This is a genomic window from Photobacterium sp. GB-210, from assembly GCF_003026075.1.
GTDB lineage: Bacteria > Pseudomonadota > Gammaproteobacteria > Enterobacterales > Vibrionaceae > Photobacterium.
The window spans coordinates 115,343-230,685 of the sequence record NZ_PYNU01000003.1 but is presented as its reverse complement, the minus strand read 5'-3'; the positions used below and the strand labels follow the sequence as shown (position 1 = coordinate 230,685).

General features: G+C 42.1%; 107 protein-coding genes, 16 tRNA genes, 1 other RNA gene and 1 pseudogene (1 of these 125 cut by a window edge). 64 read left to right on the top strand and 61 right to left on the bottom strand.

Annotated features, from left to right (window positions below; genetic code table 11):
- From truD to rlmD, 11 genes are all read right to left on the bottom strand, one after another.
- Positions 1-925, bottom strand: the 5' portion of a protein-coding gene (gene truD / locus C9J38_RS08185; protein ID WP_107206651.1) for a tRNA pseudouridine(13) synthase TruD. 131 nt of this gene lie to the left of the window's left edge; only the first 925 of its 1,056 coding nucleotides appear in the window; its start codon is at positions 923-925; its stop codon lies off the left edge, out of view.
- Between the two features lie 34 nt (positions 926-959).
- The gene (ispF, locus tag C9J38_RS08180; protein ID WP_107206635.1) at positions 960-1,436 is read right to left on the bottom strand and encodes a 2-C-methyl-D-erythritol 2,4-cyclodiphosphate synthase; all 477 of its coding nucleotides are present in this window, start codon (positions 1,434-1,436) and stop codon (positions 960-962) included.
- A gap of 5 nt (positions 1,437-1,441) precedes the next feature.
- Positions 1,442-2,146, bottom strand: coding sequence for a 2-C-methyl-D-erythritol 4-phosphate cytidylyltransferase (gene ispD / locus C9J38_RS08175; RefSeq protein WP_107206634.1), 705 nt, complete (start codon positions 2,144-2,146; stop codon positions 1,442-1,444).
- Positions 2,147-2,181: 35 nt separating this feature from the next.
- Positions 2,182-2,460 carry a cell division protein FtsB gene (gene ftsB / locus C9J38_RS08170; protein ID WP_005371471.1) on the bottom strand — a complete coding sequence of 93 codons (279 nt, stop codon included), beginning with the start codon at positions 2,458-2,460 and terminating at the stop codon, positions 2,182-2,184.
- 339 nt (positions 2,461-2,799) lie between these two features.
- Complete coding sequence (gene eno, locus C9J38_RS08165) at positions 2,800-4,104, bottom strand: phosphopyruvate hydratase (protein WP_005371469.1); 1,305 nt, start codon at positions 4,102-4,104, stop codon at positions 2,800-2,802.
- Positions 4,105-4,184: 80 nt separating this feature from the next.
- Positions 4,185-5,825, bottom strand: a complete 1,641-nt coding sequence (locus C9J38_RS08160) for a CTP synthase (protein ID WP_107206633.1) — start codon at positions 5,823-5,825, stop codon at positions 4,185-4,187.
- A gap of 217 nt (positions 5,826-6,042) precedes the next feature.
- Positions 6,043-6,855, bottom strand: a complete 813-nt coding sequence (gene mazG, locus C9J38_RS08155; RefSeq protein ID WP_107206632.1) for a nucleoside triphosphate pyrophosphohydrolase — start codon at positions 6,853-6,855, stop codon at positions 6,043-6,045.
- Between the two features lie 417 nt (positions 6,856-7,272).
- On the bottom strand, positions 7,273-7,461 hold the full coding sequence (locus tag C9J38_RS08150) for a hypothetical protein (RefSeq protein WP_107206631.1): 189 nt from the start codon (positions 7,459-7,461) through the stop codon (positions 7,273-7,275).
- A 145-nt stretch (positions 7,462-7,606) separates the two neighbouring features.
- A complete protein-coding gene (locus C9J38_RS08145; RefSeq protein WP_146144059.1) occupies positions 7,607-7,915 on the bottom strand; it encodes a hypothetical protein in 309 nt (102 codons plus the stop codon).
- Between the two features lie 284 nt (positions 7,916-8,199).
- Positions 8,200-10,434 (bottom strand): GTP diphosphokinase, encoded by a 2,235-nt coding sequence (gene relA / locus C9J38_RS08140; protein WP_107206629.1) that lies wholly within the window; start codon positions 10,432-10,434, stop codon positions 8,200-8,202.
- A gap of 68 nt (positions 10,435-10,502) precedes the next feature.
- Complete coding sequence (rlmD, locus tag C9J38_RS08135; protein ID WP_107206628.1) at positions 10,503-11,825, bottom strand: 23S rRNA (uracil(1939)-C(5))-methyltransferase RlmD; 1,323 nt, start codon at positions 11,823-11,825, stop codon at positions 10,503-10,505.
- 120 nt (positions 11,826-11,945) lie between these two features.
- Here rlmD and barA point away from each other — a divergent pair, with 120 nt between their 5' ends.
- Positions 11,946-14,735, top strand: a complete 2,790-nt coding sequence (barA, locus tag C9J38_RS08130) for a two-component sensor histidine kinase BarA (protein WP_107206627.1) — start codon at positions 11,946-11,948, stop codon at positions 14,733-14,735.
- Positions 14,736-14,834: 99 nt separating this feature from the next.
- Here the strand turns inward: barA and acpS are convergent, their stop codons facing one another.
- From acpS to rpoE, 11 genes are all read right to left on the bottom strand, one after another.
- On the bottom strand, positions 14,835-15,215 hold the full coding sequence (gene acpS / locus C9J38_RS08125) for a holo-ACP synthase (protein ID WP_105060928.1): 381 nt from the start codon (positions 15,213-15,215) through the stop codon (positions 14,835-14,837).
- Complete coding sequence (gene pdxJ / locus C9J38_RS08120; protein ID WP_045128801.1) at positions 15,215-15,946, bottom strand: pyridoxine 5'-phosphate synthase; 732 nt, start codon at positions 15,944-15,946, stop codon at positions 15,215-15,217. The genes acpS and pdxJ overlap by 1 nt, the downstream gene beginning before the upstream one ends.
- On the bottom strand, positions 15,943-16,653 hold the full coding sequence (gene recO, locus C9J38_RS08115; RefSeq protein ID WP_005371446.1) for a DNA repair protein RecO: 711 nt from the start codon (positions 16,651-16,653) through the stop codon (positions 15,943-15,945). The genes pdxJ and recO overlap by 4 nt, the downstream gene beginning before the upstream one ends.
- An 8-nt stretch (positions 16,654-16,661) precedes the next feature.
- Complete coding sequence (era, locus tag C9J38_RS08110) at positions 16,662-17,567, bottom strand: GTPase Era (RefSeq protein ID WP_005371444.1); 906 nt, start codon at positions 17,565-17,567, stop codon at positions 16,662-16,664.
- Positions 17,564-18,238 (bottom strand): ribonuclease III, encoded by a 675-nt coding sequence (rnc, locus tag C9J38_RS08105; RefSeq protein WP_107206626.1) that lies wholly within the window; start codon positions 18,236-18,238, stop codon positions 17,564-17,566. Before rnc ends, era begins: the two co-directional genes overlap by 4 nt.
- A 10-nt stretch (positions 18,239-18,248) precedes the next feature.
- Positions 18,249-19,148, bottom strand: coding sequence for a signal peptidase I (gene lepB, locus C9J38_RS08100; protein WP_045150084.1), 900 nt, complete (start codon positions 19,146-19,148; stop codon positions 18,249-18,251).
- A gap of 141 nt (positions 19,149-19,289) precedes the next feature.
- Positions 19,290-21,086 carry a translation elongation factor 4 gene (gene lepA, locus C9J38_RS08095; protein WP_107206625.1) on the bottom strand — a complete coding sequence of 599 codons (1,797 nt, stop codon included), beginning with the start codon at positions 21,084-21,086 and terminating at the stop codon, positions 19,290-19,292.
- A 76-nt stretch (positions 21,087-21,162) separates the two neighbouring features.
- Positions 21,163-21,660, bottom strand: a complete 498-nt coding sequence (locus C9J38_RS08090; RefSeq protein WP_107206624.1) for a SoxR reducing system RseC family protein — start codon at positions 21,658-21,660, stop codon at positions 21,163-21,165.
- A gap of 2 nt (positions 21,661-21,662) precedes the next feature.
- Positions 21,663-22,655, bottom strand: coding sequence for a sigma-E factor regulatory protein RseB (gene rseB, locus C9J38_RS08085; protein WP_107206623.1), 993 nt, complete (start codon positions 22,653-22,655; stop codon positions 21,663-21,665).
- Positions 22,655-23,311 (bottom strand): RseA family anti-sigma factor, encoded by a 657-nt coding sequence (locus C9J38_RS08080; RefSeq protein ID WP_199187045.1) that lies wholly within the window; start codon positions 23,309-23,311, stop codon positions 22,655-22,657. The genes rseB and C9J38_RS08080 overlap by 1 nt, the downstream gene beginning before the upstream one ends.
- 23 nt (positions 23,312-23,334) lie before the next feature.
- Entirely contained in the window at positions 23,335-23,913 is a 579-nt protein-coding gene (rpoE, locus tag C9J38_RS08075; RefSeq protein ID WP_107206621.1) for an RNA polymerase sigma factor RpoE, read from the bottom strand.
- A 568-nt stretch (positions 23,914-24,481) separates the two neighbouring features.
- Between rpoE and nadB the strand changes: the two genes are divergently transcribed.
- The gene (nadB, locus tag C9J38_RS08070) at positions 24,482-26,098 is read left to right on the top strand and encodes an L-aspartate oxidase (protein WP_107206620.1); all 1,617 of its coding nucleotides are present in this window, start codon (positions 24,482-24,484) and stop codon (positions 26,096-26,098) included.
- A 63-nt stretch (positions 26,099-26,161) separates the two neighbouring features.
- Here nadB and C9J38_RS08065 read toward each other — a convergent pair whose 3' ends face one another.
- The 3 genes from C9J38_RS08065 to C9J38_RS08055 form a co-directional block, all read right to left on the bottom strand.
- Entirely contained in the window at positions 26,162-27,991 is a 1,830-nt protein-coding gene (locus tag C9J38_RS08065; RefSeq protein ID WP_107206619.1) for a methyl-accepting chemotaxis protein, read from the bottom strand.
- Between the two features lie 151 nt (positions 27,992-28,142).
- Positions 28,143-28,556: a protein YgfX gene (locus C9J38_RS08060; RefSeq protein WP_107206650.1), complete on the bottom strand. Its 414-nt coding sequence runs from the start codon at positions 28,554-28,556 to the stop codon at positions 28,143-28,145.
- Positions 28,528-28,788, bottom strand: coding sequence for a succinate dehydrogenase assembly factor 2 (locus tag C9J38_RS08055; RefSeq protein ID WP_005371425.1), 261 nt, complete (start codon positions 28,786-28,788; stop codon positions 28,528-28,530). The genes C9J38_RS08060 and C9J38_RS08055 overlap by 29 nt, the downstream gene beginning before the upstream one ends.
- A gap of 256 nt (positions 28,789-29,044) precedes the next feature.
- Here C9J38_RS08055 and ygfZ point away from each other — a divergent pair, with 256 nt between their 5' ends.
- Entirely contained in the window at positions 29,045-30,028 is a 984-nt protein-coding gene (gene ygfZ, locus C9J38_RS08050) for a tRNA-modifying protein YgfZ (RefSeq protein ID WP_107206618.1), read from the top strand.
- Positions 30,018-30,497, top strand: a complete 480-nt coding sequence (locus C9J38_RS08045) for an aminoacyl-tRNA deacylase (protein WP_173425483.1) — start codon at positions 30,018-30,020, stop codon at positions 30,495-30,497. Before ygfZ ends, C9J38_RS08045 begins: the two co-directional genes overlap by 11 nt.
- A 52-nt stretch (positions 30,498-30,549) precedes the next feature.
- On the opposite strand, the gene C9J38_RS08040 is transcribed toward C9J38_RS08045, so the two are convergent.
- Entirely contained in the window at positions 30,550-31,680 is a 1,131-nt protein-coding gene (locus tag C9J38_RS08040) for a patatin-like phospholipase family protein (protein WP_107206617.1), read from the bottom strand.
- A 230-nt stretch (positions 31,681-31,910) separates the two neighbouring features.
- On the opposite strand from C9J38_RS08040, the gene C9J38_RS08035 reads away from it, so the two are divergent.
- On the top strand, positions 31,911-32,864 hold the full coding sequence (locus C9J38_RS08035) for a LysR family transcriptional regulator (RefSeq protein ID WP_107206616.1): 954 nt from the start codon (positions 31,911-31,913) through the stop codon (positions 32,862-32,864).
- A 47-nt stretch (positions 32,865-32,911) separates the two neighbouring features.
- On the opposite strand, the gene nqrM is transcribed toward C9J38_RS08035, so the two are convergent.
- The 3 genes from nqrM to C9J38_RS08020 all read right to left on the bottom strand — a co-directional run bounded on the left by nqrM (position 32,912) and on the right by C9J38_RS08020 (position 33,946).
- Complete coding sequence (nqrM, locus tag C9J38_RS08030) at positions 32,912-33,112, bottom strand: (Na+)-NQR maturation NqrM (protein ID WP_005371409.1); 201 nt, start codon at positions 33,110-33,112, stop codon at positions 32,912-32,914.
- Positions 33,109-33,579, bottom strand: a complete 471-nt coding sequence (locus C9J38_RS08025; protein WP_107206615.1) for a NifB/NifX family molybdenum-iron cluster-binding protein — start codon at positions 33,577-33,579, stop codon at positions 33,109-33,111. Before C9J38_RS08025 ends, nqrM begins: the two co-directional genes overlap by 4 nt.
- Before the next feature lie 76 nt (positions 33,580-33,655).
- On the bottom strand, positions 33,656-33,946 hold the full coding sequence (locus C9J38_RS08020) for a DUF134 domain-containing protein (RefSeq protein WP_107206614.1): 291 nt from the start codon (positions 33,944-33,946) through the stop codon (positions 33,656-33,658).
- Between the two features lie 443 nt (positions 33,947-34,389).
- Here C9J38_RS08020 and C9J38_RS08015 point away from each other — a divergent pair, with 443 nt between their 5' ends.
- A complete protein-coding gene (locus C9J38_RS08015; RefSeq protein WP_199187043.1) occupies positions 34,390-34,599 on the top strand; it encodes a DUF1107 domain-containing protein in 210 nt (69 codons plus the stop codon).
- Between the two features lie 48 nt (positions 34,600-34,647).
- Here C9J38_RS08015 and gcvH read toward each other — a convergent pair whose 3' ends face one another.
- The 4 genes from gcvH to C9J38_RS07995 form a co-directional block, all read right to left on the bottom strand.
- Positions 34,648-35,046, bottom strand: a complete 399-nt coding sequence (gene gcvH / locus C9J38_RS08010) for a glycine cleavage system protein GcvH (protein ID WP_107206612.1) — start codon at positions 35,044-35,046, stop codon at positions 34,648-34,650.
- 185 nt (positions 35,047-35,231) lie between these two features.
- Positions 35,232-36,446, bottom strand: coding sequence for an FAD-dependent 2-octaprenylphenol hydroxylase (locus C9J38_RS08005; protein WP_199187041.1), 1,215 nt, complete (start codon positions 36,444-36,446; stop codon positions 35,232-35,234).
- A 2-nt stretch (positions 36,447-36,448) separates the two neighbouring features.
- Complete coding sequence (ubiH, locus tag C9J38_RS08000) at positions 36,449-37,636, bottom strand: 2-octaprenyl-6-methoxyphenyl hydroxylase (protein ID WP_107206611.1); 1,188 nt, start codon at positions 37,634-37,636, stop codon at positions 36,449-36,451.
- A gap of 25 nt (positions 37,637-37,661) precedes the next feature.
- Positions 37,662-38,240: a YecA family protein gene (locus C9J38_RS07995; RefSeq protein ID WP_107206610.1), complete on the bottom strand. Its 579-nt coding sequence runs from the start codon at positions 38,238-38,240 to the stop codon at positions 37,662-37,664.
- A 390-nt stretch (positions 38,241-38,630) separates the two neighbouring features.
- Between C9J38_RS07995 and zapA the strand changes: the two genes are divergently transcribed.
- The 5 genes from zapA to serA all read left to right on the top strand — a co-directional run bounded on the left by zapA (position 38,631) and on the right by serA (position 42,186).
- Entirely contained in the window at positions 38,631-38,933 is a 303-nt protein-coding gene (gene zapA, locus C9J38_RS07990) for a cell division protein ZapA (RefSeq protein ID WP_107206609.1), read from the top strand.
- A gap of 7 nt (positions 38,934-38,940) precedes the next feature.
- Positions 38,941-39,122, top strand: a non-coding RNA gene (gene ssrS / locus C9J38_RS07985) — 6S RNA.
- A 72-nt stretch (positions 39,123-39,194) separates the two neighbouring features.
- On the top strand, positions 39,195-39,791 hold the full coding sequence (locus C9J38_RS07980) for a 5-formyltetrahydrofolate cyclo-ligase (protein ID WP_107206608.1): 597 nt from the start codon (positions 39,195-39,197) through the stop codon (positions 39,789-39,791).
- 217 nt (positions 39,792-40,008) lie between these two features.
- Positions 40,009-40,668, top strand: a complete 660-nt coding sequence (rpiA, locus tag C9J38_RS07975; protein ID WP_005371376.1) for a ribose-5-phosphate isomerase RpiA — start codon at positions 40,009-40,011, stop codon at positions 40,666-40,668.
- 288 nt (positions 40,669-40,956) lie between these two features.
- Positions 40,957-42,186 (top strand): phosphoglycerate dehydrogenase, encoded by a 1,230-nt coding sequence (serA, locus tag C9J38_RS07970; protein ID WP_107206607.1) that lies wholly within the window; start codon positions 40,957-40,959, stop codon positions 42,184-42,186.
- A gap of 75 nt (positions 42,187-42,261) precedes the next feature.
- On the opposite strand, the gene C9J38_RS07965 is transcribed toward serA, so the two are convergent.
- From C9J38_RS07965 to epd, 5 genes are all read right to left on the bottom strand, one after another.
- Positions 42,262-42,975 (bottom strand): oxidative stress defense protein, encoded by a 714-nt coding sequence (locus C9J38_RS07965; protein ID WP_107206606.1) that lies wholly within the window; start codon positions 42,973-42,975, stop codon positions 42,262-42,264.
- A 217-nt stretch (positions 42,976-43,192) separates the two neighbouring features.
- Positions 43,193-44,077: a small-conductance mechanosensitive channel MscS gene (mscS, locus tag C9J38_RS07960; RefSeq protein WP_107206605.1), complete on the bottom strand. Its 885-nt coding sequence runs from the start codon at positions 44,075-44,077 to the stop codon at positions 43,193-43,195.
- A 309-nt stretch (positions 44,078-44,386) separates the two neighbouring features.
- A complete protein-coding gene (fbaA, locus tag C9J38_RS07955) occupies positions 44,387-45,463 on the bottom strand; it encodes a class II fructose-bisphosphate aldolase (RefSeq protein ID WP_105060950.1) in 1,077 nt (358 codons plus the stop codon).
- Positions 45,464-45,624: 161 nt separating this feature from the next.
- Entirely contained in the window at positions 45,625-46,788 is a 1,164-nt protein-coding gene (locus tag C9J38_RS07950; RefSeq protein ID WP_107206604.1) for a phosphoglycerate kinase, read from the bottom strand.
- 98 nt (positions 46,789-46,886) lie between these two features.
- Entirely contained in the window at positions 46,887-47,933 is a 1,047-nt protein-coding gene (gene epd, locus C9J38_RS07945; protein WP_107206603.1) for an erythrose-4-phosphate dehydrogenase, read from the bottom strand.
- A gap of 365 nt (positions 47,934-48,298) precedes the next feature.
- On the opposite strand from epd, the gene C9J38_RS07940 reads away from it, so the two are divergent.
- The 8 genes from C9J38_RS07940 to ruvX all read left to right on the top strand — a co-directional run bounded on the left by C9J38_RS07940 (position 48,299) and on the right by ruvX (position 55,394).
- A complete protein-coding gene (locus tag C9J38_RS07940; RefSeq protein WP_107206602.1) occupies positions 48,299-49,258 on the top strand; it encodes a DUF2333 family protein in 960 nt (319 codons plus the stop codon).
- Between the two features lie 443 nt (positions 49,259-49,701).
- Complete coding sequence (gene metK, locus C9J38_RS07935; protein WP_107206601.1) at positions 49,702-50,856, top strand: methionine adenosyltransferase; 1,155 nt, start codon at positions 49,702-49,704, stop codon at positions 50,854-50,856.
- Between the two features lie 154 nt (positions 50,857-51,010).
- Positions 51,011-51,496, top strand: coding sequence for a SprT family zinc-dependent metalloprotease (locus tag C9J38_RS07930; RefSeq protein ID WP_107206600.1), 486 nt, complete (start codon positions 51,011-51,013; stop codon positions 51,494-51,496).
- Positions 51,497-51,614: 118 nt separating this feature from the next.
- A complete protein-coding gene (locus tag C9J38_RS07925) occupies positions 51,615-52,388 on the top strand; it encodes an endonuclease (protein WP_107206599.1) in 774 nt (257 codons plus the stop codon).
- Between the two features lie 187 nt (positions 52,389-52,575).
- Positions 52,576-53,307, top strand: coding sequence for a 16S rRNA (uracil(1498)-N(3))-methyltransferase (rsmE, locus tag C9J38_RS07920; protein ID WP_045084455.1), 732 nt, complete (start codon positions 52,576-52,578; stop codon positions 53,305-53,307).
- 21 nt (positions 53,308-53,328) lie between these two features.
- Complete coding sequence (gshB, locus tag C9J38_RS07915) at positions 53,329-54,279, top strand: glutathione synthase (RefSeq protein WP_107206598.1); 951 nt, start codon at positions 53,329-53,331, stop codon at positions 54,277-54,279.
- A 123-nt stretch (positions 54,280-54,402) separates the two neighbouring features.
- Positions 54,403-54,966 carry a YqgE/AlgH family protein gene (locus tag C9J38_RS07910; RefSeq protein ID WP_107206597.1) on the top strand — a complete coding sequence of 188 codons (564 nt, stop codon included), beginning with the start codon at positions 54,403-54,405 and terminating at the stop codon, positions 54,964-54,966.
- Positions 54,963-55,394: a Holliday junction resolvase RuvX gene (gene ruvX, locus C9J38_RS07905; RefSeq protein WP_107206596.1), complete on the top strand. Its 432-nt coding sequence runs from the start codon at positions 54,963-54,965 to the stop codon at positions 55,392-55,394. The genes C9J38_RS07910 and ruvX overlap by 4 nt, the downstream gene beginning before the upstream one ends.
- Before the next feature lie 357 nt (positions 55,395-55,751).
- Here the strand turns inward: ruvX and C9J38_RS07900 are convergent, their stop codons facing one another.
- Both C9J38_RS07900 and C9J38_RS07895 read right to left on the bottom strand, forming a co-directional pair.
- Positions 55,752-56,867 carry a PilT/PilU family type 4a pilus ATPase gene (locus C9J38_RS07900; RefSeq protein ID WP_107206595.1) on the bottom strand — a complete coding sequence of 372 codons (1,116 nt, stop codon included), beginning with the start codon at positions 56,865-56,867 and terminating at the stop codon, positions 55,752-55,754.
- A 33-nt stretch (positions 56,868-56,900) separates the two neighbouring features.
- Entirely contained in the window at positions 56,901-57,938 is a 1,038-nt protein-coding gene (locus tag C9J38_RS07895) for a type IV pilus twitching motility protein PilT (protein WP_005371345.1), read from the bottom strand.
- Between the two features lie 22 nt (positions 57,939-57,960).
- On the opposite strand from C9J38_RS07895, the gene C9J38_RS07890 reads away from it, so the two are divergent.
- The 7 genes from C9J38_RS07890 to hemW all read left to right on the top strand — a co-directional run bounded on the left by C9J38_RS07890 (position 57,961) and on the right by hemW (position 62,876).
- Positions 57,961-58,671: a YggS family pyridoxal phosphate-dependent enzyme gene (locus C9J38_RS07890; RefSeq protein WP_107206594.1), complete on the top strand. Its 711-nt coding sequence runs from the start codon at positions 57,961-57,963 to the stop codon at positions 58,669-58,671.
- An 85-nt stretch (positions 58,672-58,756) separates the two neighbouring features.
- A complete protein-coding gene (proC, locus tag C9J38_RS07885; protein ID WP_107206593.1) occupies positions 58,757-59,575 on the top strand; it encodes a pyrroline-5-carboxylate reductase in 819 nt (272 codons plus the stop codon).
- A gap of 9 nt (positions 59,576-59,584) precedes the next feature.
- Entirely contained in the window at positions 59,585-60,139 is a 555-nt protein-coding gene (locus tag C9J38_RS07880) for a YggT family protein (protein ID WP_005371338.1), read from the top strand.
- Positions 60,136-60,429 (top strand): DUF167 family protein YggU, encoded by a 294-nt coding sequence (gene yggU / locus C9J38_RS07875; RefSeq protein ID WP_105060961.1) that lies wholly within the window; start codon positions 60,136-60,138, stop codon positions 60,427-60,429. The genes C9J38_RS07880 and yggU overlap by 4 nt, the downstream gene beginning before the upstream one ends.
- A gap of 145 nt (positions 60,430-60,574) precedes the next feature.
- Positions 60,575-61,000 (top strand): DUF4426 domain-containing protein, encoded by a 426-nt coding sequence (locus C9J38_RS07870; RefSeq protein ID WP_105060962.1) that lies wholly within the window; start codon positions 60,575-60,577, stop codon positions 60,998-61,000.
- A 118-nt stretch (positions 61,001-61,118) separates the two neighbouring features.
- Positions 61,119-61,712, top strand: a complete 594-nt coding sequence (locus C9J38_RS07865) for an XTP/dITP diphosphatase (RefSeq protein WP_045084464.1) — start codon at positions 61,119-61,121, stop codon at positions 61,710-61,712.
- Positions 61,713-62,876: a radical SAM family heme chaperone HemW gene (gene hemW, locus C9J38_RS07860; protein WP_107206592.1), complete on the top strand. Its 1,164-nt coding sequence runs from the start codon at positions 61,713-61,715 to the stop codon at positions 62,874-62,876.
- A 64-nt stretch (positions 62,877-62,940) separates the two neighbouring features.
- Here the strand turns inward: hemW and C9J38_RS07855 are convergent, their stop codons facing one another.
- The 3 genes from C9J38_RS07855 to trmB all read right to left on the bottom strand — a co-directional run bounded on the left by C9J38_RS07855 (position 62,941) and on the right by trmB (position 65,180).
- Positions 62,941-63,357, bottom strand: coding sequence for a hypothetical protein (locus C9J38_RS07855; RefSeq protein WP_107206591.1), 417 nt, complete (start codon positions 63,355-63,357; stop codon positions 62,941-62,943).
- A gap of 48 nt (positions 63,358-63,405) precedes the next feature.
- Positions 63,406-64,326, bottom strand: coding sequence for a glutaminase B (gene glsB, locus C9J38_RS07850; protein WP_107206590.1), 921 nt, complete (start codon positions 64,324-64,326; stop codon positions 63,406-63,408).
- 116 nt (positions 64,327-64,442) lie between these two features.
- On the bottom strand, positions 64,443-65,180 hold the full coding sequence (gene trmB, locus C9J38_RS07845) for a tRNA (guanosine(46)-N7)-methyltransferase TrmB (protein ID WP_045153679.1): 738 nt from the start codon (positions 65,178-65,180) through the stop codon (positions 64,443-64,445).
- A 287-nt stretch (positions 65,181-65,467) separates the two neighbouring features.
- On the opposite strand from trmB, the gene mutY reads away from it, so the two are divergent.
- The 18 genes from mutY (at position 65,468) to C9J38_RS07755 (ending at position 69,304) form a co-directional block, all read left to right on the top strand.
- Positions 65,468-66,532 (top strand): A/G-specific adenine glycosylase, encoded by a 1,065-nt coding sequence (gene mutY, locus C9J38_RS07840; RefSeq protein ID WP_107206589.1) that lies wholly within the window; start codon positions 65,468-65,470, stop codon positions 66,530-66,532.
- Positions 66,533-66,661: 129 nt separating this feature from the next.
- Positions 66,662-66,934 carry an oxidative damage protection protein gene (locus C9J38_RS07835; protein WP_006647282.1) on the top strand — a complete coding sequence of 91 codons (273 nt, stop codon included), beginning with the start codon at positions 66,662-66,664 and terminating at the stop codon, positions 66,932-66,934.
- A 172-nt stretch (positions 66,935-67,106) separates the two neighbouring features.
- Positions 67,107-67,182, top strand: a tRNA-Phe gene (locus tag C9J38_RS07830).
- Positions 67,183-67,225: 43 nt separating this feature from the next.
- A tRNA-Asn gene (locus tag C9J38_RS07825) sits at positions 67,226-67,301 on the top strand.
- A 50-nt stretch (positions 67,302-67,351) separates the two neighbouring features.
- Positions 67,352-67,427: transfer RNA gene (locus C9J38_RS07820), tRNA-Thr, on the top strand.
- A gap of 55 nt (positions 67,428-67,482) precedes the next feature.
- Positions 67,483-67,558: transfer RNA gene (locus C9J38_RS07815), tRNA-Phe, on the top strand.
- Positions 67,559-67,601: 43 nt separating this feature from the next.
- Positions 67,602-67,677 (top strand) — tRNA-Asn (locus C9J38_RS07810).
- Between the two features lie 11 nt (positions 67,678-67,688).
- Positions 67,689-67,764: transfer RNA gene (locus C9J38_RS07805), tRNA-Thr, on the top strand.
- Between the two features lie 57 nt (positions 67,765-67,821).
- Positions 67,822-67,897, top strand: a tRNA-Phe gene (locus C9J38_RS07800).
- Positions 67,898-67,940: 43 nt separating this feature from the next.
- A tRNA-Asn gene (locus tag C9J38_RS07795) sits at positions 67,941-68,016 on the top strand.
- Between the two features lie 377 nt (positions 68,017-68,393).
- Positions 68,394-68,469: transfer RNA gene (locus C9J38_RS07790), tRNA-Phe, on the top strand.
- 42 nt (positions 68,470-68,511) lie between these two features.
- Positions 68,512-68,587: transfer RNA gene (locus tag C9J38_RS07785), tRNA-Asn, on the top strand.
- A gap of 50 nt (positions 68,588-68,637) precedes the next feature.
- A tRNA-Thr gene (locus tag C9J38_RS07780) sits at positions 68,638-68,713 on the top strand.
- Between the two features lie 55 nt (positions 68,714-68,768).
- Positions 68,769-68,844, top strand: a tRNA-Phe gene (locus C9J38_RS07775).
- A gap of 43 nt (positions 68,845-68,887) precedes the next feature.
- Positions 68,888-68,963, top strand: a tRNA-Asn gene (locus C9J38_RS07770).
- An 11-nt stretch (positions 68,964-68,974) separates the two neighbouring features.
- Positions 68,975-69,050 (top strand) — tRNA-Thr (locus C9J38_RS07765).
- Positions 69,051-69,105: 55 nt separating this feature from the next.
- A tRNA-Phe gene (locus C9J38_RS07760) sits at positions 69,106-69,181 on the top strand.
- A 47-nt stretch (positions 69,182-69,228) separates the two neighbouring features.
- Positions 69,229-69,304: transfer RNA gene (locus tag C9J38_RS07755), tRNA-Thr, on the top strand.
- Positions 69,305-69,440: 136 nt separating this feature from the next.
- Here the strand turns inward: C9J38_RS07755 and mrcB are convergent.
- Positions 69,441-71,918, bottom strand: a complete 2,478-nt coding sequence (mrcB, locus tag C9J38_RS07750) for a penicillin-binding protein 1B (RefSeq protein WP_107206588.1) — start codon at positions 71,916-71,918, stop codon at positions 69,441-69,443.
- 115 nt (positions 71,919-72,033) lie between these two features.
- Entirely contained in the window at positions 72,034-74,532 is a 2,499-nt protein-coding gene (gene hrpB, locus C9J38_RS07745) for an ATP-dependent helicase HrpB (protein WP_107206587.1), read from the bottom strand.
- Positions 74,533-74,645: 113 nt separating this feature from the next.
- On the opposite strand from hrpB, the gene sfsA reads away from it, so the two are divergent.
- The 7 genes from sfsA (at position 74,646) to panC (ending at position 80,822) form a co-directional block, all read left to right on the top strand.
- Positions 74,646-75,359, top strand: coding sequence for a DNA/RNA nuclease SfsA (sfsA, locus tag C9J38_RS07740; RefSeq protein WP_107206586.1), 714 nt, complete (start codon positions 74,646-74,648; stop codon positions 75,357-75,359).
- A gap of 129 nt (positions 75,360-75,488) precedes the next feature.
- Positions 75,489-75,938 (top strand): RNA polymerase-binding protein DksA, encoded by a 450-nt coding sequence (gene dksA / locus C9J38_RS07735; RefSeq protein WP_006647288.1) that lies wholly within the window; start codon positions 75,489-75,491, stop codon positions 75,936-75,938.
- Positions 75,939-76,249: 311 nt separating this feature from the next.
- Complete coding sequence (gluQRS, locus tag C9J38_RS07730) at positions 76,250-77,134, top strand: tRNA glutamyl-Q(34) synthetase GluQRS (protein ID WP_107206585.1); 885 nt, start codon at positions 76,250-76,252, stop codon at positions 77,132-77,134.
- A gap of 54 nt (positions 77,135-77,188) precedes the next feature.
- Complete coding sequence (pcnB, locus tag C9J38_RS07725; protein ID WP_255418453.1) at positions 77,189-78,622, top strand: polynucleotide adenylyltransferase PcnB; 1,434 nt, start codon at positions 77,189-77,191, stop codon at positions 78,620-78,622.
- Complete coding sequence (folK, locus tag C9J38_RS07720) at positions 78,619-79,104, top strand: 2-amino-4-hydroxy-6-hydroxymethyldihydropteridine diphosphokinase (RefSeq protein WP_107206583.1); 486 nt, start codon at positions 78,619-78,621, stop codon at positions 79,102-79,104. Before pcnB ends, folK begins: the two co-directional genes overlap by 4 nt.
- Before the next feature lie 25 nt (positions 79,105-79,129).
- The gene (gene panB, locus C9J38_RS07715; protein WP_107206582.1) at positions 79,130-79,924 is read left to right on the top strand and encodes a 3-methyl-2-oxobutanoate hydroxymethyltransferase; all 795 of its coding nucleotides are present in this window, start codon (positions 79,130-79,132) and stop codon (positions 79,922-79,924) included.
- A 10-nt stretch (positions 79,925-79,934) separates the two neighbouring features.
- On the top strand, positions 79,935-80,822 hold the full coding sequence (gene panC, locus C9J38_RS07710; protein ID WP_107206581.1) for a pantoate--beta-alanine ligase: 888 nt from the start codon (positions 79,935-79,937) through the stop codon (positions 80,820-80,822).
- Positions 80,823-80,891: 69 nt separating this feature from the next.
- On the opposite strand, the gene C9J38_RS07705 is transcribed toward panC, so the two are convergent.
- Together C9J38_RS07705 and C9J38_RS07700 are read right to left on the bottom strand one after the other, a co-directional pair.
- Entirely contained in the window at positions 80,892-81,662 is a 771-nt protein-coding gene (locus C9J38_RS07705; RefSeq protein ID WP_107206580.1) for an ABC transporter permease, read from the bottom strand.
- Positions 81,659-82,591 (bottom strand): ABC transporter ATP-binding protein, encoded by a 933-nt coding sequence (locus tag C9J38_RS07700; protein WP_107206579.1) that lies wholly within the window; start codon positions 82,589-82,591, stop codon positions 81,659-81,661. Before C9J38_RS07700 ends, C9J38_RS07705 begins: the two co-directional genes overlap by 4 nt.
- Before the next feature lie 117 nt (positions 82,592-82,708).
- On the opposite strand from C9J38_RS07700, the gene can reads away from it, so the two are divergent.
- Positions 82,709-83,398: a carbonate dehydratase gene (can, locus tag C9J38_RS07695; protein ID WP_105060977.1), complete on the top strand. Its 690-nt coding sequence runs from the start codon at positions 82,709-82,711 to the stop codon at positions 83,396-83,398.
- A gap of 49 nt (positions 83,399-83,447) precedes the next feature.
- On the opposite strand, the gene hpt is transcribed toward can, so the two are convergent.
- Positions 83,448-83,975: a hypoxanthine phosphoribosyltransferase gene (gene hpt, locus C9J38_RS07690; protein ID WP_107206578.1), complete on the bottom strand. Its 528-nt coding sequence runs from the start codon at positions 83,973-83,975 to the stop codon at positions 83,448-83,450.
- A 224-nt stretch (positions 83,976-84,199) separates the two neighbouring features.
- On the opposite strand from hpt, the gene C9J38_RS07685 reads away from it, so the two are divergent.
- Entirely contained in the window at positions 84,200-84,808 is a 609-nt protein-coding gene (locus C9J38_RS07685) for a TetR/AcrR family transcriptional regulator (protein ID WP_107206577.1), read from the top strand.
- Positions 84,809-84,890: 82 nt separating this feature from the next.
- On the opposite strand, the gene C9J38_RS07680 is transcribed toward C9J38_RS07685, so the two are convergent.
- The 6 genes from C9J38_RS07680 to C9J38_RS07655 form a co-directional block, all read right to left on the bottom strand.
- Entirely contained in the window at positions 84,891-85,928 is a 1,038-nt protein-coding gene (locus C9J38_RS07680; RefSeq protein ID WP_107206576.1) for an ABC transporter ATP-binding protein, read from the bottom strand.
- Positions 85,928-87,556, bottom strand: a complete 1,629-nt coding sequence (locus C9J38_RS07675; RefSeq protein WP_107206575.1) for an iron ABC transporter permease — start codon at positions 87,554-87,556, stop codon at positions 85,928-85,930. Before C9J38_RS07675 ends, C9J38_RS07680 begins: the two co-directional genes overlap by 1 nt.
- 165 nt (positions 87,557-87,721) lie before the next feature.
- Positions 87,722-88,735 carry a Fe(3+) ABC transporter substrate-binding protein gene (locus C9J38_RS07670; RefSeq protein WP_107206574.1) on the bottom strand — a complete coding sequence of 338 codons (1,014 nt, stop codon included), beginning with the start codon at positions 88,733-88,735 and terminating at the stop codon, positions 87,722-87,724.
- Positions 88,736-88,910: 175 nt separating this feature from the next.
- Positions 88,911-90,140 carry an ammonium transporter gene (locus C9J38_RS07665; protein ID WP_107206573.1) on the bottom strand — a complete coding sequence of 410 codons (1,230 nt, stop codon included), beginning with the start codon at positions 90,138-90,140 and terminating at the stop codon, positions 88,911-88,913.
- 50 nt (positions 90,141-90,190) lie between these two features.
- Positions 90,191-90,529: a P-II family nitrogen regulator gene (locus C9J38_RS07660; protein ID WP_008987933.1), complete on the bottom strand. Its 339-nt coding sequence runs from the start codon at positions 90,527-90,529 to the stop codon at positions 90,191-90,193.
- 211 nt (positions 90,530-90,740) lie between these two features.
- Positions 90,741-91,109, bottom strand: coding sequence for a YacL family protein (locus C9J38_RS07655; RefSeq protein ID WP_005371287.1), 369 nt, complete (start codon positions 91,107-91,109; stop codon positions 90,741-90,743).
- Between the two features lie 193 nt (positions 91,110-91,302).
- On the opposite strand from C9J38_RS07655, the gene C9J38_RS07650 reads away from it, so the two are divergent.
- Complete coding sequence (locus C9J38_RS07650) at positions 91,303-92,436, top strand: glycerate kinase (protein ID WP_107206572.1); 1,134 nt, start codon at positions 91,303-91,305, stop codon at positions 92,434-92,436.
- A gap of 81 nt (positions 92,437-92,517) precedes the next feature.
- Here C9J38_RS07650 and acnB read toward each other — a convergent pair whose 3' ends face one another.
- Entirely contained in the window at positions 92,518-95,115 is a 2,598-nt protein-coding gene (acnB, locus tag C9J38_RS07645; protein WP_107206571.1) for a bifunctional aconitate hydratase 2/2-methylisocitrate dehydratase, read from the bottom strand.
- A 467-nt stretch (positions 95,116-95,582) separates the two neighbouring features.
- Between acnB and C9J38_RS07640 the strand changes: the two are divergent.
- Positions 95,583-96,215: pseudogene (locus C9J38_RS07640) on the top strand (methyl-accepting chemotaxis protein); the annotation flags it as partial.
- Between the two features lie 85 nt (positions 96,216-96,300).
- Here C9J38_RS07640 and lpdA read toward each other — a convergent pair.
- The 5 genes from lpdA to ampD all read right to left on the bottom strand — a co-directional run bounded on the left by lpdA (position 96,301) and on the right by ampD (position 104,246).
- Positions 96,301-97,731, bottom strand: coding sequence for a dihydrolipoyl dehydrogenase (gene lpdA / locus C9J38_RS07635; RefSeq protein WP_107206570.1), 1,431 nt, complete (start codon positions 97,729-97,731; stop codon positions 96,301-96,303).
- A gap of 195 nt (positions 97,732-97,926) precedes the next feature.
- A complete protein-coding gene (gene aceF, locus C9J38_RS07630; RefSeq protein ID WP_107206569.1) occupies positions 97,927-99,840 on the bottom strand; it encodes a pyruvate dehydrogenase complex dihydrolipoyllysine-residue acetyltransferase in 1,914 nt (637 codons plus the stop codon).
- Between the two features lie 14 nt (positions 99,841-99,854).
- On the bottom strand, positions 99,855-102,521 hold the full coding sequence (aceE, locus tag C9J38_RS07625; RefSeq protein WP_107206568.1) for a pyruvate dehydrogenase (acetyl-transferring), homodimeric type: 2,667 nt from the start codon (positions 102,519-102,521) through the stop codon (positions 99,855-99,857).
- A 72-nt stretch (positions 102,522-102,593) separates the two neighbouring features.
- Positions 102,594-103,370 carry a pyruvate dehydrogenase complex transcriptional repressor PdhR gene (pdhR, locus tag C9J38_RS07620; protein ID WP_107206567.1) on the bottom strand — a complete coding sequence of 259 codons (777 nt, stop codon included), beginning with the start codon at positions 103,368-103,370 and terminating at the stop codon, positions 102,594-102,596.
- A 330-nt stretch (positions 103,371-103,700) separates the two neighbouring features.
- The gene (ampD, locus tag C9J38_RS07615; protein ID WP_107206566.1) at positions 103,701-104,246 is read right to left on the bottom strand and encodes a 1,6-anhydro-N-acetylmuramyl-L-alanine amidase AmpD; all 546 of its coding nucleotides are present in this window, start codon (positions 104,244-104,246) and stop codon (positions 103,701-103,703) included.
- 250 nt (positions 104,247-104,496) lie between these two features.
- Here ampD and nadC point away from each other — a divergent pair, with 250 nt between their 5' ends.
- The 9 genes from nadC to mutT all read left to right on the top strand — a co-directional run bounded on the left by nadC (position 104,497) and on the right by mutT (position 112,136).
- Positions 104,497-105,384, top strand: coding sequence for a carboxylating nicotinate-nucleotide diphosphorylase (gene nadC, locus C9J38_RS07610; protein ID WP_107206565.1), 888 nt, complete (start codon positions 104,497-104,499; stop codon positions 105,382-105,384).
- A 319-nt stretch (positions 105,385-105,703) separates the two neighbouring features.
- Positions 105,704-106,138, top strand: a complete 435-nt coding sequence (locus C9J38_RS07605) for a prepilin-type N-terminal cleavage/methylation domain-containing protein (protein WP_107206564.1) — start codon at positions 105,704-105,706, stop codon at positions 106,136-106,138.
- A gap of 6 nt (positions 106,139-106,144) precedes the next feature.
- Positions 106,145-107,830 carry a type IV-A pilus assembly ATPase PilB gene (gene pilB, locus C9J38_RS07600; RefSeq protein ID WP_107206563.1) on the top strand — a complete coding sequence of 562 codons (1,686 nt, stop codon included), beginning with the start codon at positions 106,145-106,147 and terminating at the stop codon, positions 107,828-107,830.
- 43 nt (positions 107,831-107,873) lie between these two features.
- On the top strand, positions 107,874-109,097 hold the full coding sequence (locus C9J38_RS07595) for a type II secretion system F family protein (RefSeq protein ID WP_107206562.1): 1,224 nt from the start codon (positions 107,874-107,876) through the stop codon (positions 109,095-109,097).
- 117 nt (positions 109,098-109,214) lie between these two features.
- Complete coding sequence (locus C9J38_RS07590) at positions 109,215-110,084, top strand: A24 family peptidase (protein ID WP_107206561.1); 870 nt, start codon at positions 109,215-109,217, stop codon at positions 110,082-110,084.
- 3 nt (positions 110,085-110,087) lie between these two features.
- Positions 110,088-110,693 (top strand): dephospho-CoA kinase, encoded by a 606-nt coding sequence (gene coaE, locus C9J38_RS07585; protein WP_107206560.1) that lies wholly within the window; start codon positions 110,088-110,090, stop codon positions 110,691-110,693.
- A gap of 64 nt (positions 110,694-110,757) precedes the next feature.
- Positions 110,758-111,504, top strand: coding sequence for a cell division protein ZapD (zapD, locus tag C9J38_RS07580; protein ID WP_369917495.1), 747 nt, complete (start codon positions 110,758-110,760; stop codon positions 111,502-111,504).
- A gap of 7 nt (positions 111,505-111,511) precedes the next feature.
- Positions 111,512-111,727, top strand: a complete 216-nt coding sequence (yacG, locus tag C9J38_RS07575; protein WP_107206559.1) for a DNA gyrase inhibitor YacG — start codon at positions 111,512-111,514, stop codon at positions 111,725-111,727.
- A 4-nt stretch (positions 111,728-111,731) separates the two neighbouring features.
- Positions 111,732-112,136 (top strand): 8-oxo-dGTP diphosphatase MutT, encoded by a 405-nt coding sequence (gene mutT, locus C9J38_RS07570; RefSeq protein WP_107206558.1) that lies wholly within the window; start codon positions 111,732-111,734, stop codon positions 112,134-112,136.
- Positions 112,137-112,242: 106 nt separating this feature from the next.
- Here the strand turns inward: mutT and secA are convergent, their stop codons facing one another.
- Positions 112,243-114,975 carry a preprotein translocase subunit SecA gene (gene secA / locus C9J38_RS07565; RefSeq protein ID WP_107206557.1) on the bottom strand — a complete coding sequence of 911 codons (2,733 nt, stop codon included), beginning with the start codon at positions 114,973-114,975 and terminating at the stop codon, positions 112,243-112,245.
- Between the last annotated feature and the right edge of the window lie 368 nt (positions 114,976-115,343).

Here is a 115,343-nt window from a genome sequence, read left to right as displayed (position 1 = left end):
GCCATTGCATATTATTAGGCATTAATAATAATGCGCGACGATCATGACGCATTCGGTTATCTCGAACAAGCTTAACCAAAGCAGGTTCTTGCTCAACAATTGCTAACTCAAATGCTTGTGCTTCAGCTTGAGTTGGCAGAGCATTATCACCAAGCAACGGACCGGTAATAGCTACCTCGCCACTATTGACTTGCTGTTGGAGTCCATCAGTTACCACATCAGCAACAAACGTGCGCTCATCGCCTGCCATTTGTAAGCAATCGCCTGCCATAATGGTTGAGGTTAAACCTTGCTCAATTCGCTTTGATAATACTTGGTTAAACATCCAAGAACGTGCTGCTGATAAGTAAAAACTTCGCTTACTCTTATCACGTACACGGAATTCATCATTGCCCCAAGCACGTGCTTTAACCACGTTATTACCACCATGACCAAAACGCTGCTCACCAAAATAGTTTGCAACACCTTGTGCTTTGATCATTTCCAGACGCTCAGTTAATGCATCAAGGTTATCTAGATCAGTAAGGCGTAATTGGAACCAGTTCCCCGCTAAATCACCTGGGCGTAATTTTTTATCATGGCGTGTCACTTCAAGAATTTCGACACCTGGATGTTCAGCTTCAAATTGGCTTAAATCAGGATCAGCTTTACCCGGTAAGTGAACGCTTAACCATTGCTCAGTGATTGCATGGCGATCTTTCAACCCAGCCCAGCTAACATCACGTGATTTAACACCACATGCTTTAGCTAACTCATTCACTACATATTTGGTGTTTTCACCGACTTTGCGAATTTTCACCATCAGGTGCTCGCCTGTACCGCTAAATTTAAAACCAAGTTCTTCATTAACGATGAAGTCCTGAGGACTGGCTTTAAGACGTCCGTGACAGATTGGCTTTGCATGTAGCCAATTAAAACAATCCATTATATTTTCTGCAGTGTTGGAGTGAGACATAAGCTCAAGATACCTTTTTAATTAAAACAACCGCTTCACAAGCAATGCCTTCTTTACGTCCAGTAAAACCTAAACGTTCAGAGGTCGTTGCTTTAACATTTACATTGGTGATATCTGTTTCCAGATCGTCTGCAATCGCTTGACACATCGCATCAATATACGGCGCCATTTTTGGCGCTTGTGCAATAATAGTAACGTCTACATTACCAAGGCTGTAACCTTGTGCTTTAACTTTACTGTAGACATCACGTAATAAAAATCGGCTATCAGCACCAGCCCATTCCGCATCTGTATCGGGAAAATGACGACCAATATCCCCTGCGCCTATTGCGCCAAGTAATGCATCACATACCGCGTGTAGTGCAACATCACCATCAGAATGAGCGATCAGACCTTGCTCATAAGGGATCGCTACCCCACCAATAATTACCGGGCCTTCACCACCAAATTTATGAACATCAAAACCATGACCAATTCGCATTATGGTTATTCCTTTAATAATTGTCGTAGGTAGAACTCAGCTAAAGCTAAATCTTCAGGTTGGGTTACTTTTAGATTATCCGCACGCCCTTTCACCAACACGGGGGAAAAACCACAAAATTCAAGCGCAGAGGCTTCATCAGTGATCACCGCCTTTTTTGCTAAAGCGGTCGTTAACGCATCACGTAGCTGACCGACACGAAACATTTGAGGTGTTAATGCATGCCATAGTTGCTCACGGTCAACGGTGTGATCAATCACTGCTCGTGTATTTGAATTAACAGTACTGCGTTTCATGGTATCGCGTACTGGCGTGGCAAGGATTGCACCATATTCAGACGTTTCAGCCGCAGCCATTAATTGACGAAGATCTTCGATACGTACACAAGGGCGAGCGGCATCATGTACCATCACCCAAGCGTTATCATCATTGATTGCAGCTAAGCCTGAAAATACCGAATCCACACGCTCATTACCACCATCAACCACAGTAATGCGAGGATCGCTCGCTAATGGTAACGTTGAAAAGTAAGGATCGTTCCTACTCACCGCAACCACAACATGTTGGACTTCAGGCAAGCTTAATAACCGCTCAACCGAATGTTCTAGAATAGTTTTACCAGCAATCGTTAAATATTGCTTAGGACGATCAGCGGCCATTCGGCTACCAATCCCTGCAGCAGGTACAATAGCAATGCATTTATCGATCATGAAAGGTTATCTCATCACTTAACTAAAATATGTAATTAGTTACTATCACTAACAACACGAATAAATGTTTCCCCTGGTTTTACCAAACCAAGATCGGTACGTGCACGCTCTTCCACAGCTTCTTTGCCGCCATGAAGATCTTTGATCTCCGCATACATTTGCTGATTACGCTGATGTAATTCGGCATTAGCGGCTTGTTGTAAGCTTACGCTCTCTGTGACAGCGGTAAATTCTTTCATACCGTTTTTGCCATACCAGAAATCATATTGTAGCCAAGCGATAAGAACCAATAATACAATAATAAACAGGCGCATACTTCTCCCTGCGACATAATTTTAAACAGCAAGCTGCATTCCGATTATTGAATAAACCTAAATAATTGGAATACATTTTGCGAGTCAGCAATAATCCCATAATCAGTCAATGGTGACTACTATTATGCCATGAGACTTTACATCTCCCTTACTTAGCCCTTCTTTTTGTTGAAAATAAAAACAGCATTCATGACAACAATACAAAATAAGCATTGATTCCTGCATAAATATTGATGCCGCTTAGTGATGCGTTTTTTATTTTAGCGATAAAAAAACCGCCTCTTGCAAGGCGGTTTTATTTACCAAATTGAGTAAACTCAATTATCGCTTAATAAAAAATTAAGCTTGGCCTTTAACTTCTTTAAGACCGTTGAAAGGAGCACGCTCACCTAGTGCTTCTTCGATACGGATAAGTTGGTTGTACTTAGCAACACGGTCAGAACGGCTCATAGAACCCGTTTTGATTTGACCTGCAGCAGTACCTACCGCTAGATCAGCGATAGTTGCGTCTTCTGTCTCGCCTGAACGGTGAGAGATAACAGCAGTGTAACCAGCGTCTTTAGCCATCTTAATAGCAGCTAGAGTTTCAGTTAGAGAACCGATTTGGTTAAGCTTGATTAGGATTGAGTTAGTGATACCTTTCTCAATACCTTCAGCGAAAATCTTAGTGTTTGTAACGAATAGATCGTCACCTACTAGTTGAATTTTGTCACCTAGTAGTTCAGTTTGGTGCTTGAAGCCAGCCCAATCTGATTCGTCTAGACCATCTTCGATAGAAACGATCGCTGGGAACTTCTCAGTTAGATCTTTAAGGAAGTAGTTGAACTCTTCTGAAGTGAATTGCTTACCTTCACCTTTAAGATCGTAGATACCTTGCTCTTTGTTGTAGAACTCAGATGCAGCACAGTCCATTGCTAGAGTAATATCAGTACCTAGCTCGTAACCTGCAGCTTCAACAGCTTCTTTAATTGCTTTAAGAGCAGCTTCGTTTGACTCTAGGTTTGGTGCGAAACCACCTTCGTCACCTACCGCTGTGCTCATGCCCTTAGACTTAAGAACTTTAGCTAGGCTGTGGAATACTTCAGAACCCATACGTACAGCTTCACGAAGTGTCTTAGCACCTACTGGCTGAATCATGAACTCTTGAATATCAACAGTGTTATCTGCGTGCTCACCACCGTTGATGATGTTCATCATAGGTAGAGGCATAGAGAACTGACCAGCAGTACCGTTTAGCTCTGCAATGTGCTCGAATAAAGGCATGCCTTTAGATGCCGCAGCTGCTTTTGCGTTAGCTAGTGATACAGCTAGGATTGCGTTAGCACCGAAGTTTGATTTGTTTTCAGTACCGTCAAGGTCGATCATAACTTGGTCGATTGCAGCTTGGTCTTTTGCATCTTGGCCGATTAGTGCTTCAGCGATTGGACCATTTGCAGCAGCAACAGCTTTCAGAACGCCTTTGCCTAGGAAACGAGATTTATCACCATCACGAAGCTCTAGAGCTTCACGAGAACCAGTTGAAGCACCAGATGGCGCAGCAGCCATACCTACGAAACCACCTTCTAGGTGAACTTCAGCTTCAATTGTTGGGTTACCACGTGAGTCAATGATTTCACGAGCTAGAACTTTAACGATCTTAGACATTGTGTTTCCTCTTGCTTTATCTTCAAATTAAAAGCTAAAAAAATAGCTGTAGCCATAACAACTACAGCTATCAGTAATCCTTACTGGTTAAGCTCACCACGGTGGTATGCACCCGCCGCTTTTACAAAACCTTCAAACAATGGGTGCCCATCACGAGGTGTCGATGTGAACTCAGGGTGGAACTGTGCAGCTACGAACCAAGGGTGATTCGGAACTTCAATAATTTCAACAAGTTTCTTGTCAGCAGACAAACCAGATACTTTTAGACCCGCTTTTTCAAGCTTAGGTAGTAAAGTGTTGTTTACTTCGTAACGGTGACGGTGACGCTCATGGATCGTTGGCTGACCGTATAACGTACGCGCTTTAGAACCATCTTGTAGATGACATAGCTGAGAGCCAAGGCGCATTGTACCGCCTAGATCTGATTTCTCAGTACGCTCTTCAACTTTACCTTCACTATCAATCCACTCAGTAATAAGACCAACGACTGGATATTTAGTTTCAGCATTAAATTCAGTTGAATGCGCATCAGACATTTTGGCTACATTTCGAGCAAACTCGATTAATGCTACCTGCATACCTAAACAAATACCTAGGTATGGAATATTATTTTCACGTGCGTATTGAGCAGTAAGGATCTTACCTTCAACACCACGGCTACCAAAACCACCTGGAACCAAGATTGCATCAAGGCCAGCCAGTACTTCTGTACCTTTTGACTCAACATCTTGAGAATCGATGTATTTGATTTTTACTGATAGACGATTTTTCAGGCCCGCGTGTTTAAGTGCTTCGTTAACTGACTTATATGCGTCTGGCAGTTCAATGTACTTACCAACCATACCAATAACGACTTCAGAGGTAGGGTTCGCTTCTTCATAAATAACTTGTTCCCACTCAGAAAGATCAGCTTCTGGTGCTGTAATACCAAAGCGCTTACACACTAAATCATCAAGACCTTGAGACTTAATTAATTGTGGGATTTTGTAGATTGAATCTACATCTTTCATTGAGATAACAGCTTTTTCCTGCACGTTACAGAACAGGGCAATTTTTGCACGCTCATTGGCAGGGATCATACGATCAGAACGACACACTAAGATGTCTGGCTGAATACCAATAGAAAGAAGTTCTTTTACTGAGTGCTGAGTTGGCTTAGTTTTCACTTCGCCAGCCGCTGCTAGGTAAGGAACAAGTGTCAAGTGCATGAACATGGTGTTTTCACGACCTTGCTCTACGGCTAATTGACGAATAGCTTCCATAAATGGGAGTGATTCAATATCACCCACAGTACCGCCTACTTCAACGATTGCTACATCATGACCTTCAGCACCCGCTAACACGCGAGATTTGATTTCATTCGTGATATGAGGAATTACCTGAATCGTTGCACCTAAGTAATCACCACGACGCTCTTTGCGTAAGACGTCTGCGTACACGCGACCAGCTGTAAAGTTATTACGCTTAGTCATCTTGGTACGAATGAAACGCTCGTAGTGACCTAAGTCTAGGTCAGTCTCTGCACCGTCTTCCGTAACGAATACTTCGCCGTGTTGAATTGGGCTCATTGTGCCTGGATCAACGTTGATGTAAGGGTCAAGCTTCATCATAGTCACGTTAAGACCACGTGCTTCTAAAATCGCTGCAAGTGATGCAGCAGCAATGCCTTTACCTAGAGAGGAAACTACTCCGCCCGTAACAAAAATGTAATTCGTAGTCATGTTTAACCTGGAAGATTGGTGTAGAGGATAAATGTATCTGGACGGGAAATTAGTATACCAGACACCATTTATCGCCACAACGTGAAAACTATCACACCGCCATTTGATTTTTTTTGCTTCACATCAAGTAAGCGTTATGAACTGAAATATCAAGCTTTAACAAGCAGAACAATACCATAATGGTATAATGCATTTAAAAATCATGCTGAATTTTTAATTACTGGTTTTTACTTTCTTTCTCTTTAACACGATTCCATGCTTCATCTAGCTCAGTTAATGAACACTGACTAATGATCTTTCCTTGTTCTAGCACACTTTCTTCCACTTGGCGAAAACGCTTTTCAAATTTTTTATTGGCTTTTTGTAATGCCATCTCTGGTTTTACTTTTAAATGACGACTTAAATTCACCACTGAAAATAGTAGATCACCGAGCTCTTCTTCTATTCGTTGTTGTTCTGGCACCGCTTGAATCACTTCGTCCATCACTTCATCAAGCTCTTCTTTTACCTTATCAACCACTGGTGCTAATTCATCCCAATCAAAACCAACATTCGCGCAGCGTTTTTGAATTTTATCAGCACGCATTAATGCCGGTAATGCGTTTGGAATATTGGCAAGCAAGCTCTCATCTTGCTCTTTAGCTGCGCGCTCTTTGGCTTTTTCGGCTTCCCAGTTTTGTTGAACGGCTGCTTCATCATCAAAATCAGCATCACTAAAAACATGGGGATGGCGACGGACCAGCTTTTCACTTATGCCTGCCACTACATCGTCAAATTCAAACAACCCTTGTTCTTTGGCCATCTGACTATAAAAAACAACTTGGAACAATAAATCACCTAATTCTTCTTTTACATCGTTCCAGTTTTTCTGCTCGATGGCATCAGCCACTTCATAGGCTTCTTCAAGGGTATAGGGAACGATTGAATCAAAGTTTTGTTTCAAATCCCACGGACAACCACGATGTGGGTCTCGCAACTGAGACATAATTGCTAATAATTGTTCCATTTGAGACGCCTGTTTATTATCCATACCACCAACTCTTTAAAATGGCGCTTTAAGCTTCTAACTTTAAAAGTGCCAAAACTTCGATAGTTAATACTAGAAAACTAATTTAGAAATTCATAGCAACGATCAATCATCATCATGTTGGCAATGTTCATGTTGCTTATGATGATCTCTAGCATGATCACAACTTTCATATCCATTATCGCCATCATAATGATGATTCTCACATCGATGTTGATGTGACTCATGGCGATGGTGTCTGTGAATCATGGTGTTGGCAATCAGAGTGATGAGAGCACGTGTGATTAGAAGAATCTACGCTATAAGACTCTGCTAACGCATAGTTTGGCAACAGAAATGACATTAACAATAATAGTACTATTGTAAGACTTTTTTCTCTAATCATGCTTAATACATTCGACTTCATAATACCCCCGTTAATTATTTAAACGTTACTTTATCTGCACCCACTTTCATTCCCTGCAGGCAAAGAATAAAAAACAGCAATTGTTTGATGTCATCACTAGGCACATTGATAAAATTATTATCAGGAATAAGAAACATTGAAATAAGTAATAAAACACTCGTAATACTATTTTTAGTTAATAATTTTAATAGTAAATTTTTCATAATAGTTCTCTTGCCGCTTTATTTATAAAGCAACATCATTAATTAATAACAATCATCACTCATCTATATAATTAAGATGGGATAATTAATTTGTGAAATTAACACTTACTTTGAATCCAATTTAGATCCAGAAATAAGCAAACTATTAGGCAATAGGAGGGCGATAAATTGATTTTATAACGGCAAGAACAAGCGACTCTTGAAGATATTCAATCGGTAACAGCTTACTGACACGAGTGATAAGAAGCGGAGGAAAAGAGAGTAGATGAAATGGATTACTGCCAGTACGAGGCAGTACTCGACAACATGAGCACTGTGAACAATCATTACAACTATTCTCACATTGCAAACTACAGTGATGAGATTGTTGAGTAGCCGTTTGCTGGTATTGCAGTTCGCTCTTAATATTACTTGCTAAATTAGCAACATTAGAGACTTGAACATTTTGACTCATATACGCAGCATTCACACTACTACTTAACAGTAATATTGCTATAAATAATGCATATAATATTTTATGTAATTGAGATAAATACATACTGAGTCTTTATTTTAAAGTTAATAGAATACTATCGGTCTATTATATATGAGTCAACATCAAGTCTTATTTTAGATCATTAAATTAATAAATTATTCCATTTTAAGATGTGCGCGTTAATAATTACTACTATTCATTATGTCGTAATAAATAAAAAGGGAAGCATATTGCTCCCCTTAATTTATATTTTAATCAGTTAATTAACCGTATAAACGTTTAGCCTCGGCAACATCTTTAACTTGTTCGATGCGTTTAAGTACACGTCCCAACACTTCTAAATCAGTTAATTCAAGTTCAAAGTCCATGATAGACATTTGCTTTTTATAATCAACTCGGCTTTTCATTCCCGCTACTTTCACTTTTTCATTCATTAAAGTATTGGTTAATTCTTTCAATAAGCCATTACGCTCAGAAGCCGTCACACGCACGGTAATGGTATAGTTACCGACAAAACCACCGCCCCAAACCGTATCAATAATACGCTCTGGCGCATGATGACGAAGCTCTTCAAGCTGCTCACAATCCATACGGTGAACAGAAATACCACGACCTTGTGTAACAAAACCTTGAATATCATCGCCAGGAATAGGCTGACAACAACGCGCAAGGTGAGTCATCAGGTTATCAACACCTTCAACAACAACAGCATCACGTTGCGGTTTTTTGTGGCTTGTGGCTTGTTTATTACTTGCCTCAGATAGCTTTTCTAAAAGCTGCTGATCTTCTTCTTCAGCTGTTGGTTTATTCACTAGCGCATTAATATGGTTGATCACCTGATTAATACGTAAATCACCACTGCCAATCCCCGCATATAGCTCTTCAGGCGATTTCACATTAAAACGTTTTGCCGCATAATATTGCGCATCTTTTAATGTTGCATGAATTTTTACCAGCTCAGCTTCTAAGATCTCTTTACCCGCAATAATATTCTTATCACGATCTTGCTTACGGAACCACGCATGCACTTTGGCACGAGCACGGCTAGATGTCACAAACCCTAAGTTAGGGTTTAACCAATCTCGTGACGGATTCGGCTCTTTTTGCGTGATGATCTCAACTTGATCGCCCATTTGAAGATGATAAGTGAAAGGGACAATACGCCCTTCTACTTTGGCACCAATACAACGGTGGCCCACTTCAGAGTGAATATGATAAGCAAAATCAAGCGGTGTCGCATTCGATGGCAAGTCAACCACATCCCCTTTAGGGGTGAAAGCATAGACGCGATCATCAAATACCTGGCTACGAAGCTCATCCAGCATTTCGCCAGAATCTGACATTTCTTCTTGCCATGCTAATAGCTTACGCAGCCAATTGATTTTCTCATCGTAAGCCGATTGTGCACCGCCTGATGCTGTACCTTCTTTATACTTCCAGTGTGCCGCAACCCCTAATTCAGATTCTTCATGCATTTGCTTGGTACGGATCTGAATTTCAATCGTTTTACCTTCAGGGCCTAACACCACAGTGTGGATAGACTGGTAACCATTAGGTTTTGGGTTGGCAACGTAGTCATCAAACTCTTTTGGTAGGTGACGATATTTGGTATGTACAACACCTAATGCGGCGTAACAGTCTTGTAGCTCTTCAGCAACAATACGTACAGCTCGAACATCAAAAAGCTCATCAAATTCTAAGCTTTTCTTCTGCATTTTGCGCCAAATGCTATAAATATGCTTAGGACGACCTTGCACTTCTGCTTTAATATTTGATGCTTTCATCGCGTCAGATAAATCATCAACAAAATGGGTAATGTAGCCTTCACGGTCGATACGACGCTCAGATAACTGCTTAGCAATTTGTTTGTAAGTATCAGGATGCTGATAACGGAAGGCGTAATCTTCAATTTCCCATTTAAGCTGACCAATACCAAGACGGTTTGCTAATGGTGCATAAATGTTGGCACATTCTTGCGCTGCAGCACGACGCACTTCATCTGGCTGATCTTTAACTTCACGTAAATTACAGATACGTTCAGCCAATTTAATAACCACACAACGGAAATCATCAACCATCGACAGTAACATACGTCGAATATTATCCACCTGCGCAGCTTGCGCAGTTTCTTCCGCCGTTGATTTTAACTGACTGATTGCACACATTTGCTCAACACCTTGAACTAAATGTAAAATCGTCCCGCTATATTCTTCTTTTAACGCGTCAGTGCTGTAACAACCACCTTCCACTAATGGGTATAACAAGGCTGCAATTAACGTATCAGCATCCATACTCAAGGTGACAAGGATTTCAACTAGCTCACGACCACGCCACAACAGTAACTGACCATTTTCTTGTTCAGCGGCAAGTTCAATACAACGCTGATATGTTCCTTCTATCCGACTCGATACTTTTGCATCTTGTCGTAAACTCTCGACCCACGAGACAAGCTCAAATGTGGTATTTTCCTTTAAATGCGCACCGCGAACTGCGACCATGTTTCTATCCTGTTTTCTCTGAATACCGATGATTGTCTTACATCACATTGCTATTTTTTTTATGGTGATTAGCTTTTAACAAACAACGCCATTGATTCTAAATGCCCTGTATGAGGGAACATATCCATCATACCAAGACGTGCCAACTTATACCCTTGCTGCAACAACATTTGACTATCACGAGCCAATGTTGCTGGATTACATGATACATAGACCACTTTGCTTGGCGCTAAATTTACAATATGCTGCATCACGCCAGCCGCCCCAGCTCGTGCTGGGTCTAGTAAAATCTTATCAAATTGCTCTTGCGCCCACACTAGTTTCGTTACATCTTCATCCAAATTTGCTTGATAAAATGTTGCGTTATCTAGACCATTTGCTGCCGCATTAGCAGTCGCTCGCGCGACCATTTCATCAACACCTTCCACGCCGACTACCGCTTTCGCTCGTCTTGCTAGCGGAAGGCTGAAATTGCCTAGCCCACAGAATAAATCGAGTACCCTATCCTGCGGCTGAATATCAAGCCAATTTATCGCTTGCTCAACCATTTTTACGTTTACGTCTCGATTAACCTGAATAAAATCTTTTGGTGAGAACGTCAGTCTTACATCGTCAATATCGTAGTACGGCTCCTCACCTAACACATGGTCAAGCTCATCTGACGACGGCGCTAAAAATAGCATCAATGCATGTTCAGTAGCGAAAGCTTTAATCGCTGCGAGATCGTTGTCATTGAATGGCTGCAAATGACGAATTAACAATACGCGACCATTATCTGCATTAACCAATTCTATATGGCCAACATGTTTACGTCCTTTAAGGTTGCTTAACAGTTCACGTAATGGCGGTAACAAATCATTAAGTGTGGTTGCCAAAACAGGACAAGCATTCACATCAACGATGTCTTTACTCTGTTTTTTACGAAAGCCAAATACCATTTTGCCATTAGGTAACATACGGACACTAAAACGTGCACAGCGACGATAATGTTCACTTTGCCCAACAATAGGTTCAACTTGTGAGGCATCGTCTTTTTCTGTGATCGCAAATTTCGCCATCAATTCACTTAGCGCCTGTTGTTTGGCGATAACTTGACCTTGGTGGGATAAATGTTGCAAGTTACAACCGCCACACTGGTCATAGATTGGACAATGAGGTTTAATACGCGCAGCACTGTCTTTTAAACGTTTGATCACGCGAGCTCGGGCATAATTTTTTTTGTCTTCCGTCAATTGCACAACAACGGTTTCATCGGGTAATGCACCATCAATGAAAACAGGTTTGTTGTTCAAATGGCCGATGCCAGCGCCGATATGATCTAAACGGCTGATAGTTATTTCTTTATGCTTCGTATCAGTTTTACGTTTTTGAGGCTTAAAAAAGCGTGCCATAAAATTTTGCTCACTGTTCAGGCATTGAGTATTTGTCGAACAGCACTGATTTATTTAATCTAGTGCTACTGATGGGAACCAATTCTCCCACAGATTTATCTGCTTGTAATTAAGAGAACCATGACCAGATATGGACTTCGTGCCAGAGTATTTACTCTGACATTAGCACCTACACTTATTATTGGCTTATTATTAAGCGCTTTTTTCACCATGAGCCGTTATCAGGATCTAGAACATCAGCTGATTTCTACAGGTGCAAGTATCATCGAGCCGTTAGCGATTTCAGCGGAATACGGCATGACAGAAAAAAACCGAGAAGCAATTCGTCGGTTGATTGGTTATACCCATAGAAAACATTCCGACATCATCCGCAGCATCGCGGTGTTTGATAACCATAACCATATTTTTGCCACATCTAACTTTCACCGTAATTTTGATTCCTTCATGTACCCAAAGGGCAAACCTATTCCTCGGCTACTGGATACCCAGTTAACCGATAACACCTTAATATTACGCGCGCCCATTCTTACCGAAGGTCAATTTGGAACGAATGTTGGTAGCGATGTTCGTGGTAAAGCCCTCGGCTATATCGCTATCGAGCTGGATCTCAGCACGCTACGTCTACAACAATACCAAGAAGTATTTACCGCCTTAATGGTGTTATTACTGGGCTTAACCCTGTCATCATTGTTTGCGTATCGCTTGATGCAAGACGTAACACAACCCATTTCTCATATGATCAGTGTGGTAGATAGGATCCGTCGCGGCCACCTTGATATTCGAATTGAAGGCCGATTGTTGGGCGAATTAGATACCCTGAAAAACGGTATTAATGCTATGGCAATTTCGTTGTCGGAATACCACATTGAAATGCAACAAAGTATCGATCAAGCAACATCCGATCTACGTGAAACCTTAGAGCAGCTAGAAATTCAGAACGTTGAATTAGATATTGCGAAAAAGCGTGCGCAGGAAGCGGCACGGGTGAAATCAGAGTTTTTAGCCAATATGTCTCATGAGCTCCGCACTCCGCTAAATGGGGTCATTGGCTTTACCCGACAAATGCTCAAAACCAAACTGAACACTAGCCAGAAAGATTACCTATTAACGATTGAGAATTCAGCCAATAACCTGCTGACCATCATCAATGACATTCTCGATTTCTCGAAGCTCGAAGCGGGTAAACTGTTACTGGAAAACATTCCTTTCGACTTTACAGATTCACTCGATGAAGTCATGCGCTTACTTGCACCAAGTGCCCACGAAAAAGGCCTAGAGCTGACACTGAAGATTGACGATCGTATTCCAGCAGGCTTAATTGGTGACCCATTACGTATTCAGCAAGTGGTCACTAACTTAATTGGTAATGCCGTTAAGTTTACCGAGCATGGCAATATTGATGTCTCTGTCGAGTTAAAATCCGAAGTCGATAATAATATCGCCCTGCAATTTATGGTCCGCGATACTGGTATTGGTATTTCAGAGCGTCAGCAAGCGCAATTATTCCAAGCATTTAGCCAAGCCGACGCCAGTATTTCTCGCCGTTATGGCGGTACAGGATTAGGCCTTGTGATCACCCAGAAACTGGTAAGTCAAATGGGCGGTGAAGTGAGCTTAACTAGTCGCTTACACCAAGGCTCGACCTTCTGGTTCACCATCAAAATGAACAAAACAGATCTACCTGTATCACAGCCTATTGATACCACTTCACTTGAAGGTAAGTCATTACTTCTGGTTGAGGCCAACATGCAAGCAGCATCAGTGATACAGCAACGTCTAATGTTAGCAGGCGTACATGTTACTTACCGCGCTTCTATGCCTGATGATATTGATCACCATGACTTCGCTCTATTGTGTTTATCGCCGGGTGAGCAGCCACCACTGCCAGTCATACTCAATGATGTATTTAAAGCAGAGCAAACCGCTGAAAAGGTCTTGGTTTGCTTACCGACAACAGAACTTGCGTTATCAGAAAAACTGACCCAAACAGGTGTGTCAGCCTGTCTAGGTAAACCGCTGGCGCAACGTAAACTGTTTGAAGCACTCTGCGATAATGATGATGAGCAGCAAAGTGAATTAGAAGTACCTTTATTACCCACCACTACCGAAACACTACAACCACTAACGGTGATGGCGGTTGATGATAACCCAGCGAACTTAAAACTGATTTCTGCACTACTTGGTGAACGAGTGGAAACCGTTATTACCGCAACCGGTGGTAAAAAAGCGGTTGAATATGCTCAAAGTAAAGCCTTTGATTTGATCTTTATGGATATTCAAATGCCGGAAATGGATGGCGTGACAGCCTGTCAGAAAATCCATGAAACAGCACTTAATAAAAATACCCCAGTGATTGCTGTTACCGCTCATGCTATGGCAGGTGAGCGCGAGCGCTTAATCAATGCAGGTATGGATGATTACCTCACCAAACCGATTGAAGAGCAGATTCTGCAGCAAATTTTAGCAAAATGGATTGCCCCAACCGCAGCACAAGCAACGCCACCATCTGTAAACAGAATGCCAGTGACGCTTGAAGGACAAGTTAATGATGTCGCTCCAGTAATAAACAATAACCACGTTAGTTTTGATTGGGATTTAGCGTTAAAACAAGCGGCAGGAAAAGAAGATTTAGCCTATGACATGCTGCAAATGCTGCTTGATTTCATGCCTGAGGTAGAAATGCTGGTAAATGAAGCACTGGATGGTAAAGATGTTGAACTCTGGCCACCGATTCATAAATTACACGGTAGCTGCGCTTACAGCGGTGTTCCACGCCTGAAGAATTTATGTTTGGAAATTGAAACCGCACTTAAGGCTAATGCAACCCTGTCCAATATTGAACCAGAGCTATTAGAGCTGGTTGATGAAATGGATAACATTGTCAAAGCGTCTAAAGACTATCGAAACTAACCCGTTTTTGTTTTAAAACAGATAAGCTAACGATCAAAAAAGCGGTAGATATATTATCTACCGCTTTTTTATTTATTAACGTGAAAAACGAATCACGATTCAACGTTCTAAAATGACCGTTGCAACAGCGTAATGACGCTCATCAGCAATGGTAAGGTGAACATGATTCACGCCCATTGCTTGCGCTAGTTCATTTGCTTTACCTGATAAGCTCAGTAATGGCTTACCACGCTCATCATTTTTAACCGTAAAATCATGGAAAGAGACGCCACACGCAATACCGGTACCGAGTGCTTTTGATGCTGCTTCTTTTACCGCAAAACGTTTTGCTAAAAAGCGCCCTTTTAGCTTCAATTGCTGAAACTGTTCAAGCTCAGAGCTAGACAGTATTTTCTGGGCGAACGCATCACCTGAGCGAGCAAAGACTTTTTCGACTCGCTCAATTTCAGCAATATCAGTCCCTAAACCAACAATCGCCATTAACCACGCGCTTCCTGCATTAGCAAACGCATATCAGCCACTGACTTTTCTAACCCATCAAACATTGCTCGTCCCATAATAGAATGACCAATGTTAAGTTCATACAGCTCTGGCAATGCCGCTATCGGCTTAACATTGTGATAAGTTAAACCATGTCCTGCATTTACTTTAATACCTAAATTGTGAGCGTAGCTTGCACCTGCAGCAATCTTCTTCAGCTCATCCGATTGTGCCTCTTCGGTTGTCGCTTCTGCGTATTGCCCAGTATGAAGCTCAATAAACGGTGCGCCACATGCATGAGCTGCATCAATTTGCGCGCGATCAGCATCAATGAAAAGTGACACTTTGATCCCAGCAGCTGTAAGTTTTTCTGTTGCCGCTTTTACTTTTTCAAGTTGACCTGCGACATCTAGACCACCTTCTGTGGTTAACTCTTCACGCTTTTCTGGTACTAAGCAAACATATTCAGGCTTAACATCTAACGCAATTGCCACCATTTCATCAGTGACGGCCATTTCTAAATTCATGCGAGTTTGGATCGTCTCACGTAAAATACGCACATCACGATCATTAATGTGACGACGATCTTCACGCAAATGAATAGTGATGCCATCAGCGCCTGCTCGCTCGGCTACTTCTGCAGCATGAACAGGATCTGGGTAACGTGTACCACGTGCATTACGTAATGTCGCAATATGATCGATGTTCACGCCAAGTAATATATTGTTCATGTTCCGATTCTCCTTCCTCGCGGGATAAACAATTCCCGGCTTTTTAATGGCTTAGAACCAAGATACGGTTTTAATGCCATCCTTGTAAATCGTTTTGCTGCCCGCAACTGCTCTGGGGTTTCAAATCGCCTCGCAGCAATGGCTTTTAATTCATTACCACGAAAGGTTAATAAACCAATTTTCATTGAAGCAATAAACCCCTGCTGCTCGCGATAGTTATAGGTCATATCATCTTCAACACTTAATCCACTACCAGCGCAATGCAGAAAATCAATCCCGTAGCCTAGATGATGTAGCAAAGAAAGCTCGAAGCGGCGCAAAGCAGGCTCTGGGTTATCCGCTTGTGCTAGCTCTCTAAGCACATTCAAATAATCCAGAAACAACTGTGGGTAAGGGGTATGGTTGCCCAATACACGTACAAGTATTTCATTCACATACATTGCTGAATATAAAATATAGCTGCGTAAGGGTAAACCTATACTGATAGGTTCGGCATGAGTGAGAACAGGCATCGCACCTTTACCACTCCACTTCATAAATAAGGGAGTAAAAGGTTGGAGTGTGCCTTTTAGATTAGAACGTTTACGGCGAGCGCCTTTAGAAAGAAGAGTAAGACGGCCATGATCCTCGCTAAATACATCAAGGATCAGGCTCGTCTCACTATAGGGACGAGAATGAAGGACAAAACAACGCTGTAGCCCTTCCATTACTACCCTTATAAGTCGTCGATGTAACCAAGGCTACGCAGTGCACGTTCGTCATCTGCCCAACCTGATTTCACTTTAACCCAAAGTTCAAGGTAAACTTTACGTTCAAACAAGTCTTCCATGTCTAAACGCGCTTCGCGCCCTATCACTTTGATTTTATCGCCACCTTTACCAATCACCATTTTCTTCTGGCCTTTACGCTCAACCAGAATCAAACCATTGATATCGAAACCATCGGTTTCAGGGTTGTAGTCGAATCGCTCGATTTCAACCGTCACAGCGTATGGCAATTCATCACCCGTAAAACGCATCAGCTTTTCACGGATAATTTCAGAGGCCATAAAGCGTTGAGAACGATCAGTTACGTATTCTTCAGGGAAGTAGTACTCACATTCAGGTAAGTGCTGACGTACGATTTTCTCTACCGCATCAATGTTTGTACCATGCTTTGCTGATACCGGAATCACATCAACAAACTCCATCTTACTTGCAAGCTCTTGCAAGTGAGGGAATAGCTCATGCTTATCTTTTACGTTATCAACTTTATTCACTAACAATACCGTTGGTAACTGGCTCTTTGCCAGCTTGTTTAATACCATCTCATCGTCAGCCGTCCACATAGTGCCATCAACTAAAAACAATACTAATTCAACATCGGTTAATGAACTGCTTGCAGCACGGTTCATTAAACGGTTAATTGTACGTTTTTCTTCAATGTGCAATCCTGGAGTATCAACATACACAGCTTGATAGCCGTCACGTGTGTCTACACCCATAATACGGTGGCGCGTGGTTTGTGGTTTACGAGAAGTAATAGATAACTTCTGCCCCACTAAACGGTTTAGCAAGGTTGATTTACCGACATTCGGTCGACCAACAATGGCGATAAAGCCACAATGTTGTTTATCTGTCATGATTCCAACTGATTTAGTGCAAGTTCTGCTGCTGCCTGCTCTGCCTTGCGCCGACTGCCGCCTTTGCCAATTACAGGTTTATCCAAACCTGTTACGTCACACTGTACTGTGAACTCTTGATTATGAGCTTCACCTTGTACCTTAGTTACAGTATATGCAGGTAGCGGTAAACGACGACCTTGTAAACACTCTTGAAGACGTGTTTTTGGATCTTTTTGATTGATACCTGGCTCAATCGTATCAAGACGAGTTTTATACCAAGCCAATACGATACTTCGTACTTGCTCAACATCGCTATCTAGATAAATCGCGCCAATGATTGCTTCAACACAGTCAGCAAGAATCGAATCGCGACGGAAGCCACCACTCTTTAACTCGCCAGGTCCCAGTAACAAATGGTCGCCAAGCTCGAATTCCCGACCTAGCTCTGCCAATGTTTTTCCACGGACTAGTGTTGCACGCATTCGGCTCATATCACCTTCATCCACTGAAGGAAAACGGTGATATAAGTCATCAGCAATAACAAAACTTAAAATAGAGTCACCTAAAAACTCTAGGCGCTCATTGTGGGTGCCATTAGCACTGCGATGTGTCAGTGCTAACGTCATCAACTCACAATTAGTAAATTGGTAGCCCAGCTTGCGCTGAAGCCTATTCGCTGGAGTTGTCATTTTCTCTCGATTATTTAATGCTACCGATACGATTAAAACGTACACCGGTAGGGATCCAAGATGGAAGTAAACTATCTGCTTGTCGATCAAACTCAAAGCTGATCCAAATAGCTACCGCCTTGCCAACAAGATTCGCTTCTGGCACAAAGCCCCAGTAACGACTGTCAGCACTATTGTCACGGTTATCACCCATAACAAAATAGTTTCCTTCTGGTACAACCCACTCACCAATACCAGGACGAGGCTCATATGCCATACGACGATCACGACGTAATGGGTTGATCAGAATATGGTGATCAACATCACCCAGTTGTTCTTTAAACTCAACTAAACGTGCCATTCCTTGCTTAAAGTCACTATCAGTCATATCGGTTAATTTAACCGGTTTACATACTGAAGTACCTTTAGGTTGAATACACAGTTGCTTATCTTCACTGTAGCGAACAGTATCGCCAGGTAGGCCAACAACACGCTTAATATAATCAATCTTTGGCTGAGGTGGGAATTTAAACACCACTACATCACCACGCTTTGGCTCACCTGTACTGACGATTTTATCGTGGAAAACAGGGTCTCGTAGACCATAAGCAAATTTTTCAACCAGAATAAAATCACCTACGTATAAAGTTGGTAGCATTGATTCTGATGGAATTTGAAAAGGTTCATAAATAAAAGAGCGGAATACCATGATCAAAGCAATGACAGGGAACATTGAACTTGCTGATTCAACCCATGCAGGCTGTGGCGCAACACTTTCTAGCGTTTTAGCATCAACTTGACCACCGGATTGTTCAGCTGCTGCAGCTATTTTTAATTGACGCTTCGGTGCCCAAAGAAACTTATCAAGTGCCCAAATGATCCCTGTTACTAGCGTAGCTAGTACCAGAATCAAAGAAAAAGTGTTTGCCATGTTATCCCTTATGTTTAACCCGACCAACAGAAGAATGTTGATCTGCTCTGCCCCATTTAGAGCGTCAGAGTAAAAGAAAGTGCCATTTAATTAATAAATAAGCACTTTCTAATCGTTTTGAAGCTTACTAGCTAAAGATAATTATTTATCTTTACCCACATGAAGAATCGCTAAGAATGCTTCTTGAGGCAGTTCTACGTTACCGATCTGCTTCATACGCTTCTTACCTTCTTTCTGTTTCTGCAACAGTTTCTTCTTACGACTAATATCACCGCCATAACACTTAGCGATTACGTTTTTACGTAATTGCTTCACGGTAGAGCGAGCAATAATATGCGTACCAATCGCGGCTTGAATTGCAATATCAAACATCTGACGAGGGATAAACTCTTTCATTTTTTCAACAACATCACGACCACGAGATTGTGAGTTATCTTTGTGAGTAATGATAGCAAGTGCATCAACACGCTCACCATTAAGAAGAATATCAACACGTACCATGTCTGATTCTTGGTAACACTGGAAATTATAATCAAGTGACGCATAACCACGAGATGTTGATTTCAAGCGATCAAAGAAATCCAGAACCACTTCTGACATTGGAATATCATACGTTAGTGCAACTTGATTGCCGTGGTAAACCATATCAACCTGTACACCACGCTTTTCAATACATAAGGTAATAACATTACCTAAGTATTCGCTTGGCACCAAAATATTACAGCGAGCAATTGGCTCACCCATAATCTCGATATCATTCACTGCTGGCAGTTTAGCTGGGCTATCAACGTACAACATTGTGCCGTCTGTTTTCTTCACTTCATACACTACAGTCGGTGCTGTAGTGATCAGGTTTAGATCATATTCACGCTCTAGACGCTCTTGAATAATCTCCATATGAAGCATACCCAAGAAACCACAACGGAAACCAAAACCTAACGCAGACGAGCTTTCTGGCTCATAAAACAATGACGCATCATTCAGGCTTAATTTACCTAAAGCATCACGGAAGTTTTCATAATCATCAGAAGAAACAGGGAATAGACCTGCGTATACCTGCGGTTTCACTTTCTTAAAGCCAGGCAGCGCGGTTTCACAACCACCTTTTGCCAGCGTTAAAGTATCACCTACAGGTGCGCCAAGAATATCTTTAATACCACAAACAACCCAACCAACTTCACCTGTATTTAGCTCTGTTGTATCAATTTGTTTTGGTGTGAAAATACCTAAACGGTCAACACCCCAGATTTGACCTGTGGTCATAACTTTAATCTTGTCATTTTTCTTTAGCTTACCGTTTTTAATACGAACTAAAGAAACAACACCTAAGTAGTTATCAAACCATGAATCAATGATTAGCGCTTGTAATGGCGCATCTGGATCACCTTCAGGTGCAGGAATTGCTTCAACAATCTTTTCAAGAACATCGTCAACACCCAAGCCTGTTTTCGCTGAACAGCGAACAGCATCAATAGCATCGATACCAACAATGTCTTCAATTTCTTCAGCTACACGCTCAGGTTCAGCCGCAGGTAAGTCAATCTTATTTAAGATTGGCACTACTTCCAAATCCATCTCAATGGCAGTGTAACAGTTAGCAAGAGTCTGAGCTTCAACGCCCTGACCCGCATCAACCACCAGCAATGCGCCTTCACAAGCAGCAAGTGAACGAGAAACTTCGTATGAGAAGTCTACGTGTCCCGGTGTGTCGATAAAGTTTAATTGATAAGTTTCACCATCTTTAGCCGTGTAATCGAGCGTCACGCTCTGGGCTTTGATGGTAATACCGCGTTCGCGTTCAAGATCCATAGAATCTAAAACTTGTGAAGCCATTTCTCGATCAGAAAGGCCGCCACAAACTTGAATTAGACGGTCGGATAAGGTCGACTTACCATGGTCGATATGTGCGATAATCGAAAAGTTACGAATGTGCTTCATGAATGGCGTGACTAGCTCGTGATTAAAATGAATGGGATCTTACGATCAAGTTGTCGGATTCTACCGAATTTAAACGCTACTCGCTATCTTTCGATGCGGCATTTATCAGCTTATCTGATGAAATCGGTGCGCCGAGAACTCGAATAAGGGTTGGCTTATACGCTGAATTACCTTCTAAGCGTTTGGCATAGTGCCGTGCAATCAGTAATCCTAACGTTGTCGCAATAACAGCAGAACTGATAACACCCAGTTCGTTACTGTTGGCTAAATCAACAAATACCCATTGCCCCAATGCACTGCCTAACAGTAAAAAAAGCAATGGGAGCATATAGATCAATAAGGCAGAGCTTAACATACTTCGCTCAGATAAGCCGATTTCAACTACCTGCCCGATAGAAAGCGGCGATTGCGTAGCTATTTTTACATCATGGACACGACCAGGCATTGCTTTCGTTACAATGCCTGTTCCGCAACTATCACGTGATGCACAATGGCCACAGCTTGTTTGTTGCTGGCAACTTACCGTTACCATTCCTTTTTCAACAGCGGTCACTGTCGCTAAAGTGCGCATCATGACTAATTACCTTTTACTGCCTTATTGGGTGTCCCTTTAGTGTTATCGAAAGTGACACTTTCTGCAATCTGTCTTGCTGTTGGTGGCGGAATATCACCGACAACCGTAATTTCTTTATTGTCTTTAACTATATTGCTCAATGTTCGGCGACCTTGACGGACAAGTTGCCCACTTAACGCATAACTATCAATATCAGACACATATACAGAGAAGCTAAATAAACCATCACTGTACATCCGACTTTCAACCGGGCGCTCTGTCATTAATAGGCGGTGGCGATCGCCTGAAATTAATTTAAAGCCATCTGGTAACCATGACACTTTCCAATCAAGGTTAGCTTTTTCTTGTACTGGTAATTTTACCACTTCTGGTAGTTTTACCGTTTTTAACTTGCTGAGCATTTCAGCCACTTTCGGATTCACCGCATAAGAAACAGCGCGAAATTGCTCTAATAAATCACCATTTCGATCTAATAAATCAGCACGCATCACTAAGTGACTTAGCTGATCAATCCATATTAAATATGAGTAACGTTCGCCGTCTTTTGGTGCAATACGGATAACATCACAGGTAACGCCCGCTTCTCGTGCGCGGCCCATTGAAATGAAATCATAGTAATGGGCTAATTCTTGAATATTAGCCTTCATAAGCGGCATGATAGGCGCCACTATTTTTGCACTTTTTACGGTGAATGGATCAAGACCGGGCTCAAAGTAACTCACCTCATTACCGCGTTGAATCACTTCTTGAGGAGGGCCACTTAAGTAGAGTAAATGACTATAGCCTTGACCATCCTCTAACGCATGTCGATAACGCAAGGTATCAATACTGTTCTTTTTTACTCGAATGTAAGATATTTCGTAACTCAGCTTTTGGCTTGCCTGCTCCATTTGAAGCAACAAAGCCTCTGCCGAAGGCTTTTCAGCTTCAGCAAAGGCTTGGAGAGGCAAAAGCAAGCTGACCAATGCTATCGCACCGACCAGAATCTTTTTCATTAATCTGCCACAGAATTATGTTGTTTAAGTAAAGAGTGATCAAGGCTGCCGTCTTGCGCATTAAAACGCAGCTGTAACTCATAATCTTGCAACATGGAGTTAATACGACGACGTTGCTCCATCAACTGCGCTTCAGTTGGTGCACGATCTGTATTGCTTGCCATATTGGTATTTAAACTTACCGGTTCCGCTTTACCTGTAAACGGAATGGTTTGTAACACAGGCACATCATTGTTAGTTGAACCTGATGAATTATCTTCATTATCATACTGCTGGACGCCAACAATAACAGCTAAAGAGACACAAGCAGCAACGGCCACTTGGCCAAATTGAGTAAGCCATGACGGTAACGTGTGCTTGGCTTTAAATGGTGTTGGTTGATCTTCAATTGCTTGCGAAATTGGCTCTGCAACAACCGCAACGGGTGTTTCAGTATGTCCAACTGAATGGGCAGGTTCATCGTCTAACGCTAATGCGACATTCGCTGCAATATTCCATTCTTTGCATTGCGGAGCATCACCGCGTAACACATCACCAATTAAGGTGTAGTCACGCCATATAAGCTCATCTTCTTTGTCAACAGTCAGCGCATTTATAATGCTCTGATCTAGCTCTTCGCCATCAAGTAATGCCGAGATCTTTTCTTTATCAGCCATTTTTTCCACCGTTGGGTGCAACATTATTGCTGCATGAGAGGACGGATACGTTTTTCAACCGCCTCACGTGCACGGAATATACGAGAGCGAACTGTACCTACTGGACATCCCATTACCTCTGCAATTTCCTCATAACTTAGACCATCCAGTTCACGTAATGAGATTGCGGTTTTGAGATCATCTGGTAGCGCTTCAATCGTGCTAAAAACAACCCGCTTCAATTCATCTGACAACATTTGGTTCTCAGGGTTCGAAATTTCTTTCAGCGCACTACCACTTTCATAGTATTCCGCATTTTCTGCATCAACATCAGATGCAGGCGGACGACGCCCCTGAGCGACTAAATAGTTTTTTGCGGTATTGACTGCAATTCGGTAGAGCCATGTATAAAAGGCACTCTCACCACGGAATGTTGGCAACGCTCGGTACGCCTTAATAAACGCCTCTTGCGCCACATCTGGTACATCACCAGAATTACTGACATAACGTGATACAAGGTTACAAACTTTGTTCTGGTATTTAATAACCAGAAGGTTGAAAGCTTGCTTATCTCCCCGCTGTACTCGCTCAATTAATACCTGATCAGTTTGCTGCTCGCTCATTCGAGCGTGTACTCCTATATCTGTCTTTACTCAATATTGCATTAGCTAAATAAAGCCACAAATACTTGTGTTAGTGCTCTATCAAAAATGCTATATCATGATTTGTTCGGCGTCGTAACGCGAAATAAGCCGAGTGTCACCTTAAACAAATCATTGAGTTATGAAATATTTATGAGCATGAGCACTACTTATGACCGGAGGATAATGGCAAAGTTCCTACGCCCATTAAATAATTTCGGCTTATTTTACTAATTCTTTTATCACTGTGACTTATGCACGGTGTATATAAGTGATCACTATCTTACCTTAATTCACGATATTAACGGGCTTTTCAGCGTGAAAAAAGCAAAATTAATAACAAGTTTTAGGATTATTACGTGACATAACTTTTTTGTTATTCACCTTTTATCGCCATTCGTTCGCGCATTGACGCTAGGTATAAAAATTGTCATGCGATATATTTGAATACTTAATCGTCTATAAAACTTATTTGTCGTACAATTTTCATGCTAATTTGACGTGAGTTTGTTAGGATACGGACAGATAACAAAAGGATATGAGATCAAGTATGAATCAGATTCATCAACATAACTGCGATGTACTGGTTATTGGCAGCGGTGCCGCTGGCCTATCATTAGCACTACACCTTTCTTCTTCTGCCAATGTTACCGTGTTATGTAAAGGACCGCTGAATGAAGGCGCAACTTATTACGCACAGGGCGGAATAGCTGCAGTATTTGATGAATCAGACAGCATCGATTCACATGTTGAAGATACCCTTATTGCTGGCGCCCACTTATGTGATAAAGACGTCGTTCGTTTTATTGCCGAGAATGCTAAAGAATGTGTTCAGTGGTTGATTGATGGCGGCGTACCGTTTGATCGTGAAGAATCTGATAGTGATGATAACCCTCGTTTTCACTTAACCCGTGAAGGCGGCCACAGCCATCGTCGTATTCTCCATGCCGCTGATGCAACAGGCATGGCAATGCAGACCTCACTTCAAGATCAAGCCCGTAATCATCCCAATATTACCATTTTAGAACGTCATAATGCGCTCGATTTAATCACTGAAAAAAAACTTAATCCAGATACCGAATCAAACCGCGTATTAGGCGCTTATGTGTGGAATCGTGATAAAGAAATGGTAGAAACACTGGGGGCTAAATTCGTTATTCTAGCCACTGGCGGTGCTTCAAAAGTCTATCAATATACCTCTAACCCAGACGTTTCTTCCGGTGATGGTATCGCCATGGCGTGGCGTGCTGGTTGTCGTGTGGCAAACCTTGAGTTCAATCAGTTTCACCCAACCTGTTTATTCCACCCTGAAGCCCAGACTTTCTTGCTAACAGAAGCACTGCGTGGAGAAGGGGCGTATTTACGTCGTCCTGATGGCTCTCGTTTTATGCCTGAATTTGATGAGCGTGCAGAGCTCGCGCCTCGTGATATTGTTGCCCGTGCCATCGACTATGAAATGAAACGTTTAGGCGCTGACTGCATGTACCTTGATATCAGTCATAAACCTGCAGACTTTGTTAAAAAACACTTCCCGATGATTGATGAAAAGCTACAAAGCTACGGCATTGATATCACGAAAGAGCCTATTCCTATTGTTCCCGCCGCTCACTATACCTGTGGTGGCGTTATGGTTGATAAAAAAGGTAAAACGGATATTGATGGCTTATATGCTATTGGGGAAGTGAGTTACACAGGCTTGCATGGTGCCAATCGTATGGCATCAAATTCACTGCTAGAGTGTGTGGTTTATGCTTGGTCAGCAGCAAAAGATATTCAAGCAAAAATGGATACCATTGTCATACCACCAGCGCTACCAATATGGGATGAAAGTAAAGTAAGTAACTCGGATGAAGAAGTCGTTATCCAACATAACTGGCACGAATTACGTTTATTTATGTGGGATTATGTCGGTATTGTCCGTTCAACCAAACGACTTGAACGTGCCATGCACCGAATAGAGTTACTGAAAAATGAAATTAGCGAGTATTACAGCCATTTCCGAGTTTCAAACAATTTAATTGAACTACGTAACCTTGTATTAGTTGCTGAGCTCATCATTCGTTGTGCTATTGAGCGAAAAGAAAGCCGCGGTCTTCACTATACCCTGGATTACCCAGAGTTAGACGAAAATGCCAAACCCACCGTATTAGTACCTGAAAATCGCTAAGTTACCAGTAGCCAGCTTCAATAAAAATCCCGACCAAATGTCGGGATTTTTTCGTTACAACCACTACACTTTATAGCCAGTAATAGCTTTGTCTAATTCTTCGGCTTGCTCTGCCACTACATTTGCTACCACGGCATTTTGATGAGCAACCTGAAAATTGTTTTCTGTAATATCTCGAATAGAAGTAATGTTCACCGTAATATCTTCAGAAGTGATACTTTGCTGCTCCACAGCAGTCGCTATTTGTGTACTCATATCCATAATTTGCTGCATTTCTGACATAATGCTCGCAATCTTATGCTCAGCACTATTAACTTGCTCTACACTGGCTTCGCCCTGCTCGCGACAATCCACAATATGCGTTACTACTTGATCTGTTTGCCGCTGTAACGAACTAATAATGGTTGTGATTTCTTCTGTCGATTGGCGTGTACGTAATGCCAGAGAACGAACTTCATCAGCAACAACCGCAAAACCTCGACCTTGCTCCCCAGCCCTTGCCGCTTCAATTGCCGCGTTTAATGCTAATAAATTCGTTTGCTCTGCAATCGACATTATTACATCTAATACTGAGCCAATTTCTTCAGATAAACTCGATAAACTTTCGACTTCCCCATTGGTATTTTCTAAATTCACGGCCAATAAACGAATACGATCCTTCGTCGCGCTCACTTCATCAATACCTTCTTGTGCAATATGCTGGCTACGCTCAGCATTCGCAGCTGCCACTTCAGTATTGTTTGATATTTCACGGATAGTTATGCCCATTTCAGTAATAGCAGTGGCAACAGAATTAGTCTCTTCTTGTTGTTGTTTCATTGCCTTTTCGGTATCACGACTTCGTTGCTGTAATGATCCTGATGCATCGCTTAGTTGCTCTACAGCGGCTTTTACATTTCCAATCAACTGACGTAAATGTGCTAATAGATAGTTAAAATTTTGAGCCATTTGACTAAATTCATCATTACCGCTTTGATCTGCTTGTAAACTTAAATCATGGCTCTTTGCAATTTGAGCCATTAACGAACTTAAACTGGTTAACCGGCGTTGAATCGACATACTAATAACCCACGATAAGCCAAGTAATAGCGCTATAATTATAATTACAACCACACTGGTTATCGCGATAATCTTTTGTTTTTGCTCATCAATCAGCTGCGTCAACCGCTCACTAACAGTCGCAAATGTCTTTTCAACCAAATGGGATTGAGTGCGAATATCTCCTCGTAATCCTTGGTTGTAACTGAGCCCAATAATCATTTTTTGTTGTAATACAGCCTCAACAGCGGCGGTAAAAACACTAAATGCATTGCCATAATCAGCCATAAACTGGGCGTTATTCTTCGCCAACTGTTGTTGATATAACGTGGCGTATTCAGGATCACCAGTAAGAACAAACAACTTAGCCGTTTGAATAAGTTCATATAATGCTGGCGCATTGATGTCTTTCTCAACCACTAACTGATTGATTTTTTCAGAAGAAGATAAAAAGGTGCGGTATTTACCCTGCGAAGTATCTAAGCCCTGCACCTCATAGGCTGAAATTAACGCCATCATTTTTTGCTGGTAATTTGTCATCGCAACAGGCAATTTATCAAGTTCAGGAACAGCGATAGACAGATCGGATAACTCTTGATTTAAGAGAGAGAGTTGTTGCTTGAATAAACTGATATTATTTTGAAACTTAGCGCGATACTTCAAGTTCTTACGCATCAAAAAGTCTTTTTCATTACGCCTTAAGTTAAGCAATGTTACTTCTAGTTGACCTATCCCTTGCACCACATGACCGATAGTTTCAACTCTGTCGTTAGCTAGTTTACTCATAGCAAGTACAGAAACTAAAGCGATAACAGAGATAACACTGAGCCCCATTAACTTATGTTTTATTTTCATTTTTAATTCCTGTTTTTATAGTTATTATTATTTTTATCAATATATATTTTTACCGCGAATTGAAATAAAAATGTAATAAAAAATTTAAATAAAGATAAAAACTCTGAATTCAGCTCACAATCTAACTAGTACAAACTGAGGCTTTCCAAAATTAACGGAACGAGAAGTAAAGATAAGTAAACATTTTTAAATGGCGATAATGACGTTCGGACAAACTATCACGCCAGACAATAACCCAACGATGAGATAGCCCCTCCACTTTAAATATGATCAACCAACGGGTTAACGGGCGAGCATAAATCACGCGACCTCGTTGCTGTTGATAATAAACTTCCCCCACAGAAGAAAGTCGCAAACGCCCTTGTAATCGATAACTGTATATCGCCGAATTAAGGTATTCGTCATACAGCTTCTCACACAAAATCAAAGTAATAGGAAGAATAAGTAAGGAACTTGAGAATAAGAGGAATATAGCCACACACAGGTAAGCTACCGTTAATGTGGCTATCTGTAATTTAGATGGGAATAAATAAAGATCAGCGTAATTTACTGTTGTTGTGAGCAACAATCATATCCACCATATTTGCATGGGCTTCATTTTCACTGCGGCCGTGTTTCATCACCCATGTAAAAAGATCAGGATCATCACACGTTAATAGATTAATAAAATCTTGCTGCTGTTGCTCTGATAGTTCATCAAAACGCTCTTCAAAGAACGGCATAATAATCACATCTAACTCTAGCATTCCACGTCGGCATGCCCATTTAACTCGTGCTTTATCTTCCGCGCTTAACATATTTAACCTCGATAACTAGAACTAAAAACCTATTTAATGCTGTAGATTTAAAACAAAGAGAAACAGCTATTTATAGTAGCAGTGACATCACTTCCCGACCATGCGCTTAAACAAGCAATCATTAAAGATGAGACATGAAAACGATAAATCCCCTCTCAATGACTCTTGTCTGATTTCCACAGCGAGACGATGGTTAATTATTTCATTTACTTGGTATACCATGTCGTAATAATGACAACATTCTGTGGACAGAGATATGAGTACTTGGTCAACAAATCTAACGTTTTCCCCCCTTGCTTTATCATCGCAAGATCCTCTTCCAGCTTTAGCATTAAGTAAGCTTGATGACTGGGGGATGGTCACGTTAATTGGTGCCGACAGTAAAGCCTATTTACAAGGTCAGTTAACCTGTGATCTTGTATCACTAGAAGCGGGTAAATCAACATTAGCAGCACATTGTGATGCAAAAGGTAAAATGCGTACTGTGATGCGTATTTTCCATATCAACAATGGCTATGGTTATCTTCAACGCCAAACTGTCATGGCAACCCAGATCCCTGAGCTAAAAAAATACGCGGTTTTCTCTAAAACCGACATTAATCAATCAACTGACGTAGTCCTAGGTCTTAGTGGAGAACAAGCTCAAAACGCGATTGATAACTACTTTACAGGTAATGATGATGTCCGTCATAACGACACAGCAACCGCGGTAAAAGTAGATAACTTACGTTGGTTTGTTATCACACCACCTGAGCATGCTGAAACGGTTGCTCAACACTTTGCGGATAACGCAACGCTAACCGATGCTGCGTTGTGGAACTTATACGATATAAAAGCAGCCCTCCCCCGTGTTGAAGCAGTAACTGAACTTGAATTTATTCCACAAGCGATGAACCTTCAGGCGGTTAATGGTATTAGCTTTAAAAAAGGGTGTTACACAGGCCAAGAAACGGTTGCTCGTGCAAAATACCGTGGTATTAACAAACGCGCAATGTACATCGTGAGCGGTGAATCCACACAATGCCCACAGGCAGGTGATGCACTTGAACGTAGCGTTGGTGAAAACTGGCGTAAAGGTGGTACGGTTATCACTGGCTACCAATTTAATGATCAACAAGCGTTAGCTTTAGTGGTATTACCAAACGATCTCGATGACGATGCACAATTTCGATTTGCATTACAACCAGATGCTATCTGGGAAAAACATCCATTACCTTACGCTTTAGATGATGACGCATAATTCTATCGATACTGCTGTTACCCGTTTTCTTGAAGAAGAAGGCGTTGATTTTCGCCTTCTTCATCACAGCAAGCCAGCAAAAACTATAGAGGAAGCGGCTCAAGAACGTGGGGTTGACCCAAAGCAACTGGTCAAATCCATTTTGCTCAAAGATATGGCAGGGTTTCATGTTTTAGCCTGTGTACCAGGCCCGAATGCTGTTGATCCTAAGAAAGTCCGTGAGCTATTTGGTTGTCGTCGTATGACCTGTGCTGATGCGTCTGATGTTGAAAAAATCACAGGTTTAGTCATTGGCACGGTTGCGCCATTAGGCTTGAAACGCCCACTACCTATTATTTTCGATCATCAAATAGAGCAACATACTAAAGTGAACATTAGTAGTGGTGATCGTATGGCTGGGCTTGAGTTAGCTACCGATGATTTAGTGATCTTATGTGATCCTATGTTTGGTGATATCAGCCGAGACTAATCCATTAAAAATAAAGCCCCAAACTAAGGGGCTTTCATTTAATTCTAACACGTTAACTGGCTTTACTTATCTCATCATCTTCTACCCATCCACCGTGGTCTTGGCGGGGATGATAATGCGTGGGTAATTTTTTACTTCTTTGCGTCCATGGCGATTCTTTAATAGCTTTCGTCATATCTTCATAGCCGGCTTCACGGCGTAAACGAATAGAACGACGTGAGAACTCTGCATCACTTAATGGAATATGGCCTTTCAGTGGATCAAACGTAATATGCACGATATCAATATGCCTGCCTATTTTTAGTGACACCACATCAGGCACTTGTTCACTATCAACAACATCTTTTGAATGTTCTAAAATATGATCAAGATTACGTTTTGCTACAAGCGCTTCAATATGCTCACAAGAGCGACTCGCGTATTGGATCTCTTTTTCACGCCATAACACTTCACTCATGGTTTGTGGTAATTCACCTTTCGCATTCCATAAATCAACCATAAAGACGAGTAAATCTTCATCTTTTTCAGCTAAATCTAAAATACCATTGATCGGTGAATTGGAAACGCACCCACCATCCCAATAATGATCATCACCAATTTTGGTGGCTGGAAAACCGGGTGGTAAAGATCCACTCGCAATAGCATGAGCGGGTTGTAATGGCTGTGTATGACTATCAAAAAATACCAACTCTCCCTTGGTGACACTTGTTGCGCCAACAGTTAAACGGGCTTTCTGTTGATTAATAAGAGAAAAATCAGACAGGTCATCGATAGTGGAAAATAACGGGCTAGTATCATAAAAGCTGGTTGCTGATTCACCAGGCAATGACAACCATGGATTAATAATACGAGGTACAAAAAAGCCAGGTTGGCCCATTGTTAATGCTTGAGATGCACTAAAAGTATTAAACATCGGTGCCATGGCTGGTAATAAATCAACATCAGTCTCAGGTCTTGATATACGATCCCAAAAGTCAGCCAATTTATTTAAACGATCTTCAGGTTCATTGCCAGCCAAGATGGCACTGTTCAACGCGCCGATAGAAATGCCAGCAAACCAGTCTGGTGTGTATCCCGCTTCTTCCAGTGCTTGATACGCGCCAATATGATAAGCACCTAATGCACCACCACCTTGTAGAACAAGGCAAACCTTTGGTTTTTTCTTAGTACGTGTTCTAGCCATCATCATCCCTATTTATCTGATAAGTCCGAGTATTACTCTACAGATTAAAAAGGCACCAGCTTGATAAAAAAACAGATAATCGATATAAAACAAGGCGAACTCACAAGCTGTTTTTTATCAATTGCAATTTGTTTCATATTTTACTCTTGCAATTAGCACTCTTTGATACTCGCTCTTTTATTGTGCCAATTTCGCTTATTAATGTTATTTCTTACTAGGTATTCCACACTATGTCTGTTTCTCCTTCACATAAAAAAGATATCAACTGGCGTGGGGTTGATCTCAACCTACTGATCTCCTTTTCCGCTCTATTGGAAACACAAAGTGTTACGAAGGCAGCAAACAAACTTGCGATTGGACAATCTGCCATGAGTCATAATTTGTCTCGTTTAAGGCAACTCCTTGACGATCCTTTATTTGAACGTCAAGGACATAATATGATCCCAACACAAAAAGCGTTAGAGCTCTCGGTCACTGTCGAAAAAATTCTAAACTTAATCACTAGAGAGTTATTACAACCGAGCACATTTGAGCCAGAGCTGTTCACTGGAACGTTTAAAATAGGCCTAACCGACTACGCAGAGTTACTTTTCGCCCCCGCCATTTTTGATGCCATTCATACTTGCTCACCACATAGTCATCTCAGCTTCTTTAATGTTGATCGGCATAACTATCAAACCGTTTTTAATGATCAACGATTAGACTTGGTGATTGGCTCAATGACAAATATGGGCAAAGACATTAGTAGCCAATATTTATATACCGAAGATCATGTTTGTTTATTCGATAGCAAAGCAACAGGACTCAATGCCCCTATCACCATAGAACAATATAGTGCGCATCCGCATGCCTTAGTTTCACCAGATGGACAACTCACCACCCAAGTTGATGAGCAACTAAAAAATCATGCCTTACAACGTCAAGTCGCGGTAGGTTCACGTAACTTTTTGACCATCCGCCATTTACTCAAAGGAAGGGATTTACTGTGTGTGGTTTCTCGCTTAATGGCACAATTAGATCTGTTTCATGATGATTTGACCCAATGCCCAACCCCTGTCGATATTGCTGATTTTGATATTCGTTTATTATGGCTACATCGCAATGGCACTCACCCTCGTAATGAGTGGCTACGTCAACGAGTTGCCAGTACGGTTATCGAACAGGTAAAACAACTCCAGCAATAATAACGGATAACAAAAAAGCAGAGTCATGCATACTCTGCTTTCTACGACTACTTACCCGATTGAGGTTCTTGAATTTGGTATAACTTGTGTTCGTCACAAGGTTCATCGCAGTTACATTCTTTATCAACACCCACGTTGGCTAAACCACCACAACTGCCTTTGATGGTACGTTGTTTTAAAAACCAACCTATCGCCATAGCAAAAATAACAAGCAGAAAAATACCTAGTGTTAACAGAAATGTGGTCACAACTTAAAACCGCCAATTTTTGTTAAACCGCTAACAGGCGATAATGATGACATCCCTACTTTAGCAACAGGCGCTTTCTTTTTAGTGCCGCAACCGCAGCCACATGCGCCTTTTTCACGCTTACAATCTCGACCTTGCTCTGCCGATGTTAACGCTTCTTTTACTGCGCTACCTGATAACACATCAGCCAATGTTGTGCGTGGTGCAACTCGACTAACATGAAAGCCTGCATGTAATAATCGAGCCAGTGAACGCTGACCAATATTACCTAAGACAATTTCAGACACGCCATACTCAACCAGTTGACTTTGGATTATTTTTTTATGCTTACAGCCTAGTTCGCGACTACCTGTATTTTCAATTCTAGCAACTTGCTGTCCTTGCTGATCGTAAATAACAAAAACAGCCGCTTTACCAAAGTGCCCTGCAACCTGCTCACGTGGCGTTAATGCAATTGCCATTGACATAATTTTTCCTCACTCACTTAACCGAGCGCTCACAACGAATATGATCGCTTTTTATCACTTATCAAAATAAAAGCGTTCATGGTGTTGGGATATAACCGTCAAGTTCTAACGCCAACCCTTGAACTAACGCTTGCGCCACTTTTTTTCGTCCCGATGCCACTATATTGCCTAATGTTTGACGAGAGACACCGAGTTGCTTTGCCGCTTCTAGCTGTTGCAAACCTTGCATATCAACTAACCGAAGTGCTTCTAATTCATCGCTATCTAAACGTAATGACACGAGTTCTTTCATCGGTACGCCATTGGGCTTAAAGCAACTGTACGCAGGACGACATCCTATTCGACGTTCAATCTTAGGCCTAGCCATGGTTCACCTTATCCATCTAACCATGGTGAATTATTGGCGTATGCCAAAAACATTACTTTGATCTAGATACGTAACAAGCAATAAAAATTTTTCTTATCTAAACACATTGATGATTTATAAATTCACAAAATAAAATCCCATTATAACGGCTTTAAAAAATAATGAAGATGAAAGTACCATGCGCGGATATTGTAGCGAAGAGAAGATAACAGGCGTGAAGATGACGCGAACTACCTTAAAAAATAGAATCTGTTTATTTTATTCGACAATACCAAAAAACTTAAAATCAGAATAATTGTCTGGATTTTTATTTCTTTTCTAATTAATAAGTTAGATAGTTACATATAGGAAACAGCATATGCTAATTATGTCACAGAAGTGTCATGCACAAACTGCTATACTTAGCGCCGTCAATAGCCAGGAAGGTTGGAGTTAGCAGTATTATGCGGATGTTTAAACGCTACTTACCAAAATTAATCGCCAAACATATCAGTCGCTTATTTAGTGGTCGCCTCTACATTGACGGACGCGGTGGGTACCATTTTGAAAATGGTTTACTACTGGTTCCTATCAAAGCAAAGAAACGTCATTACGATACCGTGAATGAGGTGAATTTAGAAGTAAGACGCTTACGTGAAACCTATGAAGCTTAAACACTATTGCTAACGATAAAGCCCATATCAAAATGGGCTTTTTTGATCTTACAGCTCTTCATCTTCAACAATAATGATGGCGTAGTCTTCCGCCATTAATAAATCATTCAGTTCGTTATCATCATTCACCCTAATCTGAAATAACCAACCGTCCCCATAAGGATCACTATTGACGAGCTCTGGCGCCGAATCTAATTCATCGTTAATAGCAATCACAACACCAGACAAGGGGGCATAAATATCTGAGGACGCTTTTACCGATTCAGCCATCGCACACTCTTCCCCCACATCTGTGGACGATTCAATGTCAGGTAATTCAATATAAACCATATCCCCAAGCAATGATTGAGCATGGTCGGTAATACCAATAGTATAAATCCCATCACCTTCAGAACGAATCCATTCATGGCTATGGGTATATTGTAATTCAAGAGGAACGTAACTCATTTTCACATCCTTATAAAAGTAGCGGGAATCGTTAAAACACTACTGTCACCATGTCAGATCTATATAAATTAACGCACATTATTTATCTCTGATATTTACTGTAGGTGAAAAAATCCATTTTGTTAGTCACGAAAAACAAAAAAGTCACCATCAGGTGACTTTTTCAACATTCAATAACAAGCATGTTATTTTTCGTAGCGAGCAAGCTCTGGTAATTCACCACTCAAACCTAACGCTTTACGCATAAACTCGTCTTTCACACCTGGTGCTTTATCTGCTACTAACATGCCGATGTCACGGAATAGTTTTTTCGCTGGATTTGAACCTGAAAACAGATCTTTAAACCCTTGCATCGCAGTGATCATCTTCGCCGCTTCAGCCTTACGCCAACGTTCATATTGACGTAAATGCGCCTGTTTACCAATGTCTTTATCTGCTAGCCATAATGCTTTTAGCTCTTGTGCCAAAGCCGCTGCATCAAGCAAACCAAGGTTTACTCCCTGTCCAGCCAAGGGGTGAATAGTATGTGCAGCATCACCGACTAACGCGACCCGTTCACGAACGAAATCACGCGCATAACGCATACGCAGTGGAAATGCTTGACGCTCACCTTCTACGCGACATAAACCTAAGCGATTATCAAATGCAGTCGTTAGATGCTGATTAAACAACTCATCCGACATATCACATAATTGTTTAGCTTCTTCTGGCGGTACAGACCACACAATAGAGCATAAATCAGGTTCAGATAACGGTAAAAAGGCTAACGGCCCTTGTGGCCGAAAAATTTGTCGTGCCACTTTCATGTGTGGCTCTTGGCTACGAATATTGGCCACAATGGCACTATGACCATAGTCCCAATGGGTTAATGGAATATCGAGTTGCTGACGTACCCAAGAGTTTGCCCCATCAGCACCAACAACCAATTTCGCCGTCAGATGTTTACCAGAGGCTAATGTTAGCCAGGCTTCTGATTCACCAAACGCGATGTTTTCACAGCGCTCTGGCGCTAATAAGGTCACATTACTGAGCTGCTTTACACGATCTAATAAGGCGAGCTGAATAACTCGATTTTCAACAATATGCCCCAGATCAGGCTGCGCTAATCGCTGTGCATCAAAATGGATTTGAGCAAAGCTATCTTGCTCCCATACCGTCATTTCCGAATATGGGCTCATACGACGACTTGCAATCCCTTCCCATACGCCTAAGCGACGGAAAATACGTTCACTGGCACGGCTTAATGCCGATACACGTAAATCAGGTAATGACTGCAATTGAGGATCGGGTAAATGTCCTTCAATAACGGCAACTCGAAGTTCAGTTTCAGCCAATGCTGCCGCTAACGTTAACCCCACCATTCCGCCGCCAATAATCGCGACATCAACACTTTGCATCATAGCTATCGTTCTACCTGTCCCATAGCACGACGCAATAGCGGTGCTTTTAATGTGTTTGAAAGATTCATTGTAACCAAACCGATATTTCGTCCAGCTGTCAGCAATGGATTATCATTAGCAAATAAGTTTACCAATCCTGTTGTCATCATAATGGTATTTTGACGATCAGGCATACGGCGTTCACGATAACGCCCTAACACCTCAGGTAAACCTATATCGTTACCCTGTTGACGACCTGAAACGATCTCTTCTGCAAGTGTCACTACATCTCGAATACCGAGGTTAAATCCTTGTCCTGCGATAGGATGTAATGTTTGTGCCGCATTACCAATCACAGCAAAACGATGCGATACAAGCGAGTTTGATTGACGAAGTAACAATGGATAGCATGAGCGTTTACCCGTTTGGACTAACGCACCTAAACGCCACCCAAACGCGTGTTGCAACTTGGCAAGAAATTCTGCGTCAGATAAATCCATGATCACTTGTTGTTGCTCTGGTGGTACACACCATACTAAAGAGCTTCGCCCTTGAGACATTGGCAGTAAGGCAACCGGACCATGTTCTGTAAAGCGTTCAAATGCTTGATTATAATGAGGCTCAGAGGTTGTAATATTGGCAATAATAGCAGTTTGTTCAAAATCATAGTCTGAGCGACCAAGCTTCACCAACTGACAGCAATGAGAAATAGCCCCATCAGCAGCCACCAGCAATGACGCCTGTATGCGTTCACCGTTATCAAGCTCAATAGTTGCGTTATCTACGCTGCGCTCAATTTGCTTAACACTGGCAGGACAATATAGATCAACATTTTCTAGCTGCTGCAGTTTATGATGAAAAACTTCACCAGCATCTGCAAGTTCAATCACATAACCTAGCGCATCAACCGCCTGCTCTTGTGATGAAATTCGGACCATGCCTGCATGACCACGATCTGAAACATGAATATCGTTTATCGGTGTTGCAACATCACGCAAGGCTGACCACATACCAATGTTATCCAGTAAACGGGTCGTGCCATACGATAACGCGATACTTCTTGCATCATAACCCGGATGAGTATCAAACTCAGGCATCACAGCTTCAACCACTGCAACACGTAATGAGTGACGACTCAATACATCTAATGCGATAGCAAGACTCGCTCCTGCCATTGCACCACCAGCAATTACAACATCATAGTGCTTCACTATTTATCCCTTCACAAAACAACGTTTAGTGTAACGTTGGTTTTTCCTCTGTATCTTCAGCAACCGGACGCTGACCTAATTCAGAGTGACAACTCAATACACACATACGAACATGCTCAACAACTTGTTCAAATAAGGCTGCTTGTTCTTCTATATCGTCATCTTCATCAATACCTAACTGAGCGATCTCTTGAAGATCAGCTAAAGCTTCAGTGACAGCTTCAGATAATTGGTTCTTTTGGAGATCCATCAGTCCTAAACCAGAAATAAAGCTAGTAACCCATTCCGTTAATGCATCTGCCCGCATCATTAATGGCTCATCATCATCTGGCATCAGTAATGAAAACTCAAAGCCACCACTAAACAGCTCATTAGCTGTTGTCGTAAACAAAGAGCGGATCATTATTTTAGCGCCGTCGGTTAATGGCTCACCTTCGTTGGCATAATCACTAACAGGTCCAACCCAGCTTTCATCATCAATCGCTAAACCACCGCAAATCATGCCACTTAATAAACCATGTAATTCAGCAGGTGCCGCTGCAAGCCCTTGCTCTTTTAAGGCAGATTCAACAGCTTGGTATGTAGGTAGGGTTATTTCACTCATGGTTTATTACCTTTATTTTTAGATCAAACAACGAACAAAGCGCTCTATTGTTACTTTCACATTGCTATATCCACTTGATTTAAATAATTCAAATCAAGCAAACACCAATAATTACATTTTTACTGAATTTCTAAAGCAGAAATAACAATGGGTCAGTAACCGCCTGTGTTATGCTAACACTTAAGCTCTGTTCGGCAAATCATAACGCCGAGCATAACGTTCAATAGTTAACCACCCATCAATTTGGTGTGATTAATATCTGTTTAGTTAGAAGCTATTGAGCACAAAGTGAAGTATAGCCGCTTGCATGTTGTAACCGCTTTTCCTATGATTTGGCGACAAGCAAAAGCGGAATGAATACCCATTAGGCATGGAGCAAACCGAAGATTTATGAGTACTCAGGCTGTAGAAATTCAAGTATTCGGCAGAAACATCAAAGTTAATTGCCCAACTGGTCAAGAGGATGCACTTCGTGCTGCCGCTTCTGATTTTGACCAACGCTTGAAAGATATGTCAGAGCGCACTAAAGTATCCAATGTAGAGCAACTGTTACTCTTTACAGGGCTTAACATCTGCAACGAGTTACATGCAGAGCGACTAGAACATAACGGAAGCGCTGGCGTTTTATCCAATAAGATCAGTGCACTAGAAGAAAAATTAGATAAAGCATTGCAAAATTATCCAAAGCGTTGATAATGAATTAACCCTGGGGTGTGCGTCAGTGAATGAACGTCCCCGAGCCGATAAGCAAATACCCAGGATCTGCTTTTATTAGCTATTGAGCATGCTCAGCTCGACTGAGAAGCCTACGGTTAATGTTGCCGATCCACCTTGAACGTCTGGTTCAAGGGCATTATTTCGCAACGGCACCTTGGGGAACTCCTCTGTTTTACTTCCCATTTCATTAACATATTCATACAATTTAGCAAAATCCCAACTCAAGGATTGAGCCAAATGACACCACAGCTTGTAACCCCACGACAAAAAATCAGACAACAGATCCGCATACAGCGACAACAACTTCTTCCAGAACAACAAAGGCACGCTAGCCTACAATTACTTAAACAAATTAAGCAATGCCAACAATTTCTGACGAGTCAACATATTGCGCTTTATTTGACCAATGACGGTGAAATCAGCACTCACCCCATTATCGACTGGTTATGGCAAAACGGAAAATCTGTTTATCTACCAGTGTTGCATCCTTTTAGCAAAGGACACTTGTTATTTCTTCACTACACCTCTAACACCCCTATGCGTAAAAATCGCTATCAAATCTCAGAGCCCGTTCTCGATGTGCGAGCAGTCAAACCTGTGAATGAATTAGATATTATTTGCACCCCATTGGTGGCTTTTGATAACTCCGGGCAACGCTTAGGTATGGGAGGGGGCTACTATGATCGCACTCTTAGTCAGTGGCATCAGCATAAACAAGGCCCTTACCCGCTAGGGCTAGCCCATGATTGCCAACATGTAGAACAATTACCAAGTGAACAATGGGATGTGCCGTTACCTAAAATCATTACCCCGTCAAAGATCTATTGTTGGTAACAATACAAATGCGAGCATCAAATCCCCCTATTGAAGCAATCGTTTACTTTAGTTTCAATGAAAATGGATAATCTAACTAATTGTTATAAATAACCTTATGTTTTTATTTCTTATTTTGCATTGTGATTGTTCATAATCGCACTGACGAACGATTTCCAATTCGTTATAATTAGCATCAACGCTTACTCGGCGTATTAGTCATAACGAGGAGAATGGCATGACACAAGATGAAATGAAAAAAGCAGCAGGTTGGGCAGCACTTGAATACGTACAGAAAGGAACAATTGTAGGTGTAGGTACTGGCTCTACGGTTAATCACTTCATCGATGCCTTAGCAACTCGCAAAGAAGAAATTAAAGGTGCTGTTTCAAGTTCAGTCGCTTCAACTGAACGTCTTGAACAACTAGGCATTACTGTATTTGATGCAAATGAAGTTGCTTCACTTGATATTTATGTCGATGGTGCTGATGAAATTAACGCAGACTACGACATGATTAAAGGCGGCGGTGCAGCGCTTACTCGTGAAAAAATCGTGGCTGCAATTGCGAAAAAATTTATCTGTATCGTTGATGATACCAAGCAAGTTGACGTATTGGGTCAATTCCCGCTTCCAGTTGAAGTGATCCCTATGGGGCGCTCTTTCATTGGCCGTGAGTTAGTAAAACTTGGTGGCGATCCAGCTTACCGTGAAGGCGTTGTGACTGATAACGGTAATATGATCCTTGATGTCTATAACATGAAGATCACCGATCCTAAAGCAATGGAAGATAAGATCAACGCCCTACCCGGTGTTGTAACTGTTGGTCTATTTGCTCACCGTGGCGCAGATGTATTATTGGTTGGCTCACCTGACGGTGTAAAAAAATTCGAGAAATAACATACAATGATCGCGTTTTATTCGAAATGATCAAACGCTATTGATCCCATTATAAATGTTATTTCCTTTCAAAACGGCATAGCTTATTGATTCTAATTCTAGCTTATGCCGTTTTTTATTATCTTTTTTGTAATATTCTTACCCATAGTGGCTATTTTTTGATACTTTATTAATAAGCTATTAGCAAACGTTTAACCATTTCGCTACTGTGGCTGTAAAGAAGACATTTCACCACCTGACATTTCTTTGTTTTACATTCAGTTAGCTGCGTTTTTAAGGATGAGAACCATGGCCAAAGTTTCACTCAATAAAGATAAAATTAAAATTCTATTATTAGAAGGACTACACCCTTCATCTCTAGAAGTGCTAAAACAAGCAGGTTACACCAACATTGAGTACCACAAAGGATCACTTGCTGGTGAAGAGCTACTAGAAGCGGTAAAAGATGCCCACTTCATTGGTATTCGCTCTCGTACACAATTAACACCTGAAGTTTTTGCTGCAGCGAAAAAACTTACCGCTGTTGGTTGTTTCTGTATTGGTACTAACCAAGTTGATTTAGATGAAGCTATGCGTCGCGGTATCCCCGTTTTCAACGCACCATTTTCAAATACCCGTAGTGTTGCTGAGCTTGTTTTAGGTGAACTTCTTCTTCTTTTACGTGGCATTCCAGAAAAGAACGCTAAAGCGCATCGTGGCGAATGGATAAAATCTGCAGACAACTCATTTGAAGCGCGTGGTAAAACCCTAGGTATTATCGGCTACGGTCATATTGGTACTCAACTTGGTATCTTGGCTGAAAACCTCGGAATGCGCGTTTGTTTTTACGATATTGAAAGTAAATTAACCTTAGGTAATGCAACACAAGTCGCATCGTTAAGTGAGCTTTTAAATAAATCCGATGTGATTTCACTGCACGTACCAGAAACACCAGAGACACAAAACATTATGGGTGCTGAAGAATTTGCACGCATGAAGCCAGGTTCTATCTTTATTAACGCAGCACGTGGTACCGTCGTGGATATTGATGCGCTTTGTAGTGCGTTAGAAAGCAAACATATTGCAGGCGCAGCTATCGATGTATTCCCTGTTGAACCGAAAACCAATAACGACCCATTTGAATCCCCTCTACTGCAATTTGATAACGTTATTTTGACGCCTCACATCGGAGGCTCAACCCAAGAAGCACAAGAAAACATTGGTATTGAAGTGGCAGGTAAACTAGTGAAATACTCAGATAATGGTTCAACGTTATCTGCTGTTGGCTTCCCTGAGGTATCACTCCCTGAGCACCGTGGTTGTTCTCGTCTACTCCATATTCACGAAAACCGCCCAGGTATTTTAAACCAAATCACAACAATTTTTGCTTCAGAAGGTATCAATATCGCTGCTCAGTTCTTACAAACAGGCGCTGAAATTGGTTATGTCGTCATTGATGTTGAAACTGAACGTTCAAAAGAAGCACTAGCAAAACTGAAAACAATCGAAGGTACTATTCGTGCGCGTATTCTTCACTAATTACAGCGTGAATAAATAGTAAAAAGGAGAGCATCAGCTCTCCTTTTTTATTCCATCAACTAACAGCAATTACGATTATTTGGCTAACTTGAAAATCACGTTCACACTATCAGAGATAACAATGTTATTCTCACTGTAGCTTTGGTTAACCGCTGCGGAGTCTTGCATCGCACTACCGACATAATTAGCCATTCGATACGGCATTGGACGAGAAGCCGTGTTGTAATCAATCTGCCATACACCTTCAACTTTATCACCAAAGCCTTTCGCTAAAGATGCAGCCACTTCTTTGGCATTGGTAATCGCAGCTTGGCGTGCTTCTTCTTGGTATTTCTTCTGATCTTTTACTTTCAACGTAATGTTGTTGATCTGATTAATACCATCACCTAATGCACCATCAAGGTAAGTATTAAGATTCTCTAATTTGTATACCGTTACAACCACATTACGGGTTGCTTTAAAGCCTGTGAACTCTGGTGCTTGATCTTTCGGATAACGGTACTGTGCAGAAAGAGAAATATTGGCACTATTAATATTTTTACGTTCAACACCCGCTTTGGTTAAACGCTCAATAAACTTAGTCACAGCCTGATCTGCAGCTTGCTTTGCACCTGAAGCTGTTGGTTGTGTCGCAACCACATCCACAGAGAATACTGCCATATCAGGCTTCACCACGACTTCACCGCGCCCTGTTGTTTCTAAATGAGGAAATGATAGATCAGCGGCAACAGCGCCTGTAGAGATAAGTGCACTGGTACTTAATAATATAGCTAATAGGTGTTTTTTCATTATCAATCCTCGCTAACAAAGAGTTATTTTTATTTATCGTAGTCATAAGATAAATAATCTATCAACTTTGACCCAAAAAAAATGAAATCTATCCCTTATTAGATTATTTATTTTGAACATCGTTCCTTTATGATTAATTAATGACTATTTCTATTTTCTGTAGATAAAAAAATGGAGCCAATTAGGCTCCATTTCTATTCGTTATGCTTTAAATAAATTAAGCATCAACTTTATTTAGGTGAACATCCATTTGTGGGAATGGGATTTCGATACCTTCTTTATCAAGCTCTTCTTTAATTGCTTGGTTAAGATCGAAGTATACCGCCCAGTAATCAGGCGTATTAACCCATGGACGTACCACAAAGTTCACTGAAGAGTCAGCAAGTGCAACAACACCAATTGTTGGCTCTGGATCTTTAAGAACACGCTCATCAGCAGTTACAACACGCTTAAGTACTTCTTTGGTTTTTTGAAGATCAGCGCTGTAAGAAACACCAATGACAAGATCAATACGACGTGTCGCATTACGAGAATAGTTTGTAATTGGGTTACCAATGATAGATGAGTTTGGTACGACTACTGTTTTGTTGTCAGGCGTACGTAGCTCAGTAGAGAAAATCTGGATAGATTCTACAGCACCAGACACACCGGCTACTTCTACGAAGTCGCCAGATTTGAATGGACGGAAAGCAACAATCAGAACACCTGCAGCAAAGTTCGATAGAGAGCCTTGAAGAGCAAGACCAACCGCAAGACCCGCGGCACCGATCACTGCTACCACTGAAGCAGTTTGAACGCCAATACGGCTTAGTGCAGCAATTAATACGATAACAAATAGTAGATAACGAACTAAGCCGTGAATAAATTCAACAACCGCGTTATCCATATCTTTTTTACGTAATACTTTAGCAACTGCGCCAGCAACGGCTTTTACGATCATATTGCCGACAAACAGGATTAGCAGTGCTGATACAAGATTTACTGCGTATTGGATCAAAAGATCCTGGTTATTACTCAGCCAGTTTCCAGCGTGTAACACACCATTAGTTAATGTGTTATCAGAAATTTTTTCGACAACCTTGTCTGTAACGCTCTCAGTCATTTGAAGTGCTCTCTCTTATGTTTACTTAAAATAAATCTATAGCGTAAGTCGTAGATAGCGTGATTATTCTAGGAGTTACGCCATTAGAACTGTCTTTCCGTTTGTCTATCTCATCGCGAAAAAACACACTACGGAATATTGATACCAATTATTCCTGTTTTTATTAGTAAATAGCTACTAAAAAAAATGATGTTTACATAAATTAACTTAAATATCACTAAACAACAATTTAAGTACAATCCATTATGAAATACAAAAAAAAAGCCCGCCAAAAGCGGGCTTTTCACTTTTTATATAGCTGAAGTTCGATTAAAGAACATCAACTGCGTTTAGATCAGCGAAAGCTTTTTCTAGACGCTCAACCATTGATACTTGACCTGCACGTAGCCATACGCGTGGATCGTAGTATTTCTTGTTAGGCGCTGATTCACCAGTTGGGTTACCGATTTGACCTTGTAGGTAATCGTGGTTTTCAGCTTCGTAGCGACGAATACCATCCCAACAAGCCCACTGTGTATCTGTATCGATGTTCATTTTGATAACACCGTAACCGATAGACTCTTGGATTTCAGCTTCAGAAGAACCTGAACCACCGTGGAATACGAAATCTAGAGAGTTAGTTGGAAGACCAAACTTCTCTGAAACGTATGCTTGAGAATCACGTAGGATAGTTGGAGTTAATACAACATTACCTGCTTGGTAAACACCGTGTACGTTACCGAAAGAAGCAGCGATAGTGAAACGTGGGCTAACAGCGCTTAGTTTCTCGTATGCATATGCAACGTCTTCTGGAGAAGTGTAAAGCTCAGATGCGTCCATGTGAGAGTTATCAACGCCGTCTTCTTCACCACCAGTACAACCTAGTTCGATTTCTAGTGTCATGTCCATCTTAGCCATACGCGCAAGGTACTTAGCTGAGATTTCGATGTTCTCTTCTAGCGACTCTTCAGAAAGGTCGATCATGTGAGAAGAGAATAGAGGCTTACCAGTTTGAGCGAAGAACTCTTCACCCGCGTCTAGTAGACCGTCGATCCAAGGAAGCAGTTTCTTAGCAGCGTGGTCAGTGTGAAGAATTACAGGAACACCGTAAGACTCAGCAACAGCGTGAACATATTTAGCACCAGCGATAGCGCCAAGGATTTGTGGACCTTGACCTTCTAGTTTAAGACCTTTACCGCCAAAGAATGCAGCACCGCCGTTAGAGAACTGAACGATAACTGGAGACTTAACTTTAGCTGCCGCTTCTAGTACAGCGTTAACAGAATCTGTACCGATACAGTTAACAGCTGGAAGTGCGAAGTTGTTTTCTTTAGCTACTGCGAATACTTTCTGAACGTCGTCGCCAGAAATAACACCAGGTTTTACAAAATCAAAGATCTTAGACATAACAATAGTCCTATTATTTACTTTGTTGTCTGTGGAAAAATTCTTGTGCAAACGTTTGCGATTGCTTGCTATTCTACTGAAAGTTGATAGCTATCACAAACATTTAAACGTGGAAGCAACACTCATATTTAGCGTAAATTCGGCTCCCACGCCCAAAATAATTATGCTTTAGCGCGAGACTCTAGCATTTCAACTGCTGGTAATTTCTTACCTTCAACGAACTCAAGGAACGCACCGCCACCTGTTGAGATGTAAGATACTTTATCTTTGATGCCGTACTTATCGATAGCCGCTAGTGTGTCACCACCACCCGCTACAGAGAAACCTGCAGATTCTGCGATTGCATTCGCAACAACTTCAGTACCTTTACCAAATTGCTCGATTTCGAATACGCCTACAGGGCCGTTCCAAAGAATCGTTTTCGCATTCATGATGATGTCAGCAAGCGCTTGTGCTGAATCAGGACCTAGGTCAAGAACCATGTCGTCAGCTGCGATGTCTGATGCTGATTTAACTGTTGCTTCAGCGGTGTCAGAGAACTCTTTAGCACATACAACATCCGTTGCTACTGGGATGTCAGTGCTTGCCATTAGCGCTTTAGCCGTTGGGATTAGGTCTGCTTCGTATAGAGACTTACCTACATCGTTGCCTTCAGCCGCGATGAATGTGTTAGCAATACCACCACCAACAACAATTTGGTCAGCAATTTTAGATAGTGACTCAAGTACAGTTAGCTTAGTTGATACTTTTGAACCACCAACAATAGCAACCATTGGACGCGCTGGGTTGTCCATTGCTTTGCCTAATGCTTCTAGCTCGCCTGCTAGTAAAGGGCCAGCACATGCAACTGGTGCAAACATACCCACACCATAAGTTGATGCTTGTGCACGGTGAGCGGTACCAAATGCATCCATCACGAATACGTCACAAAGTGCAGCGTATTGCTTAGATAGTTCGTCTTCGTTTTTCTTCTCGCCCTTGTTGAAACGTACGTTCTCAAGAACAACAAGCTCGCCTGCATTTAGCTCAAGACCATTTAGGTAATCTTTTGCTAATTTAACGTCACAATCTAGTGCGTCGTTTAAGTAGTTAACTACAGGCTGTAGAGAGAATTCTTCTGCGTATTCGCCTTCCGTTGGACGACCTAGGTGAGAAGTAACCATTACTTTAGCGCCTGCTTCTAGGCAACGCTTAATTGTAGGTAGAGATGCAATGATACGTGCATCTGAAGTTACTTTACCGTCTTTTACTGGCACATTTAGGTCAGCACGAATAAATACACGCTTACCAGCTAGATCCAGATCAGTCATCTTGATTACAGACATGTTTTGTCCTCTCAAACATTATTAAAAATAAAAGTTCATAAAATTGACAGCCTGTCGTCATTAATGTTCCAACGCCAAGCCCAGTAATTCTTACTATTTTACTTTTCAGCATCCGTATTTTCGGTTGCATGCATTGCTAACGCTGTATCCAACATACGATTAGCAAAGCCCCATTCATTGTCACACCACACCAACAATTTAATTAAATGCTGGTTGCTTACCCTAGTTTGGCTGCCATCAACGATTGCACTATGGGGATCGTGATTAAAGTCAATCGACACTAAAGGCGCTTCTGTGTAATCCACAATACCACTTAATGTACAACGAGACGTATTTTTTAATGATTGATTTACGTCATTAACTTTCACATTTGTTTTAACTGTGACACTCAAATCCATAGCAGTGACATTTATTGTGGGCACTCTCACAGAAATCGCTTCAAATTTGTCGGAAAACTTCGGAAATATACGACCAATTCCAAGGTGTAGCTTAGTATCAACAGGAATAATTGACTGACTTGCTGCGCGCGTTCGGCGTAAATCAGGATGATAAGCATCAATGACTTGTTGATCATTCATAGCGGAATGAATGGTCGTAATAGTGCCTGATTCAATACCAAACTGATCATCTAAGATTTTAATAATGGGGACAATACAGTTGGTCGTACATGAACCATTGGAAACAATGCGGTGCTGAGATGTTAATTGTTGATGATTAACACCATAGATAACGGTGCAATCAATATCTTTGCTAGCAGGATGGGAAAATAATACTTTTTTAGCGCCTGATGCGATATGCGCTAAACCGTCATCTCGAGAACCAAACTTACCGGTACAATCTAAAACAATATCGACATCAAGATCATGCCAAGGCAATAATTTTAGATCAGGTTGGTGGAGGATACGAATTTGATCTTGGCGACCATTTTCATGGGCAATAAGAAGATGCTCCTGATCATGACTGACAGGATTTTTGAAACGCCCATGGCTAGAATCGTATTGAAGTAGATGAGCCATTGCTTCCAGCTCTGCTAATTCGTTAACAGCCACGACGTTAATCTGATGATGTTTGTCGCTTTCATACAATGCGCGAAGCACACTGCGACCAATGCGACCGAATCCATTTATTGCGACTTTTAGTGTCATATCCGTGCTACAAAAATACTAAGCTGCGTTAGTGTATACCAAGCTAGATACAGAATCACCATAATTGTGACATCTCTCACCAAGCAGACTTAATCTTTAATAGAACCAAATAGATAGTCTCACCACTCATCAATATTTTCGCGTATATCCTCTACTTTAACTTTAAAATATCACTGATTTATAGGCTTAAAACAGCGAAAAATCACGTATTAAAAAGTCACTATTTGTTCATTCAGCGTCTTTTTCTACGCATTAATAAACGGCGTTTAAGATTAGGATTGGCATTAACAAACCTTCACTTTTTTACATATAGCTAATAGATAAATGAAAAAAAGTTCATATTAAGCAATTCCAAAGAGGTGGTTATGTCGAAAGTAAAAGTCATTATTGGCGCAGTATTTTTCACCGTCGTACTTTACTTTTTGTCTGTTTATTGGTCATTTGAACCAGATACATTTAATCCAGACAGTTATGCGGCAGAGCAAGCCAAGCTCAATCAACAAACTTTAACGACTGGGTATGAGACCACCACAACGCTGATTCATATTTCAGAATTACTGATTAATAAGCAAGGTGGGTTCCTTACTAACGATAAATTACCACCCAGCTTATTAATGGATAACATGCCAGCATGGGAAACGGGGGTATTAACGCAAGTACGAGATATGGCACTGGTACTAAAAGATAATCTTAGCCGTCCTCAAAATGAAAGCCATGTCGATTCAGATTTAAAAGAAGCCCAACCCGCGCTCAATATCAATAGCCATAGCTGGAACTTTCCAAGTGCCGAGTCTGAATATCAAAATGCAATTGACGCCCTTACTCGATACCGTGACCGCCTTTCGGCATCTCGCCATCCAGCACAATTTTATTCACGGGATGATAATTTAGTGGCTTGGCTTGAAGTAGTACAAAAACGCTTAGGCACTATTTCACAAGACCTTGGCTCATCTGTGGGTGAGCCACAGTTAATAATGGATAGCAAAACAGAAGGTAAGGAAGTTTCACTCAATGCGCCGAAAACAAGCTGGTTCAAAATTGATAATGTTTTTTACGAATCACGAGGCTCTACTTGGGCCATATTGCTGCTAATGAAAGCAATGAAACATGATTTTGAACCACTGCTAGAAGAAGAAAAAGCAACGGTCATGATTAATCAGATAATTCGTGAGCTTGAAGCAACCCAAGAAACGATTTGGAGTCCAATGATTTTAAATGGTATGGGATTTGGTTTATTGCCTAACCACTCTTTGATCATGGCAAATTACGTGTCTCGCGCTCAAGCAGGTACCGTTGATCTCATCAATCTGCTAGAAAAAAGATAATAAATTCTTGTCATATTATAGATACCGCAATCTATAACTAAATCCACCAGCATACGAAGCGGACTTTATAGCCTATAAAATATTGCTTGTACTCAGGTATATAAAGTCTGTTTATCGTTATTTTTAATAAAAGAAACTTTATATAGTCAATTTGTGATTACATTTTTGAGTTAAAAAAGGCCACAGTGTAAACATTTAAGATAAATATAATTATTTATCAGTACGTTAGATGAAAACTATGTCTATCAACCACCACAATAGAGCTATTCAATTTTTTTATACAATAAGAAACCCTAGTTTTCATATTGTTGATTTTATCTGTTCTCGATGTATTATAGACGTCTAGACGGAAGTAGCTCTATACATACAAACGTACATATAGCTATATAACAGCGTTATAAACGCTACCGTGCGACTAAATTCAAAAGAAAGTGAGACTACCGATGGCAAAACATTTATTCACTTCTGAGTCGGTATCAGAAGGTCATCCAGATAAAATTGCAGATCAAATTTCAGATGCTGTATTGGATGCAATTATTGAACAAGATCCTAAAGCGCGTGTAGCTTGTGAAACTTACGTAAAAACCGGCATGGTAATGGTTGGTGGTGAGATCACCACATCTGCTTGGGTTGATATTGAAGAGCTAACACGTGAAACCGTACGTGAAATCGGTTATGTCCATTCAGATATGGGCTTTGATGCAAACTCTTGTGCAGTAATGAACACCATCGGTAAACAGTCTCCTGATATCAACCAAGGTGTTGATAAAACCGATCCAAAAGAACAAGGTGCTGGTGACCAAGGTATCATGTTTGGTTACGCAACCAATGAAACTGAAGTCTTCATGCCTGCGCCAATCACTTACTCTCACCGCTTAGTTCAGCGTCAAGCTGAAGTACGTAAGAACGGCACGCTTCCTTGGTTACGTCCTGATGCAAAATCTCAGGTAACGTTCGCTTACGATCAAGGTAAAATTGTTGGTATTGATGCGGTTGTTCTATCAACTCAGCACAGTGATTCAATTTCAACGTCTGATCTACGTGAAGCAGTAATGGAAGAAATCATCAAACCAGTACTGCCTGCGGAATGGTTAAATAAAGAGACAAAATTCTTTATCAACCCAACCGGTCGTTTCGTTATCGGTGGCCCAATGGGTGACTGTGGTTTGACTGGTCGTAAGATCATCGTCGATACCTACGGCGGTGCTGCACGTCACGGTGGTGGTGCTTTCTCTGGTAAAGATCCATCAAAAGTTGACCGCTCTGCAGCATATGCAGCACGTTATGTAGCAAAAAATATCGTCGCAGCTGGCATGGCAGATCGTTGTGAAATCCAACTTTCTTACGCTATTGGTATAGCCGATCCTACATCTATCATGGTGGAAACATTTGGTACTGAAAAAGTAGCACATGAGATCATCATTGAAGCTGTACGCCAGCACTTCGACCTACGCCCATATGGCCTACAAGAAATGCTAGATCTTCTACAACCAATCTATAAGAAGACTGCAGCTTACGGTCACTTTGGTCGTGAAGAGTTCCCTTGGGAAAAAACAGATAAAGTGGCTGCACTTCGCGATTTCGCAAACATTAAGTAATACACTTAATCGTGCACAAAAAAGGACGCTTAGGCGTCCTTTTTTATTACTTGCCGTTTATCTATGTGCAATAAAAACACCTTGCTTCCCTACTCTCGCCAGCGCGTTATCTTCGGTGTATAGTGCCGATCTCAATAACCAAGAACGAGTAACAATGAATTCACTGCAACAACAAGTTATCAAACGTGTCGAACACGCCATCAAAACCGCCAATCAACGCCTTAATAAACGTTTAAAAATGCCGACGGTGACTTTTACCCAACGAGGGAAAATTGCGGGAAGTGCACGCTTACAAAGCTGGGAAGTCCGTTTTAACCCAGTTTTACTCAATGAAAACGCAGACGCTTTTCTAAACGAAGTTGTTCCACACGAGGTGGCACATTTAATTGTGTTTAAACTGTTTGGCCGGGTAAAACCGCATGGTAGAGAGTGGCAATTGATCATGCGAGAAGTGTTTCAAGTAGCACCAAGAACAACACATCGCTTTGATGTCAGCTCAGTCTCAGGTGACACTTATCTCTATAAATGTAGCTGTAGCGAATATCCGTTAACTATTCGCCGGCACAACCGTATCTTACGTGGACAAGCCAACTACCATTGTCGCCGATGCCGTGAAGTTTTGGTGTATTCGCCTCAGTAGCGTACGATTCTGTATGAAAATAATCAAAAAGCACAGTTACAAATAATTGCGACACGCTTCTCAAAGAGAAAAATATCAGTAAGCTAGTGATACGATAAATAATTAATGAACTACATTCATGACACGTATCTCAAGCTGTTTTGCTATTGCCCTACTATTACCTGTTACCGCATTTGCGACCTCTTATAAGCCAAGCGAACTTGGCAACACGACTAATCCCTCTTTCAGCAAAGCAAAAAAAATCATGCAAACGGAAATTTATATTTCTCCTCAAGACATGAAAACCATTTACTGTGGTGCTGATTTCAACAATAAAAAATACGTGACATTACCCTCCGGTTTTTCTACTGAAGTGTATAAAAAACGCGTTAAACGCTGGGAAGCGGAGCATGTCGTTCCAGCCGAGAACTTTGGTCGTGCTTTTAGTGAATGGCGTGAAGGTGCTGCAGTTTGTGTTGATAGTAAAGGAAAAGCCTTTAAAGGCCGTAAATGTGCAGAAAAAGCCAATAACGAATACCGCTTAATGCAATCCGACCTTTATAATTTATACCCTGCCATTGGCGCCGTTAATGCTGCAAGGCAAAACTATAATTATGTAATGCTGCCTAAAACCAACAGCAAGAATTATCGTTCATTTGGTAGTTGCGACATGATCATTGATAAAAAGGATCATGATGCTCAACCGCCCGAGCGTGCTCGCGGGGTGATTGCTCGTACCTATATGTATTTTGAAGCCGTATATCCAAAATATAAAATGAGTCGTCAACAACGCCAATTAATGAATAGTTGGGATAAACAGTACCCTGTATCTAAGTGGGAATGTGAACGTGCAGCTAAGATTGAAAAGATCCAAGGCAATGTTAATCCAATCCTCGCGAGTCGATGCGCCTAAAACGTTTCAGCACCGTAACTTGTTATGTATGAGAGAGCATACATAACATTTTTATGGCTCTCTCTAACCATAACAAACATGTTGCGATAGAAATAACATGTTTTATTTAAGCCTGAATAATTGGCGAATTGCTCATCCATGTTAAGATTCGTCATTACTCTTTTTTTATTGCATAGATGACCGCATTATGAGAATTCCACGTATTTATCATCCAGAATCTTTACCTTCTCACGGCAAGGTAATGCTCAGTGACGATGCTGCTAACCATGTTGGTCGCGTTATGCGTATGCAAGTAGGCCAAGAGCTATTAATGTTTGACGGCAGTAATGCAGAGTTTCCCGCCGTTATCACCAACGCAAGTAAAAAAAGCGTTGAAGTAGAAATCCAATCTCGGGTTGAACACAGTATTGAATCCCCACTAGATATCCATTTAGGTCAGGTGATTTCACGTGGTGATAAAATGGAATTCACCATTCAAAAATCTGTCGAGTTAGGGGTGAATACCATTACACCGCTAATTTCAGAACGATGTGGCGTTAAATTAAATGCTGAACGTTTTGAAAAAAAACTCGAACAGTGGCAAAAAATCGCCATTGCAGCTTGTGAGCAATGTGGTCGTAATGTTGTCCCTACTATTCGCCCAGTGATGAAACTGGAACAATGGTGTGCTGAAGAATATGATGGTCTAAAGCTCAACTTACACCCTCGCGCTAATTATTCGATAAACACGCTTCCAACACCAGTCACTAATGTTCGTTTATTGATTGGCCCTGAAGGCGGTTTATCTGCTGATGAAATCAGCATGACAGAACAATATAAATTTGATGAAATTTTGCTGGGGCCTCGCGTACTTCGTACCGAAACCACCGCAATGACAGCCATCACCGCACTGCAAGTACGCTTCGGTGATTTAGGCTAAATTAGAGATTAGGAGAACACAATGATCAAACTGGGTATCGTGATGGACCCTATCGAGTCTATCAATATCAAGAAAGATTCTAGCTTTGCTATGATGTTAGAAGCTCAGCGTCGCGGCTGGGAAATTCATTACATGGAAATGAATGATCTATCTTTAGAGCAAGGTAAAGCGATTGCCCGTACGCGTGTCGTCACAGTACAACAAGATCCTGATCACTGGTTTGATTTTCACAGCGAGCAAGAAATTGAATTATCAGATCTTGATGCTGTACTAATGCGAAAAGATCCTCCTTTCGATACTGAATATATTTACGCGACTTACATCCTTGAGCGTGCCGAAGATAATGGCGCTCTGATTGTAAACAAGCCACAAAGCCTACGTGACTGTAATGAAAAGCTGTTTACGGCATGGTTCCCTGAGCTAACACCAACCACTATTGTTACTCGTCGCGCCGAGAAACTAAAAGCCTTCCACCAAGAGCACGGAGATGTGATCTTAAAGCCACTTGATGGTATGGGTGGTTCGTCAATTTTCCGTGTAATGAAAGGCGATCCTAACGTATCGGTTATCATTGAAACGCTAACTAATATGGGCCAAAACTACTGCATGGCACAAACCTTTGTTCCTGATATTAGTAATGGTGATAAGCGTATCTTAGTGGTTGATGGCGAGCCTATGCCTTACTGCCTAGCACGTATTCCTGCTAAAGGGGAAACTCGCGGTAACTTAGCTGCTGGCGGACGTGGTGAAGCGCGTCCAATCAGTGAAACTGATCGTAAGATCGCAGAAACCGTTGCGCCAGCTCTAAAAGAAAAAGGCCTCATTTTTGTTGGACTTGATGTGATTGGTGACAAGCTAACGGAAATTAATGTGACTAGCCCAACCTGTATCCGCGAGATTGAAGCGGCTTTTGATATCTCAATTACAGGTAAATTAATGGATGCTATCGAACGTCGAGTAAACGCGAAGTAATATCGCTTTACTGACAATCATCAACCATACTCAAATTAAGAATGCAGCGGCAATGTCGCTGCTTTTTTACCTATCAGTAACGAGTGAACGCTCGCTGATTTGTATCAAACTCTGGTGTTGTAGATGAATTTGACCAACCACTTTTTAGTGGCGATGCCCACTATGCAAGATCCTCAATTTAAGCAAAGTGTTATTTATCTTTGTGAGCATAATAATGAAGGCGCAATGGGGATCATTATTAACCAACCTATCGATATTTCTATTGCTGATATGTTGGAGCAAATAGAAGTTGAGAGAAAGCTACCTGTTGCCGATCCTATTAGCTTAGAATCACTGGTACTTAATGGTGGACCCGTTTCTGAAGATCGTGGTTTTGTACTTCACACCACGAAAGGTGAATATAGCTCAAGTTTACCTGTGAATAACGAATTAGCCGTGACCACCTCACTGGATATTTTATCTGAGCTGGGTACTGCGCAAGCGCCAAACCAATTTCTGGTCGCGCTAGGTTATGCCGGATGGGATGCGGGGCAATTAGAGCAAGAACTGGTTGATAACAATTGGCTCACCATTGAAGCAGATGACACCATTATTTTTTCCACTCCTATCGACGAACGTTGGCATAAAGCAATTGAAAAACTTGGCTTTACACCAGCAAACCTTTCTTTAGACATAGGTCACGCATGAGTCAATCTCGCAGTGTATTAGGTTTTGATTACGGCACCAAAAGTATTGGTGTTGCTATTGGTCAAGAGCTGACAGGAACCGCTACTCCCCTTGCCGCTTTAAAAGCCAAAGATGGCATCCCCAATTGGGATGATATTGAAAAGATTTTAAAAGAATGGCTACCTGATTTAGTCGTTGTAGGATTACCTTTAGACCTTGAAGGTAAAGAGCTTGAAAGCATTACACCACGGGCGAAAAAATTTGCTAATCGCTTACATGGTCGTTTTGGTTGCCAAGTTGAACTACACGATGAACGTTTAAGTACCGTTGAAGCAAAAGCAGAACTGTTTGAGCGTGGTGGTTATCGCTCATTAAGTAAAGGTAATATCGACTCACAATCTGCTGTCGTTATTTTAGAAAGCTGGTTTGAACGTCAATACAGCGCTTAATATTACAAGTTTCTGAAACAAAAAAGACAAGTGCTGTTGAGGTACTTGTCTTTTTTATTATCTAAAATCTAACAATTGTCGAACCTTGTACAGCTTTTTTCTTATTGATCATCATAAAGCTAAACACGATCAAAACCTGTACTAAGATCCTCCTTCAAGGCCTTGCTGTTTCTTGTTTGTACAGCTTGTACAGCTTTTGTACCTCTTGAACTCAAAAGCTGTTCCGACAATTATCACTAAAATAATTTAAATGATTTTCAATAAAATTCAATAGGTTAAAATAAAACTCAAATATAGCATTAAATATAAGTAACTAGTTTATGATGATCCTAATGCGTTAGGATCATCACAAGCATATTACTGAAGATCTAATTTCACCCCAGATAGCGTACTGGTACTGTTTGACGTTTTATTATTAGGATCACCCACTTTAATCATTAAGCGAAGATCATTCGGTGAATCAGCGTGGTGCAGTGCATCTTGCTCGGTGATTTTCCCATCTCGAAATAATGCATATAACGATTGATCAAACGTCACCATTCCAGCCTGATTTGATTTTGCCATCACATCTTTAATTTCATGTAACTCACCGCGACGGATCAAATCAGCGACACGTGGCGTATTGAGCAGCAGTTCATAAACACCATGTCGTCCGACACCATTGGCATCAGGGATCAACTGTTGTGCTAAAATACATTTCAGGTTTAACGACAGATCAAACAAAAACTGCTCACGTCGCTCTTTTGGTACAAGATGAAGAATACGTTCAAGTGCTTGGTTGGCGTTATTCGCGTGTAGTGTTGCCATACACAAGTGCCCTGTTTCGGCAAACGTCATCGCATATTCCATCGTCTCACGACTTCGGATCTCGCCGATCAAGATCATATCTGGAGCTTGACGTAGTGAGTTTTTCAATGCCACTTCATAACTGGCAGTATCAAGCCCAACCTCACGCTGAGTTATGATGCATTTATTATGTTCATGGATAAACTCAATTGGATCTTCAACCGTTAAAATATGGCCACTACGATTTTGATTTCTAAACCCCGTCATTGCCGCCATTGATGTCGACTTACCCGAGCCTGTCGCCCCAACCACCAGTACTAAACCACGTTTAGCCAGTGCTAATCTTTCCATATCCAGCGGTAGGTTAAGATCATGAATATTCGGTATCTTGGTTTCGATTCGACGGACCACAATACCGGGTAATTCACGTTGCCAAAATGCACTTAATCGAAAACGACAACCATTACGGACAATGGCAAAATTGGCCTCACGGGTCGCAACAAATTCTTTATATTGCTCATCGTCCATCGCTTCGTGGAACAACGAATCCACTGCTGCGCGATCAAGTAATTCGCCAAGATGATGTAAGTTGCCATCAACTTTCAGTAAGCATGCTGAGCCGACGGTGATATATAAATCCGACGCTTTACGCTCAACCATTTGCGCTAATATACTATCTAAATTCATCTCTTTTCCTACCTCGTTAAACCTGAGGTGTTATTAGAAACCGCGCTGACTGGTATCAACAATACGACGACCTTCTTCAGCTTCAACTAAGCCTTTTGCCACCAGCATCTTCACGCTTTGCTCCATGGTTTGCATTCCCATCGATGAGCCGGTTTGGATCATTGAAAACATTTGTGCGACTTTATCTTCACGGATCAAGTTACGAATCGCAGGTGTTGCCATCATAATTTCATGGCTGGCTACACGACCACCGCTCACACACTTTAATAAGCTTTGTGATATCACTGCGCGTAACGACTCCGATAACATAGAGCGAACCATGGATTTATCACTACCAGGGAAAACATCAATGATACGATCGACCGTCTTTGCCGCAGAACTGGTATGCAAGGTACCTAAAACTAAGTGCCCCGTTTCAGCTGCTGTTAACGCTAAACTGATGGTTTCCTGATCACGAAGCTCACCCACTAAAATCACATCGGGATCTTCACGCAGTGCTGAACGCAGTGCGTTTTGGAAGCCCAATGTGTCACGGTGCACTTCTCGCTGATTGATCAAACAACGTTTACTGCTGTGAACAAATTCAATCGGATCTTCAATCGTCAGAATATGACGGTTATAGTTGGTATTGATATAATCAACTAACGCAGCAATGGTGGTCGATTTACCCGAGCCAGTCGCACCTGTTACTAATACCAAGCCACGTGAAAGCTGGGCAATATCATAAAAAACATCAGGAACATTTAACGATTCCAATGTTGGAATATGAATAGGAATGGTTCGAAACACCGCCGAACAACCTCGAGACTGATGAAAAGCATTGACCCTGAAGCGACCGATGTCGGGAATTTCAAATGAAAAATCGACTTCTAAGTTTTCTTCATACTCACGACGCTGAGCATCGTTCATAATGTCAAATACTAAACGGTGCACTTCACTGTGATCGAGTGCTGGCATACTGAGCTTTCTAACATCGCCATCAACACGAATTATCGGTGGAACACCTGCAGAAAGATGTAGATCCGATGCGTTATGCTTTACACTAAAATCCAGTAATTCGGTGATATCCATAAATTTTCCCCAAGAATCAATTATGACTAGTATCAAACAAAATATTGCTGAGGTCATCAACCAGATCACCTTAGCAACTGAAAAATGCGGCAGGGCTGCAGATTCCGTGCAACTATTGGCAGTAAGTAAAACCAAGCCAGTGGAAGCGATCGAAGAAGCCATTACTGCAGGCCAGTATGCCTTTGGCGAAAACTACGTACAGGAAGGTGTTGATAAGGTTAATCACTTTGCGAGCCATCCGGAGAAAAACTTGCTTGTATGGCATTTTATTGGGCCGATCCAATCGAATAAAACTCGCCTTGTCGCAGAGCATTTTGATTGGGTGCACTCTATTGATCGTATAAAAACAGCAAAACGTTTAAGCGATCAACGTCCAACGTCAATGGCACCGCTGCAAGTTTTACTGCAAGTTAATAGCAGCGCTGAGGCAACAAAATCGGGAATAACCTTGGCTGAAGTTCCTGCACTGGCCGCAGAAATAGCTGCAATGCCAAATATTGAACTGCGCGGTTTAATGTCGATTCCACAACCGGCCACAGATTACGACAGCCAATTTGCCACTTTTAAAGCGTTGGCTGATACACTAGAACAGTTGAAATTGACTTATCCCAATGTTGATACATTATCAATGGGAATGAGTGGTGATATGGAAGCGGCAATTGCAGCAGGTAGTACAATTGTTCGTATTGGCACCGCGATTTTTGGTGCTCGTGATTACGGTAACAAAGAATAATTACTAATATTCGTACTGTTCATGATAACGACAGCTCAATTAAGGTAAAAAACATTAAGTTTGTACCTATTTATAAGGATTTTACATGGAACAACGCTCAATTGCTTTTATTGGGGCAGGTAATATGGCTCGCTCAATTATCGCAGGATTAGTTGCTAGCGGTTACGATGCAAAAAAGATTACGGCCACCGCCCCTAGCGATGCTCGCCGTGAACCTTTAGCGCGTGACTTTGGTATTCATACCACTAGCGATAACTTAAGTGCTGCTCAAAATGCTGATGTTGTTGTTCTTGCGGTTAAACCACAACTTATGGAAGAAGTGTGTAAACCACTGCAAGACATTAACTTTGCGGGAAAATTAGTGATTTCTATTGCCGCTGGCATTAATTGCGAGCGCTTATGTGAAATGCTAGGCCAGCAAGTTGAATTGGTTCGTGTAATGCCAAATACTCCCTCTTTAATTGGTAAGGGTATGAGCGGCTTATATGCAAACCCACAACTCACAGAAACCGACCGATTATTTGCCACTCAACTATTACAAGCCGTAGGCGAAATTTGTTGGGTACAAGAAGAATCAGGTATTAATGGTATTATTGCCGCAGCAGGCAGTGCTCCCGCCTACTTCTTTTTGTTTATGGAAGCAATGCAGCAAGAAGCGATGAACCAAGGGTTTGATGCCGATACTGCGCGCTTACTGGTTCAGCAAGCCGCTTTAGGTGCCGCTGAATTAGTAAAAGCGAATCCTGATACTTCATTGTCGACACTACGTGATCAAGTCACTTCAAAAGGTGGCACGACAGCTGAAGCTATTAATACATTTAATCAACATCAATTCTCAGATATTGTTGCTAAAGCGATGCAAGCAGCCGTATCTCGAGCTAAAGAAATGGAACAATTGTTTTAAGGTTTATCTATGAATCCTTTCGTTTATCTAGTTCAAACCGGCTTTGATCTTTACATCATGGTCGTATTATTACGAGTTTGGTTACAATGGTCTCGTGCAGACTTTTATAATCCCTTCTCACAATTTATTGTTAAAGCGACTCAACCGATCGTTGCGCCATTACGCCGCGTGATCCCATCAATTGGTTCGCTAGATATGGCAACGGTACTGTTTGCTTATGTACTGTGTGTCGCTAAATTTATCATCATTATTTCAATCAGCAGTGGTGGTTTTTCCTTTGAACCAAGCTTCCTGTTCTTAGGGCTATTAGCATTATTAAAAGCAGCTGGTAGTTTATTGTTCTGGGTACTATTGATCCGTGCAATCTTAAGCTGGGTTAGCCAAGGTCGAAGCCCTATCGAATATGTCATGCACCAATTAACAGAACCACTAATGGCGCCTGTTCGCCGCGTTCTTCCTGCAATGGGCGGTTTAGATCTGAGTGTTCTAGTGATCTTTATCGCACTACAATTTGCTAACTACGCGATGGGCTCTTTAGTTGGTAACGTGTGGTACATGCTGTGACAGAAAAGACCATCTTTCGTGATGATGACGATCTCATTATTCGACTTTATATCCAACCGAAAGCAAGCCGCGATCAGATTGTTGGCTTGCATGGCAACGAAGTAAAAATTGCCATTACCGCGCCACCGGTAGACGGAAAAGCCAATGCCCATTTAGTAAAGTTCCTTGCAAAACAATTTAAGGTCGCTAAAGGGTTAATTCATGTAGAAAAAGGCTTACAAGGTCGGCACAAACAAATTCGGATTGAAGCCCCGAAAGTTATTCCCTCAGAGATCGCCACCATCATGTAATTTGATTGGTTCAATAAAGCGAATATCAGTAACCGATATTCGCTTTTTTTATCCCCTTACTCTTAGCTACAATCATCAAGTCAAGCAACACATCGCGACATAAAGGAAATACTTCAGTTACTTACTGAAAGATAAGGATACTTCAATGAAAATATTACTTAGCCTGCTACTGCTCGTTTTCACGCTGCCTAGCCATGCTGGACAATTCAAAAAATTTGGCGACTTAGAAGTACATTATTCTAGTTTTGCCTCAACATTTTTAACCCCAGAAATTGCCAGCCACTATAAAATTCAGCGCAGCCGTTACAGTGCCTTGGTCAATATTGCGATTCTCGATACCAGTAAACAAGAAAAAACAGCGGTTAAAGCACAGCTAACTGGTATTGCTCGTAATGTATTAGGACAGCAAAAGAAGTTGAACTTTAGAGAAATAAAAGAAGGTAAATCAATTTATTACCTTGCTGAATTTAAACACGCTAATGATGAAACGTTTAATTTTACGATCACTATTTTCTCTAACGGTAAAAAAGAAACACTGGCCTTTAAGCAGACCTTCTTCGTTGACAAGTAACCACTTGAGCATCAATCTCTTCTACAATCACTAGGCGCACTCGCGCCTTTTTTATTACGATAACAACCGTTATTATAACCGCCAATATTACATAGCTTGACGTTCAAAAGGCATCAAAATGAGTAAACTTGTACTAGCAACAGGCAACCAAGGCAAAGTAAAAGAAATGGCCGATTTACTGGCTGATTTTGGTTTTGATGTAGTCGCGCAAAGTGATTATAACGTTTCATCCGTTGCTGAAACGGGCACCACATTTATTGAAAATGCGATCATTAAAGCACGCCATGCGGCAAAGGAAACGGGCCTTCCAGCCATTGCCGATGACTCTGGCTTAGAAGTTGATTACCTCAACGGTGCACCAGGTATTTATTCTGCACGTTTTGCCGGTGAAGACGCATCAGATGCTGACAACATTGATAAACTACTTGCGGAAATGAAAGATGTACCCGCCGAGCAACGTACTGCACGTTTCCATTGTGTACTTGTGATGATGCGCCATGAAAACGATCCTACTCCACTGGTTTGTCATGGCTCTTGGGAAGGCAGCATCTTAACTGAACGTCATGGCGAAAATGGTTTTGGTTACGATCCGGTATTTTGGGTACCTGAAGATCAATGTGCTTCAGCTCAACTTCCACCTGCTCGTAAAAAGCAACTATCACACCGTGGTAAAGCACTACAGCAATTGTTTAGCGCATTAAAGGCCGATTAAATGCTTGTACCTCCACCACTGAGTTTATATGTCCACATCCCTTGGTGTGTACAAAAATGTCCTTATTGTGATTTCAACTCTCACGCCTTAAAGACAGATCTTCCTGAGCTTGATTATATTGATGCCTTAATTGACGACTTAGAAACCGATCTTAGCGCTTATCAGTTAATCAATGGAGCACGACCTCTCCACTCAATTTTTATTGGTGGAGGGACGCCTAGCTTGATCTCTCCAAGTGAGATCGGTCGTTTATTAAAAGCCATTGAGCAACGCATTCCATTTAGTGATGATATTGAAATTACTATGGAAGCCAACCCTGGCACGGTAGAGGCGGGTCGTTTTGAAGCTTATCGCCAAGCTGGTGTAAACCGTATTTCTATTGGTATTCAAAGTTTTCAAAATGAAAAACTCGAACGTCTTGGCCGTATTCATGGCGCAGATGAAGCAATTCGTGCAGCTGGCCTTGCAAAGAAAGCGGGATTAAACAGCTTTAATGTCGATCTTATGCATGGCTTACCGGATCAAAGCGTGAGTGATGCGATCAGTGATTTAAAACAAGCGATCGCACTCGATCCACCGCACTTGTCTTGGTACCAGCTGACAATTGAACCCAATACCCTGTATTACTCAAAACCACCGACATTGCCTGATGATGACGACTTGTGGGATATTTTTGAGCAAGGTCATCAGCTTTTAACAGAAGCCGGTTATCAGCAATATGAAATATCAGGCTATAGCAAGCCGGGAAAACAATGTCAGCATAACCTTAACTACTGGCGTTTTGGTGATTACCTTGGCATTGGTTGTGGCGCACATGGCAAAATCAGTTTTGCTGATGGGCAAATCATCCGTACCGTTAAAGTCAAACACCCTCGTGGATATTTACAAGCGGATAAGCCGTATTTAACGCAAGAGAATAAGGTTGCTGATGGTGAACGTCCATTCGAGTTCTTTATGAATCGTTTTCGTTTATTAGAATCCTGTCCAAAGCAAGATTTTGTCGCAAGAACAGGTTTAGCGTTAACAACCATAGAGCCGACAATTGATTGGGCGATAGCGCAAAACTATCTCCAAGATACGGGCGATCATTGGCAAATCACCGAGCACGGTAAATTGTTCTTAAATGATCTCCTAGCCGCCTTCGTTGACGATGATAACGAATAATATCTAATAAAAAAACGAGCACTATGTTATTCACAGTGCTCGTTTTTCTCTGGTTAGATACTAACTAATTTAATGTTACGCTGCGCCAGTTTTTTAATGCAGGAATCGCATCTTGCAACCGTTGTTCTTGTTCTATTCGTAGCGAAACAAATTCACACACTTGCTTATCAATACGCTGAGAATGCGACAACAAATAGGGCAAGTCATTATCTAAAAGCTCGTAATAGTCCGATAATAATTGTGTTTGTTTAGGATTCAGTGCGACCTTATGTACATCGAAAAACATCCGCCCTTTAGCATCCACAATAAATTCTTGTTTACCTTGTACTAAGGTTAACCGTCCTTCATTTAAACTCAGTGAGTTATGCCATAGTGGCTCACATTCAACCGCATGAGCCGATACCGTAAAGAAACTGAACATCGCTACTATTGCGCCTAATATCGATGTTTTTAATTCGTGAAACCCCTTATTCATTAACATACGATTCTCCCCCTAATGTGAGCCTCGCGGTTTATGTATACGGGCTCACTAAAAAATAGAACGTCCAATACGCTCAGATAATTTCTCTAACGCTGCAGTCCCTGCAACAGAATTACCGGATTGATCAAGTTCTGGCGACCATACTGCAATCGTCATCTCACCCGGTACAATCGCAACAATACCACCACCTACGCCAGACTTTCCTGGCATACCAACACGATAGGCAAATTCACCTGCGCCATCATACAAACCACAAGTCGCAAGCAATGCATTTATATGCTTACTTTGAGTTTGGCTGATAATTCTTTTTTTCGCGCCTAAAGGAAGCCCTTTATTTGCTAAATAGCTAAATGTTCTGGCGAGATCGACACAACTCATCTTGAGCGCACAATAACTAAAATAATTAGTGAGCACTGGCATCACTTCATTATCAAAGTTACCGAATGAACGCATTAAATAAGCAATGGAAGCATTACGATCGCTATGTTGCATTTCAGAGCTAGCGACGACTTTGTCGTAGACAATATTCGGATTACAAGAAAGCTCTCGTACCAATTCCAACATCCGGTATTGCGGTGCACATAAACGACTATGCAGTAAATCCGACACCACAATCGCACCTGGGTTAATAAACGGATTACGTGGGATGCCTTTTTCTAGCTCAAGCTGGATCATGGAGTTAAACGCTTGACCTGATGGCTCTTTTCCAACTCGAGACCACAACTCTTCCGATTCATATAAGGTCATTGCAAGTGTTAACGACAACACCTTAGAGATAGATTGAATAGAAAAACCTTCTTGGCTATCACCCGCCTGAATAATTTCTCCGTCGTTATAGCACACTGCTATACCTAATTTACTCGCAGGTACGTTAGCTAAAGCCGGAATATAGTCAGCCACTTTTCCTTGACCTATCAATGGTCTCACTTCATCTAATATTTCATTTAGCAGTGTAGCTGTTGGCTTCATATCTCTTTCTCCAAGGGGAAAAAAAGCCAACACAAGGTTGGCTTTTTCATTGATTTAACCAAGCGTCATTAAATCAATAATGTCTTATTTCTTCAGCATATAATACCAAAGAGAAATTATTCAGTACGCTCGTACTTCATATCCCAAACGCCGTGACCTAAGCGGTGACCACGAGCTTCGAATTTGGTTAATGGGCGATCTTCTGGACGATCAATATAAGCACCGTTTGTTGCCGTATTGCGGTAACCAGGCGCTGCATCCATCACTTCAACCATATGCTCAGCGTAGTTTTCCCAGTCAGTTGCCATGTGGAAAATACCGCCAATTTTAAGCTTTTTACGTAGCATTTCAGCAAATTCAGGCTGAACGATACGACGCTTATGGTGACGTGCTTTATGCCATGGGTCTGGGAAGAATAGCTGTACGGTATCTAAACTACCATCAGGGATCATGTATTCAAACACTTCAACGCCATCGTGACACATTACACGAAGGTTAGTTAAACCCGCATCTTCCGCACCCATTAGACACGCACCCACACCTGGGCTATGTACTTCGATCCCAATAAAGTTTTTCTCAGGGGCATTTTTAGCCATTTCAACTAATGATGCCCCCATACCAAAACCAATTTCCAACACGACTGGCGCTTCACGGTTATATACTTCTTTCCAGTCCAGCATTTGCTTGGCGAAATCAATACCCATAGTTGGCCAATTGTTTTCCATCGCATGTTCTTGGCCCTTAGTTAAACGGCCTTCACGACGGACAAAGCTACGGATCTTACGAACCAGTTTGCCATCTTCGGTAAATTCGGTCAGGGTCACTTCACCTGACTTCTTTGAAACTTCGCTCATGCTAATAACTATCCAAACAAAAAAGAAACGGATCGGCATTATCCAAAGTTATCGACTCAATTCAAGTCTATCAATTGCGACAATGGCCAGTTTATGGTGCAATCTTGCCCATAATAGACAATAAATAACGTTGCACTTCTGTTTGCAGTATAAGTGATTGCACTAGCGGACACCAATTTTCACTGTGTAGCAAAAATAACTCGATAGCTATTCTTCATTGGCAAATGCCATATCCTTTTGCGCAGTATAAAAGATAAGTAGCTATAAACTGTAAAGTGAGCACAACATTGAGTACGACATTTTCCGATGCCATTTTAGCGTGGTATGACAAATTCGGCCGCAAAACTCTACCTTGGCAACAAAACAAAACCCCATATAAAGTATGGCTTTCAGAGATCATGCTACAACAAACCCAAGTAGCAACCGTGATCCCCTACTTTGAACGTTTTATGGAGCGCTTCCCTACCGTGCAAGACTTAGCGGCTGCCGAGCAAGATGAAGTCTTACACTTATGGACTGGGCTCGGCTATTACGCTCGCGCACGTAACCTCCATAAAGCAGCGCAGTTAATTGTTAGTGAACATAACGGCATTTTCCCAACAGATATCGATCAAGTCCAAGCATTACCGGGTATTGGTCGTTCAACGGCTGGTGCTGTTCTGTCACTCTCACTCGCTCAACATCACCCTATCTTAGATGGCAATGTGAAACGTACGCTTGCCCGTTGTTACGCGATTGAAGGCTGGCCTGGTAAGAAAACCGTTGAAAACAAATTATGGCAAATTGCTGAGACAAATACGCCCGAGATAGGAGTCGAACGCTATAACCAAGCCATGATGGATATGGGAGCAATGATTTGTACCCGTAGTAAACCTAAATGTGAATTATGTCCCGTAAGCACACAATGCATTGCACTCAAAGAATTACGACAAACCGATTTTCCGGGTAAAAAACCCAAAAAAACCTTGCCTGAAAAACAAACATGGTTCGCTATTTTACAGTGCGACGATAAAGTTTGGTTAGAACAACGCCCACAGGTCGGTATTTGGGGTGGTCTTTGGTGCTTCCCTCAACATGACAATGCTGATTTAACGTCGCTATTAGACAAACAATTAGGTCAACAACTGTCACTTATCGAACAGCAAAGTCAATTAACTGCTTTTCGTCATACGTTTAGCCATTATCATCTTGATATCGTGCCGATTTTATACGAACTTAAATCACAACCTACAGAAATCAATGAAGCTTCAGGTCAATGGTATGATCTTAATAATCCACCAAAAATCGGATTAGCAGCACCAGTACAGAAAATTTTGGACAGTTTGGCATACTCGTTAAACCATCAAAAATAAGACGGTTTTTACCGCTTTTATTTCCGCTCAGTGATGCTAGATGCCAGTCACTGACTCTGGTATAACTATCAACTAATCACTCATTTTCGCTGAGCCTGTATATCAGCGAGTTACAGTAAGGAATATTTCATGAGTCGTACTGTTTTTTGTACTCGACTACAACAAGACGCTGAAGGTTTAGACTTTCAACTTTACCCAGGTGAACTAGGCCAACGTATTTTTGATAATATTTCGAAGCAAGCATGGGCAGAATGGCAAGGTAAGCAAACCATGCTGATCAACGAAAAAAAGCTCAACATGATGAACCCTGAACATCGCCAGTTATTAGAAACTGAAATGGTGAAGTTTTTGTTCGAAGGTCAAGATGTGATTATCGACGGTTACACGCCGCCAGAAAAATAAAATTTATAATTGAGATTTCATCTCTTAATTTGCTTAACTTGATGAAATCTCAATAATGAATATCAAAATCACACCACAACGAACAAAAAGCCAACAAACGACACTGTTTATCTTTTTTTATGAAAAAAAGTGTTGACGAAAAGGCTGAAAACCCTTTTAATAGCGCTCCGTTGCCTCGATAGCTCAGTCGGTAGAGCAGAGGATTGAAAATCCTCGTGTCGGTGGTTCGATTCCGCCTCGAGGCACCATTACTTCCCTTTCGAAGTATGGTGCAAAGCAACCACAATCTGTTCCTCCTTAGTTCAGTCGGTAGAACGGCGGACTGTTAATCCGTATGTCGCTGGTTCAAGTCCAGCAGGAGGAGCCACTATTTATTTCTTGGCTCAACAGAGCGGGGAAATTAAAAGAATATAGTGTGCCGACTTAGCTCAGTAGGTAGAGCAACTGACTTGTAATCAGTAGGTCACCAGTTCGACTCCGGTAGTCGGCACCATTTATTCTCTTACTCACGTAAGAAATGCAAAAATAGCAATTTAATTGCTGTGTTTGCCTCGATAGCTCAGTCGGTAGAGCAGAGGATTGAAAATCCTCGTGTCGGTGGTTCGATTCCGCCTCGAGGCACCATATTCATCTCGCTTGATACGTCAAGTCAGATAAAAGAGACAATTCCTCTTTAGTTCAGTTGGTAGAACGGCGGACTGTTAATCCGTATGTCGCTGGTTCAAGTCCAGCAAGAGGAGCCAAAATAAAGTGTGCCGACTTAGCTCAGTAGGTAGAGCAACTGACTTGTAATCAGTAGGTCACCAGTTCGACTCCGGTAGTCGGCACCATTTATTTTCTTACTCACGTAAGAATGCAAAAGTAGAGACTTAACCATCACTACTTCTGCCTCGATAGCTCAGTCGGTAGAGCAGAGGATTGAAAATCCTCGTGTCGGTGGTTCGATTCCGCCTCGAGGCACCATATTCATCTCACTTGATACGTCAGGTAAGATAAAAAAGATAATTCCTCCTTAGTTCAGTTGGTAGAACGGCGGACTGTTAATCCGTATGTCGCTGGTTCAAGTCCAGCAGGAGGAGCCAGTTAAGAAACCTTGTCGCAAGACAAGGTTTTTTTTCGTCTTAAATTTGTTAACTTTTCTCATCCTCCCTTCTCCAATACTATTTTTAGATAAAATAATTCCTCTCAAAATCACTACTCCACGATCTTTTTTAATCGCCTTACCAGCAATGCGATCTTTTCAGTTAAAGACTTAATAATGACTCCTTTTCTTTCGATATTACACAAAATAATCTTTAATTATTTCTGTTGCTTGCTTCACAAACTAATGTTCAAACAGGTATTCCCCCCTAATAAAAGCCTACTTTTCAAACAAACGGAACAAAAAAGACAAGGTTGATAATTATTTAGAAAAAAAGCATTGACGCAAAGACCGAAAACCTTTTTAATGCGCTCCGTTGCCTCGATAGCTCAGTCGGTAGAGCAGAGGATTGAAAATCCTCGTGTCGGTGGTTCGATTCCGCCTCGAGGCACCATACTTCCCTTTCGAAGTATGGTGCAAAGCAACCACAATCTGTTCCTCCTTAGTTCAGTCGGTAGAACGGCGGACTGTTAATCCGTATGTCGCTGGTTCAAGTCCAGCAGGAGGAGCCACTATTTATTTCTTGGCTCAACAGAGCGGGGAAATTAAAAGAATATAGTGTGCCGACTTAGCTCAGTAGGTAGAGCAACTGACTTGTAATCAGTAGGTCACCAGTTCGACTCCGGTAGTCGGCACCATTTATTCTCTTACTCATGTAAGAAATGCAAAAATAGCAATGTAATTGCTGTGTTTGCCTCGATAGCTCAGTCGGTAGAGCAGAGGATTGAAAATCCTCGTGTCGGTGGTTCGATTCCGCCTCGAGGCACCATATTCATCTCACTTGATACGTCAAGTCAGATAAAAGAGACAATTCCTCTTTAGTTCAGTTGGTAGAACGGCGGACTGTTAATCCGTATGTCGCTGGTTCAAGTCCAGCAAGAGGAGCCAAAATAAAGTGTGCCGACTTAGCTCAGTAGGTAGAGCAACTGACTTGTAATCAGTAGGTCACCAGTTCGACTCCGGTAGTCGGCACCATTTATTCTCTTACTCACGTAAGAAATGCAAAAATAGCAATGTAATTGCTGTATTTGCCTCGATAGCTCAGTCGGTAGAGCAGAGGATTGAAAATCCTCGTGTCGGTGGTTCGATTCCGCCTCGAGGCACCATATTAAAAAGTAACGTTATTGACGTTATGACAAAAAGAACAAAACGTGCCGACTTAGCTCAGTAGGTAGAGCAACTGACTTGTAATCAGTAGGTCACCAGTTCGACTCCGGTAGTCGGCACCATCTTTTGAAGCCTCATCTTTGATGAGGTTTTTTTTCGTCTTGAGAAAATCTCCTCTTTCTAATCACATCCCCCTTTGAGACAAAAAAAGCCCCGCTACATGAGCGAGGCTTTACCTATAATGATGAATACACGCGGTTAACCACCAGTGAACATATTAGTGATCCAAGCGGCAGGTTTATTGCTTGAACACTGCGCTTTTAATTGCCCATTTTTATCCCAAACCGGCAAGGAGACACTTCCGTTACAGTTTGGTATTAATGTGCCATTGGCTTGCTTATCATACTTCATGGTGGTGATCTGCTTAGGCCATGGCAGCGTTAATGGCGCTGGCTTACGACGGGTTAAGTAATCAGCATAAATTCTTAATGCACCGCTAGAGCCCGTTAAACGCACTGGCGTATTGTCATCACGTCCAACCCATACTACCGCCACTTCATGCCCATCAGCACCTGCAAACCAGCTATCACGGTTTTTATCCGTGGTCCCCGTTTTACCTGCCAATTTCGCGGCACTAAATTTACTCTGTAAGTAACGTGCGGTACCTTGACTCACGACTCGCTTCATATCATAGGTTGTTAGCCATGCTGCCTGCTCTGGCACCACTTGAGAGGCTTTAGGGTAGTTTTGATAAAGAATCCTACCTTTCTGATCAACAACCGCGCGCAATGCCGTTAAATCTGCTCTGCGACCACCACTTGTGATGGTCTGGAACATTTGTGCCACCTCATAAGGTGATAAGGTAAATGAACCTAGCAGAATTGATGGCAGTTTAGGAATTTCATCGCGATCGACACCAAGTTTGCTCATAGTATTAATCACACTTCCCAGTCCAACTTTTAAACCCAGATTAACGGTAGGCACATTCAATGAGTTCGCTAACGCATAATAAAGTGGTACTTGCCCTCTAAACTTACGATCGTAATTTCGTGGACGCCATGTAGTACCTTTGCTACCACGTAATACAATCGACTTATCATCCAAGCTGGTTGCTAGATTGAACTTATTAGGCTCGCTCAATGCCGTTAAATACACCGCAGGCTTGGCTAATGAACCTATTTGACGGCTCGCATCTAACGCACGGTTAAAGCCTGCATAACCTGGGCGACTACCACCGACAATAGCACGTACTTCTCCGCTTAGGCGATCAACAACCACCATTGCTGTTTCTACTTTAAGCCCTGCTTTTTTATTCAGCTTTGGCACCATTGCGGCAACACTTTGCTCTGCTGATTGCTGTGATAATGGGTCTAAGGTACTAAAGATACGTAGCCCTTTACCTGACTTGTAAATATCACCGACATCACGCTCTAATTCACGTTGTAGCTGCTGGAAATAAGCAGGCTGTCGACTCGCGATCTTCGGTGTCTTTTGTACCCCTAATGGGCTTGAAGCCGCAGCTTCATATTCAGCTCCAGTAAGGGTGTTATTTTTCAGCAATAAGCTAAGGACTAAATCACGACGCTCTAGCGTACGCTCTGGATGTCGCCAAGGGTTAAACTGAGAAGGCCCTTTCACCATGCCCACCAGCATGGCTAACTGTGCTGATGTGAGCTCTTCTAATGGACGACCAAAATACAATCTAGCAGCCAATGGGAAACCATGAACTTCTTTACCGCCATTTTGACCAAGATAGATCTCGTTAAGGTAAGCTTCTAATATCCGATCTTTGCTATAGCGATAATCAATAATAACTGCAATATAGGCCTCACGAACTTTACGCCATAGGCTACGTTCACGACTTAGAAATAAGTTCTTCGCGAGCTGCTGAGTTAAGGTACTGCCTCCTTGTACCGTTCGACCTGCACGTAAGTTCACGAACATGGCACGAATGATCGCCAATGGTGATACACCATCATGCTGATAGAAATCTCTATCTTCTGTTGCGAGCAATGCATCAATTAAGAGTGGTGGAAACTCATCGCGCTTCATAAAAATACGCTGCTCATTGCCTGAAAGGCCCAACATGCCTAACATTTTAGGTTCAATGTTGAAATAGCCTAACGAACGCTTGGTGATGAGATCTTTAATACTTGTTAACGTAGTGCCCGAAAACGTCAGTAACACATGCTGTTTTTTCTCAGCTCCTTCAGGAAAATCAAACGGACGTCGGATCAATTCAATGCGAGTTGATGAAGCAGAGTATTCCCCAATACGGGTTGGAGTGTGCACTTTGTGGTATTTCAATAAATCCAATTCACGGCGCACATCCATAATACTGATATGTTGATCTGGGCGAAGTGTTAATACTCGACCATAAACAACAGACGGTAAATCCCAAATTTGACCATCCATTTTATTACGTACAATCGTATCAAGGTAAATCCCTATCACCAGCATTGCGGCAACAACCACTAAGCCGATTTTAAAGCTCAGCCAACCCAGTTTACGTAACCAGGGACGATCTGTTTTAACCGATTTTTTTGTTTTTTTCTTGGCTGTTCTTTTAGCCGGCGCCTTTTTAGTTGCACTCGCAGCAGGAGTACGTTTAGTGGGCTTTTTTGCTGTAGGTTTTACTGGGGTTTTCTTTCGTGGTGTCGTCGGCTTTTTTCCACCACTGTCTTTGGGCGGTGCAACATGCTTTCTTGACTGAAAATGAAGAGGCAACTTAATCATAATGCATCAACTAAGGTCATTCCTATCTTAAAATAGGAGCAACAACCATTGCTCCTAAAAACGTGATTATGGCTAATAATGAACACTATACCTGATTATATATACAGGTCTATTGCTAGATATACTTTTTGGTTTTACGTGTAGGTACATGATTAGCAGGATCGTCCGGCCATGGGTGTTTAGGGTATCGACCTTTCATTTCCTTTTGTACTTCCTTATAAGAGCCCTGCCAAAAAGCAGCTAAGTCTTGGGTAATTTGCAGTGGCCTTTGTGCGGGAGACAATAATTCCAATACCAATGCCACTTTGCCATTAGCAATACAAGGCGACACTTTTTCACCAAACATTTCTTGTAACTTCACCGCAAGCACGGGTTGCTGTTGCTCATGATATCGGATCTTTATCGTCGTCCCTGTTGGTACTTGATAATGCGTAGGCAGTAGCAAATCGACTTGTTGCTTTTTATCCCAACCTAAATACGCTTCTAATGCGCTAACTACATCTAACTTAGCGACACCTTTCATGGTTTTGATCCCATTCATATAAGGCAGTAACCAACGATCAGCCGCTTCAAGTAAATCTGTTTCATCTAATGCAGGAAGCTCAAGTTCAGGTAACCAGCGAGCAGCACAACGTGCACGTGTCAGCAATGAAGAGGCTTTATCTGTCCACGTTAATACCGATAACCCTTTGCGTTTTATTGCATTAACCAACGCTTCACTGGTAAGCGCGGGATCAGGATCGGCAGCAATATCTCGACTAACGATGAGTTTGCCACAATAGATCCGATGCTCAGCACTTAAGCGCCCTTTTTTATCATCCCAATCCAGCCAGTCTTTCTTGGTAAATAACTGAGGGTGCATCAGTTGTAATTGGGCTAAATCAGCAGACACAGCAGAAAATACTCGACTGTCACCTTGCCGTGTTTTCACCACATCCGCCACCACCAAGGTATGTTCAGATGCTAAATTTTGATCAACATCGAGTATCACACCTTGGCCGTTTGCCAACTGATAACGTCCATCATAGTTACGTGTCATCGCAATACGATCAGGAAAACCTGCTGCTAACAATGCACCTAACCATAGGTTATTCACTATTAATGACGTGCTCTTAGGTTTGTCATCAAGGTGTTGATAAAGTTTTTGTCGGGTTTGTTTCGCCCGCTGGCAATAATGCCCCGATTTGACAAGCTTTTGACTTTCCAATAAATGTAATTGAAAACCGAGATCCGGATTGTCCATCCCTCGCGGCGGATCTTCTAATAACGCCACAAGCATGGCTGCTGTCGACAATATTGTCTCATCCTGTTGCGCTCGGTAGCGTTCAAGGGCAAAGGCTAGAATCGCGGCATGACGAGGGTCGGCACCTAAACCTTGGATCAGTTTTCCTCGCTCAGTTTGTTGACCTCGCGTATCTATGGCGCCGAGTTGTACCAATAATTCACGAGATTGTTGCAATGCGATTGCGGGAGGAATATCAAGCCATTGTAATTCAGCGGGATCGTGACAACCCCACTGCACTAATTCCATTGCCAATGAGGTTAAATCGCTACGTAAAATTTCAGGCTGCGGGGTTGCTGGTTGACGCTTTAGTTGCTCTTCACTGTACATTCGCAGACAAATACCCGCCGATAAACGTCCAGCTCGTCCTGCTCGTTGCTCTGCAGATGATTGTGCAATACGTACTTGCTGTAAGCGGCTAATACCTGATTTTGGATCCCACTGTGCGATACGCTCTAACCCGCTATCAACCACTAATCGAATACCTTCAATGGTTAAACTGGTTTCAGCAATATTCGTCGCCAACACCACTTTACGTTGCCCATTGATTGGCGTACTGATCGCTTGTTGCTGCTGTTCAATACTCAATTGACCATAGAGCGGACAAATCATAGTTTTATTATCGATACGATCCTGTAACGCTTGCTCTAACCGTTTAATTTCGCCGACACCCGGTAAAAATACCAGCATAGATCCTGATTCAGTGTTGAGTAATTGGCATATTGCTTGTGCCATTTTTTCAATAAGATCTCTCGGCTCAGTTTGCCCAGCGTAGCGATATTCAACAGGGAAGCAGCGTCCTTGTGATTCGATATAACTTGCCTCAGGCAATAGCGCTATCAATGCTTGCTGAGATAAGGTTGCTGACATCACCAAAATCTTTAAATCATCGCGAAGCGCTTGCTGTACTTCGAGTGCTAACGCTAATGCGGTATCGGCGTGAATAGAACGCTCATGAAATTCATCGAAGATCAGTAAATCAATGCCAGTCAGCTCAGGATCCTGTTGCAGCATCCGTGTCATCACCCCCTCGGTGACAATCTCAAGCTTGGTCTTTGCACTGACTTTGGTTTCACCTCGTACACGTAAGCCGACCGTTTCCCCAACTTTCTCACCTAACTGACGAGCTAAATATCCCGCAATATTTCTTGCAGCTAATCGTCTTGGCTCTAACATGACAATACGTCCGGTAAACATATTTTGTTGTAATAATGAAAGCGGTAGAAATGTCGACTTACCTGCCCCCGGTGGCGCTTTTAAAATCAGTTGAGATGAAGATGTCAGTGCTGATAATAAATTGGGTAATACGTCTACTATTGGGAGTTGTGACAAGCTAAGTACCTTATGTCATGATCGAATTTATCGGCTAATGCCATGCCTTTAATTGCCATTGTAGCGAAAAGGTAACCTACAACGAAAAACAATAATCAGCCACTGAGAGAACTATGAAATTTGCGCAACCTTTACAAGCGGCCAAACTGATCAAACGTTATAAGCGTTTTTTAGCCGATATTGAACTTGATAATAATGACATTCGCACTATCCATTGCGCTAATACAGGTGCCATGACCGGTTGTGCCGAGCCTGGCAGTACCGTTTGGTATTCCACCTCTGATAATCCAAAACGTAAATACCCCAATAGTTGGGAGCTCACTCAAACACTGAGTAATGATTGGATTTGTGTCAACACAGCTCAAGCCAATCGATTAGTGGAAGAAGCCATTAAAAATGACGTAATTGATGAACTAACAGGTTACACATCACTGCGAGCTGAAGTTAAATATGGCACTGAAAATAGTCGCATTGATTTATTACTTGAGTCAGAAAGTCGACCACCCTGCTATATTGAAGTAAAAAGCGTCACCTTATTAGGGAAAGATAGACAAGGTTATTTTCCTGATGCCGTAACCACTCGAGGCCAAAAACACCTTAGAGAGTTAATGGAGATGGTCGATCAAGGCAACAGAGCGGTGCTTTTATTTGCAGTATTACATTCGGGAATTGATAACGTATCAGTAGCTGATCATATTGATCCAATATACGCTCAGCTATTAACGCAAGCAGTGAAGGCTGGTGTTGAGGTTCTTTGCTACAAAGCAGAGCTCAATAAAGAGCAAATCAAGCTGACTAATTGTATAGAATTTCGTCATTCAAACTGAAAAATGATGGTTTCTTCACATTGGTATAGAATTGAAGAAAGACATTAATTGCCACAGCCAACCCTTTCTGCTATAGATACCGCCCAAAATTAACCAGTGACGGTTATTAGGTACATTAGGAGATGCTATATGCCAGAGAGCAACGTTAAAAAATCACTAGGCATCCTGGCTATTGCTGGGGTTGAACCTTACCAGGAAAAAGCTGGTGAAGAGTATATGGGTGAAGCTCAACGCGATCACTTCCATAAGATTCTTTCAGCATGGCGTAATCAGCTTCGTGAAGAAGTTGATCGTACAGTAAACCATATGCAAGACGAGGCCGCTAACTTCCCAGATCCTGTCGATCGTGCAGCTCAGGAAGAAGAATTCAGCCTTGAATTACGTAACCGTGACCGTGAACGTAAACTGATCAAAAAAATCGAAAAAACGCTAAAGCGCATTGAAGAAGATGATTTCGGCTTCTGTGACTCTTGTGGTATCGAGATCGGTATTCGTCGTTTAGAAGCTCGTCCAACAGCAGAACTTTGCATTGATTGTAAGACACTTGCAGAAATCAAAGAAAAGCAAATGGCAGGCTAATTACGTCACCTGCGTTAATGCCTAATTTTAGAGGGAGCGAAAGCTCCCTCTTTCGTTTACACTAACGTGCGATTTAATTTGTGTGGCGCTATTATTAGCGCGACTTATCCATGTTGAACATTGCTTGCGCTCTAATCACGCTCAATTGAGCTTAAGATTAGCTCGCACCAAACTGAATAAGGTTCTGTATTAAGAGTCTTATTCAGTTTGGAGGGTTGCCTTGCAGCAGTATCCCCTAGCTCTGGTCAACATATTTTAACGCCGAGCCTAGTCACCTAATCAGGTCTAGGCTGCTTTATTGTTCATAATTTATGACACAGACGACACAATATATAGGACGCTTTGCGCCATCACCATCAGGGCCACTTCATTTCGGATCATTGATAGCCGCACTCGGTAGCTACTTGCAAGCCAAGTCACACCAAGGGCGCTGGATTGTCAGAATGGAAGATCTCGACCCACCACGAGAAATGCCAGGTGCTGCAGATGATATTCTTCGTACTCTTGAAGCTTATGGCTTTACGTGGGACGGTGGAATTATGTATCAAAGCCAACGTCATGATGCATACCAAAGTCAAATCGACCAATGGTTAGCCCAAGGCGATGCTTATTATTGTCAATGTAGTCGTAAAGCAATCAAAGAAGCTGGCGGTTTTTACCCAGGTACCTGTCGTAACCTCAATCAACAGCCTAAAGACAGTGCTGTTCGTTTAAAAGTGGACAAACCTATCACTCTTTTCGATGATCAATTACATGGTCAAATCGCCCTACCAACGACTGTTGCGGGAGAGGATTTTATCATTCGACGTCGAGACGGGTTATTTGCTTATAATCTTGCGGTTGTGCTTGATGATATCGAACAAGGGATCACTGAAGTTGTTCGTGGTGCTGATTTAATTGAACCTACGGGACGTCAAATCGGCTTATACCAACAACTTGGTCATGCCCCTGTAAGCTATTTACACTTACCGCTCGCTGTAACGGAAAATGGCAATAAATTGTCAAAACAAAACCATGCGCCAGCGATTGATAAAAACAATCCTCGCCCGGCTTTAGTTGCAGCGCTACAATTTTTAGGCCTTGCGCCGCCAGCAGAACTTGCTGAACTAACTGTAGAAGAAATTTTATTGTGGGGCGTTGAACATTGGCAGCTCGATAAGCTACCAAAAACCACCGCTATCACACTAGCATTCTAAAATAGTCTGCCGTGATATATTATATACGGCTGTTTGTTGAACCAGATGCACATAATGGGGTGTATTATCTTTAATCGAGTAGCCAGCTTTTGCCGTAAAGTATTGAATCGCGACAGTAGTACTCGCGTTCCAGAGGAACAAACTTTGCAAGTTTACCAACGCCAAGAGCACAGCATTTCACGTAAAGATATCAGCGAAAATGCGCTGAAAGTACTATATCGTCTAAACAAAGCCGGTTACGACGCTTACTTAGTAGGTGGCGGCGTACGTGATTTACTACTAGACAAACAACCTAAAGACTTCGATATTGCAACCAATGCAACACCAGAAGACATTAAAAAGCTATTTCGTAACTGTCGCTTAATTGGTCGTCGTTTTCGTCTTGCCCATATCCTATTTGGTCGTGACATTATTGAAGTGGCAACATTCCGCGGACACCATTCCGACGCGCCAGTACAAACGACGACACCAAAAGATAGCAAACAAAAACCGCAAATCTCGTCGCGTAGCCAAGAAGGTATGTTACTTCGTGACAACGTCTACGGCACGATCGAAGAAGATGCAGAGCGTCGTGATTTCACCATCAACGCACTGTATTACAGTGTGAAAGATTTTACGGTGACCGATTACGCCAACGGTGTTCACGATCTTAACAATCGTATTGTTCGCTTAATGGGTGATCCTGAAACCCGTTACCGTGAAGATCCTGTACGTATGCTACGCGCAGTACGTTTCGCGGTGAAACTAGACATGGAAATAGATCCTGCAACGGCAGCACCGATCAAAGATCTTGCGCCACTCATGCTAGATATTCCATCGGCACGTTTGTTCGAAGAAAGCCTCAAACTGCTGCAATCAGGGCAAGGTTTAGAAACCTACCGTATGCTACGCGAATACAACCTGTTCCAACAACTTTTCCCTATTTTGGCCGAGCACTTTACTGAAGATAACAGCAGCCAAACAGAGAAGATGATTGAGCACATCTTGGCATCTACCGATAAGCGTATTGCAGAAGATAAACGCGTAAACCCTGCCTTTATCTATGCGGCAATGCTGTGGTATCCAATGATGATCCGAGCAGAAGAAGTGTCTTTTGCTAGTGGTTTATCGTTCTACGACGCCTTTATGGTGGCTAGTAACGATATTCTTGATGATCAAGTTCGTACGATTGCGATCCCACGCCGCCATACCACGACAGTTCGCGATATTTGGCAACAGCAATTACGTTTTGCTCGTCGCAGTGGCAAGCGTGCGTTTAAAACCATGGAACATCCTAAATTCCGTGCCGCTTACGACTTCTTAGAAATGCGTGCCCTATTTGAAGGTCATGATGTTAAAGAGTTAGCGCAATGGTGGAGTGAATTCCAAAACGTGGATCGCAACCAACGCGGTAAAATGGTGCTAAACCTGAATGAAAGTGGCAGTCGTCGCCCACGTCGTCGCCGTCCGCAGCAACGCCGTAAAAAGCCACAGCCGAAATCATCATGATCCGAGCTTATATCGCAATAGGCAGTAACTTGGGCGATCCTATCGCCCAAGCTAATAGCGCCATTGATGCGTTACACGCACATCCCGATATGACGGTCATTGCTGTCTCATCCCTATATAGCAGTACACCGATGGGACCGCAGAACCAACCCGATTATATCAATGCCGTGGTAGCAATCGATACCGATTTAGCGCCGCTCGCATTACTTGATCAAACCCAAGCCATTGAACTTGAACATGGTCGAGTACGTAAAAATGAACGTTGGGGGCCAAGAACCTTGGATCTCGACATTCTGTTATACGGTGATCTCATGCACCACTGTGAACGTTTAACCGTTCCACATTACGGTATGAAAGTACGAGAATTTGTACTCTACCCGTTAGCTGAGATAAGCCCTAAGTTAACCCTACCTGACAACACCCCTTTATCCACTCTATTGGATCAGGTAGACCTAAATGGCTTAGCTATCTGGCAAAAATAAAAATCTATCAGGGCGAGGAAAAGCTATGAAGAAAATTACTATCAACGATCTCATGAAATGGAAGCAAGAAGGTCGTAAGTTCGCATCAGTCACTGCATACGATGCAAGTTTTGCTCAATTATTTGAGCAGCAGGAAATGCCAGTATTACTGGTTGGTGATTCTCTTGGCATGGTTTTACAAGGCCGTGAAGATACGCTTCCTGTTACTGTAGAAGAAATCGCTTACCACACGCGTAGTGTTCGTGCGGGTAGCCCCAATGCATTACTGATGGCTGATATGCCATTTATGAGTTATGCAACGCCAGAACAAGCTTGTGAAAATGCAGCAAAGCTAATGCGTGCTGGCGCTAATATGGTCAAACTAGAAGGCGGTGCATGGTTAGCAGATACCATTTCTATGCTAGCTGAACGTGCCGTCCCTGTTTGTGCTCACCTCGGTTTAACACCACAATCAGTCAATATTTTTGGTGGATACAAAGTACAAGGCCGTGATCTCGACAAAGCCGATGAAATGGTTAAAGACGCTATCCTATTAAAAAATGCAGGCGCACAGATCATTGTTCTTGAATGTGTACCAGCTAGCCTTGCTGAGCGCATTACCAAAGCAGTAGAGATCCCTGTGATTGGTATTGGTGCAGGTAACAGTACCGATGGTCAAATTCTAGTTATGCACGATATGTTCGGTATTTCTGCCAATTATATGCCGAAGTTCTCGAAAAACTTCCTCGCAGAAACTGGCGACATGCGTGCGGCTGTCACTAAATATATTAAAGATGTTGAGACAGGTGAATTTCCAGGCTCTCAACATACCTTTGAATAAGGAATAAAAGATGCAAACATTCGCCGAGATTGCCCCACTAAGAGAGCAAATTCGTACCTGGCGCCGTGAGGGTCGCCGTATCGCTTTTGTTCCAACAATGGGTAATTTGCATGAAGGCCACTTAACGCTAATGCGTAAAGCACGTAAACATGCCGATGTTGTTGTTGCTAGTATCTTTGTTAATCCAATGCAGTTTGATAAGGCAGAAGATCTACAAACGTACCCACGTACGTTAGAGCAAGATATTGCAAAACTAAGTCAACAAAATATGGTTGATGTGGTATTCACACCAACGCCAGAGGTTATGTACCCTGCCGGCTTAGACAATCAAACATTTGTTGAAGTGCCAGTCCTATCTAGCATCTTAGAAGGCGAATTACGTCCTGGTCATTTTCGTGGTGTAGCAACCATAGTTAATAAACTTTTTAATATTGTTCAGCCAGATGTAGCCTGCTTTGGTGAAAAAGACTTCCAACAATTGGCGCTTATTCGTCAAATGGTTATCGACCTTGAGCTTGATATCAAAATTGTTGGTGTACCTACAGTACGTGAAATGGACGGTTTAGCCATGAGCTCGCGCAATGGCAAACTAACCGTTGATGAACGTCAACGAGCGCCAGTACTTGCCCGTACTATGCGTTGGGTCAGTAGCCAAATGCGTGGTGGTCGCACTGACTATGACGAGCTTGTAATCGATGCCAATGATCAATTACGTGCGGCAGGTTTACAGCCTGATAAATGTTTCATTCGTGATGCAGTCACCTTACTGCCTGTCACCGAAGGAACTCAGCAAGCAGTGATCTTGATGTCATCTCAATTAGGTAAAGTCCGCCTGATTGATAACCAAGTTGTTGACTTGGGACCGACTCAAACATCAGATGAAGATGTCGCTGAATAAACGTTAGTAATAACGATTAATAAAAAAATACCGCTCATTAAGCGGTATTTTTTTATCTCAAATATCACGTTATGAACGTAATCCAATACCGCGTGATATTAGATAGTATGCCACGCTATACAACGCAATAACAAAAACACTCAATACAGCAAACGATGTACCAATTCCCACATCAGAGACGCCAAGAAAGCCGTAACGGAAGGCATTCACCATATAAACGATTGGGTTGATCTTCGATACACCTTGCCAAAATTCAGGCAGTAGATTGATCGAGTAAAACACCCCACCAAGATAGGTCAACGGCGTTAGCACGAACGTTGGAATAATACTGATATCATCAAACGTGCGGGCAAATACCGCATTAATTAAACCACCTAATGAGAACACGATCGATGTCATTACCACGGTGGCTACAATCACACCAATATGTGCAATGTGAAGCTTTACAAACAACAATGATACAATCGTAACTAATGTCCCTACAGCTAAACCACGTAGGACACCACCACCGACATAACCGGCAATAATGATGTAGTTAGGAACTGGCGCAACCAATAACTCTTCAATGTTGTGCTGAAATTTAGCACTAAAAAAAGAAGACGCTACATTAGAATAAGAATTAGTGATCACTGACATCATGATCAAACCTGGAACGATATAGGCCATATAACTAAACCCTTCCATATCACCTATTCGGCTACCAATTAAGTTACCAAAAATAATGAAATACAAGGTCATGGTAATGGCAGGAGGGACTAACGTTTGCACCCAAATACGTGTAAATCGATGGATTTCTTTGGCAATTAAGCTTTTAAAAGCGATCCAATATTGTTTCTTCACGCCTCAACCCCTTTATTATTCTGTGCTTGGTGTACCAAAGTGACAAACAATTCCTCTAAACGGTTACTCTTATTGCGCATCGATTTAACCTCAATCCCTTGCTCTGTTAATTGACTAAATACAGGGTTTAAACTTTCGCCTTTTTTCAGTTCAATTTCCAACGTCGCACTATCAACCAATAGAATATTAAAACCAATCAAGTTTGGTGGCGTCTGTTGCGGGTTGATATCTAAAATAAACGTTTCTAATTCAAGCTTTCCCAATAAGTGTTTCATTGAGGTATGCTCAATCAATTCACCATGATTAATAATACCGATATTACGACACAGCATTTCGGCTTCTTCCAAGTAGTGAGTGGTAAGAATAATCGTCACCCCTTCTTGGTTTATTTTACGTAAAAACGTCCACATAGATCGGCGTAATTCAATATCGACACCCGCGGTTGGCTCATCTAAAATCAGCAACTTAGGTTCATGCATTAATGCACGAGCGATCATTAATCGACGCTTCATCCCACCGGATAAATTACGCGCACGCTCACTGCGCTTACCCCATAAATCAAGCTGTGATAAATATTTCTTAGCACGCTCTTTAGCAAGCGATCGCTCTACACCGTAATAACCTGCTTGGTTAATCACGATTTGCTCAACCGTTTCAAAAGGATTGAAATTAAATTCTTGTGGCACTAACCCTAGCTGGTTTTTCGCATCGACTTTTTCAGAGTCTAAATCATAACCAAAGATTTTTACCGAGCCCGAGGTCTTATTCACCAGTGAGCTAATGATGCCAATAGTGGTCGATTTTCCCGCACCATTAGGCCCTAATAACGCAAAAAAATCCCCTTCATCAACGGTTAAGCTCATATTCTTTAAAGCTTCCACACCGCCTTTGTAAGTTTTTCTTACATTTTTTATTTCTAAAGCGTTCATAAATTGCAATCTTTCTGTTACAAAATTAAAAGGAATTATTAATTATCTATCACTAATCCGATTTGCTATTAGCGAAGCTTGTGTATAGTAAGGAACATATCAATATAAGGTATCATCATGGCAGATATTAAGCAGCTCTTCGCAAACAACCTATCTTGGTCAGAGAACATTAAAAATGAAGATCCTGACTACTTTACCGAACTGGCAAAAGGACAACATCCACAATACCTTTGGATCGGTTGTTCAGACAGTCGTGTTCCCGCAGAACGTTTAACGGGACTTGTCTCTGGTGAATTATTCGTCCACCGAAATGTAGCCAACCAAGTGATCCACACCGATCTTAACTGTTTATCCGTGGTTCAGTATGCTGTTGATGTACTGAAGGTAAAACATATTATTATCTGTGGTCACTATGGCTGTGGTGGCGTTACCGCAGCCATTGAAAACCCACAGCTAGGTTTAATCAATAACTGGCTACTGCATATTCGCGACCTTTACTTAAAGCACCGTACTGATTTAGGTGCCCTTCCTCGCCAAGAGTGGGATGATAAATTATCTGAAATTAACGTAGCCTCGCAAGTCTATAACTTGGGTAACTCAACCATTTTGCAGCAAGCATGGGAACGCGGACAAGAAGTGAAGATCCATGGTTGGATCTATAGTACAAGCAATGGCGTACTTAAAGATCTTGGTGTTACCTCAACCAGTCGTGAAACGCTTGAAGTCGGCTACCAATCGGCAATGTCTTCACTGCTGCCACCGTTAGAACAGTCTATCAATGATCATATTACTGAAAAAACTAACTAAGCTTTAGAATCGATCATGATAAAAAAAGCGACCATCAGGTCGCTTTTTTTTATTCCGGAACCACTTTACCGATGAAAGGTAAATGACGGTATTTTTGTGCGTAGTCGATACCGACACCCACAACGAATTCATCAGGAATAACAAAACCGTGCCAATCAACTTTCACGTCCACTTCACGACGCTCTGGCTTATCAAGTAAGGTACAGATACGAATCGAGTTAGGTTCACGCAGCGATAAAATCTCGTACACTTTATGTAATGTATTACCGGTATCGATAATATCTTCTACCAGCAGTACATCTTTGCCTTTGATGTCATCATCAAGATCTTTCAAAATCCGCACATCACGACTACTTTCCATCGTATTACCGTAGCTTGATGCAGTCATAAAATCGACTTCATGAGGCAAGTCAATCGCACGTGCAAGATCTGCCATGAACACAAAAGAACCACGCAATAAACCTACCATCACTAGATCTTTTGAATCTTTGTAACACTCAGTAATTTGCTTGCCTAGCTCTTTAACACGTTCTTGAACTTCCTGCTCAGAAATCATTACTTCAATTGTATGTTTCATTTTCTTCTCCACTTGTGCGACTGCACTAGCCATCACAGGCTACTTATTTCAAAGGAATCGCATTGTACCACTCCTCAGAAATAATGGTTATTTAATCAATAGTGTCAATAATCCGAAACACTTTAGATTAGTTATATTTGCCGAACAGTTGTTTATTATGTAACCTAGCTTTATTAAAGCAGATGCATAAACAGTTTTTATTCTTAGGCTAGGGATTATTAATTATGGATACGATTACAAAAAAAACCCGTACTCGTCTTTCACCTGAAAAGAGAAGACAACAACTTCTTGATTACTCATTAGAAGTTTTTGCCAGAAGAGGTATCGGTCGTGCAGGGCATGCTGATATCGCTGAAATGGCAAACGTTTCTGTTGCAACTGTGTTTAATTACTTTCCAACCCGTGAGTCACTGGTTGAACAAGTACTCATTGAAGTTGAAAACGAGTTTAGTGCATTACTAGAAGAATGTTTAGGTGATAAAAACAAGACACTGCATGCACGTTTAACCTGCATTAGCCACAATCTTATCGATACAGTTTTAGAGCAACAAGATTGGATTAAAGTATGGTTTGAATGGAGTACTTCGGTACGTGATGAAGTATGGCCACAATTTGTTGAAACCAACCGTAATAACCTTCATAAAGTACGTGATGCGTTTGCCCAAGCTATCGATAACGGTGAAATTACTACCGCACAAAAAGCCGATGATTTAGCGAAATTATTACACGGTATTTGTTACGTAATTTATATCCAAGCTAATTTACTGCCAGATCAAACTGCACTCCAAGAACAAGCTGAAATCTACCTTGAAGCATTAGCTTTAAATCGCTAATTCAAGTGCATAAATAATAAAGCCTGCATCATGCAGGCTTTATTATTAGCAAAATTGAGCTCAACTATCTCTTTGCAAACAGCTACGCAACCGCAAACACCACTGGTAAATGGGGCTCAACTTCAACTGCAACACGATCGCCAACATTCATCAATAAATTTGAATTAACAATCAATTTATAACCTGAAAAATCAACCGTATAACGACAGCTATCTCCCATGAATTGTTGTTCGATAATTTCACCATCACCATCGTTTTGTAGCATGACACGCAAGTTTTGTGGCCTTAATAGCCAATCAACAGACGTCTCATCAAGTAACGTTTCATTAGACGCTAACGCTAACTCACCTAATGGTGTCAGCAAACGCGTTTGATTTTTTACCGTCGCTGGAAGGTAAGACCCGGTACCGAGGAAATCAGCAACAAATCGACTACTTGGCTGATAATACAACTCTGTAGCACTACCAAATTGTTCAATCACACCATGATTCATTACTGCCATTTTATCAGCAAAAGCGAAAGCTTCTTCACGGCTATGGGTAACAAAGATCGCTGTCACTCCCTGCGCTTTAAAGATTTTTCGAATATCACGAATCAAACTATGTCGTACTTGTGTATCTATGTTAGAAAATGGCTCATCTAACAAAATCAAATCAGGCTCACACGCCAGTGCCCGAGCAATCGCGACACGTTGCTGTTGTCCTCCTGATAATTGGTGTGGATAACGATCCTCTAACCCTGTTAAATGCACCAAGGTTAACATTTCTTGGATCTTGGCGTCTGTACGGGCTTTATCCCAATGGCGTAGACCAAAGGCAATATTTTGCGCCACGGTTAAATGCGGGAACAAGGCATAGTCTTGGAAAATCATCCCAATATTACGTTTTTCTGGTGGTACCCATTGCTGCTTATCAACAATTGTCCGCCCATTAATCGACATTAAGCCTTGTTCTAAAGGCAGCAATCCTGCAATCGCTTTTAACAGCGTTGTCTTACCACAGCCACTTGCGCCTAGCAGACAAACGATCTCACCAGAGTTAACCGCTAACGATAAGTCTTGCAACACAGCCTGACCATGGTAACTACAGGTTAAGCCGCTGACAGATAATGCATGTTTCATTAGTTCTTTTGCTCCAAAGATCGGTTAACCAATACCAAGGGAATTAAACCCACAACCACCAGCAAAATAGCCGGTAATGCAGCTAGCTCTAGCTGTTCATCTGACGCAAAATTAAATACGTAAGTCGCTAAGGTTTCAAAATTAAATGGCCGCAGCAACAAAGCTGCATTGAGCTCTTTCATCGACTCAATAAACACCAGTAACCCCGCAATTAAACAACCCCGACGTATTAACGGCAAATGGACTTTTCTCAACATCGCCGTTGAGGCATAACCCATGGTTTTCGACGCCATATCCAATGATGGCGATACTTTGGTTAAACTTGTTTCAATGCTACCAATCGCAACGGCAGCAAAACGGACCACAAAGGCAAAAATAATCGCGAATATCGAGCCTGAGAAAATTAACCCCGGACGACCTAGCCCTAAGCTAATCGCAATATCATTAACCAGATGATCAGCACTGGTTAGTGGGATCATCACCCCTATCGCCAACACAGTACCCGGTACTGCGTAGCCTAATGACGATAAACGGATTGGTATTTGGCTAAGACCGTTACCATCAAGGCGTCGATAAAAGTTAACCAAAAGCCCTAACATTACCGCTATAACAGCAGCAGTGATCGAGACAAATAAGCTATTTAAGCTGTACTGTTTAAATTCAGGCGTCCAACTTTGGCTAAAATACTCAACAGCGTAATAACCCAGTTGTAACAGAGGAAAAATAAAAGCACAGCCAACAAGCCCCCAACACCATACGAGTGCTAGCCACTTTTTCCATCCTCTTAAGTTGTACTTAACATCCCCATCGTTATCGCATTGATGTTGAAACATCTTTTGCTTACGACGACTGAAACGCTCACAACTGATCAAAAAGAAAATAACAAGCAACATGATGGCTGAGATTTTCGCGGCAGCATAAAGATTAGAATAACCTAGCCACGTATCATAAACCGCTGTCGTTAGTGTATTAACGGCAAAGTAACTAACCGTACCAAAATCTCCTAATGCTTCCATCGCCACAAGCGACACCCCAACAGCAATAGCCGGACGTGCTAACGGCAGTGAAATACGGCGGAAACTTTCCCAGGGTGTGCAACGAAGCAAACGTGCTGATTGCAATAAGCTGACGCTCTGCTCCATAAAAGCAGCACGAACAAGAAGATAAATATAAGGATACAGTACTAATGCTAAAACAAAACATGCCCCGCCTAATGAGCGAAGGTCAGGAAACCAGTAGTCACTAACATGCTGCCAGCCGAACATACTACGTAAAAAAATCTGAATTGGGCCCGCGTAGTCAAACCAATTAGTATAGAGGTAACCAACAATATAGCCAGGCATAGCTAAAGGTAAAACAAGTGCCCATTGAAGTGTTTTTTCAGTTGGTAAACGGCACATTGCCATTAACCAAGCAGTAGGAAGACCGAAGCACAGAGATAACAGTACCGTGCCAAAAACTAAAGCAACAGTATTAAAGGCATAGGTAGGCATCACCGTATTCATTAGGTGACCAAACACCTCATCTGAATTACCCATTGCGGTAAAAAATATTGCCAGAATGGGAAAAACCAGTAGCAGAGCAAAGGTCCAACTACCGGCTTTCCAGAACAAAAACTTTTCTTTCATTGACTACTACTTAGTATTTTCCAATATCTCAACCATAAGAAAAACGGCAAGATTAAGTATCGACATTCCCTAGTGATGGGAAGAGGAAACTACCACAACTTATTGTGAAATTTACCAAGCATGATGCAAAAATGGGGCTTAGCACCCCATTTATTTTGTAACTAATTACAGATCAAACTTCACTTCATCCAGCAGTTTTGTTGCTGCATTGTGGTACTGTGCAATCTTGTCTAGTGATACATCATCAGCTTTAAAATCACCCCAAGATGCCACAAGCTCTGAGCGCTTCACACCCTCTTTAACTGGGTATTCATAGTTCACTTCAGCGTACATTTCTTGTGCTTTATCAGACGTTAAGAATTCCATTAACTTAAGTGCGTTAGCTTGGTTTGGCGCGTATTTCGCCATTGCCATTCCACTTACGTTAACGTGCGTACCATTACCTTCTTGACCTGGGAAATTAATATAAACCGCTTCAGCCCATGGTTTTTGGTTTTCATCGTTAACCATCTTACCTAGGTAGTAGCTGTTACCAATCGCTAAATCACATAGGCCTTCTTTAACCGCTTTAACTTGTCCGCGGTCGTTACCTTGAGGTTTACGAGCAAGGTTTGCTTTCACACCTTCTAACCATGTTTTCGTTTCTGCTTCGCCGTAATGTGCAATCATCGATGAAACGAGTGAAACATTATATGGGTGCTTACCTGAACGTGTACAAATTTTACCTTTCCACTCAGGCTTTGCTAAATCAGCATAATCAAAAGACGCTGGTAGCTTACCTACACGATCTTTTGATGAATATACGTTTCGCGTACGCAATGTTAGAGCAAACCACTCATCTTCGTTATCACGAAACTGTGCAGGAACATTACCATCAATCAGCTTGCTATCCACTGGCTGAACTAATTTCTTATCAGATAGCTCTACCAAACGGCTAATATCGGTTGTTAGGACAACATCAGCAGGGCTGTATTCACCTTCTTGCTCAAGCTTTTCAGCAAGACCTTTTTTAGCAAATTTCACATTAACTTTAATACCAGTTTCTTTTGTGAATTCGTTAAACATAGGCTCAACTAAGAAAGGTTGGCGGTATGAATAAACATTAACCTCTTCAGCCGCAGTGGCAACTTGAGGAGCGGCTAAACCCATAAGGATTGCTGAAGCTAAAAGCTTTTTCATTGATTATTCCCTTAAATGCAAAATGTAATGATAACGTTTCTCAATAAGATTCATTATACGTAAAACACTTACCTTCGCAATCCAGTAGTTACAATTTATTACAATCAAAAATAAAACTCGCCACCCATTTCTAGGTGGCGAGTTTTTATCTATAAATTAATCAATTACTTATATTTTATTTCACGCTAACAAATTCTGGGTAGGCGTCAACACCACAATCATGTGAATCCATACCTTCCAGTTCTTCCTCTTCTGTTACGCGAATACCAACCGTGACTTTTAGTACACCCCATACCGCTAAACTTGCTGCAAACACCCAACCGAAGATAACCGCAGCACCAAATAACTGAGTCATAAAGCTTGCATCAGCATTACTAAATGGCACGACCATTAGACCAAATAAACCACATACACCGTGTACTGAAATCGCGCCTACTGGATCATCAATCTTCACTTTATCAAGCGCAATGATACTAAACACAACTAATGCACCAGCAACCACGCCAATAATTAACGCAGCAACAGGTGATGGCGATAATGGATCGGCCGTGATAGCTACAAGACCGGCTAACGCGCCGTTTAACACCATAGTTAAATCAGCTTTACCCCATGTTGTTTTACATACTGCTAGTGCTGCAATGGCACCAGCGGCAGCTGCGGCATTCGTATTTAGGAAAATTTGACCAACAGCCGTTGCGTTTTCAAAGTCAGATACCATTAACTGTGAACCGCCGTTGAAACCAAACCAACCGAACCACAGAATAAATGTACCTAATGTCGCAAGTGGCATGTTTGAACCCGGAATTGGGTAAATCTCGCCATTTTTACCATACTTACCTTTACGTGCTCCCAGTAACAATACACCCGCTAGTGCTGCTGCAGCTCCTGCCATATGTACAATACCTGAACCTGCAAAGTCGCTAAAGCCTGCTTCTGATAGGAAACCACCACCCCATGTCCAGTAACCTTCTACAGGATAGATAACCGCTGTTAGCACTACAGAAAAGATTAAGAATGACCATAGCTTCATACGTTCAGCTACCGCACCAGAAACAACAGACATCGCAGTCGCAACGAAGACAACTTGGAAAAAGAAGTCAGATTCTAAAGAGTGATCAGCGCCTTCAGCTTGCGTACCAATTAATGCTCCAAACGAGGGTAACCAACCACCCGCACTATTATCGACGTACATAATGTTGTAACCAACCAATAGATACATGGTACAAGCGATAGCGTATAAACAAATATTTTTAGTTAAAATTTCAGTGGTGTTTTTCGAACGTACAAGGCCTGCTTCTAACATCGCAAAACCTGCCGCCATCCACATCACTAATGCGCCAGAGAGCAAAAAGAAAAATGTGTCTAACGCATAACGTAATTCTATTACTGTTGTTGATAATTCCATGGTCGTCTTCCCCTAATAACCCAATTCATCAATTCTTTTATTGTTGTGAACTACAGTGCTTCTGTGTCCACTTCACCGGTACGAATACGTACCGCGTGCTCAAGATCGTAAACAAAAATTTTGCCGTCACCGATTTTCCCGGTTTGTGCGGCATTGCTGATAGCTTCAACAATGGCATCTAAATTCTGAGCTTGCGTTGCAATTTCAATTTTCACCTTAGGTAAAAAATCAACCTGATATTCAGCACCACGGTAAAGCTCTGTATGCCCTTTCTGTCGGCCAAATCCTTTGACTTCCGAGACGGTCATACCTTCTACACCGACATCGGCTAATGCCTCACGTACGTCGTCTAATTTAAATGGCTTAATAATGGCGTTAATTATCTTCATTGCTTGCTCCTCAAATACCCAATCCTTGATGTTTACAGTTATTTAACAAACAAGCATTGTGCCAACTTTTATTTACATTAAAATTCAATAACTTAAGATATTTAAAGAAAATTAACGAAAAAAGGCTGCACCATCACAGTGCAGCCTCCTCACTAACATGAAGCATAAAAACGCCTCAAATCAATTCTATTTTTAAAGCTCGATAAGAAAATTAAAAACGCGCAATAAAAGTACGCCAACCTTCTAACACTTGCTCAAGATCTTCAAAACCACAAACAGAAAGACTTTCTTCATCATAGAAATGAAAATCCTCTTCAAAGTCTTCCTCTTCTTCTGAAAACAAACAGTTAGCTTGAACCAAGGCTTCATTATCTTGCAATAATAGGGTTAATTCTTCCCCCACTAAACGCCATTCTTGGCTACTGTTTTTCATTGCACTAAGTTGATCCATGATGAGATCGAGCTTCTCGGTATCCTTACCTATTTCTTCAATGATCCAACGACCCAATACTTCATGACCCATAGAGAAAATAGCGTGATAAGTACCGTCCAAGGTATTTTTTTTAAATTCGTAGTCCATACCTTTCGTTCCTCATAGATGATCTTCTTGCTTTAATAAGCTGATAAAATACAGCCTATATGCTGCCGCCCATTGTCAGGATCTACTCAAGAAATGCAACTCAATACCACAAGTAGACGCAAATCGTGCTACACAATGACGTAACCATAACAAAAATGCTCGTATTCCTTCTCTTCGTTTAGAGCTCATTATTATGAAAATTATTATTGCTCCTGATTCTTACAAAGAAAGCTTAACGGCAATGGAAGTGGCTACCGCGATTGAAAACGGTTTCCGCCAAGTATTACCAAACGCTGAATACATAAAGCTTCCCATGGCTGATGGTGGTGAAGGCACAGTTCAATCATTGGTGGATGCTAGCAACGGTCGCATTATTGAGTGCACAGTAACAGGACCGTTAGGCGAACAAGTGAATGGCTTCTTCGGCTTAATGGGGGATGGAAAAACCGCGATTATTGAAATGGCTGCAGCTTCCGGTTTACATCTTGTTAGCCCTGAGCAGCGAAACCCCATGTTAACCAACAGCTTTGGGACTGGTGAATTAATTCTCGCAGCATTAGATAAAGGAGTTGAACACATCATCGTCGGTATCGGTGGTAGCGCAACTAACGATGGTGGTATAGGGATGGCACAAGCGTTGGGGGTACGTCTACAGGATGAAAACAACAACCCAATTTGCTTCGGCGGCGGTGCGTTAGCTCGCTTACACCATATTGATATTAGTGATATCGATCCTCGTCTTGCTAAAGTAAAATTAGAAGTTGCATGTGATGTCGATAATCCACTGTGTGGCGAAAAAGGCGCATCACGGATCTTCGGCCCTCAGAAAGGTGCAATTCCGGAAATGGTTGATCAACTTGACGCTAACCTTGCCCATTACGCCAAAATTATTAAACGTGATTTAGGTCGTGATGTAAAAAACAGGGCTGGGGCGGGTGCTGCTGGCGGTATGGGGGCTGCTTTGCTTGGATTCTTTAACGCGCAGTTACGTTCAGGAATAGAAATAGTCATGGATGCGGTCAATTTAGCAGACGTATTAAAAGACGCTGATTTAGTGATCACAGGTGAAGGCCGCATTGATAGCCAAACGATTCACGGTAAAACCCCAATTGGGGTCGCACGCACAGCAAAACGTTTCAACAAACCTGTCATTGGTATTGCAGGGTGCCTATCTTACGACTGTGATGCCGTGTATGACCACGGGATTGATGCGGTATTCAGTGTCGTACCACGCTCGGTAAGTTTGACTGAAGCACTAGCAGAAGCTGCAATTAACGTTGAGCTTACGGCACGTAATGTGGCTGCAACTTACGCAATAGTTCGCTAACAAAAACTTTTCCCATACAAACAAAAACGCCTCGAACATTCGAGGCGTTTTTTATTATTTAATCAAAACTAAGCACAATGATTAAGCTGGTTTTTGAATGATCACATCATCCGCTTTCTTGGTGTAATCTTCCATACGATGGAAATTTAAGTAACGGTAAGTATCTGCCGCCGTTGCATCAATTTGTTTCGCGTATTCTAGGTATTCTTCTTTCGTTGGAATACGACCTAAAATAGCGCCAACAGCTGCAAGCTCTGCTGATGAGAGGTAAACATTCGCACCAGTACCCAAACGGTTCGGGAAGTTACGGGTTGATGTCGACATTACTGTTGCCTTATCAGCAACACGTGCTTGGTTACCCATACACAATGAACATCCCGGCGTTTCAATACGAACCCCAGCACGACCAAAGATCCCGTAGTAACCTTCTTCTGTTAGCTGATCTTTATCCATCTTCGTTGGTGGTGCAACCCACAAACGTGTATCTAGCTGACCACCAAATTTCTCTAGTAGTTTACCTGCTGCACGGAAGTGACCAATGTTCGTCATACATGAACCGATAAATACTTCATCAATTTGTGTACCTTGAACGTCAGACAGTAAACGCGCATCATCAGGATCATTTGGCGCACATAGAATTGGCTGATTGATATCTGCCAAGTCAATTTCAATCACGTGTGCGTATTCAGCATCATTGTCTGCTGTCATTAGCTCTGGATTTGCTAACCACTCTTCCATCGCGGTAATACGACGTTCAATGGTACGGCGATCGCCGTAACCTTCAGAAATCATCCACTTCAGCATCACGATGTTTGAATTTAAGTATTCTGCAATCGACTCTTCAGAAAGCTTAACGGTACAACCTGCCGCACTACGCTCTGCCGATGCATCTGATAGCTCAAATGCTTGCTCAACCGTTAGGTGTTCAACACCTTCGATCTCCAGTACTCGACCAGAGAATTCGTTGATCTTACCTGCTTTCTCAACGGTCAGTAGACCCTGCTGAATCGCGTAGTATGGGATCGCATGAACCAGATCACGTAGCGTGATACCTTCTTGCATCTCACCTTTAAAGCGAACCAGAATAGATTCAGGCATATCTAACGGCATAACACCTGTTGCCGCAGCAAAAGCGACAAGGCCAGAACCAGCTGGGAATGAAATACCTAATGGGAAACGGGTATGTGAGTCACCACCTGTACCAACGGTATCAGGCAGTAGCATACGGTTTAGCCATGAGTGAATAACACCATCACCCGGACGAAGTGATACACCACCACGATTCATAATAAAATCAGGTAATGTGTGGTGAGTATTAACATCAATCGGTTTCGGATAAGCCGAGGTATGACAGAACGACTGCATCGTAAGTTCAGCAGAGAAACCAAGACATGCTAAGTCTTTTAATTCATCACGAGTCATAGGACCTGTGGTATCTTGCGAACCTACCGTTGTCATCTTAGGCTCACAGTAAGTGCCTGGGCGAACGCCTTCAACACCACATGCTTTACCTACCATCTTCTGCGCTAAAGTATAACCCTTACCGCTATCTTCAACCGCAACAGGACGACGGAAAATATCCGATGATGGTAAACCCAATGATTGGCGCGCACGATCGGTTAGGCCACGACCAATGATCAATGGAATACGACCACCCGCACGTACTTCATCAATCAGCACATCCGTTTTTAGCCCAAAAGTAGACACTAGCTCATCACTTTCGTGACGACGAACTTCACCTTTAAATGGGTACACATCAATCACATCACCCATCGCGAGTTGAGTTACATCAACTTCAATCGGTAGTGCGCCTGCATCTTCCATCGTATTAAAGAAGATAGGAGCGATCTTGCCACCTAAAACATAACCACCCGCACGCTTGTTCGGTACATAAGGGATATCATCGCCCATGAACCAAAGCACAGAGTTAGTCGCAGACTTACGAGAAGAGCCTGTACCTACAACATCACCAACATAAACAAGCTGATGACCTTTTTCTTTTAACGCTTCGATTTGCTTGATCGGACCCACAGAGCCTTGTTGATCAGGCACGATACCTTCACGTTCATTTTTCAGCATCGCAAGCGCGTGAAGTGGGATATCTGGACGAGACCATGCATCAGGTGCTGGTGATAAGTCATCGGTGTTGGTCTCACCTGTGACTTTAAATACAGTCAGGGTGATTTTTTCAGCCAATGCTGGTTTAGATAGGAACCACTCAGCATCAGCCCATGATTGGAGAACTTGCTGAGCAAATACATTGCCTGCTTTTGCTTTTTCTTCTACATCGTAGAACGCATCAAACATCAATAATGTATGAGATAACGCTTTAACTGAAATCGGAGCTAGCGTGTCATCATCAAGCAAAGAAATAAGTGGTTCGATATTGTAACCACCTTGCATTGTGCCGAGTAACTCTGCGGCTTTTTCTTTACTTACGATAGGTGATTGCGCGTCACCTTTAGTGATCGCAGCAAGGAAACCCGCTTTTACGTATGCCGCTTCATCAACGCCCGGGGGAATACGATTTTCTAGTAGATCCAGCAGAACACTTTCTTCGCCTGCTGGCGGATTTTTTAGTAACTCAACAAGAGCGGCAACCTGTTCAGCATCCAATGGTTTAGCAACAACCCCTTCAGCAGCACGCTCTTCGACGTGTTTACGGTAGGCTTCAAGCACGACATATTCCTCATATTACGGTCTGGCACCATAGGCCAAACATCCTTGGAAGTGAGTGATCTCTAGATTCTTATAATCATGTTTTGCTGAACATTGTCAGAGCCAAAACCCTTTAGGAGAGACCAAAACTGTGCAGTATTATACCATTTTTAACGTAAACTTAAAAACTACTGCTTTTTTACAACATTCACATTTTAGGAAAATTCTTTGTTCATAATGTGTAAAGCGATCCTCAATATTTATAACGCATAAAATAAAAGACGCTTGTTTCATATTAGTTTTATTTTCTCTTTTTTAGCTACAGGTCATATTTAGTGACGTAAATCACTAAAGTTTTGTAACAAATTTGCAGATACATAACGTCGTATTTTCATTTCATTGATCAGTATTGCGTTGTCACGTTGTGCATGGTCTGTTCACTTGCTCATAAATATAAGCCGTTTTATGAATTACAAACATTTAAGTATCAAACCCATGATGGTCAAACCGTTGTTGGTGAAGCACGTAATACCATAAATCAACTGTCATCGGATATTAGCCAAGTCAGCGATGTCATTGACTCACTGGCAAGTAATACCCAGTCGATTGGTAGTATTTTAGATGTGATCCGTGGGATCTCAGAGCAAACTAACCTACTTGCCCTTAATGCCGCGATTGAAGCAGCACGTGCTGGCGAACAAGGACGAGGGGTTGCGGTCGTGGCCGATGAAGTGCGTAATCTTGCTAGTCGTACTGCCGATTCTACCGACGAGATCCAAGCGATGATCAACCGCCTCCAGCAAGAAGCATCCAATGCAGTGGTTGCGATGGAACAAAGCCGTCAGCTATCTGAAAATGGGGGATCAGCTTCCGATCAAGCATCTGTTGCTTTAGTGTCGATTTCTGAGCGTATTAGTTTAATTGCCGATATGAATACCCAAGTGGCTACCGCGACAGAAGAGCAGTCAACCGTGGTACAAGACATTAATTGTAATATTGAAGAGATAAATGAAACCACTCAGCTAACCGCAGAAACAGCCGCGCAATTAGCTGATTCAAGCCAAGCATTACGTCAACTATCACAACGTCTTGATGACATGGTCGGTACGTTTAAGTTGTAACCTGAAATTAAATGTTAGCAATGCTAAACAGCAGACAACAAAAAAGCGCCCTTAGGCGCTTTTTTATTATCATAACAAGTAGTAATTACTTCTTACGCTTTACCGCTTTTGCATTTGGAAGGTCAGTGATAGAGCCTTCAAATACTTCAGCAGCAAGACCTACTGATTCGTGTAGTGTTGGGTGAGCGTGGATAGTTAATGCGATATCTTCAGCATCACAACCCATCTCGATCGCTAGACCGATTTCACCAAGTAGTTCACCACCGTTAGTACCTACGATAGCACCACCGATCACACGGTGCGTGTCTTTGTCGAAGATCATCTTCGTCATACCGTCAGCACAATCAGATGCGATAGCACGGCCTGATGCCGCCCATGGGAATGTAGCAACTTCGTAGTTGATGCCTTCCGCTTTCGCTTCTTTCTCAGTCTTACCAACCCACGCAACTTCTGGCTCAGTGTAAGCAATTGAAGGAATAACTTTAGGATCGAAGTAGTGCTTCTTACCAGAAATAACTTCAGCCGCTACGTGACCTTCATGCACACCTTTGTGAGCCAACATTGGTTGACCAACAACATCACCAATTGCGTGAATGTGAGCAACGTTAGTACGCATTTGCTTATCAACGTTAATAAAGCCACGCTCATCAACATTGATACCCGCTTTTTCAGCGTCAATTAGCTTACCGTTTGGTACACGACCGATAGCAACAAGAACAGCATCGTAACGAACAGGCTCAGCAGGTGCTTTTTTGCCTTCCATCGTTACATAAATACCATCTTCTTTTGCTTCAACAGCTGTTACTTTCGTTTCAAGCATCAGGTTGAATTTCTTCGCGATACGCTTAGTAAATACTTTAACGATATCTTTATCCGCAGCTGGGATCACTTGATCGAACATCTCAACAACGTCGATTTGAGAACCTAGCGCGTGGTAAACCGTACCCATTTCAAGACCGATGATACCGCCGCCCATAACAAGTAACTTCTCAGGTACTTCTTTAAGCTCTAGCGCATCTGTTGAATCCCAAATACGTGGGTCTTCATGCGGGATGAATGGTAGTTCGATTGGGCGAGAGCCCGCCGCGATAATCGCGTTATCAAAGTTAACCGTTGTTGGGCCATCAGCACCTTCAACAACAATGCTGTTAGGGCCAGTAAATTTACCGTAACCGTTCACAACATTAACTTTACGCATCTTAGCCATACCGCCAAGACCGCCAGTTAGCTGAGTAATTACCTTATCTTTCCACAGACGGATCTTATCGATGTCTGTTTGTGGTTCACCAAAAACAACGCCGTGCTCAGCCATTGCTTTTGCTTCTTCGATAACTTTCGCTACGTGAAGTAATGCTTTTGATGGGATACAACCCACGTTAAGACATACACCACCTAGTGTGTTGAATTTTTCAATTAGAACCGTATCTAGACCTAAGTCAGCGCAACGGAATGCAGCAGAGTAACCAGCAGGGCCTGAACCCAACACCACTACCTGGGCTTTAATTTCTTTACTCATTATGACCTCGTTGTAAGTCTTATATCCCTAACAAGCTATCAGGTAACTTTTACGTATTTGTATACGTTTATCTTTCAGATGGACAACAAGTCTACAGACCTGTTAACAGAGTGAAAAATAAATTACTGCAGCCTGTGAGCTACACAACAATTCCATGCCTACGCATTGTAGGCATGGCGTTGTGGATGTGAAACCTTAAAGTACTAAACGACGGATGTCTGATAGACAGCCATTTAGGTAAGTGATGAAGCGCGCACCTTCAGCACCATCAATCACACGGTGATCGTATGATAGTGATAATGGAAGTTGTAGACGCGGTTCGAACTCTTTACCGTTCCATACTGGTTTCATTTCAGACTTAGATACACCTAGGATACCTACTTCTGGTGCGTTCACGATTGGTGTGAATGCAGTACCACCTAAGCCACCAAGGCTTGAGATAGTGAAACAGCCGCCTTGCATATCAGATGCAGTTAGCTTACCAGCACGTGCTTTCTTAGAAATAGCCATTAGCTCTTCAGATAGCTCGTAGATACCTTTCTTGTTCACATCTTTAAATACAGGAACAACTAGGCCGTTTGGCGTATCGACTGCGATACCGATGTTGACGTATTTCTTCAGGATCAAGCTCTCGCCATCGTCAGATAGAGAAGAGTTGAATGAAGGGAATGCTTCAAGTGCTTTAGCAGCCGCTTTCATGATGAACACAAGTGGTGTGATCTTCATGCCAGAGTCTTTCTTCGCTTCAATCGCGTTTTGCTCTTTACGGAATGCTTCAAGCGCAGTGATATCTGCGTTATCCCACTGTGTAACGTGAGGGATCATTACCCAGTTACGGTGTAGGTTAGCGCCAGAGATCTTCTTAATGCGAGATAGTGGCTTAACTTCAGTCTCACCAAACTTGCTGAAATCAACTTTCGGCCAAGGTAGTAGACCAAGCGCTGCGCCATCGCCTTTACCTGACGCAGAAGCTGCTGCACCAGACTCAAGACGCTTAAGTGCATCTTTAACGAAGTTTTGTACGTCTTCTTTAAGAACGCGGTTCTTACGGCCAGTACCTTTAACTTTCGCAAGGTTAACACCGAACTCACGAGCTAAACGACGAACAACAGGTGATGCGTGTGCGTATTCGTTGTTTTCAACGAAATCACCTGTTGCAGCAGGCGCTTCAGTTTTTGCTGGAGCCGCCGCAGGTGCTGCTGCAGGAGCAGGCGCTGCCGCTTGAGCGACAGGAGCCGCTGCAGGTGCAGCACCAGCAACCGGAGTGCCGGCCACTTCAAATACCATGATTAGTGAGCCAGTAGAAACCTTATCGCCTTCTGCGATCTTGATTTCTTTAACTGTACCAGCGAATGGTGCAGGCACTTCCATAGAAGCCTTGTCACCTTCAACAGTGATTAGCGATTGCTCTTCTTCCACTGTATCGCCAACAGATACCATGATTTCAGTAACTTCTACTTCGTCGCCACCGATATCAGGAACGTTAACTTCTTTCGCTGCTGATGCTGCTGGAGCAGGCGCTGCCGCTTGAGCGACAGGTGCTGCTGCTGGAGCAGAACCAGCCACCGGAGTGCCGGCCACTTCAAATACCATGATTAAAGAACCAGTAGAAACCTTATCGCCTTCTACAATTTTGATTTCTTTAACTGTACCAGCGAATGGTGCAGGCACTTCCATAGAAGCCTTGTCACCTTCAACAGTAATTAGAGATTGCTCTTCTTCTACTGTATCGCCAACAGATACCATGATTTCAGTACATTCAACTTCATCACCACCGATATCTGGAACATGAACTTCTTTCAGTTCAGCCGCTGCTGCTGGAGCTGGAGCAGCAGGCGCTGCTTCAGCCACAGGAGCAGGTGCAGCTTCAGCTGCACCCTCGGCTTCGAAAATCATGATTAGAGAACCAGTAGAAACCGTGTCGCCTTCAGCAACTTTGATTTCTTTAACGATACCCGCTTGAGAAGCAGGAACTTCCATTGAAGCTTTATCGCCTTCAACAGTGATCAGTGATTGCTCTTCTTCAACCTTGTCGCCAACGCTAACAAGAATCTCAGTTACTTCAACCTCATCCGCACCGATGTCTGGTACATTAATTTCGATTGCCATTTTTAATTTGCCTCTTATGCGTATAGCGGGTTGATCTTGTCAGCGTCGATATCGAACTTAGCAATTGCATCTACAACTACAGCGTTATCAATATCGCCACGTTTAGCGAGTTCAGAAAGTGCAGCAACAACAACGTAGCCAGCATTCACTTCGAAGTGACGACGTAGGTTTGCACGGCTATCAGAACGACCGAAACCATCAGTACCAAGAACCTTGTAAGACTCAGATGGCATGAATGCACGTACTTGTTCTGCGTAGTTCTTCATGTAGTCCGTTGCAGCGATTGCAGGCTCAGAACCCATTGCAGTTGTTAGGTAAGGAACCTTCTTCTCTGCAGTTGGGTGAAGCATGTTGTAACGCTCACAATCTTGACCATCACGAGTTAGTTCGTTGAATGATGTTACAGAGTAAACATCAGACGCTACACCGTACTCTTCACTTAGGATCTGTGCCGCTTTACGTACTTCGTTCATGATAGTACCAGAGCTCATTAACTGAACTTTAGACTTATCACCAGCGTGAGACTCAAGCTTGTAAATACCCTTACGAATGCCTGCTTCAGCGCCTTCTGGCATTGCTGGCATTGCGTAGTTTTCGTTCATTACTGTTAGGTAGTAGTAAATGTTCTCTTGATTTTCACCGTACATGCGACGAATACCGTCTTGCATGATAACCGCTAGCTCGTAAGCAAACGTTGGATCGTAAGAGATACAGTTAGGTACTGTGTTTGCAAGAATATGACTGTGGCCATCTTCGTGCTGTAGACCTTCACCGTTCAGTGTTGTACGACCAGCAGTAGCGCCTAGTAGGAAGCCACGTGCTTGTTGGTCACCTGCTAGCCATGCCATGTCACCAATACGTTGGAAACCGAACATTGAGTAGTAGATGTAGAATGGGATCATTGGAAGATCGTTGGTGCTGTAAGATGTTGCAGCAGCAACCCAAGATGCCATTGAACCTAGTTCGTTGATACCTTCTTGAAGTACCTGACCAGATGTTGCTTCTTTGTAGAAAGAAACAATGCCTTTATCTTCTGGTGTGTAAGTTTGGCCATCTGGGTTGTAGATACCAACCTGACGGAACAGACCTTCCATACCGAACGTACGCGCTTCATCACAGATAATTGGCACGATGTTCTTACCGATTGCTTTATCTTTAAGAAGAATATTTAGCGCACGAACATAAGCCATAGTGGTTGAAATTTCACGCTTCTGCTCACTTAGTAGTGGCGCAAATGCATCAAGCTCAGGCACTTTAAATTCTTGAGTAAACTTAGGACTACGCTTAGGTGTGTAACCGTGTAGCGCATCACGACGAGCGTGTAAGTAGTTGTACTCAGCAGAGCCTTCTTCCAGTTTTAGGTAAGGCAGAGCCTTAAGATCTTCTTCAGAGATAAGATCTTGTAGACCTAGACGATCACGTAAGTATTGAACGTGAGTCATGTCCATCTTCTTAACACCGTGAGCGATGTTCTTACCTTCAGCCGCTTCACCCATACCGTAACCTTTAACAGTCTTAGCTAGGATCACCGTTGGCTTACCGCTTGTTTCTTTTGCATTGTTAAATGCTGCAAATAGTTTCGAAGAATCGTGACCACCACGCTTCAGCTCGAAGATTTGCTCATCAGTCATGTCAGAAACAAGTGCTGCAGTTTCTGGGTACTTACCAAAGAAATGCTCACGTACGTAAGCGCCATCTTTAGATTTGAATGTTTGGTAGTCACCATCGATAGTTTCGTTCATAAGCTGTAGAAGCTTACCCGTCGTATCTTTTGCTAGTAGTGCATCCCAGTTGTTACCCCAGATCACTTTAACAACGTTCCAACCAGCACCTTTAAATAGACCTTCAAGCTCTTGAATGATCTTACCGTTACCCATTACTGGGCCGTCTAGACGCTGAAGGTTACAGTTGATTAGGAAACATAGGTTGTCTAGTTTCTCACGCGCAGCGAAAGAAATAGCACCACGTGATTCTGGCTCATCCATCTCACCATCGCCCAAGAATGCGTATACGCGCTGAGCTGAAGTATCTTTAAGGCCACGACCTTCTAGGTACTTAAGGAAACGCGCTTGGTAGATCGCAGAAATTGGACCTAGGCCCATAGAAACCGTTGGGAACTGCCAGAATTCAGGCATTAGTTTAGGGTGTGGGTATGAAGGAATACCTTTACCATCAACTTCTTGACGGAAGTTATCTAGCTGCTCTTCAGTTAGACGACCTTCAACAAACGCACGAGAGTAAATTCCTGGAGAAATGTGACCTTGGTAGTAAACCAAATCACCGCCATCAACATCGTTAGGCGCACGGAAGAAGTGGTTGAAACATACTTCGTAAAAAGCAGAAGCAGACTGGTAAGAAGCCATGTGGCCGCCTAAGTCTAAATCTTTCTTAGATGCACGTAGAACGATCATGATTGCGTTCCAACGGATGATAGAACGGATACGACGCTCTAATGTTACATCACCTGGATACGCGGGTTCTTGTGCTGCTGGAATTGTGTTGATGTAGTTTGTGTTTACGCCAGTCGGCATATCTACACCATCTAAACGAGCTTTTTCTAATACTTGCTCAAGTAAGAACTGTGCGCGTTCTACACCTTCTTCACGGACTACTGATTCAAGTGCTTCTAACCAATCTTGAGTTTCCAGTACATCCACGTCACTTTTCATGACTTCAGACATGCGATCTATCCTTTCGTTGATAATCTACTAACAATGTCGCGACTAGGTCTAACTTCGTTTTTAGGTATGAAGTTAAGACTCTAACCCGTCCTTGCGCTGTTGAATCCGACGAAGAGAGCGTTCACGCCTGCTATCTTCACGCGATAAATCCAACAAGGTTTCCTCGATGTAAGCCAAATGTGCGTGCGATGCTTCACGGGCCTTTTCAGGCTCACCAGAAACAATCGCCTGCACAATATTAGCTCGGTGCTTTCTTACTTTCTCCACCACCTCAGGTCGGCGGTTTAGGAGTTCGAAATTTTGTAATACGTTTTGCTCAAGTAGCGGCGCTAAACTACGAATAATATGCAGTAACACCACATTGTGAGCCGATTCTGTTACCGCAATAAGATATTGCATCACCGCGCGAGCTTCTAAGGGTAAATCCCCTTGTTGCTGCGCGTCTTGAATACGCTGATGACAATCGCGAATGCGAACAAAATCTTCTTCGTTACCTCGCAATGCCGCAAAATAAGAGGCTAAGCCTTCTAGCGCATGGCGAGCTTCCAATAAATCTAATTGTGTTTCCGGATGAGTCGCTAATAGATCCAATAAGGGTTCAGAAAAACTTTGCCATAACTTTTCTTTTACGAATGTTCCGCCGCCTTGGCGACGAGTAAGCAAATGCTTTGCTTCTAAACGTTGGATCGCCTCACGAACGGAAGGACGAGAAACATCGAATTGTTTTGCCAACTCTCGCTCTGGAGGTAATTGCTGACCTGGGGACAAAATTCCCTCTAAAATCAAGCGCTCCAATTCCTGCTCAATAGCATCAGAAAGCTTTGGTTGTTTAATGCGTTTATAAGTCATTTTTATCGACGCTTCTTATATTAATCCCGTTTCATAAAGACCGAATCATCGGATAATTGGTATTACCAATTGTTTTACCGAGTGAAAGTTTACAGAAATAAATAAAGATGTCCACACACAACTTGATTGAAATCATAGAACGAAGTTGGTTTTAACAAAAATTTAAACTTTTGACTTATTAATAAAACATTACATATTCAGAGCTAGAAACAGCCAAGCAACGAAAAAGGTGATAGGAAGGAATAAAAAGCAGAGTGATTATGAAAATTGGTCAGACCAATTTGACCAATTTCCATTCGTAAATAAAACTTTAGTCTAATAACTGCCCTTTTAAAGCTGTTTTTTAAACCGTCGCCAATCAAACGATAAACCAGGATCGGTTTTTCGTCCAGGGGCAATAAATTCATGCCCTGTTACACGCTCTCGGGTGATAGCGGGATAACGGCTCATCAAAGATTGAGTCAATTTTGTCAGCATTTGATATTGTTCAGAAGTATACGGCAGGTGATCTGTGCCTTCTAATTCGATGCCAATTGAAAAGTCATTACACTTATCCCGATCGTCAAACTTTGATACCCCCGCATGCCAAGCACGCTGATTAAAAGGCACAAACTGCACTATTTCACCATCTCGGCGTATCAAACAGTGAGCAGAAACACGAAACTGATGAATAATTTCAAAATACGGATCATCTGCAGGGTTTAATTGCCCAGTAAACAGCTGCTCAATATAAGGACCACCAAATTTACCCGGTGGTAAGCTTATATTATGTACCACCAGCAATGACATCTCGTCATGAGGTCTATTATCACAAAAAGGGGATGGCACACGCCTTGCTGTCTGTAACCAATGATCATCGTTAATCAATAACGTCATAATCTTTCTTCTATTTACGTGTTACTAAAACCAGATTAGCAGGTAAAGTATCATCAGCTTATATTGAAAAGCTAATTTCCTCTCATCGCTTTTGCCTATCGCAGTAATAGATAGAAACAACCAAATATTTGGTTATTAACATTCGATTAACCCGTATTCACTTTATCCTACTGCTTTCTCACGGTATGATTTGCGCCATCATTCGCAGCACTTTTGCTGCTAAACGCGCAATGGATACAAGAAGACAGATATGGAACACAAACACGATAGCAGTGCCCGCCTCGCTTACCTTAAACAACTTCTCCCAATCGAGATCAGCCGTACTGTTGCCGATACACTTCGCGAAGATTTAGGTGGCGAGATTGATGCCAATCTCGATATTACTGCCAATCTAATTCCTGCCGATAGCCAAGGCGTTGCCACCATCATTACCCGCGAACATGGCGTATTTTGCGGCAAAATGTGGGCTGATGAAGTATTTAAACAACTCGGTGGCGAAGTCACCATTGATTGGCACGTAGAAGATGGTGATGTAGTCGAGCCTAATCAAACCTTGTGTACCCTATCAGGCCCGTCACGAGCACTACTTACTGGTGAGCGTAACGCGATGAACTTTATTCAAACCCTATCCGGTTGCGCGACATTAACTGCTGAATATGTAAAACAGTTAGAAGGCACCAACACTCGCCTACTCGATACCCGTAAAACCGTTCCTTGTCTGCGTAGCGCTTTAAAATATGCCGTGACTTGTGGCGGTGGCTTTAACCACCGTATTGGCGTGTTTGATGCCTACCTTATAAAAGAGAACCACATCATTGCTTGTGGTGGTATTGAACAAGCGATTACTACAGCAAAACAGCTTAACCCAAATAAACCTGTCGAAGTTGAAACCGAAAGTCTGGCAGAGCTAAAACAAGCCATTGAAGCCGGCGCTGATATTGTGATGCTGGATAACTTTACCTTAGCCATGATGCGTGAAGCCGTCGCGTTTAACGCTGGACGTGTGGCATTAGAAAACTCAGGGGATATTACCCTTAGCAATATCCGCGAATGTGCTGAAACGGGGGTGGATTATATTTCGGTAGGTGCACTGACTAAGCACGTTAAAGCGATGGACTTATCGATGCGCTTTAAATAACACCTATTCACTATCAATTTTTTGTGACACAAATATTGAACTGGTACCTTAATTTATAAAGAAAGAGAAAAATAACCACTAATTTTTCTCTTTCTACTTCACATCTTACTGAATTTTATAAAAATCAAATCTAATTACGAGCGGTTACTCGCTTTGAGCTTTGCAACTTCTGTAACACACAATTTATTTTTACCACCCGTGCCGAGCTATCCCTTTTTCGTTATTCACTCTAACAATAAAGCCTCTATTCTGAACTTAATTCCATTCGCGAATTTATGAAGTTAACTCATTTATTATTTTGTTACTTAAGGACAGAGAAATGAAAAAACAACAGGGTTTTACACTTATTGAATTGCTCATCGTTGTAGCAATCATTGGCGTATTAAGTGCTATTGCAATTCCAACATACAAAAACTATATCGTTAAATCAGATATAGCATCAGGTGTAGCAACAGCACGAGGTTTGTTAACTAACACAGACTTGTATATTCAAGAAAATAGCGTATTCCCAACTAGTTTTACTGCTGTAGGTGGAGCGACAGATATGAGCTCACTAGGTGCACTTAGCTTTATTGATACCAGTGGTGCAAATGGAACAATCAAATTCCTATTTAATTCAAAATCAGCAGTTGATGGTAGTGATGCGCAGTTTGTACGTAGTGCTAGTGGTTGGAAATGTACCTTTACTCCAAAATCTGGTTTAACGATCGACCCAGCGGCTTTACCTAAAGGCTGTGGTGAACCAACTCCATAACTTAATATGCAAACCAACCTCGCATCCATCTTAGCTCAAGCTAATTTAATTAGCCCAGAGCAAGAACAACAAGTGGTCGAGTTTGTGACGGCGGAAGGGATTAACGTCCCGACCGCCTTAACCCGTTTAGGGGTATTAAGCGATTTAGATTTAGCCGATAACCTCGCTAATTTATTTGGCTTACAAAAAGTCGATGTTCACCATTATGACTATGATGGTTGTTGTCAAAGTGTTTACCAACGTGAGTTAGTGCTACGTCACCGTGCCCTGCCATTAACCCAAGATGCCAATAGCCTATTTTTAGGCGTCAGCGATCCCACCAATATGGATGCGCAAGACGAATTTCGTTTTGCCGTGGGCAAAACAGTTGAGTTTCTAATTTTAGAAAACAAACAATTAGAATCAGCCATTCGCCGTGTTTATGGCAGTGATATTGGTGAAACCAGCCACAGCAAACAGGTTAGTGATGCTGACTTAGGTGAACTGGTTGATATTAGCGATGCAGAACTTGATGACGCTACCGATTTAAGCCAAGACAGCGCCCCCGTTACCCGCTATATCAACCAGGTATTATTAGACGCTGTACGTCGTAAAGCCTCTGATATTCATTTTGAACCTTATGAGCATAACTACCGGATTCGCTTTCGCTGTGACGGTATTCTGCATCAACATTTAACTCCCCCTGCTAGTTTATCTCGCCGTTTATCGACCCGTTTAAAGGTAATGTCGAAACTCAATATTGCCGAGCGCCGTCAGCCACAAGATGGACGAATAAAACTAAAACTCTCTGATAACTTGGCGATTGATTTACGTGTTTCGACCCTGCCGACGCTGTGGGGTGAAAAAGTCGTACTACGGATATTAGATAGCTCAGCCGCTAATCTTAATATTGATATTTTAGGCTATAACGATAAACAAAAATCTGATTATTTAACCGCCCTTGAGCGCCCACAAGGGATGATATTAATTACCGGCCCAACAGGTAGTGGTAAAACCGTTTCGCTATATACTGGGCTAAATATTTTAAATACCGATGAGCGCAATATTTCGACTGCCGAAGATCCAGTAGAAATTAACCTGCCCGGTATTAACCAAGTACAAATTAATCAGCAAGTTGGTTTAAGCTTTGCTGACGCTCTGCGTTCATTTTTGCGTCAAGATCCCGACATTGTGATGGTAGGGGAAATTCGTGATTTAGAAACCGCATCAATCGCAGTAAAAGCTGCCCAAACGGGACACTTAGTATTATCAACCTTGCATACGAATTCTGCCGCTGAAACCATTACCCGTTTAACCAATATGGGGGTAGAAGATTTTAACCTCGCTTCATCTCTGAGCTTAATTATCGCCCAGCGTCTTGCCCGTCGTTTATGCAAAAGCTGCAAACAACCACACCCACTTGACCCAATTACCTGTCAACGTTTAAACCTGCCGCAAAACACCAGTGTGTATAAAGCCAATAACGCTGGGTGTGATGATTGCAACAAAGGCTATGCAGGACGCGTTGGTATTTATGAAGTCATGGTGTTTAGCCGTGAGATCGCCGAAGCCTTAATGACCAATGCTACCGCGCTACAATTAGAAGATATTGCCGCCCAGCAAGGGATGAAACGGCTTAAAGAATCCGGCATTGAAAAGCTAACTGACGGCATTACCAGCCTTGCCGAATTACAACGGGTATTACAATTATAACCTTCCCTACTTTGTATTAATTGTTTGATAGAGAATTCCGCTTATGAGTACAGCAGCCACTAAAATTCGTTATTACAACTGGCGGGGAACTAACCAAGCAGGACGTAAAGTCTCAGGCACCACTTTAGGTTTTCAGGAGCAAGAAGTGCGTCACCAACTGCTTGAACAGAAAATTGTGGTTAAAAAAATCAAGAAAACCTCACCCTCTTTTTTGACCAAAATGCGCGATCAAATGAAAGGTGAAGATGTCACCGCAGTAACCCGTCAGCTTGCTACCATGATCGAATCTGGCGTGCCTGTAGTACAAGCTCTGCAACTGATGGCAAGCAGTTATAATAAAGCCGAAATGCGCGCTACTTTGCTGCAAATTACTACCCAAGTCGAATCTGGCGCCTCGCTGTCTAGTGCCATGCGCTCAAGCTCTCCTCTGTTTGATAAATTCTTCTGTGATTTAGTCGCTACCGGTGAACAAACCGGCCACTTAGGACAAGTGTTTGCACGTATTGCGGTATACCGTGAAAAAAATGAAGCAATGCGCAAGAAAGTCATAAAAGCGATGATTTATCCTGCAATGGTCACATTAACAGCAGTTATTGTTACTGTTGTTATGTTGTTATTTGTGATTCCTGAATTTGCAGCAATATTTGATGGTTTTGGCGCTGAATTACCGATTTTTACCCAACTAGTTATTAAGGCATCCGATTTTTTAATTGATTATGGAATTTATCTTGGAGCTGGCGTTGGAATAGCCGTTTTCCTGTATCGTTATTTTTATAAAAAATCCGATGATTTTCGCTATAAAGCCAATAAATTTGTACTAAAACTGCCTATTTTTGGTGATGTGTTACTTAAAGCTACTATTTCTCGCTTTGCTCGTACTTTAGCCACCACCTTTACAGCAGGCATTCCGCTTTTATCCGGTATTCAATCAGCAGGAAGAACCTGTGGTAACTTGTATATCGAAAAGGCGATTGAAGAAGTTTATGAAAGTACCGCTGGCGGTATGCCACTGTATTTAGCCCTACGTCAATCAGGGGTTTTTCCCGAACTCATGCTGCAAATGGTAATGATTGGCGAAGAATCTGGCTCACTTGATGACATGCTGAATAAGATGGCACAAATCTATGAAGCCGATGTTGATAATACCGTTGATAACCTCGGGCAAATTTTAGAGCCTTTCATTATTATTATTTTGGGTGGCTTAATCGGTGGCTTACTGGTTGCTATGTATATGCCAATCTTTAGTTTAATGAGTGTGATCGGTTAATACTATTTTAGTAACCACCTTATAAGTTAATCACTGTATTCATTTCCCATAATCATCGGCTAGGAACACCTAGCCGTTTGCCTTACAATAACCGCCTAATTTTTAAGAGATCCTCACATGGCAGTACTTTCCTATTACCCTTGGTTATATCCCCTTTTTGCCGTTATTTTTGGTCTATTGGTAGGCAGTTTTTTAAATGTGGTGATTTACCGCTTGCCGATCATGATGGAGCGTCAATGGCGTAAAGAGTGCCAAGAATGTTTTCCTGAAATGGATAACAAGCCAGACGATTCGGTCTTTAATTTAAGTGTGCCACGTTCTCGCTGCCCACACTGCAATCACGCTATTAGTGCGCTGGAGAATATTCCAGTGATCAGCTGGCTTGCTCTGGGCGGTAAATGCAAAGAGTGCAAAGCGCCGATCAGCAAACGCTACCCTGCTATTGAATTACTGACCGCAGCATTGAGCTTAACCGTATCACTGATGTTGCCACCAACATGGTGGGCAATCGCGGTGATCTTTTTCACCTTCGCGTTAATTGCGCTTACCTTTATCGATATCGATAAAATGCTCCTGCCCGATCAAATTACCTTACCGCTAATGTGGGCGGGTATTTTGCTCTCTGTAATGGGTATTAGCCCTGTATCACTAACTGATTCGGTGATTGGTGCAATTGCGGGTTACTTATCGCTGTGGAGCGTATTCTGGGTCTTTAAGTTACTGACTAAAAAAGATGGCATGGGCTATGGCGACTTTAAATTGCTCGCCGCATTAGGTGCATGGCTTGGCTGGCAATTACTACCGTTTGTAGTGTTACTCTCATCTTTAGTCGGCGCGCTGTGCGGTATTGTATTACTGAAAATGCAAGATGCCGATAACCAAACCCCGTTCTCATTCGGCCCTTACCTTGCGGTTGCGGGTTGGATTGCATTGTTATGGGGCGAGCCTATTGTGAATTGGTATGTTACTTCGTACTTAGGAATGTAGATAATGAGTATTGTCATTGGCCTAACAGGCGGAATTGGTAGCGGTAAAACCACGGTTGCTAACTTATTTGCTGATAACTACGGCATTGATATTATTGATGCCGATATTGTTGCACGTGAAGTCGTCGAGCCGAATACCGTCGGTTTGAACACTATTATCGAAAAACTTGGTGCTGATATTTTACTTAAAGATGGTACGTTAAATCGGGCAAAACTGCGTGAGGCTATTTTTAGTCAACCTGAATTAAAGCAATGGTTAAATGAGCTACTTCACCCTTTGATCCGTGAAAAAATACTCCATGATATTAAATTAAGCAAATCTCCCTATTGTTTATTAGTCGTGCCATTGATGGTTGAGAATAATCTACAAACCCTCACCAATCGTTTATTGGTTGTTGATGTCGATGAGCAAACCCAAATCGAACGAACACAACAACGTGATAATGTCTCAATTGAGCAAATCAAAAATATCTTAGCGAGCCAAGCAACGCGCCAACAACGGTTGGATGCCGCAGATGATGTCATTACTAATTTTGGTGATAGTCCAGCATTAACATTACAAATCGCGCAACTTCACAGGCAATATCTCAAAATGGATCATGAGCTGTAGTAAAATGACGTCTTAACTATGATAATTCTTATTACGATCTTGGCTCCTGTTTGGTATTCCCTTTATGCAAGCTACGCAAATGACGCGCTATGAACACCCTTTGACAGAAAAAGTCCGTATTTATTTACGCCTTGATTATCTCTTGCAACAAATGCATCACAGCAGCAACCAAAATGATCCTTGGCAATATAAAATCTTCTTCCATGCCCTTTTTGATTTGCTTGAGATCTTAGACCAAGTACAAGTTAAAACCGATCTTGCCAAAGATATAGAGAAACAACGTCAGCAACTGATGAATTGGTTAAACATTGATGGTGTTGACGAGTATGCGCTGCAACAAATGATCGATTCGATGGAGCAAGCCCATAAAGCGTTAATTTCATCTCCTCGCCTAGGACAGAATCTACGAGAAGATCGTTTTCTTTCCAGTATAAAACAACGTTTCTCGATTCCAGGTGGTAGTTGTTGTTTTGATCTGCCGTCATTACATCACTGGCTGCACCTTAGCGATGAACACAAACAACAGGCAATGAAAAGCTGGTTACATGAGCTTTCAGAACTTAACGAAGCACTCAATCTCTGGTTGAAGTTAACCCGAGAAAGCGCACAATATAAAACCAATCATGCCCGTAATGGCTTCTTCCAGTATGACGCTGAAGATGCCTGTTTATTACGGCTAGAAATTTGCGCTAAAGATGGCGTTTATCCTATGATATCGGGACATCGTAGTCGCTTTGCTATTCGTTTCTCTCCCTTTGTGGAAGGAGATCCTGTCGCAAGCGATATTGAATTTAAATTAGCCATTTGCTGAGGTTTTTGTGTCTCAATCAACAACCAATACCAATATTACTGTCGTAAAGTGTCCTACCTGTAAAACTGAAGTGGTTTGGGGTGAGCAGAGTCCATTTCGTCCTTTTTGCTGCAAACGCTGTCAATTGATCGATCTTGGCGAATGGGCGGAAGAAGAAAAATCTATTCCCGGTGCACCTGATCTATCAGATTCAGATGGCTGGTCTGACGATATGGGTTACTAACAGTATGGATAAAAAGCAAGTTTGGATTGCGGCAGGCATTATTTTAGATACAGAGAAAAAGCATATTTTCATTACCTGCCGTGCCGATAAAGCGCATCAAGGTGGCTTATGGGAGTTTGCTGGCGGAAAAGTAGAAACAGGTGAAACAGCAAAGCAAGCGGTTATCCGTGAACTGCAAGAAGAAGTCGGTATTCATGCCACTGACGTTGAACCTTTTATTAGCCTTGCTCATGATTATTCAGATAAATCATTAAAGTTTGATTTCTTTCTGATCCATCAATTTGATGGCGAAGCCTTTGGTAAAGAAGGTCAACCGGGGGAGTGGGTCGCTATCAATGCACTTGCTGATTACCCTTTCCCTGATGCTAATCAAGCTGTACTCGATAAAATACAGCAGTCTTTCGCTTAATAAATTAGCTGAAGATCCACTAGAATCTACATCATTAGCCTTGATTTTCAGCCAATAAAAAAGTCGCCCTAGAGCGACTTTTTTAGTATCTACAATAAAAACAATCTTAATTGATCTTACCGTGACATTGCTTGTACTTCTTACCAGAACCACAAGGACAAGGCTCATTACGACCTACTTTACGCTCTTCACGCTCGTAAGTACCTTGTTGAGCTTCAGGCTCTTCTGATGACTCATCAGTGATTTGGCTTTCTGCACTTTGATGCTGGAACTGTTGACGACGTGCTAGCATTTCTGCCATTTGACGACGCTCTTCTTCCATGCGATCAACTTCTTCCTGCTGCTGTACACGTACCTTACTTAAGATAGAAACAACATCACTCTTCAAGTTATCTAGCATTTCTTCAAACAATTCAAACGATTCACGCTTGTATTCCTGCTTAGGGTTCTTCTGTGCATAACCACGTAAGTGAATACCTTGACGCAAGTGATCCATTGCCGCTAAGTGTTCTTTCCATAGCGTATCAAGGTTCTGTAGCATCACTGTTTTCTCGAAGTTACGTAGCACTTCAGCACCAACAACTGATTCTTTCTCACGGTAAACTTCAAGCGCTTTTTCTACAATGCGCTCACGAAGTGCTTCTTCGTAAAGTTTATCTTCGGTATCAAGCCAGTGTTGAATTGGTAACTCAAGATCGTAATCATCTTTCAGGCGAGTTTCTAGCCCTTTGATATCCCACATTTCTTCAAGCGATTGTGGTGGAATATAGCTATCCATTAATGCATTTAGCACGTCTTCACGGTTGTGCTCAATCATTTCGCTGATATCTTCAGCATGCATTAATTCATCACGTAATTCGTAAACCACTTTACGCTGATCGTTAGCAACATCATCAAATTCAAGCAACTGCTTACGAATATCGAAGTTACGACCTTCAACTTTACGTTGCGCGTTCTCGATAGCCTTTGATACCCAAGGGTGCTCAATCGCTTCGCCTTGCTCCATACCTAACTTCTTCATCATGCCTGAAACACGATCTGAAGCGAAGATACGCATTAAGCCATCTTCCATAGATAAGTAGAAACGAGAAGAACCTGCATCCCCCTGACGACCCGCACGACCACGTAGCTGGTTATCGATACGACGAGATTCGTGACGCTCAGTACCAATGATGTGCAAGCCACCTGACGCTAAGACTGCATCATGTTTTTCTTGCCATTTGGTTTTGATCTTCGCGATTTGATCATCAGTTGGATTATCGAGTTTTTCAACATCAGTCTTCCACGAACCACCCAGCATGATATCGGTACCACGACCGGCCATGTTAGTTGCAATAGTTACCGCACCCGGCGCACCCGCTTCTGCGATAATATCCGCTTCTTTTTCGTGGAATTTTGCGTTTAGTACGTTATGTTTAATGCCTTCTTTCTTAAGCGCATTAGACAGTAACTCTGATTTTTCAATCGATACCGTACCCACCAAACAAGGCTGACCGTTTTGTACACGCTCTTTGATATCTTGGCTAATTGCAGCAAACTTTTCAGTTTCTGTCATGTAAACCAAGTCACCGTTATCGATACGCGCCATTGGACGGTTAGTAGGAAGTACAACCGTATCTAGACCGTAGATAGACTGGAATTCAAACGCTTCAGTATCAGCCGTACCTGTCATACCAGAAAGCTTATCGTATAAACGGAAGTAGTTCTGGAAAGTAATCGATGCTAACGTTTGGTTCTCGTTTTGGATCTTCACGCCTTCTTTCGCTTCAACGGCTTGGTGAAGACCTTCTGACCAGCGACGACCCGGCATGGTACGACCAGTGTGTTCATCAACGATGATCACTTCGTCATCTTGAACGATGTAATCAACGTCTTTTTCAAATAACACGTGTGCACGTAAACCCGCGTTTACGTGGTGCAACAAGCTAATGTTTGCTGGAGAGTACAAGGTATCGTGCTCTGCCATTAAGCCATTTTTAATCAATAGCTCTTCAACAAACTCCTGACCATTTTCAGTTAAATAAGCTTGCTTCGATTTTTCATCGACTGTGTAGTGACCTTCACCACGGTACTCTTCACTATCTTCTTTATCTTGACGAACTAGTAAAGGAATTAATTCATTGATCTTAATGTACATTTCAGAGCTGTCTTCAGCAGGACCTGAAATGATAAGCGGAGTACGTGCTTCATCGATTAAGATGGAGTCAACTTCATCGACTACTGCGAAGAAACGTTCGCGTTGAACACGATCTTCTGGACGGAATGCCATATTATCGCGCAAGTAGTCAAAGCCAAATTCGTTATTTGTTCCATAAAGGACATCTGCGGCATACGCTTCTTTTTTTGCCGGTGGTGACATATTAGGAACATTTACACCTACAGTCATGCCGAGGAATTCAAATAACTCACGGTTAGTTTCGGCATCACGTGCTGCTAGGTAATCGTTCACGGTTACGATATGAACGCCTTTACCTGTTAAAGCATTTAAGTATGAAGGAAGAGTTGCTGTCAGAGTTTTACCTTCACCGGTACGCATTTCTGCAATTTTACAATCATTCAATACCATACCGCCAAGCAGCTGGACATCGAAGTGGCGCATACCGTAAATACGCTTGGATGCTTCACGAACGGTCGCGAAGGCTTCTGGTAGTAGTTGATCTAGCGTTTCACCTTGCTCTAAACGCTCACGAAATTCAGCTGTTTTTGCTTTCAGCTCATGATCTTGTAGGCTTTCAAATTGAGGCTCTAGCTTATTGATTTGATCAACAATTTTGCGCATACGACGCAGAGTGCGGTCGTTACGGCTACCGATAACTTTAGTCAGTAGTTTTGATAACATGGCGATGCCGTTTTCTCTTTGTTATATCAGCGTATCTATTGCTGAATCGCTTAATCTGGTTTCATTCTCTGGGGGACCGTAAGCAATCCCTGTCCCACTAGAATCGCCACAATGGTGACTAAGAGGATAATCCTGAAACTGTGTCATACTAATATTGCGTCATGAAAACCACTTTTCAAGGGGGCTTCATCAATAACCATCACCAAATAAAACGAGATGGCAATTTAACGCTTAAATACAACGCTGGCAGTAACAACACTTGCAGGTACATCTTTCAAGATATATTAACCTATATGAGTGATATAATAAGTCATATTAGTGTCATCGCCTATGAGAAAAGCAGGCTTAACACTTTTTATATTCGCAAA

Excerpts from the sequence above, each read along its gene's own strand:
- ispF (WP_107206635.1), bottom strand. The coding sequence starts at position 1,436 with ATGCGAATTGGTCATGGTTTTGATGTTCATAAATTTGGTGGTGAAGGC.
- ispD (WP_107206634.1), bottom strand. The coding sequence starts at position 2,146 with ATGATCGATAAATGCATTGCTATTGTACCTGCTGCAGGGATTGGTAGC.
- ftsB (WP_005371471.1), bottom strand. The coding sequence starts at position 2,460 with ATGCGCCTGTTTATTATTGTATTATTGGTTCTTATCGCTTGGCTACAA.
- eno (WP_005371469.1), bottom strand. The coding sequence starts at position 4,104 with ATGTCTAAGATCGTTAAAGTTCTAGCTCGTGAAATCATTGACTCACGT.
- C9J38_RS08160 (WP_107206633.1), bottom strand. The coding sequence starts at position 5,825 with ATGACTACGAATTACATTTTTGTTACGGGCGGAGTAGTTTCCTCTCTA.
- mazG (WP_107206632.1), bottom strand. The coding sequence starts at position 6,855 with ATGGATAATAAACAGGCGTCTCAAATGGAACAATTATTAGCAATTATG.
- C9J38_RS08150 (WP_107206631.1), bottom strand. The coding sequence starts at position 7,461 with ATGAAAAATTTACTATTAAAATTATTAACTAAAAATAGTATTACGAGT.
- C9J38_RS08145 (WP_146144059.1), bottom strand. The coding sequence starts at position 7,915 with ATGAGTCAAAATGTTCAAGTCTCTAATGTTGCTAATTTAGCAAGTAAT.
- relA (WP_107206629.1), bottom strand. The coding sequence starts at position 10,434 with ATGGTCGCAGTTCGCGGTGCGCATTTAAAGGAAAATACCACATTTGAG.
- rlmD (WP_107206628.1), bottom strand. The coding sequence starts at position 11,825 with ATGGCACGCTTTTTTAAGCCTCAAAAACGTAAAACTGATACGAAGCAT.
- barA (WP_107206627.1), top strand. The coding sequence starts at position 11,946 with ATGACCAGATATGGACTTCGTGCCAGAGTATTTACTCTGACATTAGCA.
- acpS (WP_105060928.1), bottom strand. The coding sequence starts at position 15,215 with ATGGCGATTGTTGGTTTAGGGACTGATATTGCTGAAATTGAGCGAGTC.
- pdxJ (WP_045128801.1), bottom strand. The coding sequence starts at position 15,946 with ATGAACAATATATTACTTGGCGTGAACATCGATCATATTGCGACATTA.
- recO (WP_005371446.1), bottom strand. The coding sequence starts at position 16,653 with ATGGAAGGGCTACAGCGTTGTTTTGTCCTTCATTCTCGTCCCTATAGT.
- era (WP_005371444.1), bottom strand. The coding sequence starts at position 17,567 with ATGACAGATAAACAACATTGTGGCTTTATCGCCATTGTTGGTCGACCG.
- rnc (WP_107206626.1), bottom strand. The coding sequence starts at position 18,238 with ATGACAACTCCAGCGAATAGGCTTCAGCGCAAGCTGGGCTACCAATTT.
- lepB (WP_045150084.1), bottom strand. The coding sequence starts at position 19,148 with ATGGCAAACACTTTTTCTTTGATTCTGGTACTAGCTACGCTAGTAACA.
- lepA (WP_107206625.1), bottom strand. The coding sequence starts at position 21,086 with ATGAAGCACATTCGTAACTTTTCGATTATCGCACATATCGACCATGGT.
- C9J38_RS08090 (WP_107206624.1), bottom strand. The coding sequence starts at position 21,660 with ATGATGCGCACTTTAGCGACAGTGACCGCTGTTGAAAAAGGAATGGTA.
- rseB (WP_107206623.1), bottom strand. The coding sequence starts at position 22,655 with ATGAAAAAGATTCTGGTCGGTGCGATAGCATTGGTCAGCTTGCTTTTG.
- C9J38_RS08080 (WP_199187045.1), bottom strand. The coding sequence starts at position 23,311 with ATGGCTGATAAAGAAAAGATCTCGGCATTACTTGATGGCGAAGAGCTA.
- rpoE (WP_107206621.1), bottom strand. The coding sequence starts at position 23,913 with ATGAGCGAGCAGCAAACTGATCAGGTATTAATTGAGCGAGTACAGCGG.
- nadB (WP_107206620.1), top strand. The coding sequence starts at position 24,482 with ATGAATCAGATTCATCAACATAACTGCGATGTACTGGTTATTGGCAGC.
- C9J38_RS08065 (WP_107206619.1), bottom strand. The coding sequence starts at position 27,991 with ATGAAAATAAAACATAAGTTAATGGGGCTCAGTGTTATCTCTGTTATC.
- C9J38_RS08055 (WP_005371425.1), bottom strand. The coding sequence starts at position 28,788 with ATGTTAAGCGCGGAAGATAAAGCACGAGTTAAATGGGCATGCCGACGT.
- ygfZ (WP_107206618.1), top strand. The coding sequence starts at position 29,045 with ATGAGTACTTGGTCAACAAATCTAACGTTTTCCCCCCTTGCTTTATCA.
- C9J38_RS08045 (WP_173425483.1), top strand. The coding sequence starts at position 30,018 with ATGACGCATAATTCTATCGATACTGCTGTTACCCGTTTTCTTGAAGAA.
- C9J38_RS08040 (WP_107206617.1), bottom strand. The coding sequence starts at position 31,680 with ATGGCTAGAACACGTACTAAGAAAAAACCAAAGGTTTGCCTTGTTCTA.
- C9J38_RS08035 (WP_107206616.1), top strand. The coding sequence starts at position 31,911 with ATGTCTGTTTCTCCTTCACATAAAAAAGATATCAACTGGCGTGGGGTT.
- C9J38_RS08025 (WP_107206615.1), bottom strand. The coding sequence starts at position 33,579 with ATGTCAATGGCAATTGCATTAACGCCACGTGAGCAGGTTGCAGGGCAC.
- C9J38_RS08020 (WP_107206614.1), bottom strand. The coding sequence starts at position 33,946 with ATGGCTAGGCCTAAGATTGAACGTCGAATAGGATGTCGTCCTGCGTAC.
- C9J38_RS08015 (WP_199187043.1), top strand. The coding sequence starts at position 34,390 with ATGCGGATGTTTAAACGCTACTTACCAAAATTAATCGCCAAACATATC.
- gcvH (WP_107206612.1), bottom strand. The coding sequence starts at position 35,046 with ATGAGTTACGTTCCTCTTGAATTACAATATACCCATAGCCATGAATGG.
- C9J38_RS08005 (WP_199187041.1), bottom strand. The coding sequence starts at position 36,446 with ATGATGCAAAGTGTTGATGTCGCGATTATTGGCGGCGGAATGGTGGGG.
- C9J38_RS07995 (WP_107206610.1), bottom strand. The coding sequence starts at position 38,240 with ATGAGTGAAATAACCCTACCTACATACCAAGCTGTTGAATCTGCCTTA.
- zapA (WP_107206609.1), top strand. The coding sequence starts at position 38,631 with ATGAGTACTCAGGCTGTAGAAATTCAAGTATTCGGCAGAAACATCAAA.
- C9J38_RS07980 (WP_107206608.1), top strand. The coding sequence starts at position 39,195 with ATGACACCACAGCTTGTAACCCCACGACAAAAAATCAGACAACAGATC.
- rpiA (WP_005371376.1), top strand. The coding sequence starts at position 40,009 with ATGACACAAGATGAAATGAAAAAAGCAGCAGGTTGGGCAGCACTTGAA.
- serA (WP_107206607.1), top strand. The coding sequence starts at position 40,957 with ATGGCCAAAGTTTCACTCAATAAAGATAAAATTAAAATTCTATTATTA.
- C9J38_RS07965 (WP_107206606.1), bottom strand. The coding sequence starts at position 42,975 with ATGAAAAAACACCTATTAGCTATATTATTAAGTACCAGTGCACTTATC.
- mscS (WP_107206605.1), bottom strand. The coding sequence starts at position 44,077 with ATGACTGAGAGCGTTACAGACAAGGTTGTCGAAAAAATTTCTGATAAC.
- fbaA (WP_105060950.1), bottom strand. The coding sequence starts at position 45,463 with ATGTCTAAGATCTTTGATTTTGTAAAACCTGGTGTTATTTCTGGCGAC.
- C9J38_RS07950 (WP_107206604.1), bottom strand. The coding sequence starts at position 46,788 with ATGTCTGTAATCAAGATGACTGATCTGGATCTAGCTGGTAAGCGTGTA.
- epd (WP_107206603.1), bottom strand. The coding sequence starts at position 47,933 with ATGACACTAAAAGTCGCAATAAATGGATTCGGTCGCATTGGTCGCAGT.
- C9J38_RS07940 (WP_107206602.1), top strand. The coding sequence starts at position 48,299 with ATGTCGAAAGTAAAAGTCATTATTGGCGCAGTATTTTTCACCGTCGTA.
- metK (WP_107206601.1), top strand. The coding sequence starts at position 49,702 with ATGGCAAAACATTTATTCACTTCTGAGTCGGTATCAGAAGGTCATCCA.
- C9J38_RS07930 (WP_107206600.1), top strand. The coding sequence starts at position 51,011 with ATGAATTCACTGCAACAACAAGTTATCAAACGTGTCGAACACGCCATC.
- C9J38_RS07925 (WP_107206599.1), top strand. The coding sequence starts at position 51,615 with ATGACACGTATCTCAAGCTGTTTTGCTATTGCCCTACTATTACCTGTT.
- rsmE (WP_045084455.1), top strand. The coding sequence starts at position 52,576 with ATGAGAATTCCACGTATTTATCATCCAGAATCTTTACCTTCTCACGGC.
- gshB (WP_107206598.1), top strand. The coding sequence starts at position 53,329 with ATGATCAAACTGGGTATCGTGATGGACCCTATCGAGTCTATCAATATC.
- C9J38_RS07910 (WP_107206597.1), top strand. The coding sequence starts at position 54,403 with ATGAATTTGACCAACCACTTTTTAGTGGCGATGCCCACTATGCAAGAT.
- ruvX (WP_107206596.1), top strand. The coding sequence starts at position 54,963 with ATGAGTCAATCTCGCAGTGTATTAGGTTTTGATTACGGCACCAAAAGT.
- C9J38_RS07900 (WP_107206595.1), bottom strand. The coding sequence starts at position 56,867 with ATGAATTTAGATAGTATATTAGCGCAAATGGTTGAGCGTAAAGCGTCG.
- C9J38_RS07895 (WP_005371345.1), bottom strand. The coding sequence starts at position 57,938 with ATGGATATCACCGAATTACTGGATTTTAGTGTAAAGCATAACGCATCG.
- C9J38_RS07890 (WP_107206594.1), top strand. The coding sequence starts at position 57,961 with ATGACTAGTATCAAACAAAATATTGCTGAGGTCATCAACCAGATCACC.
- proC (WP_107206593.1), top strand. The coding sequence starts at position 58,757 with ATGGAACAACGCTCAATTGCTTTTATTGGGGCAGGTAATATGGCTCGC.
- C9J38_RS07880 (WP_005371338.1), top strand. The coding sequence starts at position 59,585 with ATGAATCCTTTCGTTTATCTAGTTCAAACCGGCTTTGATCTTTACATC.
- C9J38_RS07870 (WP_105060962.1), top strand. The coding sequence starts at position 60,575 with ATGAAAATATTACTTAGCCTGCTACTGCTCGTTTTCACGCTGCCTAGC.
- C9J38_RS07865 (WP_045084464.1), top strand. The coding sequence starts at position 61,119 with ATGAGTAAACTTGTACTAGCAACAGGCAACCAAGGCAAAGTAAAAGAA.
- hemW (WP_107206592.1), top strand. The coding sequence starts at position 61,713 with ATGCTTGTACCTCCACCACTGAGTTTATATGTCCACATCCCTTGGTGT.
- C9J38_RS07855 (WP_107206591.1), bottom strand. The coding sequence starts at position 63,357 with ATGTTAATGAATAAGGGGTTTCACGAATTAAAAACATCGATATTAGGC.
- glsB (WP_107206590.1), bottom strand. The coding sequence starts at position 64,326 with ATGAAGCCAACAGCTACACTGCTAAATGAAATATTAGATGAAGTGAGA.
- trmB (WP_045153679.1), bottom strand. The coding sequence starts at position 65,180 with ATGAGCGAAGTTTCAAAGAAGTCAGGTGAAGTGACCCTGACCGAATTT.
- C9J38_RS07835 (WP_006647282.1), top strand. The coding sequence starts at position 66,662 with ATGAGTCGTACTGTTTTTTGTACTCGACTACAACAAGACGCTGAAGGT.
- mrcB (WP_107206588.1), bottom strand. The coding sequence starts at position 71,918 with ATGATTAAGTTGCCTCTTCATTTTCAGTCAAGAAAGCATGTTGCACCG.
- sfsA (WP_107206586.1), top strand. The coding sequence starts at position 74,646 with ATGAAATTTGCGCAACCTTTACAAGCGGCCAAACTGATCAAACGTTAT.
- dksA (WP_006647288.1), top strand. The coding sequence starts at position 75,489 with ATGCCAGAGAGCAACGTTAAAAAATCACTAGGCATCCTGGCTATTGCT.
- gluQRS (WP_107206585.1), top strand. The coding sequence starts at position 76,250 with ATGACACAGACGACACAATATATAGGACGCTTTGCGCCATCACCATCA.
- pcnB (WP_255418453.1), top strand. The coding sequence starts at position 77,189 with ATGGGGTGTATTATCTTTAATCGAGTAGCCAGCTTTTGCCGTAAAGTA.
- folK (WP_107206583.1), top strand. The coding sequence starts at position 78,619 with ATGATCCGAGCTTATATCGCAATAGGCAGTAACTTGGGCGATCCTATC.
- panB (WP_107206582.1), top strand. The coding sequence starts at position 79,130 with ATGAAGAAAATTACTATCAACGATCTCATGAAATGGAAGCAAGAAGGT.
- panC (WP_107206581.1), top strand. The coding sequence starts at position 79,935 with ATGCAAACATTCGCCGAGATTGCCCCACTAAGAGAGCAAATTCGTACC.
- C9J38_RS07700 (WP_107206579.1), bottom strand. The coding sequence starts at position 82,591 with ATGAACGCTTTAGAAATAAAAAATGTAAGAAAAACTTACAAAGGCGGT.
- can (WP_105060977.1), top strand. The coding sequence starts at position 82,709 with ATGGCAGATATTAAGCAGCTCTTCGCAAACAACCTATCTTGGTCAGAG.
- hpt (WP_107206578.1), bottom strand. The coding sequence starts at position 83,975 with ATGAAACATACAATTGAAGTAATGATTTCTGAGCAGGAAGTTCAAGAA.
- C9J38_RS07685 (WP_107206577.1), top strand. The coding sequence starts at position 84,200 with ATGGATACGATTACAAAAAAAACCCGTACTCGTCTTTCACCTGAAAAG.
- C9J38_RS07680 (WP_107206576.1), bottom strand. The coding sequence starts at position 85,928 with ATGAAACATGCATTATCTGTCAGCGGCTTAACCTGTAGTTACCATGGT.
- C9J38_RS07675 (WP_107206575.1), bottom strand. The coding sequence starts at position 87,556 with ATGAAAGAAAAGTTTTTGTTCTGGAAAGCCGGTAGTTGGACCTTTGCT.
- C9J38_RS07670 (WP_107206574.1), bottom strand. The coding sequence starts at position 88,735 with ATGAAAAAGCTTTTAGCTTCAGCAATCCTTATGGGTTTAGCCGCTCCT.
- C9J38_RS07665 (WP_107206573.1), bottom strand. The coding sequence starts at position 90,140 with ATGGAATTATCAACAACAGTAATAGAATTACGTTATGCGTTAGACACA.
- C9J38_RS07660 (WP_008987933.1), bottom strand. The coding sequence starts at position 90,529 with ATGAAGATAATTAACGCCATTATTAAGCCATTTAAATTAGACGACGTA.
- C9J38_RS07655 (WP_005371287.1), bottom strand. The coding sequence starts at position 91,109 with ATGGACTACGAATTTAAAAAAAATACCTTGGACGGTACTTATCACGCT.
- C9J38_RS07650 (WP_107206572.1), top strand. The coding sequence starts at position 91,303 with ATGAAAATTATTATTGCTCCTGATTCTTACAAAGAAAGCTTAACGGCA.
- lpdA (WP_107206570.1), bottom strand. The coding sequence starts at position 97,731 with ATGAGTAAAGAAATTAAAGCCCAGGTAGTGGTGTTGGGTTCAGGCCCT.
- aceF (WP_107206569.1), bottom strand. The coding sequence starts at position 99,840 with ATGGCAATCGAAATTAATGTACCAGACATCGGTGCGGATGAGGTTGAA.
- aceE (WP_107206568.1), bottom strand. The coding sequence starts at position 102,521 with ATGTCTGAAGTCATGAAAAGTGACGTGGATGTACTGGAAACTCAAGAT.
- pdhR (WP_107206567.1), bottom strand. The coding sequence starts at position 103,370 with ATGACTTATAAACGCATTAAACAACCAAAGCTTTCTGATGCTATTGAG.
- ampD (WP_107206566.1), bottom strand. The coding sequence starts at position 104,246 with ATGACGTTATTGATTAACGATGATCATTGGTTACAGACAGCAAGGCGT.
- nadC (WP_107206565.1), top strand. The coding sequence starts at position 104,497 with ATGGAACACAAACACGATAGCAGTGCCCGCCTCGCTTACCTTAAACAA.
- C9J38_RS07605 (WP_107206564.1), top strand. The coding sequence starts at position 105,704 with ATGAAAAAACAACAGGGTTTTACACTTATTGAATTGCTCATCGTTGTA.
- pilB (WP_107206563.1), top strand. The coding sequence starts at position 106,145 with ATGCAAACCAACCTCGCATCCATCTTAGCTCAAGCTAATTTAATTAGC.
- C9J38_RS07595 (WP_107206562.1), top strand. The coding sequence starts at position 107,874 with ATGAGTACAGCAGCCACTAAAATTCGTTATTACAACTGGCGGGGAACT.
- C9J38_RS07590 (WP_107206561.1), top strand. The coding sequence starts at position 109,215 with ATGGCAGTACTTTCCTATTACCCTTGGTTATATCCCCTTTTTGCCGTT.
- coaE (WP_107206560.1), top strand. The coding sequence starts at position 110,088 with ATGAGTATTGTCATTGGCCTAACAGGCGGAATTGGTAGCGGTAAAACC.
- zapD (WP_369917495.1), top strand. The coding sequence starts at position 110,758 with ATGCAAGCTACGCAAATGACGCGCTATGAACACCCTTTGACAGAAAAA.
- mutT (WP_107206558.1), top strand. The coding sequence starts at position 111,732 with ATGGATAAAAAGCAAGTTTGGATTGCGGCAGGCATTATTTTAGATACA.
- secA (WP_107206557.1), bottom strand. The coding sequence starts at position 114,975 with ATGTTATCAAAACTACTGACTAAAGTTATCGGTAGCCGTAACGACCGC.